The organism is Reyranella massiliensis 521, from assembly GCF_000312425.1.
GTDB classification, from domain to species: Bacteria; Pseudomonadota; Alphaproteobacteria; order Reyranellales; family Reyranellaceae; genus Reyranella; species Reyranella massiliensis.
The window spans coordinates 514,429-626,501 of record NZ_HE997181.1 but is presented as its reverse complement, the minus strand read 5'-3'; the positions used below and the strand labels follow the sequence as shown (position 1 = coordinate 626,501).

General features: G+C 63.9%; 116 protein-coding genes and 1 tRNA gene (2 of these 117 only partly in view). 63 read left to right on the top strand and 54 right to left on the bottom strand.

The window, feature by feature from the left end:
- The 6 genes in view from BN60_RS03090 to BN60_RS03065 are tightly spaced (at most 39 nt apart) and all read right to left on the bottom strand, a layout consistent with a single transcriptional unit that may run on beyond the window.
- Positions 1-854, bottom strand: partial view of an N-acyl-D-amino-acid deacylase family protein gene (locus BN60_RS03090; protein ID WP_202949774.1) — the start only. It extends 868 nt beyond the left edge of the window; 854 of the gene's 1,722 nt are visible here — the first part of the coding sequence; it begins with the start codon at positions 852-854; the stop codon falls past the left edge of the window.
- A gap of 6 nt (positions 855-860) precedes the next feature.
- On the bottom strand, positions 861-2,462 hold the full coding sequence (locus BN60_RS03085) for an ABC transporter substrate-binding protein (RefSeq protein ID WP_020694521.1): 1,602 nt from the start codon (positions 2,460-2,462) through the stop codon (positions 861-863).
- 39 nt (positions 2,463-2,501) lie between these two features.
- Positions 2,502-3,497, bottom strand: coding sequence for an ABC transporter ATP-binding protein (locus BN60_RS03080; RefSeq protein ID WP_043283586.1), 996 nt, complete (start codon positions 3,495-3,497; stop codon positions 2,502-2,504).
- A 1-nt stretch (position 3,498) separates the two neighbouring features.
- Positions 3,499-4,524, bottom strand: a complete 1,026-nt coding sequence (locus BN60_RS03075; RefSeq protein WP_043284637.1) for an ABC transporter ATP-binding protein — start codon at positions 4,522-4,524, stop codon at positions 3,499-3,501.
- Positions 4,525-4,529: 5 nt separating this feature from the next.
- Complete coding sequence (locus BN60_RS03070) at positions 4,530-5,432, bottom strand: ABC transporter permease (protein WP_020694518.1); 903 nt, start codon at positions 5,430-5,432, stop codon at positions 4,530-4,532.
- Between the two features lie 20 nt (positions 5,433-5,452).
- Positions 5,453-6,421: an ABC transporter permease gene (locus tag BN60_RS03065; protein WP_020694517.1), complete on the bottom strand. Its 969-nt coding sequence runs from the start codon at positions 6,419-6,421 to the stop codon at positions 5,453-5,455.
- 153 nt (positions 6,422-6,574) lie between these two features.
- Here BN60_RS03065 and BN60_RS03060 point away from each other — a divergent pair, with 153 nt between their 5' ends.
- The gene (locus BN60_RS03060; protein WP_043284633.1) at positions 6,575-7,651 is read left to right on the top strand and encodes a LacI family DNA-binding transcriptional regulator; all 1,077 of its coding nucleotides are present in this window, start codon (positions 6,575-6,577) and stop codon (positions 7,649-7,651) included.
- 349 nt (positions 7,652-8,000) lie between these two features.
- On the opposite strand, the gene BN60_RS28520 is transcribed toward BN60_RS03060, so the two are convergent.
- From BN60_RS28520 to BN60_RS03015, 11 genes are all read right to left on the bottom strand, one after another.
- Entirely contained in the window at positions 8,001-8,204 is a 204-nt protein-coding gene (locus tag BN60_RS28520) for a hypothetical protein (RefSeq protein ID WP_020694515.1), read from the bottom strand.
- Between the two features lie 552 nt (positions 8,205-8,756).
- Complete coding sequence (locus BN60_RS28510; protein ID WP_020694513.1) at positions 8,757-9,032, bottom strand: hypothetical protein; 276 nt, start codon at positions 9,030-9,032, stop codon at positions 8,757-8,759.
- 691 nt (positions 9,033-9,723) lie between these two features.
- Positions 9,724-9,861, bottom strand: coding sequence for a hypothetical protein (locus tag BN60_RS30685; RefSeq protein WP_177324750.1), 138 nt, complete (start codon positions 9,859-9,861; stop codon positions 9,724-9,726).
- A gap of 56 nt (positions 9,862-9,917) precedes the next feature.
- Positions 9,918-10,589 carry an AroM family protein gene (locus BN60_RS03050; RefSeq protein ID WP_020694512.1) on the bottom strand — a complete coding sequence of 224 codons (672 nt, stop codon included), beginning with the start codon at positions 10,587-10,589 and terminating at the stop codon, positions 9,918-9,920.
- A gap of 3 nt (positions 10,590-10,592) precedes the next feature.
- On the bottom strand, positions 10,593-11,573 hold the full coding sequence (locus BN60_RS03045) for an ABC transporter ATP-binding protein (protein WP_020694511.1): 981 nt from the start codon (positions 11,571-11,573) through the stop codon (positions 10,593-10,595).
- Between the two features lie 8 nt (positions 11,574-11,581).
- Positions 11,582-12,628, bottom strand: coding sequence for an extracellular solute-binding protein (locus tag BN60_RS03040; RefSeq protein ID WP_020694510.1), 1,047 nt, complete (start codon positions 12,626-12,628; stop codon positions 11,582-11,584).
- 23 nt (positions 12,629-12,651) lie between these two features.
- The gene (locus BN60_RS03035; RefSeq protein WP_020694509.1) at positions 12,652-13,467 is read right to left on the bottom strand and encodes an ABC transporter permease; all 816 of its coding nucleotides are present in this window, start codon (positions 13,465-13,467) and stop codon (positions 12,652-12,654) included.
- The gene (locus tag BN60_RS03030; protein ID WP_020694508.1) at positions 13,464-14,336 is read right to left on the bottom strand and encodes an ABC transporter permease; all 873 of its coding nucleotides are present in this window, start codon (positions 14,334-14,336) and stop codon (positions 13,464-13,466) included. The genes BN60_RS03035 and BN60_RS03030 overlap by 4 nt, the downstream gene beginning before the upstream one ends.
- Positions 14,333-15,874 carry a hydantoinase/oxoprolinase N-terminal domain-containing protein gene (locus BN60_RS03025; RefSeq protein WP_020694507.1) on the bottom strand — a complete coding sequence of 514 codons (1,542 nt, stop codon included), beginning with the start codon at positions 15,872-15,874 and terminating at the stop codon, positions 14,333-14,335. The genes BN60_RS03030 and BN60_RS03025 overlap by 4 nt, the downstream gene beginning before the upstream one ends.
- Positions 15,871-16,953 (bottom strand): S-methyl thiohydantoin desulfurase family protein, encoded by a 1,083-nt coding sequence (locus BN60_RS03020; protein ID WP_020694506.1) that lies wholly within the window; start codon positions 16,951-16,953, stop codon positions 15,871-15,873. Before BN60_RS03020 ends, BN60_RS03025 begins: the two co-directional genes overlap by 4 nt.
- A complete protein-coding gene (locus BN60_RS03015; protein WP_020694505.1) occupies positions 16,950-18,029 on the bottom strand; it encodes an S-methyl thiohydantoin desulfurase family protein in 1,080 nt (359 codons plus the stop codon). The genes BN60_RS03020 and BN60_RS03015 overlap by 4 nt, the downstream gene beginning before the upstream one ends.
- 183 nt (positions 18,030-18,212) lie before the next feature.
- On the opposite strand from BN60_RS03015, the gene BN60_RS03010 reads away from it, so the two are divergent.
- From BN60_RS03010 to mnhG, 11 genes are all read left to right on the top strand, one after another.
- A complete protein-coding gene (locus BN60_RS03010; RefSeq protein ID WP_148283311.1) occupies positions 18,213-19,157 on the top strand; it encodes an AroM family protein in 945 nt (314 codons plus the stop codon).
- 383 nt (positions 19,158-19,540) lie between these two features.
- Positions 19,541-19,816: a response regulator transcription factor gene (locus BN60_RS03005; protein WP_245539804.1), complete on the top strand. Its 276-nt coding sequence runs from the start codon at positions 19,541-19,543 to the stop codon at positions 19,814-19,816.
- A 439-nt stretch (positions 19,817-20,255) separates the two neighbouring features.
- On the top strand, positions 20,256-20,534 hold the full coding sequence (locus BN60_RS29420) for a transposase (protein ID WP_020694502.1): 279 nt from the start codon (positions 20,256-20,258) through the stop codon (positions 20,532-20,534).
- A complete protein-coding gene (locus tag BN60_RS29415) occupies positions 20,535-20,804 on the top strand; it encodes an integrase core domain-containing protein (protein ID WP_177324749.1) in 270 nt (89 codons plus the stop codon).
- 113 nt (positions 20,805-20,917) lie between these two features.
- A complete protein-coding gene (locus BN60_RS30245; RefSeq protein ID WP_148283310.1) occupies positions 20,918-21,139 on the top strand; it encodes a hypothetical protein in 222 nt (73 codons plus the stop codon).
- Between the two features lie 472 nt (positions 21,140-21,611).
- Positions 21,612-24,506: a monovalent cation/H+ antiporter subunit A gene (locus BN60_RS02995; protein WP_020694501.1), complete on the top strand. Its 2,895-nt coding sequence runs from the start codon at positions 21,612-21,614 to the stop codon at positions 24,504-24,506.
- On the top strand, positions 24,506-24,850 hold the full coding sequence (locus tag BN60_RS02990) for a Na+/H+ antiporter subunit C (protein WP_020694500.1): 345 nt from the start codon (positions 24,506-24,508) through the stop codon (positions 24,848-24,850). Before BN60_RS02995 ends, BN60_RS02990 begins: the two co-directional genes overlap by 1 nt.
- Positions 24,847-26,466, top strand: a complete 1,620-nt coding sequence (locus tag BN60_RS02985) for a monovalent cation/H+ antiporter subunit D (RefSeq protein WP_020694499.1) — start codon at positions 24,847-24,849, stop codon at positions 26,464-26,466. Before BN60_RS02990 ends, BN60_RS02985 begins: the two co-directional genes overlap by 4 nt.
- Positions 26,463-26,939, top strand: coding sequence for a Na+/H+ antiporter subunit E (locus BN60_RS02980; protein WP_020694498.1), 477 nt, complete (start codon positions 26,463-26,465; stop codon positions 26,937-26,939). The genes BN60_RS02985 and BN60_RS02980 overlap by 4 nt, the downstream gene beginning before the upstream one ends.
- Positions 26,936-27,214 (top strand): K+/H+ antiporter subunit F, encoded by a 279-nt coding sequence (locus BN60_RS02975; RefSeq protein WP_020694497.1) that lies wholly within the window; start codon positions 26,936-26,938, stop codon positions 27,212-27,214. Before BN60_RS02980 ends, BN60_RS02975 begins: the two co-directional genes overlap by 4 nt.
- Positions 27,211-27,561, top strand: a complete 351-nt coding sequence (gene mnhG, locus BN60_RS02970) for a monovalent cation/H(+) antiporter subunit G (RefSeq protein ID WP_020694496.1) — start codon at positions 27,211-27,213, stop codon at positions 27,559-27,561. Before BN60_RS02975 ends, mnhG begins: the two co-directional genes overlap by 4 nt.
- A 171-nt stretch (positions 27,562-27,732) precedes the next feature.
- Here the strand turns inward: mnhG and BN60_RS02965 are convergent, their stop codons facing one another.
- Positions 27,733-28,584 carry a universal stress protein gene (locus BN60_RS02965; RefSeq protein ID WP_051150076.1) on the bottom strand — a complete coding sequence of 284 codons (852 nt, stop codon included), beginning with the start codon at positions 28,582-28,584 and terminating at the stop codon, positions 27,733-27,735.
- Between the two features lie 711 nt (positions 28,585-29,295).
- Between BN60_RS02965 and BN60_RS02955 the strand changes: the two genes are divergently transcribed.
- Positions 29,296-30,051, top strand: a complete 756-nt coding sequence (locus tag BN60_RS02955; RefSeq protein WP_020694492.1) for a Crp/Fnr family transcriptional regulator — start codon at positions 29,296-29,298, stop codon at positions 30,049-30,051.
- Here BN60_RS02955 and BN60_RS02950 read toward each other — a convergent pair.
- Entirely contained in the window at positions 30,048-30,584 is a 537-nt protein-coding gene (locus BN60_RS02950) for a PAS domain-containing protein (RefSeq protein ID WP_342626616.1), read from the bottom strand. The genes BN60_RS02955 and BN60_RS02950 overlap by 4 nt on opposite strands.
- A 252-nt stretch (positions 30,585-30,836) precedes the next feature.
- Between BN60_RS02950 and BN60_RS02945 the strand changes: the two genes are divergently transcribed.
- Genes BN60_RS02945 through BN60_RS02935 form a run of 3 tightly spaced genes read left to right on the top strand, consistent with a single transcriptional unit; the run spans position 30,837 to position 32,393 of the window.
- Positions 30,837-31,427, top strand: coding sequence for a PRC-barrel domain-containing protein (locus tag BN60_RS02945; protein ID WP_177324748.1), 591 nt, complete (start codon positions 30,837-30,839; stop codon positions 31,425-31,427).
- Positions 31,402-31,818 carry a DUF488 domain-containing protein gene (locus tag BN60_RS02940; protein ID WP_020694489.1) on the top strand — a complete coding sequence of 139 codons (417 nt, stop codon included), beginning with the start codon at positions 31,402-31,404 and terminating at the stop codon, positions 31,816-31,818. Before BN60_RS02945 ends, BN60_RS02940 begins: the two co-directional genes overlap by 26 nt.
- On the top strand, positions 31,809-32,393 hold the full coding sequence (locus BN60_RS02935; protein ID WP_020694488.1) for a uracil-DNA glycosylase family protein: 585 nt from the start codon (positions 31,809-31,811) through the stop codon (positions 32,391-32,393). Before BN60_RS02940 ends, BN60_RS02935 begins: the two co-directional genes overlap by 10 nt.
- Positions 32,394-32,429: 36 nt before the next feature.
- Here BN60_RS02935 and BN60_RS02930 read toward each other — a convergent pair whose 3' ends face one another.
- Positions 32,430-33,116, bottom strand: a complete 687-nt coding sequence (locus BN60_RS02930; RefSeq protein WP_245539803.1) for a hypothetical protein — start codon at positions 33,114-33,116, stop codon at positions 32,430-32,432.
- Between the two features lie 69 nt (positions 33,117-33,185).
- On the opposite strand from BN60_RS02930, the gene BN60_RS02925 reads away from it, so the two are divergent.
- From BN60_RS02925 to ccoS, 9 genes are all read left to right on the top strand, one after another.
- Positions 33,186-33,368, top strand: a complete 183-nt coding sequence (locus tag BN60_RS02925; RefSeq protein ID WP_020694486.1) for a hypothetical protein — start codon at positions 33,186-33,188, stop codon at positions 33,366-33,368.
- A gap of 252 nt (positions 33,369-33,620) precedes the next feature.
- Complete coding sequence (ccoN, locus tag BN60_RS02920) at positions 33,621-35,258, top strand: cytochrome-c oxidase, cbb3-type subunit I (protein ID WP_043283581.1); 1,638 nt, start codon at positions 33,621-33,623, stop codon at positions 35,256-35,258.
- Between the two features lie 5 nt (positions 35,259-35,263).
- Positions 35,264-35,995 (top strand): cytochrome-c oxidase, cbb3-type subunit II, encoded by a 732-nt coding sequence (gene ccoO / locus BN60_RS02915; RefSeq protein WP_020694484.1) that lies wholly within the window; start codon positions 35,264-35,266, stop codon positions 35,993-35,995.
- Between the two features lie 2 nt (positions 35,996-35,997).
- Positions 35,998-36,168 (top strand): cbb3-type cytochrome c oxidase subunit 3, encoded by a 171-nt coding sequence (locus tag BN60_RS02910; RefSeq protein ID WP_043283579.1) that lies wholly within the window; start codon positions 35,998-36,000, stop codon positions 36,166-36,168.
- Positions 36,159-37,043, top strand: a complete 885-nt coding sequence (gene ccoP / locus BN60_RS02905; protein ID WP_020694482.1) for a cytochrome-c oxidase, cbb3-type subunit III — start codon at positions 36,159-36,161, stop codon at positions 37,041-37,043. The genes BN60_RS02910 and ccoP overlap by 10 nt, the downstream gene beginning before the upstream one ends.
- Complete coding sequence (locus tag BN60_RS02900; protein ID WP_020694481.1) at positions 37,040-37,234, top strand: hypothetical protein; 195 nt, start codon at positions 37,040-37,042, stop codon at positions 37,232-37,234. The genes ccoP and BN60_RS02900 overlap by 4 nt, the downstream gene beginning before the upstream one ends.
- Positions 37,231-38,016 (top strand): DUF2189 domain-containing protein, encoded by a 786-nt coding sequence (locus tag BN60_RS02895; RefSeq protein ID WP_020694480.1) that lies wholly within the window; start codon positions 37,231-37,233, stop codon positions 38,014-38,016. Before BN60_RS02900 ends, BN60_RS02895 begins: the two co-directional genes overlap by 4 nt.
- Positions 37,991-40,174 (top strand): heavy metal translocating P-type ATPase, encoded by a 2,184-nt coding sequence (locus tag BN60_RS02890; protein ID WP_020694479.1) that lies wholly within the window; start codon positions 37,991-37,993, stop codon positions 40,172-40,174. Before BN60_RS02895 ends, BN60_RS02890 begins: the two co-directional genes overlap by 26 nt.
- Positions 40,171-40,341: a cbb3-type cytochrome oxidase assembly protein CcoS gene (gene ccoS, locus BN60_RS02885; protein ID WP_020694478.1), complete on the top strand. Its 171-nt coding sequence runs from the start codon at positions 40,171-40,173 to the stop codon at positions 40,339-40,341. Before BN60_RS02890 ends, ccoS begins: the two co-directional genes overlap by 4 nt.
- Positions 40,342-40,488: 147 nt before the next feature.
- On the opposite strand, the gene BN60_RS02880 is transcribed toward ccoS, so the two are convergent.
- A complete protein-coding gene (locus tag BN60_RS02880) occupies positions 40,489-41,751 on the bottom strand; it encodes an MFS transporter (protein WP_020694477.1) in 1,263 nt (420 codons plus the stop codon).
- Between the two features lie 468 nt (positions 41,752-42,219).
- Between BN60_RS02880 and BN60_RS02875 the strand changes: the two genes are divergently transcribed.
- Together BN60_RS02875 and BN60_RS02870 are read left to right on the top strand one after the other, a co-directional pair.
- Positions 42,220-42,633: a hypothetical protein gene (locus BN60_RS02875; RefSeq protein WP_020694476.1), complete on the top strand. Its 414-nt coding sequence runs from the start codon at positions 42,220-42,222 to the stop codon at positions 42,631-42,633.
- A 242-nt stretch (positions 42,634-42,875) separates the two neighbouring features.
- The gene (locus BN60_RS02870; protein ID WP_020694475.1) at positions 42,876-43,430 is read left to right on the top strand and encodes a site-specific integrase; all 555 of its coding nucleotides are present in this window, start codon (positions 42,876-42,878) and stop codon (positions 43,428-43,430) included.
- Positions 43,431-43,527: 97 nt separating this feature from the next.
- Here BN60_RS02870 and BN60_RS02865 read toward each other — a convergent pair.
- Positions 43,528-43,614, bottom strand: a tRNA-Leu gene (locus BN60_RS02865).
- A 117-nt stretch (positions 43,615-43,731) separates the two neighbouring features.
- Between BN60_RS02865 and BN60_RS02860 the strand changes: the two genes are divergently transcribed.
- Positions 43,732-45,273, top strand: a complete 1,542-nt coding sequence (locus tag BN60_RS02860) for an AMP-binding protein (RefSeq protein WP_020694474.1) — start codon at positions 43,732-43,734, stop codon at positions 45,271-45,273.
- A 42-nt stretch (positions 45,274-45,315) separates the two neighbouring features.
- Here BN60_RS02860 and BN60_RS02855 read toward each other — a convergent pair whose 3' ends face one another.
- Positions 45,316-45,954, bottom strand: a complete 639-nt coding sequence (locus BN60_RS02855; protein ID WP_020694473.1) for a 2OG-Fe(II) oxygenase family protein — start codon at positions 45,952-45,954, stop codon at positions 45,316-45,318.
- A gap of 233 nt (positions 45,955-46,187) precedes the next feature.
- On the opposite strand from BN60_RS02855, the gene BN60_RS02850 reads away from it, so the two are divergent.
- On the top strand, positions 46,188-47,159 hold the full coding sequence (locus tag BN60_RS02850; protein ID WP_020694472.1) for a zinc-binding dehydrogenase: 972 nt from the start codon (positions 46,188-46,190) through the stop codon (positions 47,157-47,159).
- 20 nt (positions 47,160-47,179) lie between these two features.
- The gene (tldD, locus tag BN60_RS02845) at positions 47,180-48,625 is read left to right on the top strand and encodes a metalloprotease TldD (protein ID WP_020694471.1); all 1,446 of its coding nucleotides are present in this window, start codon (positions 47,180-47,182) and stop codon (positions 48,623-48,625) included.
- Between the two features lies 1 nt (position 48,626).
- On the opposite strand, the gene BN60_RS28505 is transcribed toward tldD, so the two are convergent.
- Positions 48,627-51,305 carry an autotransporter outer membrane beta-barrel domain-containing protein gene (locus BN60_RS28505; RefSeq protein WP_020694470.1) on the bottom strand — a complete coding sequence of 893 codons (2,679 nt, stop codon included), beginning with the start codon at positions 51,303-51,305 and terminating at the stop codon, positions 48,627-48,629.
- Positions 51,306-51,467: 162 nt separating this feature from the next.
- Here BN60_RS28505 and BN60_RS02835 point away from each other — a divergent pair, with 162 nt between their 5' ends.
- Positions 51,468-51,743 (top strand): hypothetical protein, encoded by a 276-nt coding sequence (locus tag BN60_RS02835; protein ID WP_020694469.1) that lies wholly within the window; start codon positions 51,468-51,470, stop codon positions 51,741-51,743.
- 18 nt (positions 51,744-51,761) lie between these two features.
- Here the strand turns inward: BN60_RS02835 and BN60_RS02830 are convergent, their stop codons facing one another.
- The 6 genes from BN60_RS02830 to BN60_RS02805 all read right to left on the bottom strand — a co-directional run bounded on the left by BN60_RS02830 (position 51,762) and on the right by BN60_RS02805 (position 56,838).
- Positions 51,762-52,034, bottom strand: coding sequence for a hypothetical protein (locus tag BN60_RS02830; RefSeq protein WP_020694468.1), 273 nt, complete (start codon positions 52,032-52,034; stop codon positions 51,762-51,764).
- Positions 52,035-52,126: 92 nt separating this feature from the next.
- Positions 52,127-53,113: a ketopantoate reductase family protein gene (locus BN60_RS02825; protein WP_020694467.1), complete on the bottom strand. Its 987-nt coding sequence runs from the start codon at positions 53,111-53,113 to the stop codon at positions 52,127-52,129.
- Positions 53,114-53,115: 2 nt separating this feature from the next.
- On the bottom strand, positions 53,116-53,676 hold the full coding sequence (locus BN60_RS02820; RefSeq protein WP_020694466.1) for a hypothetical protein: 561 nt from the start codon (positions 53,674-53,676) through the stop codon (positions 53,116-53,118).
- Positions 53,673-54,527 carry a VOC family protein gene (locus BN60_RS02815; protein ID WP_020694465.1) on the bottom strand — a complete coding sequence of 285 codons (855 nt, stop codon included), beginning with the start codon at positions 54,525-54,527 and terminating at the stop codon, positions 53,673-53,675. The genes BN60_RS02820 and BN60_RS02815 overlap by 4 nt, the downstream gene beginning before the upstream one ends.
- 14 nt (positions 54,528-54,541) lie before the next feature.
- Positions 54,542-55,906: a glutamate--cysteine ligase gene (locus tag BN60_RS02810; RefSeq protein ID WP_020694464.1), complete on the bottom strand. Its 1,365-nt coding sequence runs from the start codon at positions 55,904-55,906 to the stop codon at positions 54,542-54,544.
- 143 nt (positions 55,907-56,049) lie between these two features.
- A complete protein-coding gene (locus tag BN60_RS02805; RefSeq protein WP_020694463.1) occupies positions 56,050-56,838 on the bottom strand; it encodes a 16S rRNA (uracil(1498)-N(3))-methyltransferase in 789 nt (262 codons plus the stop codon).
- 42 nt (positions 56,839-56,880) lie between these two features.
- Here BN60_RS02805 and ubiA point away from each other — a divergent pair, with 42 nt between their 5' ends.
- From ubiA to BN60_RS02775, 6 genes are all read left to right on the top strand, one after another.
- Positions 56,881-57,804 (top strand): 4-hydroxybenzoate octaprenyltransferase, encoded by a 924-nt coding sequence (gene ubiA, locus BN60_RS02800; protein ID WP_020694462.1) that lies wholly within the window; start codon positions 56,881-56,883, stop codon positions 57,802-57,804.
- 5 nt (positions 57,805-57,809) lie between these two features.
- The gene (locus BN60_RS02795; protein ID WP_020694461.1) at positions 57,810-58,481 is read left to right on the top strand and encodes a class I SAM-dependent methyltransferase; all 672 of its coding nucleotides are present in this window, start codon (positions 57,810-57,812) and stop codon (positions 58,479-58,481) included.
- 211 nt (positions 58,482-58,692) lie between these two features.
- Positions 58,693-59,292: a hypothetical protein gene (locus BN60_RS02790; RefSeq protein ID WP_020694460.1), complete on the top strand. Its 600-nt coding sequence runs from the start codon at positions 58,693-58,695 to the stop codon at positions 59,290-59,292.
- 11 nt (positions 59,293-59,303) lie between these two features.
- The gene (locus tag BN60_RS02785; protein WP_020694459.1) at positions 59,304-60,209 is read left to right on the top strand and encodes a DMT family transporter; all 906 of its coding nucleotides are present in this window, start codon (positions 59,304-59,306) and stop codon (positions 60,207-60,209) included.
- Between the two features lies 1 nt (position 60,210).
- Positions 60,211-60,666, top strand: a complete 456-nt coding sequence (locus BN60_RS02780; protein ID WP_020694458.1) for a CreA family protein — start codon at positions 60,211-60,213, stop codon at positions 60,664-60,666.
- Positions 60,667-60,710: 44 nt separating this feature from the next.
- Positions 60,711-61,589 carry an HpcH/HpaI aldolase/citrate lyase family protein gene (locus BN60_RS02775; RefSeq protein WP_043283570.1) on the top strand — a complete coding sequence of 293 codons (879 nt, stop codon included), beginning with the start codon at positions 60,711-60,713 and terminating at the stop codon, positions 61,587-61,589.
- Here BN60_RS02775 and BN60_RS02770 read toward each other — a convergent pair.
- Positions 61,586-62,323, bottom strand: a complete 738-nt coding sequence (locus tag BN60_RS02770) for a hypothetical protein (protein ID WP_020694456.1) — start codon at positions 62,321-62,323, stop codon at positions 61,586-61,588. The genes BN60_RS02775 and BN60_RS02770 overlap by 4 nt on opposite strands.
- A gap of 61 nt (positions 62,324-62,384) precedes the next feature.
- On the opposite strand from BN60_RS02770, the gene BN60_RS02765 reads away from it, so the two are divergent.
- Entirely contained in the window at positions 62,385-63,902 is a 1,518-nt protein-coding gene (locus BN60_RS02765; protein ID WP_020694455.1) for a UbiD family decarboxylase, read from the top strand.
- Positions 63,903-63,927: 25 nt separating this feature from the next.
- A complete protein-coding gene (locus tag BN60_RS02760; protein ID WP_020694454.1) occupies positions 63,928-64,905 on the top strand; it encodes a D-2-hydroxyacid dehydrogenase in 978 nt (325 codons plus the stop codon).
- Here BN60_RS02760 and BN60_RS02755 read toward each other — a convergent pair.
- On the bottom strand, positions 64,902-65,888 hold the full coding sequence (locus BN60_RS02755) for an endonuclease/exonuclease/phosphatase family protein (protein WP_020694453.1): 987 nt from the start codon (positions 65,886-65,888) through the stop codon (positions 64,902-64,904). The two genes, BN60_RS02760 and BN60_RS02755, sit on opposite strands and share 4 nt — an antisense overlap.
- A 121-nt stretch (positions 65,889-66,009) precedes the next feature.
- On the opposite strand from BN60_RS02755, the gene BN60_RS02750 reads away from it, so the two are divergent.
- Complete coding sequence (locus BN60_RS02750) at positions 66,010-66,648, top strand: TetR/AcrR family transcriptional regulator (RefSeq protein ID WP_020694452.1); 639 nt, start codon at positions 66,010-66,012, stop codon at positions 66,646-66,648.
- Between the two features lie 96 nt (positions 66,649-66,744).
- On the top strand, positions 66,745-67,203 hold the full coding sequence (locus tag BN60_RS02745) for a DUF2852 domain-containing protein (RefSeq protein WP_020694451.1): 459 nt from the start codon (positions 66,745-66,747) through the stop codon (positions 67,201-67,203).
- Between the two features lie 66 nt (positions 67,204-67,269).
- On the opposite strand, the gene BN60_RS02740 is transcribed toward BN60_RS02745, so the two are convergent.
- The 4 genes from BN60_RS02740 to BN60_RS02725 all read right to left on the bottom strand — a co-directional run bounded on the left by BN60_RS02740 (position 67,270) and on the right by BN60_RS02725 (position 71,494).
- On the bottom strand, positions 67,270-67,980 hold the full coding sequence (locus tag BN60_RS02740; protein ID WP_148283309.1) for a hypothetical protein: 711 nt from the start codon (positions 67,978-67,980) through the stop codon (positions 67,270-67,272).
- A gap of 170 nt (positions 67,981-68,150) precedes the next feature.
- Positions 68,151-69,140 carry a Bug family tripartite tricarboxylate transporter substrate binding protein gene (locus BN60_RS02735; RefSeq protein WP_020694449.1) on the bottom strand — a complete coding sequence of 330 codons (990 nt, stop codon included), beginning with the start codon at positions 69,138-69,140 and terminating at the stop codon, positions 68,151-68,153.
- Positions 69,141-69,273: 133 nt separating this feature from the next.
- Positions 69,274-70,260 (bottom strand): Bug family tripartite tricarboxylate transporter substrate binding protein, encoded by a 987-nt coding sequence (locus BN60_RS02730; RefSeq protein ID WP_020694448.1) that lies wholly within the window; start codon positions 70,258-70,260, stop codon positions 69,274-69,276.
- Between the two features lie 40 nt (positions 70,261-70,300).
- Positions 70,301-71,494, bottom strand: a complete 1,194-nt coding sequence (locus BN60_RS02725; RefSeq protein ID WP_020694447.1) for a CaiB/BaiF CoA transferase family protein — start codon at positions 71,492-71,494, stop codon at positions 70,301-70,303.
- A 123-nt stretch (positions 71,495-71,617) separates the two neighbouring features.
- On the opposite strand from BN60_RS02725, the gene BN60_RS02720 reads away from it, so the two are divergent.
- Complete coding sequence (locus BN60_RS02720; RefSeq protein ID WP_020694446.1) at positions 71,618-71,950, top strand: hypothetical protein; 333 nt, start codon at positions 71,618-71,620, stop codon at positions 71,948-71,950.
- 12 nt (positions 71,951-71,962) lie between these two features.
- Positions 71,963-72,298, top strand: a complete 336-nt coding sequence (locus tag BN60_RS02715; RefSeq protein ID WP_020694445.1) for a hypothetical protein — start codon at positions 71,963-71,965, stop codon at positions 72,296-72,298.
- Here the strand turns inward: BN60_RS02715 and BN60_RS02710 are convergent.
- Positions 72,295-75,570, bottom strand: coding sequence for an AAA family ATPase (locus BN60_RS02710; protein ID WP_342626615.1), 3,276 nt, complete (start codon positions 75,568-75,570; stop codon positions 72,295-72,297). The two genes, BN60_RS02715 and BN60_RS02710, sit on opposite strands and share 4 nt — an antisense overlap.
- 151 nt (positions 75,571-75,721) lie before the next feature.
- Here BN60_RS02710 and BN60_RS02705 point away from each other — a divergent pair, with 151 nt between their 5' ends.
- From BN60_RS02705 to BN60_RS02680, 6 genes are all read left to right on the top strand, one after another.
- Complete coding sequence (locus BN60_RS02705; RefSeq protein WP_020694443.1) at positions 75,722-76,549, top strand: class I SAM-dependent methyltransferase; 828 nt, start codon at positions 75,722-75,724, stop codon at positions 76,547-76,549.
- Positions 76,550-76,773: 224 nt separating this feature from the next.
- The gene (gene leuA / locus BN60_RS02700) at positions 76,774-78,468 is read left to right on the top strand and encodes a 2-isopropylmalate synthase (RefSeq protein WP_245539801.1); all 1,695 of its coding nucleotides are present in this window, start codon (positions 76,774-76,776) and stop codon (positions 78,466-78,468) included.
- Positions 78,469-78,542: 74 nt separating this feature from the next.
- On the top strand, positions 78,543-78,782 hold the full coding sequence (locus BN60_RS02695; protein WP_043283565.1) for a hypothetical protein: 240 nt from the start codon (positions 78,543-78,545) through the stop codon (positions 78,780-78,782).
- 128 nt (positions 78,783-78,910) lie between these two features.
- Positions 78,911-79,129 carry a hypothetical protein gene (locus tag BN60_RS02690; RefSeq protein WP_020694440.1) on the top strand — a complete coding sequence of 73 codons (219 nt, stop codon included), beginning with the start codon at positions 78,911-78,913 and terminating at the stop codon, positions 79,127-79,129.
- A 16-nt stretch (positions 79,130-79,145) separates the two neighbouring features.
- Positions 79,146-80,546, top strand: coding sequence for a TldD/PmbA family protein (locus tag BN60_RS02685; protein ID WP_020694439.1), 1,401 nt, complete (start codon positions 79,146-79,148; stop codon positions 80,544-80,546).
- Between the two features lie 13 nt (positions 80,547-80,559).
- Positions 80,560-81,771, top strand: coding sequence for a lytic murein transglycosylase (locus BN60_RS02680; protein ID WP_020694438.1), 1,212 nt, complete (start codon positions 80,560-80,562; stop codon positions 81,769-81,771).
- Here BN60_RS02680 and BN60_RS02675 read toward each other — a convergent pair.
- On the bottom strand, positions 81,768-82,700 hold the full coding sequence (locus BN60_RS02675) for a diacylglycerol/lipid kinase family protein (RefSeq protein WP_020694437.1): 933 nt from the start codon (positions 82,698-82,700) through the stop codon (positions 81,768-81,770). The two genes, BN60_RS02680 and BN60_RS02675, sit on opposite strands and share 4 nt — an antisense overlap.
- A 122-nt stretch (positions 82,701-82,822) precedes the next feature.
- Between BN60_RS02675 and BN60_RS02670 the strand changes: the two genes are divergently transcribed.
- Complete coding sequence (locus BN60_RS02670) at positions 82,823-83,638, top strand: UDP-2,3-diacylglucosamine diphosphatase (protein WP_020694436.1); 816 nt, start codon at positions 82,823-82,825, stop codon at positions 83,636-83,638.
- Positions 83,635-84,708 carry a glycosyltransferase family 4 protein gene (locus BN60_RS02665; protein WP_245539800.1) on the top strand — a complete coding sequence of 358 codons (1,074 nt, stop codon included), beginning with the start codon at positions 83,635-83,637 and terminating at the stop codon, positions 84,706-84,708. The genes BN60_RS02670 and BN60_RS02665 overlap by 4 nt, the downstream gene beginning before the upstream one ends.
- Before the next feature lie 8 nt (positions 84,709-84,716).
- Here the strand turns inward: BN60_RS02665 and BN60_RS02660 are convergent, their stop codons facing one another.
- Positions 84,717-85,064 (bottom strand): SET domain-containing protein, encoded by a 348-nt coding sequence (locus BN60_RS02660; protein WP_020694434.1) that lies wholly within the window; start codon positions 85,062-85,064, stop codon positions 84,717-84,719.
- 118 nt (positions 85,065-85,182) lie between these two features.
- Between BN60_RS02660 and BN60_RS02655 the strand changes: the two genes are divergently transcribed.
- Positions 85,183-85,578: a VOC family protein gene (locus BN60_RS02655; RefSeq protein ID WP_020694433.1), complete on the top strand. Its 396-nt coding sequence runs from the start codon at positions 85,183-85,185 to the stop codon at positions 85,576-85,578.
- Here BN60_RS02655 and BN60_RS02650 read toward each other — a convergent pair.
- From BN60_RS02650 to xseA, 3 genes are read right to left on the bottom strand one after another with little or no spacing between them, the layout of a single operon-like run.
- On the bottom strand, positions 85,575-86,006 hold the full coding sequence (locus tag BN60_RS02650; RefSeq protein ID WP_020694432.1) for a DUF2846 domain-containing protein: 432 nt from the start codon (positions 86,004-86,006) through the stop codon (positions 85,575-85,577). The genes BN60_RS02655 and BN60_RS02650 overlap by 4 nt on opposite strands.
- Positions 86,007-86,017: 11 nt before the next feature.
- The gene (locus BN60_RS02645) at positions 86,018-86,749 is read right to left on the bottom strand and encodes a ribonuclease activity regulator RraA (RefSeq protein WP_020694431.1); all 732 of its coding nucleotides are present in this window, start codon (positions 86,747-86,749) and stop codon (positions 86,018-86,020) included.
- 12 nt (positions 86,750-86,761) lie between these two features.
- Entirely contained in the window at positions 86,762-88,279 is a 1,518-nt protein-coding gene (gene xseA / locus BN60_RS02640; RefSeq protein WP_020694430.1) for an exodeoxyribonuclease VII large subunit, read from the bottom strand.
- Positions 88,280-88,337: 58 nt separating this feature from the next.
- Between xseA and purD the strand changes: the two genes are divergently transcribed.
- The 5 genes from purD to pncA are packed head-to-tail and all read left to right on the top strand — an operon-like array spanning position 88,338 to position 93,571.
- A complete protein-coding gene (gene purD, locus BN60_RS02635) occupies positions 88,338-89,615 on the top strand; it encodes a phosphoribosylamine--glycine ligase (RefSeq protein WP_020694429.1) in 1,278 nt (425 codons plus the stop codon).
- A 32-nt stretch (positions 89,616-89,647) separates the two neighbouring features.
- Complete coding sequence (locus BN60_RS02630; RefSeq protein ID WP_020694428.1) at positions 89,648-90,775, top strand: MBL fold metallo-hydrolase; 1,128 nt, start codon at positions 89,648-89,650, stop codon at positions 90,773-90,775.
- Positions 90,776-90,781: 6 nt separating this feature from the next.
- Complete coding sequence (gene queA / locus BN60_RS02625; protein WP_020694427.1) at positions 90,782-91,828, top strand: tRNA preQ1(34) S-adenosylmethionine ribosyltransferase-isomerase QueA; 1,047 nt, start codon at positions 90,782-90,784, stop codon at positions 91,826-91,828.
- Positions 91,825-92,949, top strand: a complete 1,125-nt coding sequence (gene tgt / locus BN60_RS02620) for a tRNA guanosine(34) transglycosylase Tgt (RefSeq protein ID WP_020694426.1) — start codon at positions 91,825-91,827, stop codon at positions 92,947-92,949. Before queA ends, tgt begins: the two co-directional genes overlap by 4 nt.
- A gap of 13 nt (positions 92,950-92,962) precedes the next feature.
- Positions 92,963-93,571 (top strand): bifunctional nicotinamidase/pyrazinamidase, encoded by a 609-nt coding sequence (pncA, locus tag BN60_RS02615; protein WP_020694425.1) that lies wholly within the window; start codon positions 92,963-92,965, stop codon positions 93,569-93,571.
- On the opposite strand, the gene BN60_RS02610 is transcribed toward pncA, so the two are convergent.
- The 4 genes from BN60_RS02610 to BN60_RS02595 form a co-directional block, all read right to left on the bottom strand.
- Positions 93,561-94,637 carry an OmpA family protein gene (locus BN60_RS02610; protein WP_020694424.1) on the bottom strand — a complete coding sequence of 359 codons (1,077 nt, stop codon included), beginning with the start codon at positions 94,635-94,637 and terminating at the stop codon, positions 93,561-93,563. The genes pncA and BN60_RS02610 overlap by 11 nt on opposite strands.
- Entirely contained in the window at positions 94,637-95,839 is a 1,203-nt protein-coding gene (gene pcaF, locus BN60_RS02605; RefSeq protein WP_020694423.1) for a 3-oxoadipyl-CoA thiolase, read from the bottom strand. Before pcaF ends, BN60_RS02610 begins: the two co-directional genes overlap by 1 nt.
- Before the next feature lie 124 nt (positions 95,840-95,963).
- On the bottom strand, positions 95,964-96,635 hold the full coding sequence (locus BN60_RS02600; RefSeq protein ID WP_020694422.1) for a class I SAM-dependent methyltransferase: 672 nt from the start codon (positions 96,633-96,635) through the stop codon (positions 95,964-95,966).
- Between the two features lies 1 nt (position 96,636).
- Entirely contained in the window at positions 96,637-97,869 is a 1,233-nt protein-coding gene (locus BN60_RS02595; protein ID WP_020694421.1) for a BtaA family protein, read from the bottom strand.
- Positions 97,870-97,994: 125 nt separating this feature from the next.
- Here BN60_RS02595 and BN60_RS30680 point away from each other — a divergent pair, with 125 nt between their 5' ends.
- Together BN60_RS30680 and BN60_RS30675 are read left to right on the top strand one after the other, a co-directional pair.
- Positions 97,995-98,546: a methylated-DNA--[protein]-cysteine S-methyltransferase gene (locus tag BN60_RS30680; protein WP_020694420.1), complete on the top strand. Its 552-nt coding sequence runs from the start codon at positions 97,995-97,997 to the stop codon at positions 98,544-98,546.
- A complete protein-coding gene (locus BN60_RS30675; protein ID WP_020694419.1) occupies positions 98,543-99,187 on the top strand; it encodes a DNA-3-methyladenine glycosylase family protein in 645 nt (214 codons plus the stop codon). The genes BN60_RS30680 and BN60_RS30675 overlap by 4 nt, the downstream gene beginning before the upstream one ends.
- Before the next feature lie 4 nt (positions 99,188-99,191).
- Here BN60_RS30675 and BN60_RS02580 read toward each other — a convergent pair whose 3' ends face one another.
- The gene (locus BN60_RS02580) at positions 99,192-100,247 is read right to left on the bottom strand and encodes a glycosyltransferase family 4 protein (RefSeq protein ID WP_020694418.1); all 1,056 of its coding nucleotides are present in this window, start codon (positions 100,245-100,247) and stop codon (positions 99,192-99,194) included.
- A gap of 194 nt (positions 100,248-100,441) precedes the next feature.
- On the opposite strand from BN60_RS02580, the gene BN60_RS02575 reads away from it, so the two are divergent.
- Together BN60_RS02575 and BN60_RS02570 are read left to right on the top strand one after the other, a co-directional pair.
- A complete protein-coding gene (locus BN60_RS02575) occupies positions 100,442-102,202 on the top strand; it encodes an ABC transporter ATP-binding protein (RefSeq protein WP_020694417.1) in 1,761 nt (586 codons plus the stop codon).
- 75 nt (positions 102,203-102,277) lie between these two features.
- On the top strand, positions 102,278-103,672 hold the full coding sequence (locus tag BN60_RS02570) for a malonyl-CoA decarboxylase domain-containing protein (protein ID WP_020694416.1): 1,395 nt from the start codon (positions 102,278-102,280) through the stop codon (positions 103,670-103,672).
- A 21-nt stretch (positions 103,673-103,693) separates the two neighbouring features.
- Here BN60_RS02570 and BN60_RS02565 read toward each other — a convergent pair whose 3' ends face one another.
- From BN60_RS02565 to paaG, 3 genes are read right to left on the bottom strand one after another with little or no spacing between them, the layout of a single operon-like run.
- On the bottom strand, positions 103,694-104,626 hold the full coding sequence (locus BN60_RS02565; RefSeq protein WP_020694415.1) for an SMP-30/gluconolactonase/LRE family protein: 933 nt from the start codon (positions 104,624-104,626) through the stop codon (positions 103,694-103,696).
- An 11-nt stretch (positions 104,627-104,637) separates the two neighbouring features.
- A complete protein-coding gene (locus BN60_RS02560; protein WP_020694414.1) occupies positions 104,638-105,426 on the bottom strand; it encodes an enoyl-CoA hydratase-related protein in 789 nt (262 codons plus the stop codon).
- 10 nt (positions 105,427-105,436) lie between these two features.
- On the bottom strand, positions 105,437-106,252 hold the full coding sequence (gene paaG / locus BN60_RS02555; RefSeq protein ID WP_083855923.1) for a 2-(1,2-epoxy-1,2-dihydrophenyl)acetyl-CoA isomerase PaaG: 816 nt from the start codon (positions 106,250-106,252) through the stop codon (positions 105,437-105,439).
- A 66-nt stretch (positions 106,253-106,318) separates the two neighbouring features.
- On the opposite strand from paaG, the gene BN60_RS02550 reads away from it, so the two are divergent.
- Complete coding sequence (locus tag BN60_RS02550) at positions 106,319-106,765, top strand: flavodoxin domain-containing protein (protein WP_020694412.1); 447 nt, start codon at positions 106,319-106,321, stop codon at positions 106,763-106,765.
- Here BN60_RS02550 and BN60_RS02545 read toward each other — a convergent pair.
- From BN60_RS02545 to BN60_RS02535, 3 genes are all read right to left on the bottom strand, one after another.
- Positions 106,762-107,958 carry an adenylate/guanylate cyclase domain-containing protein gene (locus tag BN60_RS02545; protein ID WP_020694411.1) on the bottom strand — a complete coding sequence of 399 codons (1,197 nt, stop codon included), beginning with the start codon at positions 107,956-107,958 and terminating at the stop codon, positions 106,762-106,764. The two genes, BN60_RS02550 and BN60_RS02545, sit on opposite strands and share 4 nt — an antisense overlap.
- A gap of 14 nt (positions 107,959-107,972) precedes the next feature.
- On the bottom strand, positions 107,973-108,869 hold the full coding sequence (locus tag BN60_RS02540; RefSeq protein ID WP_020694410.1) for an SDR family oxidoreductase: 897 nt from the start codon (positions 108,867-108,869) through the stop codon (positions 107,973-107,975).
- 87 nt (positions 108,870-108,956) lie between these two features.
- Entirely contained in the window at positions 108,957-110,207 is a 1,251-nt protein-coding gene (locus BN60_RS02535) for a thiolase family protein (protein WP_020694409.1), read from the bottom strand.
- 82 nt (positions 110,208-110,289) lie between these two features.
- Here BN60_RS02535 and BN60_RS02530 point away from each other — a divergent pair, with 82 nt between their 5' ends.
- Complete coding sequence (locus BN60_RS02530; protein ID WP_020694408.1) at positions 110,290-111,693, top strand: FAD-binding oxidoreductase; 1,404 nt, start codon at positions 110,290-110,292, stop codon at positions 111,691-111,693.
- Here the strand turns inward: BN60_RS02530 and BN60_RS02525 are convergent.
- Positions 111,686-112,073, bottom strand: the final stretch of a protein-coding gene (locus BN60_RS02525; protein WP_020694407.1) for an acyl-CoA synthetase. Its footprint extends 1,466 nt past the window's final position; the window shows 388 of its 1,854 coding nt (coding positions 1,467-1,854); the start codon falls outside the window, past its right edge — the gene reads right to left on this strand; its stop codon occupies positions 111,686-111,688. The two genes, BN60_RS02530 and BN60_RS02525, sit on opposite strands and share 8 nt — an antisense overlap.

The following is a 112,073-nucleotide window of genomic DNA, read 5'->3' as shown; positions in this document are numbered from 1 at the left end:
GATATCTGCAGGCGCGCACCCGACTCGCGGGATGCCGCGATGGCCTCGGTGAACCCTAGGTCGTAGAATCGATCGCGATTACGCACATGGGTTGCGTAGAGCTTGCCGCGCACCGCGGCAGCCTCGCACAACGGCACCAGATGCTCCGGCGCCGCCAAGATCCCGGGCCAGTATTCCAGCCCCGTCGAGAAGCCAGCCGCCCCCTGGTCCAGCGATTCCTCGACCAACCTTTTCATGCGGGCGATGTCCTCGTCGTCGCCAGCCGTGAGCGCATCGCCCAGCACCGCGCTATGGACCGTGCCATGTCCTACGAACGCGGCGACGTTCACGCCGAGTGGAGATCTCTCGAGCACGTCCAGATACTCGCCAAAGGTCTGCCAGCGCTTGTCGCCGATGGCATCGGGCGCATGTCCGGCCCCCATCGGGGACCGGAGTTTCGGGTCGCGCATCGGTGCGCAGCTGTGTCCGCATTGGCCAATGACTTCGGTCGTCACGCCCTGGTGCACCTGGCTCTGTGCCTGCCCGTCGACGACAAGGGTGAAGTCCGAGTGGGTGTGCAAGTCGATGAAGCCCGGCGCCACGGCCAAGCCGGCCACGTCGATCCGTTCCGTGGCGAGTGCATCGGACAGATCGCCGATGGCTGCGATGCAGCCATCCTTAATTCCGATGTCCGTCTTGCGGCCTGGCGAGCCACTTCCATCGTAGACCATGCCATTGAGAATCAGGAAATCAAACATAGTGGGAGTTCTCTTTAACGTTGGCCGGCCCCTCGGAGCCGGGAGGGAAGCGCTCTCGGTCGACCCGGTAGCACCGGGCGGGGAAGGGCTACTCCCGCCCGGCAGGCCATCGCGCACCCGGGGCTACTTGGCCCCGCCGCTCCAGTAGATGTTGTCGAAAGGACCATATTGACCCCATCCGGTTAACGGCGGATTGATCAGCTTGGCGTTGTAGATCATCGCCGGGGCGAGCTGGACGACCCACATCATGGGTGCCTCTTCCCAAAGCAGCTTCTGCACTTGGTCATACAGCGCCTTGCGCTTGCCAAAGTCGGGTTCGACCGCCCCCTTCTGGAACAATTCATCTACCGTCTTGTTGCAGAACCCCGAGGTGTTCGAATAGGCGATGTGCCGGATGTTGTCGCAGACATAAGTGCGGCTTATGCCGATACCGGGATCGAGCCAGGAGCCGGGAAGCGCCATTGACATTTCGAAGTCCCAGTTCTTCATCCGCTCCGACCAGGCAGCGGCACCGGGCACCGGTTCCCGGATCACCTTGATGCCCACCTTCTTCAAGCTAGGAACCACGTATTCGGGAATCGTCACGAAAAGGTCTTGGAACATGTTGGAGGCGTACAGCAGCTTCAGCTCGAACCGAATACCGTCCGCCTTCGCCGGGAACCCCGCCTCGTCGAGTAGCTTATTTGCCTTGGCCAGATTGAACTCGTAGCCCTTCATCGATTCATTGAAGAACGGATTGCCGACGGGGAACGGTCCCCTGCCTGGCAAGGTCCATCCGTCATGCAGCGTATTGGCAATGAACTCCGTGTCGATGGCATGGCCGATCGCCTGGCGCACCTTCTTGTTGCTCAGCGGACCCGTCCGGTTGTTAAACTCGATGGTCGTGAACGCCCCGGCGGCGTCCAACAACCGACCGATCTGCAACTGGGGAGACTTCAGGCTCTTGATTTCCCGATACCGCATCGCCGACCCTGGGGCGAGGTCGAACTCCTGCCGCTGCAGGCCGACGCGAACGGCGGTGGGGTCAGAGACAATCTGCAGGACCGCGCGATCCAGGTAAGGGCGCCCCTTGATGAAGTAGTCAGGGAAACGGTCCAGGATCACGTAGCGTTCCATGTTGACGTCGGTGATCTTGAATGGCCCTGATCCAATCGGCCGGGCGTGTGCAGGGTGTGCGTTGAAGTCCTCCTGCGTCCCGTACACATGTTTCGGCATAATCGGCAGGAAGCGGGACATCGTTGTCGAGAGCAACGTGGGAGCGTGCGGCTGGGACAGCTTGAAGATCGCCGTATGCGCATCGGGCGTCTCGACGCTGGTGATCGGACCGAACATCTGCTTGCCGAACCGGTGATACTTCTGGACGATCCCCACCGAGAACGCCACGTCTTCGGACGTGATCGGCTTTCCGTCATGGAACTTGGCTTCCGGCTCGAGCCGGAACGTATAGCTCAGCCCGTCGGGCGAGACTTCCCAGCTCTTGGCAAGATAGGGAATCGCCCTTTGTTTTTCGTCGAGGCGGGTGAGAGATGCGAAAACCTGGCCCGTGACCACCCCCGTGTTCGCCTCGCCATGCAGCGGATTGAGGCTCGGGATCTTCCCGGACATGTACACCATCTTCCCGCCTTTTTGCGGCGGGGGATCCGCACTCCATGCGGGCGCTGCGGCCAGTATGGCAAGCGACGCGGCCGTGACCAGCCTCGCGAAGAATCTCGCATGAATCTGCATGGGCAGTCTCCTGTCGGTTGAAGTCGGGGAACGGGCTGCCTACCCAGCGACCGAAATGTCTTGGCCGGGGAAGTGGCAGGCCACCAGGTGATCGGAGGCTTGCTCGGTCAGTTGCGGCTCTTCGCTGCGACAGCGGGCTTGGGCGATTGGGCAGCGTGTGTGGAAACGACAGCCGCTCGGGGGATTGATTGGGCTGGGGATGTCCCCTTGCAAGCGGATTCGCTTCACCGCGCCCTTGAGTTTCGGGTTGCGTGTCGGCACAGCGGAAAACAGGGCCTGCGTATAGGGATGCAACGGTTGCCTGAACAAGGCATGCCGCGGCGCTTTCTCGACAACCTTGCCGAGGTACATCACAGCGACTTCGTCGCAGATGTGGCTGATGACGCCCAGATCATGGGAGATAAACAGCAAGGTGAGGTTCAGTTCGTCGCGCAGCCTGCTCAGCAGGTTCAGGATCTGCGCCTGGATGGCCACATCCAGGGCCGACACCGGCTCGTCGCAGACGATGAACTCGGGCTGCAGGACAAGCGCCCTTGCGATGCTGATCCGCTGCCTTTGGCCGCCGGAAAACTGATGCGGGAACAAATCCATTTGCCGCGGTCGCAACCCGACGAGTGAAAAGACCTCGGCGACGCGCTCCTTGCGCTCGGCGTTGCTGCCCAGTGCGTGGATGTCGAGCGGGAACCGCACGATCTCGCCGGCGGTGCTGCGCGGATCTAGCGACGAATACGGATCTTGAAAGACGATCTGCATCCGGCGACGCATCGCGCGGAATGTTTCAGAATCCATGTCGCCGAGCGTTCTGCCATCGAACGTGATCTCTCCGCTCGTAGGCTTGATCAGTCGAAGAATGGCCAGCCCGGTGGTGGACTTGCCCGATCCACTTTCTCCCACCAGACCGAGCGTCTTGCTGCGAGGGATCTCGAAGCTGGCGCCATCGACGGCGTGGACGACTTGTCGCCGCGCGAAGAAGCCGGCTTTGGCCACCGGGAAATGGACCTTCAGGTCCCTTACGTTGAGCATTGCGTCAGACATACTATTCTGCGGTGGCCGCGGGTTCGTGAGCCAGCCAGCACCGGGCCGAACGCTGCTCGCCGAGTTGCACCATCGGTGGCATCTCGATGCACTTCGCCGTGACGGACGGGCACCGCGGCGCAAACGAGCAGCCCTTGGATTGCCTCAGGAGATCGGGGACTGTGCCCGGAATTTCAGCAAGCGGCTCGGCTGCGAGAACCGGGTCGAGCTTGATCTCCGGCATGCAGCGCAGCAAGCCGCGGGTATACGGATGGCGGGGATCGTTGATCACCTGCTCCACGGTACCTTCCTCGATTTTGCGGCCCGCGTACATCACGACCACCCGGTCGGCCAATTCGGCCACAACACCGAAGTCGTGCGTGATGAGAATCAAGCTGGTTCCCCGTTTGGCTTGGATGTCCTTGAGCAGGTCGAAAATCTGGGCCTGCACGGTCACGTCGAGCGCCGTGGTCGGTTCATCTGCAATGAGCAAGGCAGGCTCGCAGGCCAGCGCGATCGCGATCATGACCCGTTGCCGCATGCCACCGGAGAGTTGATGGGGATACTCGGAGATGCGTCGCTCCGGCGCGGGTATCTGGACCAGCCTAAGCAGGTCCAGCACCTGCTGGCGGACACTCGCGGCCGAGCCGGCCTGGTGACGCTTGATGGTCTCGGCGATCTGGTCGCCGATCGTGTAGACTGGATTGAGCGACGTCATCGGTTCCTGGAAGATCATCGAGATGTCGCGGCCCCGCACCTCGCGGATCCGCCGCTCGCTGACCTCGATCAAGTTTTCTCCCTTGAACAGGATCTTGCCCGAACTGATGCGCCCCGGAGGCGAAGGAATAAGGCGCATGACGGCCAGCGCCGTCATGCTTTTGCCGCAACCGCTTTCACCAACGATGGCAACGGTACGCCCATGGTCGATGTTGAAGCTGACGTCAGACAGCACCGGGACCTGCTTGCCGCGCATGCTGAACTCGACACAGAGACCGTCGACTTCCAGCACGGTCGTTTCGTTCGACGCAGGCGTGTTATCTGCCGTCATGTCGATCACCGCCCGCGCAGCTTGGGGTTGTAGGCATCGTTCAGGCCATCGCCGATCAAGGCAATGCTCAGCACCGTCAGCAGGATCACCAGCCCCGGAAAGGACACTGTCCACCAGGCCTGGAAGAAGAAGTCGCGCGATTGCCCGATCATCATTCCCCAGGTCAGGACGTCGGGATCGCTCAGTCCAAGGAAGCTCAGTGCAGCTTCAAACAGGATGCACAGCCCGATCTGCAGCGTTATGGCGATGATCAACGGGGGCAAGGCGTTGGGCAGGATCACCTTGACGATGATCGTGCGGTCTCTGGCGCCCACCGCACGCGCGCCCATGACGAACTCGCGCTCGCGCAACTTCAGGAATTCGGCGCGGGTCAGTCGCGCAATGCTGGTCCAACTGGTGACTCCGATGGCCACCACGACCGTCAACAGGCTGGGCGTGAAGACGGCGACAACGACCATTGCGAAGATCAGGCTGGGCAGCACCTGGAAGAATTCCGTCACCCCCATCAGGAACCCGTCCACCTTGCCGCCGAAGAAGCCCGCCAGCGCCCCGACCGTCAGGCCGACCACGGCCGTGACGAACGTGGCCGACAACGCGATGGCCAGGGTCGGCTTCGCCCCGTAAACGATGCCGATCAGAATGTCCCGGCCGATATAGTCGGTTCCCAGTGGGATCTCCCCTCCGGGTTCCAGGAAGGGTTGCGCCACGATGGCGAAAGGGTCGCCGGAATAGACCATGGGCCCGATCAGGCCCATCAGGATGATGAGCGAGAGAAGGACCAGGCCGATGACCGCGCCCTTGTTGGCGCAGAACATCTGCCATGTCACCCGCCAGCGGATCTCCGGCTGGATCTCGTCATCGGCCGGCCCCCAGGGCAAGCCTGCCCGAATCGCGGGCTGTTCGCTCATTGTCTGTTGCTCGCTCATTGTTAGCGCAGCCTGATTCTTGGATCGAGAATCCGGTAGACGAGATCGGTGATGATGTTTGCTATCACGACCGTGAATGCCGCGCCGAAGAGGACACCAAGCATGACCGGATAGTCGTGGCGGATGATCGAATCGTAGAGCAGCGGTCCGATACCAGGCAGGCTGAACACGACTTCAACGAGCACGGCGCCGGAGAACGCGTGCCCGAGTTGCAGGCCAGCCAGGGTAACGATCGGCAGCGCGGCATTCCTCAGGGCGTGCTTGAGCACCACGACCGATTCGAGCAGCCCTTTGGCTCGCGCGGTGCGGATGTAATCTGACCCGAGCACATCGAGCGTCGATGCACGCGAGATTCGGCTGTAGGAGGCAAGGAAGAGGATCGACAGCGTGAACACCGGGAGGGCCAGGTGATGAAGCACGTCGACTGCCAGAGCCCAGGCAGTCTCGGGCGGCGGCACCGAGGTCAGTCCGTAGGCGGGGAAGAGCCCGAACTTGTCGGCGAACACGATCAGCACGATCATGCCCAGCCAGAATACCGGCGTGGCATAGCCCAGCAGCGAGATGAGCGTGACGAAGTAGTTGCGCCATCCCCGGGGCCGCAATGCCGCGATGACGCCCAGCGCGGTGCCTACGATGACCGCCACGAACAGGGCGGAAATCGTCAGCAGCAATGTCGAGGGCAGCCTCTCCATGATGACGCCCAGCACCGGCGCGTCGTAGTGGAACGATCGGCCGAAGTCGCCGGTGGCCACCCTCCCCAGATACTTGTAGAGCTGCACATAGAGCGGCTGATCCAAGCCGTAGGAGGCACGCATCTGAGCAACGACCGCCGGGTCCCCGCCGCCGCTCTCGGCCACCAGGGCCCCAATCGCATCACCGGGAGCTGCATGAATGAGGAAGAAGTTGAGCACGATGACGCAGAGCATGAGCACGGCGCCGTAGACGAGCCTTCTGGCCAGATATTTCGGCATATGAGTTTTAAGTTCTCCCGCAACCGGGCCACATCACGTCAGGTTCATCTAGCGCAGAAAAATCTAACCCATTCTGTAAGCGCTTGCAATACAGTCATTCCTTAATGCGAATTAATAAAACCCTTGAATCTAAAATATGAGATGATCGGTTCGATGAAGAAGTCTGCAGCAAAGCGGGGCACCCCCAAGCAACCATCTGAAAGCGCTTGCGGCCCAACATCCAAGCCGGTTCCTACCCTGTCCGATGTTGCGCAACGCGTCGGCGTCTCTACCGCCACCGTGTCGCGCTACCTGATGAACCCCTTGTCGATTCGCGTCAGGCATCGTCTGCCCATCGAGGCAGCAATCCAGGAACTGGGGTACGTGCCCCATGGCGCGGCACGAGCGCTGGCCTCACGCCATTCGCGCATCGTCGGGGCCCTGTTCCCCTCGCTGGACAGCGTCCTTTTCGGCAGCTTCATCGGGCCTCTGCAGCGCGCGCTGAGTGCTCAGGGCTACACGCTGGTCGTAGCTTCCTCCGACTACGACCCGCAGGTGGAGTACCGTCAGGTGTTTAATCTCGTCGCCAATCGGGTCGATGGCGTCGTGCTGGTGGGCACCGAACACAGCGAAGCCTGCTACGACCTGCTGAACCAGAAACAGATCCCGTATGTACTGACGTGGACATGGCAGGAAAACAGTGACCGTCCGATGATCGGTTTTTGCAACCGGAGCGCGGCGGCGATGGTTGCCAACTACCTGCTCGATGTGGGGCATCGCGACATAGCGATGATCTCGGGCTTCACTACCGGCAATGACCGGGCAACCGAACGCATCGCCGGCGTTCGCGCAGCACTGTCCGCCCGTCGCGTCCAGCTGAATGAAAGCTGGGTCGTACAACGCCCTTTCAGCCTGTCTCAAGGTGCGTCGGCGTTTCGCGAGTTGATGACGTCGCCGACAAGACCCACGGCAATCATTTGCGGCTCCGATCTCTTCGCGTGCGGCGCCATTTTCGAGGCGGCCCGGATGGGTATACGCGTTCCTGAAGACGTCTCGATCACCGGCTTTGACGACACCGACCTCGCGGCAGGCATCAGCCCGTCGTTGACGACGATTCGAACGCCCCGATCCGAGATGGCCCGCCTGACCGCCCAGAACCTGCTCGATAGCTTTCGCGGACAAAAACCGCGTTCCATGGAGCTCAAGGTGGAGCTGGTGGTGCGGGAGAGTTCGGGGAGAGCCTGCCGCTGACCTCCGCATTCCTTGCTGAGTGGTTCAATCGCAGCAGGGAGAACGGAAATGGCGAAGGCGACGAGAGCGCAGGCGAGGACACGTCGGCGATGCTAGAGTACGTGTCGGCGAGCTTCCGAGTGGTCCGGCACGTTCGGCCAATCAACTGCGTCGCCGAACTGCTGCCTTGGAATTTCTGTGACAAGCTCGCAGCCGATACTCCTTCCATAACCTGATCACTGCATCGACCAGACAAGGGCCTCGGCCGGACTTTTACAGCTGATCGACCAGAGATCCGGCTTCCATCGGAGCCGGAGCCATGACTGCCTACGACGCCGTATGGAAAAAAACGGATCCGACCGACGCATCATCACGCGGCCTCATGATGATAGTAGCGGAGAAGCCCGCCTAATCTTTCGCGGAAGCGCACAGGCCCCTTGCGGTGGCGGTTGCCTTTCCCCTGGTGATTCCGCTCGGCATGGAAATGATCGACGTATTCGCTCAGTGCTCGCCGCAACGAGCGCTCGCCGAGCAGGATCACCTCGGACAGGCACTCTTCCTTGACCGACCTCACTCAGCACTCCGCGTAGGCATTCAGGTTCGGGCTGCGTGGCGGCAGCGCGAGCGGCGTAACCCAACCTGACACAAGGATGGCTCGGAACGACCGCGTGAATTTTGGTGTCGCGATCATGCAGGAGATATCGACAATCTCGCAGCGGACCACAATCGTCCGCGGACGCGTTCCGGGCGATTTGCTTCATCCATGCCTCATCAGGATGAACGGTCAGCCCGGCAATGTCCACTCGCCGGCTCTTGAGATGGATGAAGAACAGCACGTAGTAGGTCCCCAGCCCACGCAGCGTCAGCACCTCGGCGGTGAAGCGGTTCCCGCCAGCAGCGCCAGGTGCGTTCGAACGAAGGCAGCCCACGTGGTCGTACGCTTGCGTTCCGGCGCCGGCGGCGGGCCGTGGCGCCGCAAGACATTGCCAACCGTTTGATCGGACATCTCGTGCCCCAGATTGGCCAGTGCCCCCGAGATCCGGTCGTAGCCCCAGTCCCAGTTCTCCCTGGCCATGCGAATGATCAGCTCGTCGACCTCCCGCTTGATCCGCGGTCTGCCCGGTCCTCAATGCGCCGAGCCATCGAATTTGCGGGCGACGAGCTTGCGATACCAGCCCAGGATCGTGTCAGGCTGGCATAAGGTGGCGACGTCGGCCAGCACCTTGCAACCCAGGCGATGACCGATCTCGCCCAGCACGCCTCGCTCGGCCTCCGACAGCTTCAGCCGACCTTTCAGTTGCGCCTTGAGGATGCGGTTTTCGGCAGCCAGGTATTCGTTCCGCACCAGCAGCTCTTGGTCCACCGTCCCCGTCACGTAAGCCAGGATGCGCGCCCACTCCATTAACCGTCCCCGCCCTGTTCCGACCCCGGCGACGGCATCATGAACCGAAAATCGCACCGGACCACCTCCGCCACCGCTATGCTTACCCCGCTCGGGCGATGGGCTTCCGGCCGTTCGAGTATTTTGATCCTACCGATTTCCAAGATGGTCGAGATCGCCGACGAAGTCGGACGACCGAGCTTAACGGGCCATTTCGTACGGCTGCGTAGCAAAGCGCATGAGACACCACCAGCTCGACTTGCTTCGTCAGGCCGCCGCCTAGGCTGATAGTCGTGCCATACCTAGCGCCGCCAGACCTATCTCGAAGGGCGAGCGAAGATCGCGCCTGCGCCCTATATCCATCAGCGCAAAACCCGGCCGGTAGGCCGACAGACGGCTCAGCAAGCTGAGACAAGGACTGCTTGCGGCAAAGCGGCATGCGCCATTCTCGACGAGGGATACACATTCTTCTCTGTAGCTTTCGCCTGACTGGGCTGCGGCGACTCGCCAAGCTTGTTCTCTATTAGTAGGATTGCTGCCTCGTTCGAGTTGTTCCCGACGCCGTAGTCCTCCGCGACGTCTTACTCCGCCGCAGGGGAAGCTAGGGAGCCCGCGCGCGCCGTTGAAGCATTTGTTGCATCGCGTCCAGGCGCGCGATCTGCGAGGCTCGGCACGCGAATATTATCGCGGGTTGCGGCCTCCGCTCGACGACCTAAGTTGAGCGCCGCACTTTTTGCGGCTGACCGATCTGAGTGTTTTCTGAGGGGCAGTCATTACCAAACGGGCGACCGATCGTGATGGCAACGATCGTATTGATATCTGGAATCGCCTGGCCGGCGCCTTCGCCCATGTGTTCTACCGGACGTCGCTTTCGGGATGCATAGGAATCCTGATTCTCAACAAAGCCTAATCGAGCAGTTCGCGCAGCATGCGGCCTGTTGCCGTGATGGCGAGCAAAGTCGGCGCCTTCACGTATTCCTTTACGATGGCTTTCGTGGCCGGTGTGTAGCTCATGCAATCGAGCGCAATGAGATCGGGACTCGCTGCCGCCAGCCGACCTGCAACTTCTACTATTTCCTGCGGGTCGGCACTCGGCACCAGCGCCTCGACGACGACCTCGACGCCAGCCCGCGCCCACTTGGCCTTAAGCTTCTCCCCCTGTTCGGCAAAAGGAACGAGCAGCCCCAACCGGCCCCGCGGCAACAATCCTTCGGCGAGGCCGCTCAGGACGCGCGACGGGAACAGCACGCCCTCGTCGCCTTCCATCGGCGGGAATTCGCCGGTGCAGGCATAGACGATCGCGTCGCATCCGTCGGCGCGCAGACGGGCAAGGGCCGTGGGCGAACGGTCGATGACGGCCTGCTTGGAAATCTTCACATCGCGGCCGCCACGGAGGCGGGTGTAAAGCGTGTCGGCGCCGCTTGACGGCGGCAAGGCATCGACTTCGGCGTCGCTCAACCCGTCCAGCGCTCCCCGCAGGATCACCTTGGTCCCGGCTGGCGCCTGGGCTGCGAACAGCGCGGCGATGTCGTCGCGTGGCGCCTGGCCGATGGTGACGATGCCCAAAGTCCGCGACATATCTTAACCCTCCAGCATCACGGCATCCTGGTCGTTCCAGGCCAATCCCACGGCATCTCCAGGCACGCGCGAAGCGCGCTCGCCGGCATGCGTCTCGCGCACCAGCAGCGATTGCCCGTCCGCTCCTCGCACCCGGAGCAGCGTCGAACCGCCGAGATAGTTTGCCGTCTCGACCTTGCCGGTCGTGCGCGCCTCGGGTGTCGACACGAGCCGGATCTTTTCGGGCCGCAACGCGCGGGCGCGCGAACCGCCTTCCAGGATATTGATCTCACCGATGAAGTCGGCCACGAACCGGGTGCGTGGGCGCTCGTAGATCTCGGTTGGCGATCCCACCTGCTCGACCTTGCCCTTGTTCATGACGGCGATACGGTCGCTCATGGCGAGCGCCTCTTCCTGGTCGTGGGTCACGAAGACCAGAGTCACGCCCAGCCGCTTCTGGAGTTCCTTCAGTTCGAACTGCATCTGCTGGCGCAGCTTGCGGTCGAGCGCACCCAGCGGCTCGTCGCAAAGCAGCACCGGCGGCTCGACCACGAGCGCGCGCGCCAACGCCACCCGCTGCTGCTGGCCACCCGAGAGCTGACCGGGCTTGCGATCCTCCATCCCCGTGAGCGCCACCTGGCTCAAAGCGGCTTGCACCCGGCGGGCGATCTCGGGCTTCGGCACCTCGCGCATGCGCAAGCCGAACGCCACGTTCTCGGCCACCGTGCGATGCGGGAACAGCGCGTAGGACTGGAACACCATGCCCATATCGCGTCGATGCACCGGCAAGTCGGTTATGTCCCGACCGCCAACCTGAACACGGCCGGAGTCCGGATGCTCGAAGCCCGCGATCATGCGCAAGGAAGTGGTCTTGCCACAGCCCGACGGCCCCAACAGGGAGAAGAACTCACCGGCGGCAATATCCAAAGTAACCTCGTCGACGGCCAACACCTTGCCGTCGAACCGCTTGGTAACTTTGTCGAGCTTGATGGCAGCGGAGGTCATGAACGCCCTTAGCCCCGCAGGATCTTCGTCACGCGGGCGTCGATGTCTTCCTTGCGCGAGTTGTACCACTTCCAGTCGGGCTGGATGAGGGTCGCCACCTTGGCCTCGGTGGTGAGCAGCTTCTCGTCGTACTTGGGATCGAGCTTCACCGTCCTGTTGGCCGGCGAGTACCACACGGCCTCGGCGAGCAGCTTCTGCACGTCGGGGCGCAGCATGTAGTCGATGTAGCCGAAGGCGAGTTCCTTGACCTTCGAGCCCGGCGTCACGTTCAGCACCTGCTCCAGCGCCAACACGCCTTCCGACGGGCTGGCGAAGTCGACCGGCTGGGCATTCGTTCCTTCGTAGCGATAGACGCCCGAATCATGGATGACGCCCATCGATACTTCGGCCGAGAGCAGCATCTTTTCCATCTGGCCGGTGAAATCGACAAGCTTGATCGGCTTCAGCGCTTCCAGCGCCTTGTATGCCGCATCGAGGTCGGTGAGACCCTTGCCGTAGACCTTGCCAAGCATCATCAGATGGGCCTGGCCGAGGCTATTCACCGGAATGACATAGCCGCCGCGCGCGCCTGCCAGCTTGGGATCGGCAAGGTCCTTCCACGATGTCGGCTTGGCCAGGCCCTTGTCGGTACGGAAGCCGAGCCCGATCGCACTGGTGAAGATCGTGACGCCCACGATCTTGTCGCTGACCGCGTAGGGATAGACGCTGGCGACGTTGGGCACTTCCTTGGCCGTGATCTTGGGCATCACCAGCCCCTCGGAGAGCGAGCTCCACTGTTCGTTCGAGTTGGTGTGCAGCACGTCGTAGATCGGATCGTTCCGCGGGCTGGCCTGCAGCTTCGGTACGAACGGAAAGGCCTGGTCGGCCTGCACGGTGCACTTGAACTCCTTCTCGAAGGCCGGCAGCACCGTGCTCTTCATGATATCGCCCCACTTGCCGCCCCAGGTGGTGATCTTGAGCGTCTTGGTCTGGGCATGAAGGATGGCCGGTGCGCCGAGAGTTGCAGCGGCGGCGAGACCGGCACCTGTCCGGAGAGCCTGACGACGTGAAATCATGATTGACCCCCTCTGTTCCCTTTTTAGAGCTTAACGTACGCCTTGAGGCCGATCAGCCTCTCCAGCACCAGCACGACGGCAAGCGCCAGCAGGATCGACACCATCGAGGCGGCGGCAATGGCGCCGTCGAGGTCGAATTTCATGTAGTTGAACAGCACGACCGGCAGGGTCTCGCCCTTGGGCACGACGAGGAACAGCGAGACCGGAAACTGATCGAACGAAACGATGAAGGCAAAGACCCCGCCGGCAAAGACGCCCGGCCGGATCAGGGGCAGCGTGACCTCGAAGAAGACCCGCACGGGGCTGGCGCCGAGAACGGCCGCGGCCTCCTCGATACGACGGTCGAAATTGTGCAGGACGGCCAGCGTCGTCCGGATGACGTAGGGCACAGCCACCAGGGTATGGGCCAGGATCAGCCCCCACACCGGCCGCCCGATTCCCGCCAGCAAGTAGGCCTGGAACAGCGCCAGCCCCGTCAGAATAGCCGGCAGCATCAGGGGCGACATGAAGAAGGCCGTCAGGAATCCGCGTCCCGGCAGGTTGCCGCGCGCGAGGGCCAGCGCGCAGGCGCCGCCGATCACGACCGACAGGACCAGCACCACGGCTGCAATCCAGAGCGACAGCCAGAGCGCGTTCATGAACTCCGCGCTGGAGAAGAACTTGGCGAACCAGCGCAGGCTGATGCCGACCGGCGGGAAGGAGATGTAGGGTGTCGGGTTGAGGGCGAACACCAGCACGATGGCGATGGGCGCCAACAGAAATGTCAGCAGCGCGATGTTGAGCGCCAGGTAGGCAGCGTGACCGGCATCGAAGCGCCGGCGGTTCAGCGGCGCACTCATGCCAGCCCCTGCTCGCCCGACAACCGCGCCAGGATGCGATTATAGGCAAAGACGATCACCAGCGAGACCAGCAGGAGGATCACTCCCAGTGCACCGGCGAAGTTGGGATTGAAGCTGGTGCCGACCTGCTGGGCGATCAGCATGGGCAAGGTCAGTACATTGGTGCCACCCATCAGGGAGGGCGTGACATAGGCACTGATCGACAGGGCAAAGACCAGCAGGGAGCCGGCCAGGATGCCGGGCAGGCTAAGCGGGAGCGTCACCTCGACGAAGGCCCTCGCCCGGCCAGCCCCAAGGCTGCGGGCGGCCTGCTCCAGACGCTCGTCGATGCGGCCGATCACACCGGTCAGGGTCAGCACCATGAAGGGGACGTAGATGTGCACCAGCGCCACCACAGTGCCGAACTCGTTGTACATCAGCGGCACGGGCTTGTCGGTGAGGCCCCACTGGATCAGCAGCGTGTTGATGACACCCTTGTCTTGCAGGATCGTCATCCAGGCAAAGGTACGCACGACGATGCCGGTCAACATCGGCGCAATCACCGCGATCAGCACCAGTGCATGGCCGAGGCGCGACTGCATGCGCGCCATCCAGTGCGCCAGCGGATAGCCGATCAGCAGGGAAACGATCGTGGTGATCAAGCCGATGCGCAGGGTCGACCACAGGGCGTCGTGAAAAATGCCGGCCGAATCGAAGATGAAGCGCTCGTAGTGGCGAGTCGTCAGGAAGGCATTCGGATTGGTGACCGGATTGCCGGAGAAGAACGACATCACCGCCATGACGCCAAGCGGCACGACGAAGAAGAGGACAAAGAGCAGTGCGGCCGGGGCGACCAGCCACGCAATAGGCGATGGCTGGCCCGGTTTCATGCAGTGGCCTTGACGTCGCCCACGACACGCACACGGACGCGCACCGAGTTGCCCGGCAGATAGGCGAGCGGCATGTCTTCGCTTTCGATCGTCTGCAGGGTCGCGCGATCCGCGCCCGCCGCCACCGCGCGGTCGTTGGCGATCTCACTCGCCGCCGCAATCGCGTCCCTGCGCGTCAGATCCTTGAATATCTGATCGCACTCGCCCGCCACCTGGGCAATCGCCGCCCCCACGGCGTTAGCGCAATCGCCGTGCTCCACATGGATCACCTGGCTCACGCCCGGCAGCTTCTCGGGAATGAGAAAGGCGCCACCACCGACGGCAATCAGCGGCACGTCGGCGGCCTCGGTCTTCATCCGATCGATCGCCTCCTCGGCAAGACGGGCCGCTTCGCCAAAGGCCTTCTGGCAGGTCGCCTTGTCCAGATAGGCCACCTTCGACTTGTCACCGAGATCGAGGATGCCCGCCGCAATGGCCACATCCGTGGTCGTGAGCTGCTTGCCGCCAAAGGCGATGCCGTCCTTCAGCAGGCGATATCCCACCGAGACCGGCCCGACCTTGAGAGGATCGAGGGACACGTGGCTGCCACCGCCGAGGCCAATCGACAGCAGATCGGGCATGCGAAAGAGCGTCCGCACACCGCCGATCTTCACGACCGAGTTGGCTTCGCGCGGAAAGCCATTCTTGAGCTGGCCGACATCGGCCGTGGTGCCGCCGACATCGATCACCATGGCGTCGGCCAGACCGGAAAGGTAGGCGGCCCCGCGCATCGAGTTGGTGGCACCCGACGCGAAACTGTAGACCGGCAGCCGGCGAGCCTGGGCGGCCTCGGCCACGGTGCCGTCGTTCTGGGTAATGAACAGCGGCGCGTCGAGGCCGGAGTCGCGGATCGCCTTCTCGAAGGCGGCGATCGTGTCGCGCGACAGGTCGGCCAGCGCCGCATTCAGCAGGCCGGCATTCTCGCGCTCCAACAGGCCGATACGACCGAGATCGGACGAGCAGGTGATGGCAACATCGGGAATCACGGCGGCAACCAGCTCCGCCGCACGCTTTTCGTGCGTCGGATCGAGGGGCGAGAAGATCGACGAAATGCCAACCGACTTCAGCCCGGCGGCCTTCATTTCCTGGGCCGCCTTGGTGACTGCCGCCTCGTCGAGCGGCATGAAAGGCCGCCCGTCGTATTCATGGCCGCCCTCGACCATCCAGACGCCACCGCACACCAGAGCCGCAAGATCCTCCGGCCAGTCGCAGAACGGCGGCAGCGAAGCGGACGCCGGCATGCCGAGCCGCAACGCCCCGACCTTGGTAAGATGGCGGCGCTGCACCACGGCATTGATGAAATGCGTAGTGCCGATCATCACGCCGTCGACGCGCTTGCCTTCGAGAATGCCGGTCGAGCCCAGGCTCTTCAGCGAGTCCAGGATGCCGGCAGTGACATCCTCGCTGGTCGGCGCCTTGACCGCGCGAATGACCTTGCCGTCCTCGATCAGGACAGCGTCCGTGTTGGTGCCGCCGACGTCGATACCGATACGCCTCATGACGAAAACACGCTCCTGAAGTCGAGATCATAGCCGAAGGCCCGCGGGCCGACATATTTAAGCCCGTCTTCCGAAAGGAAGACCGACGGAGAAGGCAGGGCAATCACGGTGACGCGCTGGCCGTAGCGGATGGTTTCCGAGCCAACCGCCTCGCCCGTGTCCGAGTTGAGCACGCAGATGAGGTCCGGCGTCATCGCGACCGCTTCGCCGTCGCGCAGGGCGACGATCCATTCGTTCTGGAAGTTGATCTCCAACCCCGCACCGCGCCAGTCGTCGAGACCGTCGAAACGCACCACGCCGCGCAGGAAGCCTTCGGTGGTACGCCGCGCAACGTCGACCACCTTGCCCCTGTAGAGGAGCTTGCCCGGCTCGACCGACAGGATTGCCGCGATGGGATCGGCATGCGTGCGCTGCGCCTCGCGCACAGCGGCGCCGATGGCAATGGCCTTGGTGGTGGTGCCATGGATGCCCCACTTCTTGACCTCGGCGCCCGTCCGCGGCGGCTGGCAGGTCGCGGCGACGGAGCCGTATTCGACACAGATCTTGCGCATGACCCGCTCCGCCCATTTCCAGGTCGGAACCTTGTGCACGACGCTTTCCAGGCCGCGCACGTCCACGGCCGTCAGCGGATAAGGCGTGAGGCCGCCGACCGATACCGAGGTCATCTGTGCCTCGGGATAGGCGCGGCCCATCGTGTCGCTGTCGATCACCGGCCGGCCGAGATGCGCCGCTGCCATGAACGGCCGCACCCCGTTGGCGCCGCCGATCTCCATGCTCATGAGGGCGGCGAACCGGCGGCCGAGATGCTTCTCCATCACCTCGACGGCGCGTGCCAGGGTGAGACTGTCGGTCAGCCTCTCCTGCCCCACCAGCGGCGCGCCCATGTTGGCGACCGTGCCGACCAGATCGTCGTCGTCCAGATCAGCCGCATCCATGAGCTGCACGCGGTGGCCTTCGCGAAAGAGGCGCCGCATGTTCAACAAAGGCAGATAGGGACTGCCTCCACCCCCGGTGCCCAGAATCCAGGCGCCGACGGCCAGTGATTCGATGTCGTCAGCGGTGATTTCGCGTACGCTCACGCGAAGACGCTCTTGAACTCGATGTCATAGCCGAATGCGCGAGGCCCGACATGCTGCAGCCCCTTCTCCGACAGGAAGACCGGCGGCGGCGGCAAGGCAATGACGGTGACCCGCTGGCCATAGCGAATGGTTTCAGTGCCGACCGCCTCTCCCGACACGGAGTCGAGGACGCAGATCAGGTCGGGCGACATCGCGACAGGCTTGCCGTCGAGCCACGCCACGATCCATTCGTTCTGGAAATTGATCTCCATTGCCGCGCCGCGCCAGTCGTCGACGCCGTCGAGGCGTGTGCGTCCGCGCAGGAAGCCTTCCGTCGCTCGGCGCTCCACGTCGACGACCTTGCCGCGGTAGAGAACTTTCCCGGGCTCCACCGAGAGAATCGCGGCAATCGGATCGGTATGGTTGCGCTGTGCCTCGCGCACTGCGTGACCGATGGCAATGGCCTTGGTGGTGGTACCGTGGATACCCCACTTCTTCACCTCGGCTCCGGACCGTGGCGCCTTGCAGGTCGAAGCAATGGAGCCGTACTCGACACAGATCTTGCGGCTGACCCGCTCCATCCACTTCCAGGTCGGCACCTTCTCCACTACCGACTCGAGGCCGCGGACATCGACCGTGGTCAGCGGGCACGGCGCCAGATCGCCAACGGCCACGGAGGTCATCTGCGCCTCGGGATAGGCGCGCCCCATCATGTCGGAGTCGATCACCGGCCGCTTGAGGTGCGCTGCCGCCATCAGTGGCTGGATCGAATTCCCACCACCGATCTCGAGGGCCATGATCCCGCGGAACCTGTAGCCCGTATGCCGCTCCATCAGGTCGACGGCACGGGCGATGGTACGGCTGTCTGTCAGCCGCTCCTGCCCGACCAGAGGTGCGCCCATGTTGGACACGGCGGCAATCCAGTCGTCGTCGGCCAGCTCGTCGGACGGCAGAAGCTGAACGCGATAACCCTCCTTGTAGAGGGCCCGCATGTTCAGGAGGCCAAGATAAGGGCTGCCGCCGCCACCGGTGCCCAGCACCCAGGCACCCACGGCCAGCGATTCAATGTCGTCGAGAGTGATGTCTCTTAAGGGCATTGCTTCCGTTTCCAGCGGCCGCCCTCGTCCTGGAGCGGCGCAGGACCTTCCCCTCGGCGCCTTTGCAAGATCGGGACCAGCGAACCGTCCTTCGCAGCATGGCACTCCAAGCGTATGGTCTATCGGCTTTAGAGAGCCGCCGGGGTGTAATCCATACGTGCGGACACGTATGCGGAGGGATAAGTGGGAGATCGGCGTCAGCCGCGCATCGCAGTCATTACCATGGGGCAGACGCCACGCGCCGATGTGATGAATGAGCTTCGCGTCGCCCTTGGCGACCTGTCTTACGCCGAGTTCGGGGTGCTGGACGACGTACCGCAGCAAGAGATCGACGGCATGACGCCGAGCGCCGACGAGCTGAGCTTCTTCACCCGACTGCGCGACGGCAGGCATGTCATCCTCGAGGCCGGGGCTGTAGCAAGGCGGACGGCAGCCCTGGTCGAGCACGTCGACGGGCTGGGGTACGATCTGCTGATCCTGGCAATGACCGGAATACGGGCTCGGCTGTCGACCCGCACGCCTTTGATCCATGGCCAGTACGCCGTCGAAGCCTGGGTTTCGGCCCTTACCGCTGGCAACTCGCGAATCGGCATCATCATTCCCTTGTCGGGCCAAGGATCCCTCCTCGCCGAGGCGGGCTATGGCACGATGCTGCAAAGCTCCCACGCGACGACGGCCGGCAGCCATGCCACGCACCTGATGGATGCCATCGGCCGCGTCTCCGGCGCCGACCTCATCATCATGAACTCGATTGGCTATACCGAGGAGATGGCCGAGCAGGTCGCCGAAGCGAGCGGCAAGCCGGTGGTCACTGCCTGCCGGATCATCGCCGGCACCGCGCGATTGCGGCTTGCGGAGATCGCCCAGAACCCGCTCGACGCCGTGGCGAAGACCTATAGCGGGACGGAGTTGCTGAAGCGGCTGTTGCCGCCCGGCGAGCCTCTGACCCAACGCGAGAGCGAGGTGCTGGTCCATGCCCTCGAAGGTGCCGCCAACAAGTTCATCGGCCGCACGCTCGGCATCAGTCATCGCACTGTCGAGATCCATCGCTCGCGGGCCATGCTCAAGCTCGGTGCGATGTCTATCACAGAGTTGATCTGGCGGGCGCTTGCGAACCCGGAGCGCTGAGTGATGACGATCTCGCGCCATGCTTTCACGGCCTACGCTCTTGCTACCGCAGCAACACCAATGAAAGCTGCCGCACTTGAAGCCGTCAACGCCCATAGCGTTCCGAGTAGCATCTCATACGCAGTGTTACTTATCTGCCTGGGGCGCTCTCCATCACGTCATGCCATCGCCGGCGGCCGCAGCAGCCGGGCGACCATGGACGCCGACCAGGTGAGATGCCCCCTTGATGAGAGAATCCGCATCGCCTGCGGCTGGACGCTGTCGGCCATAGGCCTTGGAGTTCAAACAGGTTCGCCGCCGGGGCTCAAGGCTATCTACTGAAAGACCAGCATCCCGATACGCTGGTTCAGTATCTGCACTGCATCGACAACGGCGAGCCGCCCTTGTCGCCTTCGATCGCGCGACGAACTCTTCAGCATTTTTCGAAGGCCCGAACGGCAGCGGCGATGCCGCCCGATGCGGCGGACGAAACGTTGACGCCACGGGAGATGGATGTGTTGCGACTACTCGGGCGCGGATTGAGTGTCGGCGAAGCAGCTCGCGTGCTCGGACTGACGCCACACACCGTCGCGGGTTATGTGAAAATTATATACAGGAAGCTCAACATTTCCTCGCGCGCGGAAGCGGCCGTCGAGGCGGTCCGACGGGGACTGCTCTAGCGCTGTCGCCGGTGAACCGAGGCTCTGGACGCTGCGCGTCGAATCGACAACCGGATTGCCTAACCATGGACAACTCGGGAACAGCTCAGGCCTGCATCGTATCCGTTCGACCTGCTAACCCATTGAAAAGAAATGGTCGTCCGTACCGAGAGCTACATCCGGCTGTATTGATGGTGCAGCCCGCCGAGAATCGGGCCGAGCGGCGACCTGGCCGATACGCTTGACCGGCCGATGGCATGGCGAATCCTTGACCAAGGCCAAGTGTGTTCGCAGTTCGTTGTAGTAGGCGGCGTAGCTCGCAAGAATCCGCCGCAGATGCTGCAATAAGCAACAAGCCCAGATAGGCACGAACAACGTAAAACGCCACAGCATGGTGGCCTTGGCGTGCTCCCTGCAAACTCACTCGTTGTAGGATTGAGTCCGTTCGGAAAGGACGGACATGAAGCGGAAGCGGTTTAGCGACGAACAGATCATCGCAATCCTTCGGCTGCACCAGGCCGGGGCGAAGTCAGCCGACCTCCGCAATCAGCCCAGGATCAGCGAGACGACGCTATACAACTGGCGGAGCCGGTATGGCGGGTTGCAGGTGCTGGACTTCTCGCTGTCGGGGCTGTGGATGATTCCTGAGCTAGAGGCCATCATAGCGGTGCGAGGCAAGCCGGCAACGATCGTATCGGACAACGGCACCGCACTGACAAACAACGCCGTTCTTCGCTGAGTGGCAGATCATTGGATCGAGTGGAACTATGTCGCGCCCGGTAAGCCCATGCAGAACGCGTTCGTCGAAAGCTTCAATGACCGCCTGCGCTACGAATGCCACAACAAGCACGTCTTCACCACGCTGGCCGATGTAGAGAGAATTATTGAGGCCTGGCGCATCGACTGCAATTCGGCAAGGCCGCATGACCGATTAACCAGGTTGCCTCCGCCAGTGTTCGGCGCTACGCGCAGACTCGAAGAACAACAGGGCGGAGCGCGAAGCCCCTGAATCGAGAGCCCTGCCCGTCGCATTACGAACGAGGGCAAAAGCGGAATAGGCTCAAGCAGCTGATGTAGGAGTTAGGAAGAGCAGGTCACCGGCATTCGACATAGGAGGTAATTATGCGTGCATACGGGACCGTAGCCTATTCAGTAGTTATCGCATTGCTGAATAGACTTGAAAGGAGAGGCGTGATTTCACATCACGAGGCTCTAGAAGTGTTGAATGATGCGCTCGAATCAACGGAGGATCTAGGCGCGGACGGGCGCGCTAGAATTGAGAAGGATATTGCACTGATGGTTGCTCGCAAGGAATTACCTGAAAAGCCCTTTCGCGGACTTTGAGGCAGGCAGGCATGCCTAACACTTTGCGGGAGCTAATACACAGATTTAGTAAGAGCTAATCAGTTATTGGGCTCGATAGTGGCTACGCTGCCCACCCACAGCGACTTACCTGTGGGTTACTCAAATGATGAAGCACCAGCCGAACCAGATCGACTGGTCAGGGCATGGCCCTCAATTGCCCACGTAGACCTGCCGCGTATCTTCGCGGATAGCTTGTGCCATCGCGCCATGTCTCGCGCCCCCGTGATTGATTACCCGCAAGGACGGAAGGCGTTACGGACTAGGTGCGCAAATGAACTTCAATTCCGCTCAAGACTACGTTGCCTGATCTGCTCAATGGGGTTCCGCCTGACCAGACCAATATGTAGTCTAAGCTGTCCAGAGCTCGGATTGGTCAGGGCTCAACCTAGGACAACCTGATCAGATTTATGTGGCTACTGTCTTTTTGCGGCCCGGGAGGATAACGCAAGGCATGTCGTTGGAAGCGCTCCCGATCGTGACTGTTACGCTTCCATTCGTCGGGAGCATTGTTGCAGCCCAGTTTAGGGTGAACGCGCGAAATGCTGAAGCATACCTCGCAGCGTTCGTGTGCTTGGGCGTCCTGGCCATCGTGATGGTGCTCTATCCGCAAATTGCCGCGGGCGACATCGTCAAGGTCACGATCCCCTGGGCTCCGGATATCGGCCTGAATTTCTCGCTGCGCATTGACGGCCTCGCCTTGACGCTTTGTGGTCTGATCAGCGGCATCGGGCTGCTCGTCGTCCTTTATGCGCGCTACTACATGTCCGCGGCGGACCCTGTGCCCCGCTTCTTCTCCTTCCTGCTGGCTTTCATGGGCTCGATGCTCGGCGTCGTGTTGTCCGGCAATCTGATCCAACTCGTCTTCTTTTGGGAGCTGACGAGCCTTTTCTCATTCCTGCTGATTGGTTACTGGCACCAGTCCAGTCAGGCACGAGATGGCGCACGAACTGCTCTCATCGTTACATCAGCGGGAGGTCTGTGCCTGTTCGCAGGCATCTTGATCATCGGGCACATCGTCGGCAGCTTCGATCTTGATCAGGTGCTGGCGAGCACTAACGCGATCCGTAGTCATGCCCTGTATCTGCCAGTTCTCGCTCTTGTGCTGCTCGGCGCCTTCACGAAGAGTGCGCAGTTTCCGTTTCAATTTTGGCTTTCGCAGGCGATGGCGGCACCAACGCCCGTATCGGCCTACCTTCATTCTGCCACGATGGTGAAAGCTGGGGTCTTTCTGCTCATTCGCCTTTGGCCAGTGCTGGGAGGGTCCAATGAGTGGTTATGGCTGGTAGGAGCTGCGGGCCTCATTACCTTTATCCTGGGCGCATACCTCGCTGTATTTCAGAACGATCTGAAAGGCCTTCTTGCATATTCCACGGTCAGCCATCTCGGTTTGACCACCTTGTTGATCGGACTCGACACGCCGCTGGGGCTCGTAGCCGCAATCTTCCACATGACGAACCATGCCACCTTCAAGGCATCGCTCTTCATGGCAGCAGGGATCATCGATCACGAAACTGGGACGCGAGACATGCGACGGCTGAGCGGCTTGTGGCGCTTCATGCCAGTCACCGCCACGCTGGCGATTGTCGCAGCCGCAGCCATGGCCGGGGTACCTCTTCTGAACGGCTTCCTCTCAAAGGAAATGTTCTTCGCGGAGACCATTGAGACGCACGACAACTCGCTCGTCGACCGTGCCCTTCCCTACATCGTCACCGTCGCGAGCATGTTCAGCGTCGCCTATTCCCTGCGGTTCATCCACGGTGTTTTCTTCGGGCCGCCGCCTGTCGACCTGCCTCGTGCTCCACACGAGCCACCGGTGCTGATGCGTCTGCCGGCCGGAATCCTGGTGCTCGCTTGCCTGATCGTGGGAATGGCGCCCGCAGTGACAATCGGACCTGTTCTCGCGATGGCCGCCCGCAGCGTCCTGGGATCCGAAATCCCCGCCTACAGTCTTGCGATCTGGCACGGCTTTACGCCTGAACTCCTGATGAGTCTGATCGCTACCCTGGGCGGAGCTGCGCTCTACGTCACACTACGTCCATACTTGCGACGCGGTCTGGGCCCGCCGCTGCTGCAGCATGTGAGGGGGCAGCGCCTCTTCGATCGCCTGCTCTTCCTCTCGTTGCGCACCAGTCTGGCCCTCGAACGAATTGTCGGTACGAGGCGGCTTCAGCCACAGCTACGATTGCTGCTCATCGTGGCCGTGCTGGCGGGCGCGGCACCTTTCTTCCATCTGGGACTTGTCGCGGCGGGTCCGCTTCGGACGGAGTTCGATTGGGCCTTTGGCCTCATGTGGTGTGTCGGTATCGCGTGCACTCTCGGTGCCGCTTACCAGGCCAAATTTCATCGGCTGGCGGCGCTCATCTTACTCGGCGGCACGGGATTGATCACGGTTGCGACCTTCGTCTGGTTGTCTGCGCCGGATCTGGCGTTAACGCAGCTGGTAGTCGAGGCAGTGACGACCGTCTTGCTACTGCTTGGTTTGCGATGGCTTCCAAAGCGCGACGAGCAAGTCTTGGTGCCACGCCGTATACGCTGGTATCGGGCCGGCGATCTCACCATAGCGATCGCCTGTGGTGTCGGCCTCGGAGCTCTCTCTTATGTGGTCATGACGACCCCTGCTCCCGACAGCATCTCCCGTTTCTTCGTCGAGAATGCCTATGTGGAAGGCGGGGGTACGAACGTCGTCAATGTCATACTGGTCGACTTCCGCGGCTTCGATACTTTCGGAGAGATCACCGTCCTTGCCGTCGTCGCACTGACAATTTTCGCATTGCTCCGCCGCTTCCGACCAGCCCGTGATAGCCGCACGCCCCCCGAACAGCAGCGCCATCGGACGAGCGGCGATGCGCCAGCCCCCAATCAGCCCGACCTCGGCATTCCGGCATTCATCAGCACCATGTTCTTCCCGGTGATCGGAGCGGTGGCGCTTTACCTCCTGCTGCGCGGCCATGACCTGCCAGGGGGTGGCTTTGCAGCTGGTATCACCATGGCCGTAGCGTTCATCCTGCAATACTTAGCGCGCGGCACCGTGTGGGTAGAGGCGCGGCTGCTCGTCTTGCCTGTCATATGGATCGCGGCTGGTTTACTACTGGCGGGCATAACAGGGGCAGGAGCTTGGCTTTTCGGCCTCCCCTTCCTCACCTCGCACTTCTCGTATGCCGTAATCCCATGGATCGGCGAGATCCCGGTTGCGAGCGCGCTGCTTTTCGATCTCGGCGTCTTCCTGCTCGTCGTGGGATCGACCGTGTTGATCCTGATCGCGCTGGCGCATCAGTCGGTCCGCAGCCACCGTCTGGCGGTGCCAGCCGACCCACAGCCCGCCCCTTCGACGAAGGGAGAACGCTGATGGAGATCGTGCTGGCTACAGCCATCGCGTTTCTCGCGGGCTCCGGAGTCTGGCTGTTGCTACGACCGCGGACATTCCAGGTGATCGTCGGGCTTTCGCTCGCGTCCTATGCCATCAACCTGTTCATTCTGGTCATGGGGCGTGTCCAAGTTGGAGCGCCGCCTGTCCTGCAGTCGCGCGGGCCGGGCGATGCGGCTCTTGTGGCAGATCCACTACCGCAGGCGCTTATCTTGACCGCCATTGTGATTGGCTTTGCAACGACGGCGCTCTTCCTGGTGCTTCTGCTGGCGGCCAGGGGCCAGTCGGGCACCGATCACGTCGATGGGCGGGAGCCGGAGCAATGAGCGGCTTCGACGCGCACCTCATGATCGCCCCGATCGTGCTCCCGCTCCTAACGGGCGCGGCTATACTTTTGATTGGAGCGGACCGCCAGCGCGCCTATCGTGCTGGCCTCAATCTGCTTTCAACAGTTACGCTAGTCGGCATCTCTATCGCACTGCTGGTACGGGCAGACGCTGCTCCGAACGGGCTGGCCGGAGTCTATCGACTGGGCGACTGGCCGGCACCGTTCGCAATCGTTCTCGTGGCGGATCGACTGTCGACTGCCATGGTCTTGTTGACCAGCGTGATCGCCGCGGCGGCCACGGTCTTCTCTCTGGCCCGATGGCACAGGGTCGGCCCCCACTTCCATTCTCTATTCCAGTTCCTGTTGATGGGCCTCAACGGCGCATTCCTGACTGGAGACCTATTCAACCTGTTCGTCTTCTTCGAGGTCCTGCTCGTGGCCTCCTATGGCTTAGCGCTGCATGGCGGCGGCGCGGCGCGGATCAAAGCGGGCATGCACTACGTGGTCGTAAACCTGACGGCATCCCTGCTCTTTCTTGTTGGCGTCAGCCTGATCTACGGCGTGACCGGAACACTGAACATGGCAGATCTCGCCGTCCGGACCTCCCAACTGGAAGGAACTGCCCGCATTCTGATGCAGGCGGGGGTCGGAGTGCTGGCGGTGGCCTTCCTTGTGAAGGCGGCGATGTGGCCGCTTTGTTTCTGGCTGCCCAGTAGCTATGCGGTCGCAAGCCCGCCCGTCGCCTGTATCTTCGCCATCTTAACTAAGGTGGGAGTCTACGTCGTGCTGCGGCTCTGGTTGCTGCTGTTCGCACCAGAGATCGGCTCAGAGGAGCAATTCGGCGGGCAATGGCTGTTCATTGGAGGACTGGCTACAATCACGTTTGGTACTATTGGATGCTTAGCGGCACACGACATGGCGCGGCTGGCCTCCTACTGCGTTCTGGTATCTTCTGGGACGCTACTGGCCTCCGTCGGCATGGGAGAGGTGAGCGTCACGGGAGGCGCCATCTATTATCTTGCTAGTTCGACGCTCGGGCTCGCCGCACTCTTCCTGCTGGTGGAGCTCGCCGAACGCGATCGCGAACCTGGCGCGGATATGATTGCCCTTACCCGCGAGCTATATGGGACTGATGAGGCCCTCTCGGGGACTGAAGAGGAAGTTGAGATCGGCATCGCGATCCCGGCAACCATGGCCCTTCTGGGCATCGCCTTTCTGTGCGCCGCACTTGTGGTCGCCGGACTACCACCTTTGTCGGGTTTCATCGCGAAGGTTGGACTATTGAGATCGGCGCTTAATGTTGGTGGGGCGCAGACAGTCGTGCCTCTTGCTTCCTGGGCCTTGATCGCGACGCTCCTTGTCTCCGGTCTCGTGGCTATCGTGGCCCTGTCTCGCGCTGGCATCCGGGCGTTCTGGTCAGAACCCGACCGTACAATTCCTCGCATCGGGCTCGTCGAGTTCGGCCCCATCGTCCTTCTTCTTATTCTCTGTGCGGCGCAAACGGTCGCGGCCGGCCCCGTCATGCGATTTGCTCAAAGTACCGCGCAGAGTCTTCACAGCCCCCAAGGGTATGTCCGCGCCGTCCTCGATCTCGGCCAGGGGAGTCGGCCATGAGGCGGTTTCCGCTCCCTTTCATTGGCCTGCTACTCTTCTGGTTGGCGCTAAACCAGACGCTCTCGCTCGGCCAAGTTCTCATCGGCCTCATGGTGGCCACGTCCGGCACATTGATCCTCCGGACCTTGGACATCCCTCCGAGCGGCGTGCGGCGTCTCGCTTCGGCAGTGAGGCTGCTCGGGCGCGTTCTGATCGACATCGTGCGCTCGAACCTGGCCGTCGCACGCATCATCCTCGGCCGCCCCCCCCCCGTGAAGTCCGGCTTCGTGGACATCCCGCTAGATCTGCACAGCGCCTATGGGTTGGCAACTCTCGCCTGCATAATCACCGCCACACCCGGAACGTTGTGGGTGTCCCACGACGATGGCAGGAACAGCTTACGCATTCATGTGCTGGATCTGATCAACGAAGAAGAGTGGATCCGGACCATCAAGGGCCGATACGAGCAACTTTTGCTGGAGATTTTTCCATGAGTGGATTGCTCCCCTGGTCGTTGGCCGTGGCTCAAGTCATGTTGGGACTTGCGATGGCCTGCGGCGCCTTCCGCATGCTGCGCGGCCCTCGGGCCCAGGACCGGGTTGTCGGCTTCGACTGTCTGTATGTCTCCGGGATGCTGATGCTGATTACGTTCGGGATTCGAGCCGCAAGCAGCCTCTACTACGAAGCCGCCCTGATGATCGCACTGCTTGGCTTCGTCAGCACCTTGGCCTTGGCGAAGTTCCTGTTGCGGGGTGAGGTGATTGAATGAATCCGCTCAACGAACTCTCTCCTCTGGCAACGGTTCTGGTATCGGCCTTTCTGCTTCTTGGAGCAGTTTTCACCCTCGTGGGTGCCCTGGGACTGCTGCGGCTGCAGAGCTTTTATACTCGCCTGCACGCACCGACGCTCGGAACGACACTCGGCACCGCCTTCGTCTGTGCCGCTTCCTTCCTGTACTTCTCGCTTGCGGGCGGACGGCTTGCGGTGCACGAACTTATCATTGTCGCACTGGTGACGGTCTCCACTCCGGTGGGCCTGATCGTCCTAGTGCGTGCGTCGCTGCTTCGGGAAAGTCTGGAGCGTGACCGCTCAGAAAGTCAGTCCGACAACGCCTGACTGCCTCGCCGCTGTCATTGCAGACTGTCTAGGAAGCATGCCGTGCTAAAAAAGACAAACGTCGAATCTCTATGACCATCGAAGCAGAGGCGGCGCAGCGCCAGGCCAGTTCACGAGCCAGCAACCGCAGTGAGTGCTGAATTTCGAGAGGTCGGCCAGCTCATGCGCGCTTCAACGCAAAGGCGGTGCTGCGAGAACGTCGACATCAAGGGATCGCAGGCATTCCTCCGCGACACTGCCCAGAAGTGTTGTCAGCAATTTTGACCGGCCACGAGTTCCCATGACAAGCAAGTCAGGGCGCATCTCGCCGACAGTACGAGAGATCACTTCACTGGCGCTGCCTTCTATCAAGTGCAATGGCCAATCCGCATTATACTGGCCGTGCGACTCAAGGAAGGAAATCACTTCCGTGCGAGCCCGCTTACGTTCAGCCGCGACATACTCCTCGATGGCAATCTGTCTGGCGTCACCCAGCATCATCTTTCTTCTGGCCGGCGCGTCGAAAGCGTGCATCAACGTGGGCGGCACTTCGAAGAGCCCCATCTTGCTAGCGGTCGAAATAGCTTGAGCGCAAGCATCGGACATGTCCACTGCAACGAGAACGCGTTCATAGCGACGCTGCGCATCGTTGTTCACCATGAGCACCGGAAATGACCGGGCACGAACGACGCGTTCAATAGTTGTGCCGACCAGAATATCACGCAACAGCATCCGGCGATGCTGCCCCATTACAATGAGGCGCGGCTTCATCCTTGTGGCGGTTCGAAGAATGCCATCAAAGGGATCTCCTGTGACGACGACAGTCCGACATTGCACATTTACAAGCTCAGGCATGGTCTGGACTTGCTCTGCAAGAATCCGACCGGCTTCGCGCTTTTCCATCTCAAGCAGCTGATTGGGAACGTCGTCGTCAACGACGTGGACTATATCCAACTTCGCTCCCGTTACTTTGGCTAGTAGCCCTGCCTGCCGCAAGGCTCGATTGGATCGAGTCGAAAAGTCCGTCGCCGCAAGAATGCTCATCCGCTTACTCCACACGGTGGCCTATTTTGTGTCCTAGCCCGTGGCACGGACCCTTGCAACGCACCGAGCTGCAGGCTCGCGGTCGACCGCACGGAACAGCCCCCCACTTTGGCGATCCAGGCGCTTCCTGCCGCGTGAATTTGGGTCGGATGCTTTCCCCCTCCTCGGCAATGATGACCACCCCAAATGGCCGAGGCTATGCTTGCGGCCTTGATATCCCCTTCCGACTGAAGCACCGCGCCGCCGCTATTGATGGATTCCACCGTCTCAACGGAAAGCCCTGCAGCAACGGCGAAGTCTACCCGGCTCATACCAGCCAGGCCCCGCGTCACAGTGATCAGACGTCCATTGATTCAGGGGTCACGCGGACGCGAGAGCCGACCTCGAATAGGCTAGGGCCTCAAAGCTAACGCCACCCAACAGCTTCCAGAAGCACTTAAGCTGTAGGCTGCAAGTGCTGACGGACCAACAAGTGAATTGAGGGGCGCCCTCCCCGAGCCGGGCATTCCGGAACCGATCGAATTGCGTGGCTAACCGTAGCTTGCGGCGGCAGACAATGCGAACGAGCATTGCTACTGTGAGAGTTCGTCTCCAAGCGAGCATCAACGCCTTAGGAAACTCGGCAGGAGCACAGGATATACTTGTAAGCGGCCGTCAATCGCTGCTCCTGTCGGCATGGCGGAAGACGACCGGCAGGGAGGGTTCGCAATCGTGTGGAAGCATGCGGTGGGTTCGATCCGGAACCACCCCCTCATCACGAAGCTCAATGCTTCAATTTCGCTCGACCAAGGCGACCTCGCGGCGCTGGCAGGACTGCTCGAACGCAGGGTCATCGCCAAGAAGGCGAAGGACATCATCGTCGAAGGTTACGAATACAAGGTCCTGCACATCGTCGAGAGCGGTTTCGCCATCCGCTACAAGCTCCTGCATAGCGGCAAGCGTCAGATCGTGAGCATCATCATGCCGGGCGACATCATCGGTTTTCCGGCCTGCTTCTATGAACATGCCGTCTTCTCCGTCACCGCCATCTGCGACATGAGACTACACCATGTGCCGCTCGATGACTTTGCCGATCTCTGCCTTGCGCGCGCCAATGTCGCTACAGCGCTTGTCTGGTTTTCTGCTCGCGAAGCGGCGATATACGCCGAACACATCATCGATGCAGGTCGCCGTGAGCCACTCGAAAGGCTCGCGCACTTTCTTTTGGAGATGCTGACCCGCCTTCAGGCTATCGGCAGCGCTTCAAAAGACAGTTTCTCCATGCCGCTGTCGCAGGAAGGCATCGGTGATGTCATCGGCTTGAGCGCGCCACATGTCAACCGCATGCTGGCTGAGCTGAAACGGGATGGATTGATTGCCATGACCGGGCACGAGGTAACCATACTGGATCGTGCGGCATTGCAGATCCTCGGCGAGTTTCACGCGACATATCTTACACGCATGCCAATCCGAGGACCAAAGCTCTAGCGCTGCGCGGCCACCGCTGCACGCAGGGCCTTCATCTCATCGAACCGTTTGGTTACGTCTCGCAGCGTAGCTGCCATCCCCAGCGTGCGGCCCGCCTTGTCGTGAAATGGCAGGATGGTGAATTCGACAGAAATGCGCGTGCCGTCCTTGCGCAAAGCCGGCACGGCCAGCACATCGCCCATGCCATAGCGTGACTTCCCGCTACGTACGCTTTCCAGATAGCCACTCCAATGCCGTTGGCGGAGCGGCTCTGGAATGATGATGTCGAGTGACTTACCGATGGCTTCTGCCGCTGAAAAACCGAAAACCCGCTCCGCTCCGGCGTTCCAAAAGCCAATCAGACCTTCAGCGTCAGCATAAACGATCGCGTCGGCCGTATCTCGCACGAGCCTTCGATAGAAGCGGTCGACGTCCGGTTCCAGCGGCCGACCTTGTACAGCCGGCGTCACTTTCGATACCTCAAGGTTGGCTGGGGAAACTGCCTCATCGTGGACGGCACGGGTCTTGGTGCCAATGCGCCGACGAAAATCCACAGCAGCTGGCGTCCACACGAGACAACCCGCGGAACCGCAGACTGCAGGCCGGGTTCGCGAGGGGTTGGATTGTTCATCATGAATCCCTCCTGATTGATAGGTAACCTATAGAGGCATGAATCACTGAGGCTGTCTGCGCGCAGGCACATTGCGCAGGATCAATGCCGGAGGGTCGCCCCATGACTTCCATTATCTGCCATCCTTTGCCGAACTGACCAGCAAGCGGAGGGCACCATGTTGTGGGAAGCCTCTATGATGATCGGCTATGCAACGGTGGGAAGCGACGGTGAACTCGGACAGGTGAGCGACATGCTGTTCGATGACACGACGTGGCAGCTGCGTTGGATCGTAGTCAATACTCGCCACTGGTTCGCTCGTCGAGAAGTCCTCCTACCCGTCGACACATTAAGTCGGGTCGATCCGATACGGCGCCTAGCCATCGTCGAGCTGACGATGCAGCAGATTGAGGGTAGCCTGGCCGTCGAAGCGCATCAGCCGGTATCGCAGCAGGCGGCATTTCAAAAGGACGGCGATCCCCACCTGCGCAGTGTCGTGGCTGTCGTCGGGCATCGCGTTTACCTGCTCGATAGCGTAGTCGGACACATCGAGGAGCTACTGGTGGACGATGCCGGCTGGCTCATTTGCTATGTCAGAATCGATACCTGCAAGTGGCATCCGGGCGACCGGGTGCTGCTGGCGCCGCACTCCGTCCGGGAAATCGATTGGGTCGACAGACTGGTGCACGTTGATATCGACTGCCGAGAGCTGGCCGCCCACCCCGCGCGTTACGGCGCCATATGGATGAGGAAGGTTAACCATGACGCAACGCACGCCGATGCGTGAGAGGATTCCGGCGCGCCGAATCCAGCTCAAGCGCGCCTATCTGCCAGCCGCAGCGACCGACGGCATGCGTATACTGGTCGACCGGCTATGGCCGCGCGGGATCAGGAAGTGCGCCGCCGCCATCGATTTCTGGATCAAGGATCTTGCGCCGAGCACGGCCTTGCGCAAATGGTTCGGACACGATCCGGTGCGGTGGTCGGAATTCCGCCGTCGATATTCGGCAGAGCTTCGCGACCATCGCGACAGGCTTGCCGAGCTGCGTGCGCTAGCGCGTAGAAAGACCGTAACGCTTGTTTTCGCCGCGCGTGATGAACGACACAACGATGCCGTGGTCCTCCGCGAGGTTTTACTGGGCCGTCGGGGAAGCCAGGGAGACCGCGCATGTCGTTGAAACTCCTGTTGCATCGGGTCCGCGCGTGCGCGCTCTGCGAGGCCGACCTGCCGCTTGGCGCGCGCCCGATATTGCAGGTCGCGGCTTCCGCTCGACTGCTGATCCCAAGTCAGGCGCCGGGGCGGAAGGTCCACGAAACGGGCGTGCCCTGGAACGACGCGAGCGGCGAGCGCCTGCGCGACTGGATGGCCATCGACCGATCGACCTTCTACGACGATAAGCGCGTCGCCATCCTCCCGGTAGGCCTTTGCTATCCTGGCCGCGTACCATCCGGTGGTGACAACCCACCTCGTCAAGAATGCACCCAGCTCTGGCATGGGCTCTTATTGCCGCATCTTTCGGCTGTCGAGCACACACTGCTGGTCGGTCATTATGCTCAGCGTTTCCAGCTCGGACCGGCATGCAAGGACTCCATGACGGACACGGTGAGGTCATTCCGACAGTACTCGCCTCGGTTCACGCCGCTACCGCACCCGAGTTGGCGCAGCGTATCCTGGATGCGCAAGCACCCATGGTTCGAGACGACAGTGATACCGGAGCTGCGCCGCGTCGTAAGCGCAACGACGCGGCGGTAGTGCGTGAGGTCAGTCGCCGTCTCGGAGCCGGCATCACTAGATCACTGCGGGCAGGGCGTGCACATGGACTTCGTCGCCCAAATGACTCTTGAGAATGCGCATCGCCCGCTCCTCATCGCGAGCATCCCATGTCCGCACCCATAGCAACAATCCGCCACGGTCAACCTGGTCCTGTAAGTGGCGCCCGTGCTCCTCCCCAACCCATCGCGCGAGAAGCGAGCCGATCAAGCCACCGGCGCCACCCGTCAGGGCTGCGCCGAGGATGGCTGCGGTGAGCGTTCCACCGGACGCCACGATCGCTCCCGCCGCCGCGACGGCGCCCACGTACATGAGGACGCCGATTAAGCCGCCCTCCGCGCCGCCGATGGCTTCGGGGGACACGTAAGCGGCGCGCGGAATGATCGGATCGTCCGCCAGAGAACTCACTTTGCGGTAATGATGGCCGAGCTTCTTGTCCACCGTGTCCTCACTGGCAAGCAGACTGAGTTCGGCGCGATGAAAGCCGGACTGAAGCAACTCGTCGATCGCCGCCTGCAGTTCGTCGGCACCATGGAACACTCCAACGACTTCGCGAACGGTACGGCTCTTTTGCAGTGTGGGCATATCGCAGGCACTCCATTTCAGCCCGCCCTCGGGATCTCTGATAGGCAGAAATCGGCGGCCAACCGAATCTAAACGCATGGAGTATCGAATACCTTTCTCGCCGACATTGCGCCGGAGCAAGATGCCACTCAATCAAAAGGCATAGATTGAATCACCGAGCCGATGGTCGGAAATGAAAGGAGGTTACCGATGATCACGAATGGCAAACGAGAACGGACGGTGGCCGCTCGGCCGGGTCGTGACCATCTCGAGAAACTGCTCGATCAGGCGCTCGCAGACAGCTTTCCCGCGAGCGATCCCGTCGCGGTCGATTTCGAGGCACCAGCGATCAGTGAGGCAAGAGAGGAAGAGGAGCTCGACGACGCCCCCTGACGGGCCAGATCGGCTCCACGATTGCGTCCGCCCTCCTGACGTTCTTCCTGATGGTGATCGTATCCTTGTCGTGGGCCTGGTGCCCGCCAATCGAATTTCGAGGCTGGCTTACCGTTGGCGGGTAGCGACCGCGTCAGCTTCGCAGGGCCTGGATAGGCCCTTTAAACACCTGACGCCGGCTTTCCTGCCGCAGGGTATCCACGCGAATTTGCTGTACTGTAGAGTTAGAGTTCGATCCAGCCGGGGGGAGCGATGATTGGGCAGCTCACGAGGTCGGAAAGGCAGATCGCTATAGCCATCCTCATCGCTATGGCGATGTTCGGCTTTGCACTCGCTGTCGCCGGCAAGAACGACCCTATCGGGGTACACGGCTGGCTGATCATGGTGCTCTCCATCTTCGGCATCTTCGGCGTGATCTCTGGTTACTTTGCACCGGAGCCGTCGGAAGAACGACTTGACAGCTATTACGACGAACCCAGTCGCGTCGGGATCGCACTGTCCATGGTATGGGCCGCAGTCGGTTTCTTCGTCGGTGACTGGGTTGCGTGGCTGATGGTCGATCCCGGCCTCACCTTCGACGCCGCATGGGCGAGCTACGGCCGCTTGCGGCCGGTCCATACCACGGCCGTCATCTTCGGCTTCGGTGGCAACGCGTTGATTGCGACGTCCTTTTACGTGATGCAGCGCACGTCGCGTGCGCGCCTGCCTGATCAGCTCAGCCCGCTGTTCGTCCTGTTTGGCTACAATCTCTTCTGCTTGCTCGCGGTCACTGGCTACCTACTTGGCATCACCCAGTCGAAGGAATATGCCGAACCCGAATGGTACGCTGACATCTGGCTTGTCATCGTCTGGGTGACTTATTTCGTCGTCTATCTGCGCACGCTGGCGCGCCGCCAGGAGCCGCATATCTACGTCGCCAATTGGTACTACATGGCGTTCATCCTGGTCGTGGCGATGCTCCACATCGTCAACAACCTCTCGGTGCCGGTGAGCTTCGGCAGCGCCAAGAGCTTTTCGCTCTTCTCAGGCGTTCAGGATGCGATGACCCAATGGTGGTACGGCCACAACGCGGTCGCTTTCTTCCTGACTGCCGGCTTCCTCGGCATGATGTACTACTTCCTGCCGAAGCGTGCCGGACGCCCGCTGTTCTCCTACCGCCTGTCGATCATCAGCTTCTGGGGCATCACCTTCCTCTACATGTGGGCGGGCTCCCACCACCTGCACTACACAGCCCTGCCGCAATGGGTGCAGACGTTGGGCATGACCTTCTCGGTGATGCTGCTCGTGCCATCCTGGGCCTCGGCTGCCAACGCGCTTCTGACGCTCAACGGTGCTTGGCATCGCGTGCGCGACGACGCAACGCTGCGTTTCATGATGGTCGCCGCGGTGTTCTACGGGCTCAGCACCTTCGAAGGCTCGTTCATGGCGATCCGACCGGTGAACGCGCTGTCGCACTACACCGACTGGACTGTCGGCCACGTTCACGCTGGCGCGCTGGGCTGGGTGGCGATGATCACCTTCGGCTCGATCTACGCCGTGGTGCCGTGGCTATGGAAGCGCGAGCGCATGTATTCCGCCCGGCTGGTCGAGGTTCACTTCTGGCTCGCCCTGTCCGGCACCATCATCTACGTCATCGCGATGTGGAACTCCGGCATCATCCAGGGACTGATGTGGCGGACCTACAACAGCAGCGGCACGCTCGCCTACTCGTTCGTTGACTCGCTGATCGCGATGCATCCCTACTACATCGCACGTGCCATCGGCGGCCTGTTCTTCCTGATCGGCGCATTGGTCGGTTGCTACAACATCTGGATGACCATCCGAAGCGCGACGCGCGACGCTGCGGAACCTGCGATCGCTGTGGCTGAAGCGCCGCAGGGAGCGGAGTAAGGCCCATGTTCGGTTTTCACTACAAGCTCGAGCGCAAGGCGATCAGCTTCACACTGGCGATCATCTTCGTGGCCAGCATCGGCGGACTGGTCGAAATCGCGCCGCTCTTCACCATCCAGCAGACCGTTGAGGACGCGCCCGACATGCGCGTCTACACGCCGCTCGAACTGGCAGGCCGCAACATCTACGTCCGCGAAGGCTGCTATGCCTGTCATTCGCAGATGATCCGCACCCTGCGCGATGAAGTCGAGCGATACGGGCCATACTCGCTCGCCGTCGAATCCAAGTACGACCATCCGATGCTGTGGGGCTCCAAGCGCACCGGCCCAGACCTGGCGCGCGTCGGCGGCAAGTACTCCGACGACTGGCATCTCGCCCACATGATCAATCCGCGCGATCTCGTGCCGCAGTCGATCATGCCCGACTATGCGCGGCTGCTGCGTACCCAGCTCCGCACCGACGATCTCGGCCGGCATCTCAAGGCCATGCGTACGGTGGGGGTACCCTACACCGACGAGATGATTGCCAATGCCGCCTCCGACGCGGCCGGACAGGCCAACCCCGACGGCCCACTCGCAGAGGGGGTCATCAAGCGCTACGGCGAGGCAACGAACGTGCGAGCCTTCGACGGCCGCCCCGATCTACTCACGGAGATGGACGCGATGATCGCCTATCTCCAGATTCTCGGCCGCCTGACCGACGCCGCTCACAGAGCCGTCGCTTCCTCAGGAGAATGACCATGACCTTTACCTACGACGAGGTCGTCTGGTTCTCGAAGACCTTCGGGCTCTTCTACCTGATCGGCTTTTCCGCGATTGTGCTCGTCTACGTCTACTGGCCCTCGAATCGGGCGACGTTCGAGCGGGCCGCAATGGCAATCATCCACGATGAAGACAAGCCATGTCGGTAGAACAGCGTGATCCCCATTCCGGTTACCTGACGACCGGCCATGAGTGGAACGGCATCACGGAGCTGAACACGCCCGTGCCGCGGCCGGTCTACCTGTTCCTGATCCTGACCTTCGTGTTCTCGGTCGCCTACTGGGTGCTGATGCCGGCCTGGCCGCTCGGCTCCGACTATACAAAGGGCCTGTTGCAGGCAAACGATCGCGCTGCAGTCGCCCGAGCCGTCGAGCAGGCAGCGGCAGTACGCTCGGCCTGGACCAGCCAGATCGCCGCCCAGAGCTTCGCGGACATCGAAGCCGATCCGCGCCTGATGGCGGACGTGCGCCGGACTGGCCGCACGCTGTTCGGCGATAACTGCGCAGCCTGCCACGGTCGCGATGCCAAGGGCACCAAGGGTTTCCCCGATCTGACCACGGCATCGTGGCTGTGGGGTGGTTCGCCGGAAGCGATCTCGGAGACCATTCGCGTCGGCGTCAATGCGTCGCATCCCGACACCAGGGTGTCCCAGATGCCCGCGTTCGGCCGCGACGGCATCCTGAAGCGCGACGAGATGGAGAGCGTCGTCGCCTATGTGCTCAGCCTGTCCGCACCGCCCCCCGCGGGCAACAAGGTAGCGGCAGAGAAGGTCGCGGCCGGCAAGGCCGTCTTCGCCGCCAACTGCGTCGCCTGTCATGGCACCGAAGCAAAGGGCAATCCCGAGCTCGGCGCGCCCGACCTGACCGATATGCACTGGATACACGGCAGCGACGAAAACGCGATCTACGCCAATGTCTGGGGTGGTTTGAAAGGGCAGATGCCGAGTTGGGAGGGACGCCTCACTCCGGTCGAGCGCAAGATTCTGGCACTCTACCTCATTGATTTGCGGGCGAAGCGGCCATGACGACCCGCTGGACCATCGGCTTGCTCGTAGGCGCCGGCCTGCTTGTCCTGGCCGGCGCGAACACGCACCTCGTCTGGGTAGCCGTTACGTCGCAACCCGATTGCGTCGACCACGTGAAACGCGGCGAGCAGGGAGCCCGCAGCGGCTCGTTCACTGCCGCGCGATCTGCCTGCTCGGGAGCCAAGACATGAGCCCCACGATTCCGGCGGTCATGCCGCCTCTTCGACCCGATCACGGCCTCAATCGCCATTTTGCCCCATCGGCCGCCTTACGGTGGCTGGCTGCGGGATGGCACGATCTCATAATCCAACCGGGCCCGAGCATCGCCTACGGCCTCGGCGTCTTCGCGGTTTCCGCCGCGATCGTCGCCGGCCTCTTTGCGTTTGGCTGGGACTATATCCTCTTTCCCGCCTTTGCAGGCTTCATGGTCGTGGGTCCCGTGCTGGCGGTCGGCCTCTACGAGAAGAGCCGGCGGATTGCGGCGGGCGAGCCTGTCACGCTCGCCGGCATGATCTTCGTACGCCCGGCCTCGGGCCAGATCCTCTTCACGGGCGTATTGCTGTGTGGCCTCATGCTGCTGTGGATGCGGGCAGCAGTGATCATCTACGCCTTGTTCTTCGGCCTGGTGGATTTCCCCGGACTCGACCACATCGCGGCGATGCTGTTCACCACTCCGGCCGGCTGGGCATTGCTCATCGTCGGCAGCGCCGTCGGCGCGCTGTTCGCCGCTTTCTCCTTCGCGATCAGTGCCTTCTCGGTGCCCATGCTGCTCGAGGAGCGCGTCGATGCCCTCACGGCCATGGGTACCAGCGTGCAGCTCGTCTGGAACAACCTGCCGGTGATGCTGGCCTGGGGCGCGATTGTGCTCGGGCTCTTCTTCCTTAGCCTGGCCACCGGCCTGCTGGGCCTCATCGTCGTGTTCCCGCTCTTGGGACATGGAACCTGGCATGCCTGGCGCGCTATCCGGCCCTAGCGCCGCCCGCAGCGACGAGCTGTTACTGGCGAGCCGCCTTCTCGCCCCCGGTCTGCATCAGAACGAGATCGCCGTCCCCACCATTCATTGCGGCAGTTGCGTCGCGCGCATCGAGCGTTTGCTCGCCAGGCTTCCCGGAGTCGAGCGCGCGCGGGTCAATCTTTCGACCAAGCGTGTCACGGTCGCCTGGCGCGGCGCGACGCCGCCGCCCCTCGTTGCGACCCTGAAGGACGCAGGCTTCGAAACCCACCTTCACGATACTGACAACGGCGTCGAGGATGGCACCCTGCGTGAGCTCGTACGCGCGCTGGCGGTCACGGGCTTCGCTTCCGGCAACATCATGATGCTCTCGGTCGGCGTCTGGTCAGGTGCGGATGCCGGGACGCGCGATCTCTTCCATTGGCTGTCCGCTGCCCTGGCGCTGCCGGCGCTCGTCTATTCCGGCCGCGTCTTCTTCCGCTCCGCCTGGCAGGCAGTCCGCCGTGGGCGAACCAATATGGACGTGCCGATCTCGATCGGCGTGCTGCTCGCCTTCGGCATGAGTCTCTACGAGACCATCCGCCACGGGCCACATGCCTACTTCGATGCCGCGATCTCCCTGCTGTTCTTTCTACTGGTCGGCCGCACGCTCGATCACATGATGCGCGAGCGCGCACGCACGGCGGTCAAGGGGTTGGCCCGCTTCGCTGCACGCGGCGCCTCGGTGCTGCGGCCTGATGGCACTCAGCATTACCTGCCCGTCGACGAGCTGCGGCCGGGCATGACCATCGCCCTCGCCGCCGGTGACCGCGTGCCGGTCGATGCGCGCGTGGTCGCGGGACAGTCGGAGCTCGACGTCTCCCTGGTTTCGGGCGAAAGCCTGCCGCTTGCCGTCGGCCCCGGTGCGCTCCTGCGGGCCGGCACGCTCAACCTGATGGCTCCGCTGACGATCGAGGCGACGGCTGCAGCCGACGGCTCATTCCTTGCCGAGATGATGCGGATGATGGAGGCCGCAGAAGGTGGACGCACCGCCTATCGGCGTATCGCCGACCGTGCCGCAGGTCTCTACGCGCCGGTGATCCACGTCACGGCGTTCGCGACATTCGCCGGCTGGATGGTCGCGACGGGCGATGTACATTTTGCGATAACGACGGCGATCGCCGTGCTAATCATCACTTGCCCTTGCGCGCTGGGCCTCGCCGTCCCCATGGTTCAAGTGGTCGCGGCACGGCGCCTGTTCGACCGCGGCATCATGGTCAAGGAAGGCGGCGCCCTCGAGCGCCTGGCCGAGGTCGACCACGTCGTGTTCGACAAGACCGGCACCCTGACGCTGGGATCGCCGAAGCTCATCGGCGGCAACGCCATCGAACCCGGTCTGCTGGCTGTCGCCGCAGCGATGGCATCACGGTCCCGTCATCCCTATTCGCTGGCCATCGCCGCTGAAGGAAAGAGCCGTAACCTGCCGGGCGTCGTGCTCGACGATCTTCGCGAACAGGCCGGTGCCGGGCTTGAAGGTCGAACTGGCTCCAGTGTCTGGCGTCTCGGTCGCCCGGACTGGGCCCTCGCCGCTGGCGATCCGTCGCCAGGCGTGGTGCTTTCCGAAGACGGCCGGGCTTGTTGTCGCTTCACGTTCGAGGATGCCTTGCGGCCCGGCGCCCAAATGGCCGTGGCCACCCTGAAGGCCCGAGGCACTCCCGTGGAGATCCTGTCGGGCGATCACGAGGACAACGTGGGCATGATCGCCGCGTCACTCGGCGTCTCTTGGCATGCCGGGGTCTCGCCCGCCGGCAAGGTCGCGCACCTCGCCGCCCTCGCGTCGAAGGGCACCAGGGTGCTGATGGTCGGAGACGGCCTCAACGACACGCCTGCGCTGGCCGCAGCCCACGTCTCGATGGCGACGGCTGCTGCCGCCGACATCGGACGCAATGCGGCCGACATCGTCTTCCTGCGCGACGATCTCGCGGCAGTGCCGGAGGCTATTGAGATTGCCAGAGCGGCGCGGAGCCTGGTGCACCAGAATCTCGTCCTCGCCGTCGTCTACAATCTGCTGGCCGTTCCGATCGCCATTGCAGGCTTCGTCACTCCCCTGATGGCGGCGATCGCCATGTCCGGCTCGTCGATCGTAGTGATCGGCAACGCAATGAGGCTGCCTCGGAGCCGGCGGGAGACGGCTCGATGACCGACTTTCTCTACCTTGTACCGATCGCCCTGATCCTCGGCATCGGCGGCTTGGCAGCCTTCATGTGGTCTCTGCGCAGCGGTCAGTACGAAGACCTCGACGGCGCCGCTGAGCGCATCCTGTTCGACGAGGATGTCCCTCTGAAGAACCGGGAGGGAGATCGTTGACCGACAGAAAATGGCGAACGTCGTCTTTGGCGTGCATGGTTCGTGCGTCGACTTTCGCTCTAGCTCCTTCTTGGCTGCACTAAGCTGGGCGTCACGGTCGACGCTCCGAGTGCGCAGCTAGTCAAAATCCACCAAGATGTAGCGGGGTTAGTTTACTTTAACGTTGCTGTAGGAGCCGTGCCGCAGCGGTGCTACCGCGATGAACCCCAGCACCCCCATCAACAACGCGAATACAATGCCCCACTTGTAGTTGCCCGTCTGGTCGATAATCAGGGCAGCGACCAGCGGACCGCACGCGGCGGAAATGCAGGATGCGGTGAAGAACGCCCCCAACACTGCGCCAAGGTTCCCGACACCAAAGAATTCGATCAATACCACTGGCGTCAGGGCAATCCGCACCCCGTAGCCAAGTCCGAGTGTCGTGGCGAAAGCCACCAGCCAACCGTAACCGGTGAACGGTATCCACAGCAGATAACTTGCCGCCATCACCAGCACCGAGAGTTTGTATAGTAGCACTGAGCCCGTCTTCCGGGTGATGAAGCCGATACCACCTCGTCCCAGGATGCTCATACCGCCGATAATGGAGATCAGTGCCGAGGCGGCGACAGGGCTGGCACCGGTGGCTTGAGCGAAAGGTGCCAGGAAGACCATCGATACAACAAGGCCTGTCGTGGCCAGAGCCCAGGACGCGTAGAGCAGCACGAATGGGCGCGACCGCACAACATGCCACAGCTTAATCGTCTGGCTCGTCTGGGCGAGTGGCGGATGGCGGGCAAGCCAGGCGCAGAGGAGAAGGAGCGAAAACGAGCCCGCTCCGAACATGACATAGACCATCCGCCAGCCATGTGCCTGAATCAGGAGCGCGGCCACCGGCGGCATCAATAGTGTCCCGCACCCCGTGCCGGCCGCGGCCAGACCCAAGGCTGTTGTGCGATGACGAGCAAACCATCCGCCGACAAGCGCCAACGTAGGGATGTAAACGAAGGAAGCCCCGATGCCAACGCCGACGCCATAGGTCAAATAGCCGATCCACATCTGCGGCACTGCAGCCGTAAACGCCAGCCCGGCCCCCAAGATGATCGCGCCCGCCAGAACGACGCGGCGCGGACCAATACGATCGCTCAGTCTGCCGGTGATCGAGCCGAAGAAGTAGAACAGCATGCCAGTGATCGCGAAGAAGGCAGAAGTCTCGGTGCGACTGGCATGGAACTCTGCCTCCATTGGAGTGAAGAACGCACCGAAGCTGTACATCACGCCGAAGACCACGAAACCAGCAATGAAGGCAGACAAGGCGACGAGCCAGCCTGTGAGAGAATCTGGCCCACTGGCACCAACTTGAACTTGCATCATCTTTGGAATGCGCTCCGCGTTGGTCGAATAGGCTCGCTTGAAGACAGCGATCTGCTCCATGTCCATCTTCCGAGCACGACCTAACGCACGATCTGATGGTAGAGGCGTTGCCACATCTGGCGGCCGCCGCCACGTAAAGTGACATCGAAGGCTTGCCTGTCGGTACGGTCGTGACCGAACTATGCGAGCCTGATTAGGAGAGGGTCTAGGGCCTGTCGGGCTTCAGACCGAAGGTTGAATGTGATTCAAGCTTCGCATGGATGGCTTGGTGCTAACGGACGCCCAGTGGACGAAGATGGAACGACCCGCCACCAGAATCCCGGACAATTTTGAGCTGAGAGATTTTAGTTTAGCCACCCTGGCCGGATGGAGGGCTTTCCTTGAAGAAGTCACGGCTCAGCGAGCGGCAGATTGCCTACATCCTGCGGTAGGCGAGGAATGCACGAGCGTCGAGGAGGTCTGCCGTTTCTCAAGCCCAAGTGATCCAAGGTTGGGGCAAGTTCAGAAGCCCGGAAACTCTAGCTCCGGATGCTCCAAGGTTCGGGCGCGGAGCATCACGACAAGCAGGAACTCCCGATCACCATCGAGGAGCAGGCCATGGTTGCCTGTAAGGAGATTGCGCGCATCTATCTTGCCTGGAAGCAGGGCCGGCCGGGCTTCGGTCCGCATCTGATCGATGAGCTTGGCCGGGTCGCTCGACCTGCAGCCCCTGCAGGTGATGCCGGAGAGCCCGGCACCATCGCTGCGATCGTCGCCGACTTTATGGATAGCGACGAGTTCGATGAACTAAAGCCCGCGACGCGCAACGACTACCGCTTGTGTTTGGAGGCGTTTGCTCAAAAGTTCGGCACCCGGCGCTGGGAATCCATCAGCGCCAAAGAGGCCAAGATGTGGATCCGCGAGAAGGCGGAGGCTCATCCCAGTATGGCGCACCAATGGTAAAGGACCTGCCGCGCCACGCTGAACAAGACGCGCCTTATCTATGACGAGCGGGACCACCCTGGTTATGTTCCCGAAAAGCTGAACCCTTTCGACAAGCTCAACATTGGTCTCCCGAAGGCCAAGCTGATCGTGTGGCCCCTCGAGGCGGTTACCAAGATGGTCGAAATCGCCGACGAAGTCGGACGACCGAGCTTGGGCGACGCCATCGTCTTGATGGCCAAGCTTGGAGTCCGGCGCCAGGATTGGCTCCTGTATCCGCCGACATTTTCGACACTACCTACTTGGCCTGGGGCACAGAGAAGACCGACGCGCCGGTCACCATCCCATGGTCGGTGGTTCCCGAGCTACGACAGCGCATCGAAGCGGCAAAGCTGCGGCGTCAGACGGACAACATCCGCAGCACCACGTTCTTTGTCGACGACGTCGGCCATAGGCCTTGGAGTTCAAACAGGTTCTTTGTCGCGTTCGGGCGGCTCCGTGCTGAGCTTGCCAGGCGACATGAAAGCTTCGCCACCAAGTACGCCGTGAAGCACTACCCGAGTGATCCGATGCGCCTGCCGACAGAGTGGCTCACAATGCGCGTTCTGCGCCACACGTGCATTACCGCGCTTCACGACGCCGGCTGCGTGCGCGAGCAGATACGGGCCATTACCGGCCATACGATCGCCAGCATCAACGAAGTGCTCGATCGCTATACGAAGTTGACGGCCGATCAGGCCGGCGCGGCCTTGGCGAAGCGGCTTGCGCACGAGGGAAGGCCCCAAGAGAGCAACGTCTCGGCGTTCGTCAGACGTTAGTCGAGAGCGGCTAAAACGTTAGTCGAGAATCCATGCACAGAACAGAGCATGATCGCCGAAAAACGCGTAAAACGTTGATTTTCTTGCATTTTAACGATGGTGCCCCCGGTCGGACTCGAACCAACACTTCCGTGAGGAAACCTGATTTTGAGTCAGGCGCGTCTACCAATTCCGCCACGGGGGCACGCTGTCGTGCGCCGGGGAATAAAGCCGAAGGGCGGAACCGGGTCAACGCTTGCCGTGAGTTTCTTCCTCCGGTTTTATGGCATCTCATTAAGAATGCCGCCGGAGGAAGTTCAGAGTGCACCCGTACATCCACGCCCAAACGACCCCCGACAAACCGGCCTATATCATGGCCGGCAGCGGCGAGGTGGTGACCTACCGGCAGCTCGACCAACAATCCAACCGCATCGCGCAACTGTTTCGCTCGCTGGGCCTGAAGGCCGGCGACCACATTGCCCTGTTCCTCGAGAATAACCCGCGCTTCTTCGAGATTTGCTGGGGTGCCCAGCGCTCGGGCCTGATCTACACGGCGATCAGCTCGCGGCTGACGGCCGCCGAAGTCGACTACATCGTGACCGATTGCGGCGCGAAACTCTTCATCACCTCGAAGTATCTGGCCGAGAAAGCCGCCGAGCTGGGACCGCTCCTGAAGGGCGTCGCCAATCGCTTCATGATTGATGGCACCATCGCCGGTTACAAATCCTGGGAGGAGGCAATCACTGCCTTCCCGGTCACGCCGATCGCCGACCAGACCGCAGGCCACGACATGCTCTATTCGTCGGGCACCACGGGGCGGCCCAAGGGCGTGATGCCGGTCGTCGAGCCGCAGGCGATCGATTTCGACAATCCGCTGCTCGCCATCTCCCGCAAGCTCTATGGCATCGACGCCGACACGATCTATCTCTCGCCGGCGCCGCTCTATCACGCAGCTCCCTTGCGCTTCAACATGAGCGTCATGCGATTGGGCGGCACTTCCATCATCTTGGAGAACTTCGACGCCGAGGAGTTCCTGAAGCTGGTGCCCAAACACAAGGTCACGCACACCCAGGTCGTGCCGACCATGTTCGTGCGTTTCCTCAAGCTGCCGGAAGACGTGCGCACGAAGTACGACATGACTTCGCTCAAGTGCGCGATCCATGCCGCCGCGCCCTGCCCCGTCCCGACCAAGGAAGCGATGATCGGCTGGTGGGGGCCTATCATCTGGGAATATTACGGTGGCACCGAAGGCAACGGCCTCACCATGTGCAATGCCCAGGAGTGGATGGCGCATAAGGGCACGGTCGGCCGCGCCGTCGTCGGCAAGCTCAAGATCTGCGACGACGAAGGAAACGAATTGCCGATGGGTGAATCGGGCACCGTCTATTTCGCGGAAGGCCGGCCGTTCGAATATCATAACGATCCGAAGAAGACTCGGGAGTCGCGCCATCCGCTCGGATGGACCACGCTGGGCGACGTGGGCTATGTCGACAGCGACGGCTTCCTGCATCTCACCGACCGCAAGGCGTTCATGATCATCTCCGGCGGTGTAAACATCTACCCGCAGGAATGCGAGAACCTGCTGATCAACCATCCCAAGGTAATCGACTGCGCGGTGTTCGGCGTGCCCAACGACGAGTTCGGCGAGGAAGTGAAAGCCGTCGTCCAGCCACAGAACATGGCGGAAGCCGGTCCGGCGCTGGCGGAGGAGCTGATCGCCTATTGCCGGCAGCACCTCTCGGCGATCAAGTGCCCACGCAGCATCGACTTCGAACCCGAATTGCCGCGCCATCCCACCGGCAAGCTTTACAAGCGCCTGTTGCGCGACCGCTACTGGCAAGGCCGCACGAGCAAGATCGCCTAGCCAGCGCGACGTAGTCTGCCGGCAAGCTCATCGAGGACGGAGTTAGGCGCCGCCCGCCGACGCCTTCCACCTCGGCATCGCCAGCGTCTCGGCGTAATTGGTGAACATGAGATTGAACGCAATGCTGATGCGCTCGGTCGTGCTTTCGTTGGACGGTACGTGGTGCCGAAGCCACGACGGGAACATCACCATGCGCCCTGGCCGGGGTTGGGCGACGGACGCGTTCCCGGTCACGTTGGTGAGCTTGCCGCTCCACGGCATGATCGAGATCGGCCGAGGATCCTGGAAGACGAGGTCCGTGCCATCCCCGGGGGCGTCGACATAGTAAACGCCGCTCAGGAAATTGTTCGGATGGTTATGGGTGGGATGATAGCTGCCCGGCGGATTCACATTGGCCCAGCAGCCCGTGATCATCATCGGAAAGCGCTCGAGGTGAAGATATTCCGCCACGCTCTTCGAGGCGATCTCGATCAGCTTGACCAAATCGGCGAAGGCTGGCCGTGTGTGCAGATCGTGCGGCGTTTGCCAGTTGCTGCCGCTCGGTACCTTGGGCCGCGGCGAGATGATCCTTTCGATCTCGGCCCTGAGCGTGGCGTTAAAGGACGCGGCGTCCGCCGGGAGGATGTCGAGGATCCAGAGCGGTGTTGGAAAGAGTTCCTGGACCTGCTGCTTGATCTTCATATCCGCATCACATCATTGGAATTGCACACCTAGTAAACCACATTCATACCTAGTGTATTCCTCGATTATTGCAAGCTCAGCCCGCACCTCCCCTTGTATCGACCGCCCAACTGCCACCCACCGAAACGAGCGCGAAGAAAAGCGACAGGGACGCAGCGGACGCGTGGAGGCACGTTCTCCTGCCTGCTAAGCAGGGCGCCTGAATCATCAAGCCGATCCTAGGGAGATCCGCCATGAAGGCAGCTGTCGTCACCGACAAGGGCGTCCAGTTCACCGACGCGCCGAAGCCCGCACCCAAGGCCAACGAAATCCTGATCAAGGTGAGAGCCGCCTCGCTTAACCGCGCCGACCTCGCGGTCGCCGCGGGCCATTCGCACGGCCGGATCGGCGGCGCCGGCACCATCGTTGGCCTGGAATGCGCCGGCGAAGTCGAGGCAGTCGGCGCCGAGGTGAAGGACTTCAAACCAGGTGATCGCGTGATGAGCTCGGCTGCCGGCGGCTTCGCCGAATATGCCGTGGCCGATGCCGGCCGTGCTCACAAGATCCCCGCCAATAACATGAGCTACGAGCAGGCCGCCTGCATGCCGGTGGCCGTGCAGACCATGCACAATGCGCTGGTCGGCGCCGGCCGCCTTAAGAAAGGCGAGTCCGTTCTTATCCAGGGCGCCAGCTCGGGCGTCGGCCTGCTCGGCATGCAGATCGCCAAGCACATGGGCGCATCGATCGTCATGGGCACCTCGACCAACGATGGCCGCCGGGCAAAGCTTGCCGAATTCGGCTGCGACCTCGCCCTCGACACGCGCGATCCCAAATGGCCAGAGAAAGTCAAGGAAGCGACGGGTGGCAAAGGCGTCGACCTGATCGTCGACCAGGTCTCGGGCGGCGTCATGAACGCCAACATGGAGGCCGCTTCCATCCTCGGCCGCATCGTCAATGTCGGTCGGCTGGGTGGCATGAAGGGCGAGTTCAACTTCGACCTGCATGCCCTGAAGCGCATCGACTATATCGGCGTCACCTTCCGCACCCGCAGCCCCGAGGAAGTGCGCGCCATCGTGCAGGCCGCCCGCAAGGACCTGTGGCCGGCCATCGAGGCGGGCAAGCTGCACCTGCCCATCGACAGGACCTTCCCCCTGGCAGAGGCCGCCGAAGCGCTTGCGCACATGAAGGCCAATGCCCATTTTGGCAAGATCGTCCTCGTCACCTGAGGATCGAAGGACAGGACCGCATGAGCAAGTCGATCAACCATCTCGCTACCGCCGATGGCCTCTTCTTCGGCAAAGGCGCACTCGACCAGCGCAAGACCGCGAAGGTGGTCGACGATGCTTTGGCCGGCTGCGACGACGGCGAGCTGTTCCTCGAATATGTCCAGAGCGAGAGCCTGTCGTTTGACGACGGCAAGCTGAAGAGTGCGTCGTTCGACACCTCGCAGGGCTTCGGCCTGCGCTCGGTGGCGGGCGACGTCACGGGCTTCGCCCATGCCTCGGCGCTCGACGAGCAGGCGTTGAAGCGCGCGGCCGAGACGGTCAAGGCCGTGCGTTCCGGCCGCGGCGGCAAGGCCGACGAATCGCCGCGTGGCACCAACCGCCTGCTCTATGCCGACGACAATCCGATCGACAGCGTGCCCTTCGCCAAGAAGGTGGCGCTCCTGCAGGAGATCGACGCCTACGTGCGCGGCAAGGAGCCCAAGGCGCGCCAGGTCTCGGTGTCGCTCTCGGGCTCGTGGCAGGTCGTCGAGATCATCCGCGCTGGCGGCTGGCGCGCCGCCGACGTGCGGCCGCTGGTCCGCATCAATGTCAGCGTCGTCTGCGCCGACGGCAGCCGCATGGAAGCCGGCAGCACCGGCAGCGGCCGCCGCGCGCCCTATGGCGACATTTTCCTGCCCGAATACTGGCAGCGCGAGGCCGACGAGGCGATCCGCCAGGCGCTGGTGAACCTGAAGTCGGTCGATGCGCCGGCCGGCGAGATGCCGGTGGTGCTGGGCGCCGGCTGGTCGGGCGTGCTGTGGCACGAGGCGGTCGGCCACGGGCTGGAAGGCGACTTCCACCGCAAGAAGACCTCGATGTTCACCCACCTGATGGGCGAGATGGTGGCCTCCCCCGGCGTCACCGTGATCGACGACGGCACGATGTCGGATCGCCGCGGCTCACTCACCATCGACGACGAGGGCACGCCGACCCAGCGCAACGTGCTGATCGAGGACGGCCGTCTCGTCGGCCTGATGCAGGACCGCATGAACGCCCGCCTGATGGGCGTGAAGCCGACCGGCAACGGCCGGCGCCAGGGCCACGCCTATGCGCCGATGCCGCGCATGACCAACACCATCATGCTGGGCGGGACCGCGGCCCCGCAGGAGATCATCGGTTCGGTGAAGAAGGGTCTCTACTGCGCCAACTTCGGCGGCGGCCAGGTAGACATCGTGTCGGGCAAGTTCGTGTTCAGCGTGACCGAGGGCTATCTGATCGAAAACGGCAAGCTCGGCGCGCCGGTGAAGGGTGCCACCCTGATCGGCGCCGGCTCGGAAGCGCTCACCCGCGTCGGCATGGTCGGCAACGACATGTCGCTCGATCCCGGCATCGGCACCTGCGGCAAAGACGGCCAGGGCGTTCCCGTCGGCGTCGGGCAGCCGACCCTGCGTATCGACGCGCTGACGGTCGGCGGCACGGCGACCTGATTTAGAAGCGTCCGGCGAGCCGGGCCGTGCCGGCGAAGGCGCCGTAGCGGTCGGCGAATTCTGCGTCGGCCTGCAGGCGGAACGACCACACTCGGTCGAGTTCGAAATTCGCCATCACGCGCGCGATGCCCATGTCGCTCGGCATCGACGCACCCGAGACCGCGAAGGTCGAACCCGGCAGAGACTGGAACCATGCCGAGACCGATCCGGTCGTCTGATACTCGTGCGCCCAGGCCAGGCGCGCCATCAGTCTGGCCCGTGACCCCAGAACATTGCCGAGCGCGGCATCGGCATCGATGCCGATCTCCGAACGCAGCGACGGCGTCGAGTTGGCATTGAAGCAGAGCGCCGCACCGTTCCCTGCTTGCGAGGCTTCGCAGAAGCCCGGCATGTTCACGACCTGGCTTTGGCCTGCGATGAACGGCGTCACGCCGTAATCGCCGAACGCCAGGCGGTAGCCCATCTCGGCCCGCCCCGACCAGCTCGTGGCCGTATAGTTCGCCGTCAGCGAATCGGCCAGATAGGACACCGAGCGCTGCGTGCTGACGCCGTGCAGGCCCCAGGCGCCGGCCGCCGCAAAATAGAGCGGACCGAATGCCGTACGGCCGTAGATGCCAGCCTGGAAGGCGTTGGTCCGGCCGTTGCCCAGGCCACCGCCCAGGAACCAATTCGACGTGCCGCTCGCGACGGCCACCCCCAGCACGCCCTGATCGAAGGTCCAGTCGGCGCCTGCCGCGAGGCCCTGCACCGAGGTCTGGACCGATGACGAGCCGTTGTTCGCCGTACCACCCAGCCAGCCATAGCCGCCGAACCCGGCCACCCAACCGCGCAACCGGCGTGGCTCCGCGTTCGCCTCGGTTGCAGTCAGCGACGCGTACTGGGCGGTCTGCTGTTGTGGGCCGGTGCTGCCACCGCTCGCCAGGAGGGTGTTGAGGAATTGGTTGCTGAAGGCGAAGGTCGAGACCTGAACGCCCGATTGCGCCTCGCCCGAAAGCGTATTCAAAGACGACGCAAGCGTGGCACCGCTCTGGCCGAAGAGTGCCGACAATCCGCTGGGCAGGCTGCTGCCGGCGTTGAAGCCATTGTTGATGGCGCCGGCAACGGCGCTCTGGTTGGCGGTGAGCGTGGTGCCCATGCCCAGCACGGCCGTGAGGTTCAACTGCACATCGGTGGGGCTATACGCCAGAGAAGCGATGAATCCGTCAGGCAGGCCAACCGTGGCGAAGGCGCCAAAGGTGCCGGAACGGCCGCCGGCCGCCGACAACAGCGTATAGCCACGCGGCGAGTAGTTTCCCGGCATGAAGGCGGCCAGCGCTGTCCCTTGAAGGCTAGCCGTGCCGGCTACATTCGTGCGGTCGGCCGCACTGGGTGAAACTTCGACAGCATAGGTCGCACCCGGCGCGAAGGAGAGATTGCCTGCCACGTTTATCGTGCCGATGGAATTGCCGGGCGCCAGCACGCCGCCGCTGCTGATCGTGGTCGTGCCGACCGTGCCCGTGCCGCCCAGCATGCCGCCAACCGTCACCGGCGAAACGATCGAGCCATTCACCACCAGCATCGCGCCGGCTTCGATAGTGGTTGGGCCGGAATAGGTACTGGCCCCGGTCAGGATGATGCGGCCGCCGCTTTCGCTGTTACCGATGGTGATCTGGCCCGACGTCCCCGGCGAGGCATCCGACAAAACACCCGTCAGCAAGGCGCTGTTGCCGCGCTGGTCCAGGCGATTGCCGGCCGAGCCGTCGAGCGTGAAGTTCTGGCCGTAGACTTGGCCTGCCGTGTCGACCTGCAATGTGCCGCCCGTAAAGGCGGGAATGACGGACGTGCCGACGTTGCTGATGAAATAGGTCTGCCCGGCAGCGATGGTGGATACCGGCATGATGCTGGCTTCGCTCGCAGGCCCATAGGTTCCGGAGCCGGCATAGGGGTGCAGCACCATGATGCCGCTGCTGGCATCGCCGGTGATCTGTCCCGACAAGCTGTTCGGCACGCCGTCGCTCAACAGGCTGAAGAGCACGTTGCCCTCGGGCGTCATCGAGCCCAGGACCGTGAAGTTGCCCACCGTGCTGCCCTGCGGTGCCGCTCCCAGCCCCCAGTAGTAGCCGTTGGAATAGTTGGTGATCTTGAACGTGCCGGGCGTCGACGTGCCGAACAGCGTTGAGCTGGACAGCTGCCAGGTCGTGCCGGCCGTCCAGCGCCATTGCGGCGAGGTGATATCGGCGGTCACCACCTGCGTCGGCGACGGCGGCGTGAACACCGCGGGATTGTAGGGCGTCATGTACGCCCAGTGGGTCACCAGAAGACTGGACCCGGTGATCATCTGCATTTCCATTAGGGGAACGCCCGCGATCTCACGCATCTGACCGATGCCGATGGTGGTCGGCGCAGTGTCGGACGAGAACGAGATCACGATCTGGCCGCCGGACGTCACCAGCCCCTGCATGGCCGTGATGTTGTTGGTCGTGATGCCGTTCATATAGAAACTGGCCTGGCTCTGGCCCGTGAAGACGCCGTTCGTGGCGGTGCCAAGCGCCCATAGGGTCTGGTCACCGATCGGCGTTGGCGGCGGAGTGGTGAAGCTCTGGTTGCTAGAGGCGTAGGCAATCAGGCCGGGAACCGGGACGTACCAGTTGGAATTCGTCAGAAGCGCGTCCCATCGCGAATCCTGAGGGAATGCGGCCATCGGCGCTCCCCACAGGCCCGCCAACAAGAGAAGCGCAATTCGTTTCCGTCCCTGTACTTTTCGACTATGCGGAAACTTACTCTTATTAGTTTTATTAGAAATCACTTGATCAACTTCACTCGTGGCGCAAGAATGAAACTACAGAGTCTCTGAGGGTTGGTCATGCGTTTTTTGCCGCACATCTCGCTTGTTGGTTTGTCGATGTTTTCAAGCGCCGCGTGGGCAGATCAAGCCGCAGCCACTGCCTGCTCAGCCAAGCTCTCCAAGGATGGCCAGCTCATCTACAGCAAGGCCGCACCGAATGTGACACCGAAGACCGATATCAAGGACGCCGTCGTCAGCGTCGCCCGCCCCATGGTGATGAACGGTTCGATGTCGCGCGATGCCGCCCGCGCTGCAGGAGAAGCCGCCGGCGAATGCCTCAAGCTGCTGAAGTAGACGGCAGCTTCGATACGATTAGCGTTTGAACCGGAAATTCTCGTTTGCCTTGGCCGCCGAAATTTCCTGATCGACGCATCCCGACAAGAGAGAGTACGATCCGCCGCCTCCGAATGTAGCGACCTGGTCGCAATGGTTTTGCATGGCCGTCGGCAGGGTATCCCATACCGGCTTGAGCCTGTTGTAGGCCGACTGCTCCATGTTCAAGCATCCGTTCAGGAGCGATTGCGATGGCGAGCCGCCGAAGGCCGCGACGGCCTCGCAATGCCCCTTGACGTCATAGATCGGCATGTCCGCTCGAGCAGGTGCCGCTACTACGAAAACGGCCAAGGCCGTCGCAATTATTCTCATAACTCCCCCCACTTCGTTACGAGAGCCTACTTTTAAGACCGATACAATCCCTTCGCTTCGGCAAGACTGACGGAGATCGCTTCGATGGCGTCGAGCGTCGGCGTGTCGACGCCGGCGCTGCGGGCAAAGGCGATGGGCGCGCGCACGATTGCTTCGATTTCCATCGGCCGGCCGAGCTCGTAATCCTGCAGGATCGATGGCCGATGGTCGGGATAGACGCGCTTCGCGCCGTAGCGTGTTTCCGGATCGTCGTCGAGCTCCACGCCATGGGCGGCGGCGACGGCCAAGGCTTCGGTGTGGGCGCGCCGCACCACGCGGTTCAGCAACGGCGTCGCCAGGATCGGAATCGCCTGCCCCAGGATCATGCACATGGTCGATCCGGTGAGGTTCGCCATCAGCTTGTGCCAGATATCGTAGCGAATATCCGTCGTCGCCGGCGAGGAGATGCCGGCCGCCGCTAATGCGGCGCGCAGAGCTTCGATGCGGGGTGTTTGCCGGTCGTCGATCTCGCCAACCCACAGCACGTTGCGCTCGGGCGAGATGTTGTGCACCACGCCGGGCTCGATCACGTGGTTGGACGTCGTGATGACCCCGCCCAACGCACGATCGAAGCCCACCGCCTTGGTCAGCGCGCCATCGGGATCGAGTCGCGCCAGGTCCGGCGCCTTCGGGCGCTCCTTGCCGAGGCCGCGCCCATACCACCAGGGGATGCCGTTCTGCGCAAAGACCACCGGCGTGCCAGCACCCAGCAACGGCGCCACGTTGGCCGCAAGGTCGCCGAGGCTCGACGCCTTGAGCGTCGAGATCACGACATCCTGCTGTCCGAGATCGGCCGGCCGGTCGCTGGCACGAACCTCGGCCACGATCTTCTTGTCGCCCGAGAGGAGCGTGAGGCCGCGGGCTCGGATCGCTTCGAGATGAGTGCCGCGCGCGACGATGGAGACGTCATTGCCGGCCGCCGAGAGGCGCGCCGCGAAGTTGCCGCCGATGGCGCCGGCGCCGTAGACGCAGATCCGCATGGCTATTGCCGTGTGTCCGCCAATCTCAGCGACTCGAGGAAACGTTTGGCGCCCGCCCGCGCCTTGTCGTCGGCCTTGGCCGTGACCAGCAGACGATAGAGCCTGTCCTTCACGATGTAGGTCCTCATCATCACCGCCGCACCCTCGGCGTCTGCGATGTCGAGGGCATAGCCATCCCACCCCTGCAGGGTGATCTGCTCGTCGAGGATGTACTTGAACTTGTCGCGGGGAAACGCCTTCTCGGCCTCGCCACGGCCGAGATCGCGCGCCATCACCTTCGTGTCCTTGTCGGAGAACCAGCCCGGCTGATAGTCGACGAAGTCGAAATCGAACATCTCGCCATCGTGCTTGGACGCCCAGGCGATACGCTCCGATGCGTGCCCCTTCTCCTTCTCGCCGGCGAGAGTCTTCTCGACCGGCGGCGGCATCTCGAAACGAAAGCGCAGGTCGGGTCCGACCACAGTCTGCCATTGCTCAGCCGGCGGCGATGTCTGCGCGCGGGCGGCAAGCGGAGCCGACACCAGCGCCAGAACGGCAGAGCGACGCGTCAGAGACTTACTCATACCGGCGGAACCAGTTCTTCGCGGCCCGACCAGTCCCAGGCAAGGCCCGTGCGCGAGATTCCGAGGAGCAGACCGTGCAGCTCCTTGGGATGCACCCAACCGCCGTCGGGATCGGTCGCCGGATCGGAGCCACGCGGCGTGTAGCGCGCACCCGCATCGAGCAGGCGCTGGCGCACGTTCAACCAATCGTGGACCTCGACGTAACACATGTAGAGCGAGTCGCCATGTTTGTGGGCGAACCGGCCCATGGCATGCACGTTGTCCGTCACCTGGCTGAGTTCGATGCGGTCCAGGCGATTTGGCGGATCGAACAGAGTGAGCGTTCCAATGTAGCCGAACCGCTCGCTGCCGATCTCGCTGAAGCGCGAGGGATCGAGACCGAACAGACCGGCATAGACGGCGGCGACGCGGCGCCAGTCGCTGATCAGCGTATTGGTCGTTTCATAGAGAAAGGACACCGGCCCGACACGCGGCCTGTAGGTGCTCTCGGAAATCACGATCGGCAGGCCGAACGTCGTCTCGGGCGAGAGGTAAAGCTGCTCGGCGTCGCGGTCGTAGGGAATACCCAGGCCTTCCCAGCGCTTCACCATGCTGTCGAGGTCGGCCGTGCAGTAGCCCGCCGTCATCAACCCCTCGCCGCGCTTGGCCAGGAAATCCTGCGTAAGCCCCGCACCATCCGCCTCACACAACTCGAACTCGCTCTCGCCGACCGCGAGGATCGTGCGGCGCGCCGAGAGATGGCGGCTATGGTCGTGGCGGACGACCTGGCTGCCGAGAAGTTGGTTGAAGCGCTGCGCCGCTTTGGCGGCGTCATGCACAGCGATTTGAACGCGATCACAACGGTCGAGCATGGCTCGACCTTACCTCAGTAGGCGTACTCGCGGAACAGTGCTGCGAAGGATCCTTTCCATTCGCCCTGCCACTTGGCGAGCAGTTCGTCGGCCGGCGCCTGGCCACTCGCCACCGCCCGATCGAGCGGCGCGAGATAGACGGTTTCGTCGTTGCCGGACGCATCGAGCCGTTTGCGTGCCCTGAGACCGGCATGGGCAATCTCGACGACGTCCCGTGCCAGCTCCGACAGGATCCTGCCGCGGAACATCGTGGCGAGGCCAGTCTTGGGCGTTTCGGCACGCAGGTAATCGTGATCGGCGACGCTCCAGTCCTTCACCAGATCCCAAGCGGCATCGAGCGTGCTTTGATCGTAGAGCAGACCGACCCACAGAGCCGGCAGCGCATCGAGTGCCGGCAGCGGACCGGAATCGGCGCCGCGCATTTCGAGATAGCGCTTCAGCCGCACCTCGGGGAATGCCGTCGTGACGTGATCGGCCCAGTCGTTGATGGTCGGCTTCTCGCCGGGCCGAGCCGGCAACTTGCCCTTGAGGAAGTCGCGGAAGCTCTGCCCCGAGGCGTCGATATACTTTCCGTCGCGATAGACGAAGTACATCGGCACATCGAGCATGTAGTCGGCGTAACGCTCGAAGCCGAACCCGTTCTCGAACACGAAGGGCAGCATGCCGCAGCGGTCGGGATCGGTGTCGGTCCAGATGTGGCTGCGATAGCTCTTGAAGCCCGCGTCCTTGCCCTCCTTGAAAGGCGAGTTGGCAAACAGCGCCGTGGCGATCGGCTGCAAGGCGAGCGACACACGGAACTTCTTCACCATGTCGGCTTCGGAATCGAAGTCGAGATTGGTCTGCACCGTACAGGTGCGCAGCATCATGTCGAGGCCGAGCTTGCCCTTCTTGGGCATGTACTCGCGCATGATCTTGTAGCGGCCCTTGGGCATCCAGTGCATGTCCTCGCGCCTCCATTCGGGCGCGAAGCCGAGACCTATGAAGGAGGCGCCGATCTCGCCGGCGACCTGCTTCACCTCGTCGATGTGCTGGGCGTTCTCGGCGGCCGTCTCGTGCAGGGTCTCGAGCGGTGCACCGGAGAGCTCGAACTGGCCGCCCGGTTCGAGAGTGATACTGGCCTTGCCGCGCAGCAGGGCAATCGGGTTGTTGCCTTCGACAACCGGCTCCCAGCCGAAGCGACGAAGCCCTTCGAGCATGGCGCGAATGCCGTCCGGCCCATCGTAGGCGAGCGGCTTCAGCGTCTTCGTATGATAGCCAAATTTCTCATGCTCGGTACCCATGCGCCAGTTGGCGCGAGGTTTGTTGCCAGCAGCAAAATATTCGATGAGCTGCCGCCGATCCTCGATCAGCGTGCCGCCGCCCGACGGAGGTGCGGACATTCTTTCTCTTCTCCCTGAGCGCCCCGCCGCCTTCTAAGCGCTGGGAGCGGCGCAGTCGCATGAACAATTCTCACGCGAGCCTGCGTCTGGTTTATCTTGTTCAAGTCCCCGTCTCCCACACCGCCGGGGGCCTGCGCAAGCGCTCAGACGGTAACCTTTGATGTGCGATAATCGGTAGCCAGACGCGGCGTCGGACGCCGCCAGTCACCGACCAGGGCCTGCCAGCAGGCAAGTGCCGCCAGCGCCGCCGTATCGGCTCGCAGGATGCGCGGGCCGAGCCCGACCGACACAACATCCCTTATGCGACGCATCGCCCCAAGCTCGGATTCGGCAAAACCGCCCTCGGGCCCGATGAGGATCGCCCAGGGCGCGGCGCGCGCCGCATCGTCGAGCTGGCCCAGCACATCGCCGATCGGCGGACCGCCGCCGGTCTCGTCGCACATCAGTAGGCGGCGACCGGCCGGCCAGGCATCGAGCAGACGTCCGAGGTCGATCGGCTCGCGCACCTCCGGCACGCTCAGGCGCTCGGTCTGCTCCGCCGCTTCGATGGCGTTGGCGCGCAACCGCGCGACGTTGACGCGCTCCACGGCCGTATGGCGGGTCACGACCGGCTGCAGAACGGAGACGCCGAGCTCGGTGGCCTTCTCGGCGATGAAGTCGATACGCGCCCGCTTGACCGGCGCGAAGCAGAGCCAGACATCGGGCTCGGACTCCTGCGCACGAGTCAGGTCTCCGATCTCCGCGACGGCCGCCTTCTTGCCGCGGGCCGCGAGCGTGCCGCGCCATTCGCCGTCGCGGCCGTTGAACAGCAGCAGCGGCGCGCCATCGGGCCGGCGCAGGACGTGGCGGAGATAGTGGACCTGCGCTTCCTCAAGCGGCACTTCGATTCCGCTCGACAGATCGGCCTCGACAAAGAGACGTGCTGCGCTCATCGGCTCATGGTGTTCCAAGTTGCATGACTGCATGATGCCGCCATGACCGCCGACCGGACAACCGGCTTCACCGACATCAATCGTCAACATTGGACCCTGCGCTATCTGCCGCCGTGGGCGCGCCCCTATGGAAGGCTGTCGCGCTGGGACCGGCCGATCGGGATCTGGTTGCTGCTGTTTCCCTGCTGGTGGTCGCTGGCGCTGGCGGCGGCGCCGAACTGGGGACGACTTGCGGGCCTGATGGCGCTGTTTGCGCTGGGGGCCCTTGCTATGCGCGGCATGGGCTGCACCTGGAACGATATCCTCGACCGCAAGGTCGATGCCGGTGTCGAGCGTACACGAGGGCGACCCCTGCCCTCGGGTGAATTGAAGCTGCACCACGCTTTGATCTGGATGGGCCTGCAAGGCCTCGTCGGCGCAGCCGTGCTCTTCAAGCTGAACAAGTTCGCCGGCGGCGTCGCGCTCTGCTCCCTGCTCCTGGTCGCAATCTATCCGGCAATGAAGCAGATCACCTCCTGGCCGCAGGTCGTGCTGGGATTTGCCTTCAATTGGGGCGCGCTGGTGGGTTACGCCGCCGTCACCGAAACCCTCTCCTGGGCGACCGTCGCGCTCTACTTCGGCGGTGTCGCCTGGACCATGGTCTACGACACGATCTACGCCATGCAGGATCAGCGCGACGACGCGATCGTCGGCGTGCGCTCGACGGCGCGTCGTTTTGCCAATGCCCCGCGACGCTGGCTCACCCTGTTTGCGGTCCTGGCGATCGGCCTCTGGACCCTGACGGGCGTGCTCGGCGCCCTGGGTCCGGGCTATTTCATATTGCTCGCCGGCGTCGCGGCGCACTTCTTCTGGCAGATCGCCTTCGTCAGGCCGGGCGATCCGGCGGACTGCCTGATGCGCTTCAAGTCCAATGCCCAGGTCGGCTGGCTACTGCTCCTCGCGCTGGTCGTCGATCATCTCTATTAAGGCTGATGCCGCGCCTGCCCGCCGACCCTCAAGGGTTCATCCGCACCAACACCGCGCTCGAAGCTCCCGCCATGGTGCCGGAGTTCAAGCTGTGGCTCGCCAGCGAATATGTGCCGATCTGGCAGGCCACGGAAGCCTGGCTGGATGAGCAGAATATCGACCCGCCCTACTGGGCCTTCTGCTGGCCGGGCGGTCAGGCCGTGGCCCGCTACCTGCTCGACAATCCGCAGCTCGTCGCCGGCAAGCGCGTCGTCGACTTCGCCGCAGGGTCGGGCGTCTCTTCGATGGCTGCCGCGAAAGCGGGCGCCGCGAGCGTGATCGCCAACGACATCGACGAGCTGTCCCTGATCGCCGCTCGCCTCAATGCCGAGGCCAACGGCCTTGCCGTCGATACCAGCAGCACGGACTGGCTGGCCGGGCCCGACGGAGACCCTGAGACCGACGTGGTGATCGCGGGCGACGTCTGTTACGAGCGCGAGATGTCGGTTCGGGCGCTAGCCTGGTTGCGCAGCCATGCGGCCAGGGGTCGGCTGGTGCTGTTGGGCGATCCAGGCCGGAACTATTTCAGCGCCCAGGGCCTCGTGGAGTGCGCAAGGTATGAAATTCCGACCTCGTTGCAGCTCGAAAACCGCGGCATGCGCGAAACCGTCGTCTGGCGGGTACTGCCTCATCCCTAGGCAGCCGCTATAATTCCTTAACTGTTCTTTCACAGAGAACTTGGGTTACATGGCTTCAATGCCCTCCAAGCCCCCAAAGTCAAAGATAAAGCCGGCCGATTTTGCGACCCTCTACGAAGGGTTCACGGCGCCCGTCTCGCGGTTCGACTGCGGACGAAAGTGCGCCCCGCTGAACGGCGGAGAGCCGGTTTGTTGCTCTACTGAGAATGCCGTGCCGGTGGTCCACAAGGTCGAGTTCGACCTGCTGAAAACCCGCACCGACCTCTGGTCCAAGTTCAAGCCCTACGACTATGCGACCCGGCAGATCGTGGCCGAACTCACCGACGATTGCATGGCCATCCATTGCAAGGGCGCGCGGTTCTGCGAACGGGACAACCGCACGATCGCCTGCCGCGGCTTCCCCTTCTATCCCTACCTGACGCGCCAGAAGGAATTCATCGGTATCGGCACGTACTGGGTGTTCGAGGATCGTTGCTGGATGATGTCCAACCTCGAGATTGTCGACCGCAAGTTCGTCGAGGAGTTCATCGCCACCTACGAGGCGCTGTTCATCAAGGACCATAGCGAGTTCACGACCTACGTCGATTTCTCGGCCTCGGCGCGGCGCGTCTATTCCCGCTGGAAGCGCGAGATTCCCATCCTCGGCCGTCAGGGCGAGCTGCTGGTCGTGACGCCGTCGACCGGCGAGGTCCGCCCCGGCCGCAAGAAGGATTTCCCCAAGACCGCCCCCTTCTCCTCGGAGAAGGAGTATCGTGAGGCCGTGAAGGAAGCCGGCGGCGAGGTTCCCAAGGAAGGGTTGCGCGCCGCCTGATCAGGGTTGCCGTGCCGTTCGTCAGTCGCCGTCGTCTCGCCTGGGGTCTGCTGCTGCTGTCGCCGGCAATGTTCGCCGTCAACATGTTGATGGCGCGCTATGCGACCTTCGTACCGCCGAATGCCCTGGCTTTGGGACGATGGCTGGGCGTCGCCCTTCTCCTCCTGCCCTTTGTCTGGCCGCGTCTGGTTCGGCACCGCCATGCGCTCGGCCGCGAATGGCCCGATCTGCTGCTGCTGGGCGCGCTCGGCATGTGGGTCTGCGGTGCCTGGGTCTATATCGGAGGTCGTACGACGCCTGCCCTCAACATCGGCCTGATCTACGCCGCCTCGCCGATCCTGGTCGTCGCACTGGGCCGGCTGCTCCATCGCGAACGGCTGACGGCGGGGCGCCTGGCCGGGATCGCGCTCTGCCTCGCTGGGGTCGCCGCCGTCTTCGCCAAGGGTCGGATCGACAATCTTTTCTCGGTGCAATTCACCGAAGGCGATCTCTGGATCGCCGCCGCTTCGACCTGCTGGGGCCTCTACTCCGTGCTCCTGAAACACCGGCCGAGCGCACTCGATCCGCTGACGAGACTGTGCGCCATCGCCGTCGCGGGCTCGCTGGTCCTGCTGCCCTTCACCGTCGGCGAGGCCATGCTGTGGAGCGGGCCGGACTTTTCGGACTGGCGTACCTGGACGTGCTGGATCGTGCTCGCGATCATTCCCGGGGTCGGCGCCTACGGCGCCTTCTCCTTCTGCATTCGCGAGCTGGGCCCATCGGTGACCAGCGTGTCGATGTACCTTGGCCCGCTCTATGTCGGCATCCTCGCCTGGGTCACGCTTGGCGAAGCGCCGCAATGGTACCATCTAGTGGGAACGGCCCTCGTCTTGCCCGGCCTGTTCCTGGCCACGCGTCCTCCCGCCAAAGGAGCCTGAGATGTTTCGTGCGATTCTCGCCTTGCTCGCCCTGCTGCTGGCATTTCCGGCGGCCGCAGAAGAAATCGGCGCCGTGGGCTATCGCTTCAAGTGGCTGGGCCCCAACGACAAGATCGTGGTCGAGGCTTTCGACGATCCCGATATCGCCGGCATCACCTGTTACATCTCGCGCGCGCGCACCGGCGGTATCAAGGGCGCCTTCGGTCTGGCCGAGGATCCGCCCTACGCGTCGATCTCCTGTCATCAGGTAGGCCCTGTCGACGGCCTGCAGGCCGAGAAATTCAAAAGGCCGCACGAGGTGTTCAGCGAACGCGCTTCGCTGATTTTCAAGACCACGCAGGTCGTACGTTTCTACGATCCCAAGCGCCGTGCGCTGATCTATCTCACCTACACGGACCGCGTGATCGAAGGCAGCCCGCAGAATTCGATCAGCGTCGTGCCGATTGGCTTGAAGTAAGAGGAGTGAAGTAGGCTGGATTGAAGCAAGTGGGATCGAGCAACATGACAAACCGTCCGCAACCGAACTGGCGTTCACTTCTCTTTGTGCCGGTGACGGCCGAGCGTTTTGTGGCGAAGGCGCATACGCGCGGCGCCGACGCCATCATCCTCGATCTCGAAGACTCCATCCTGCCCGCGCACAAGGATGCCGCACGATCGGCCCTTGCCGCGGCCGTTCCTCGCGTCGCCCAGAGCGGCGCCGACGTCGTCGTCCGCATCAACCGCCCGCTTACCCTGGCCATACCGGACATCGCCGCCGCCGTGATCCCTGGCGTGGCGGCGCTGATGTTGCCGAAGGTCATGGGCCCCGAGCATGTCCGCCTCCTCTCCGAGGTGGTGGCGGAGCACGAGGCGGCGCAGGGTATGGAGATCGGCCACACGCGCTTTCTCGCATTGATCGAGTCGCCCGCGGCCCTGCCGCATCTCTTCGCCATTGCCGCCGAGCCACGCATGGCCGGCATGTCGGTGGGTGGCGAAGACATGGCGACGGAACTGGGCGCCCTGCCGTCGGCCGACAGCATGTACGTCTTTGCCATGCAGGGCCTGGCCGCCGCGCGCGCCGCCGGAATCCTGCCGATGGGCTCGATGGGTCAGCTCGCGAAGATCGACGACCTCGACTCCTATCGCGCCGGCCTGCAACGCGGCCGTGCACTGGGTTTCACCACGGCAGCCTGCATCCACCCGCTGCATGTGCCGATCATCAACGAGGAGTACGGCGCCTCGGCCGCCGAGCTGGACCGCGCCCGCCGCCTGATCGCCGCCTTCGAAGCGGCAAACGCAGGTGCCGTGGCCTTCGAAGGCAGTATGGTCGATCTGCCCGTCGTTGAGCGCGCGCGGCGCCTGGTGGATCGCGCCGCGGCCTGGCACAAGGCCGGTGCTTAGCGATAGAGGAACGTGCCCAGCAGCACCCAGCGCGCCGCGCTCGGCTTGCCGACCAGCGGCGTTGTGTAGTGCCAGAACGGCAGGCGATAGGCCGTCACCGTGGACGGTTTCGCCACCGACACGATCTCGCTGAAATGGCCGGCGCGGCTGTAGACCAGCCATTGGTGCGCGACGCCCGGCGTACACAGGCTGAGATGCAGGTCGATATAGCCGGCCTTCGCATCCTTGTTCTCCGGGTGGTGATCGTTGTGCGGCCCGGCATAGTCGCCCGGTCCGTAACGCAGCACCTGCAGCCCCCAGCCCGACGCCAGCTTGCGGCCGGTCAGCGCTTCGGCGAAGGCACGGAAGCTCTTGGACCGCATCATGCGGACAAGGCCGATGCGCTCCGCTGCCTTGACACCTGGCTCGCGCCGGCTCTCGAAGTAAATCGTACGCGCACGGCTGGTCTTGGGCAGCAGCTCGCCATAGTCGCGCCGCATCTCCGAGATCGTCTCCGGCGGGATCGGCCGCTCCAACGGTTCGAGCGAATCCACAAGCCCGGCGTCGAGCGCGCGGCGCAGGCGGCCGACCTTGGCGCGATCGAGCAGGTCGTCGCGGGCAAGGAAGCGCGTGCGCGGGTCGGCGAGTGCCCCGCACAGCGGATGCGAGCCCGCCAGCACCTGCCGGCCGGCGCGGCTCAGCAGGTCCTCGAATTCCGGGGGAATGGCGTTTGATCGCGTGGTGTTTGATTTCATGGCGCTTGGTCTCGGACGTGTTTGATCTCCGAGGTTAGGCACTCTAAACGACAACCCCAGTATGCCCTACGCCTCGCTTCGCGATTTCATGGACCGGCTCGAAAAGGCCGGCCGCCTGGTGCGTGTGAAAGCGCCCGTCTCGACACATCTCGAAATGACGGAGATCCAGACCCGCCTGCTGGCCGAACAAGGGCCTGCGGTGCTGTTCGAGAACGTGGTGCGCGAAGATGGCAGCCGCTCCGACGTGCCGGTGCTGGTCAACCTCTTCGGCACCGTGGAGCGCGTCGCCTGGGGCATGGACCGCGAGCCCGCCCAGTTGCGCGCCGTCGGTGAGACGCTGGCCTTCCTGCGTCAGCCCGAGCCGCCCGGGGGCTGGCGCGAGGCGCTCGACATGCTGCCGATGCTGCGCACGGTCATGGCGATGAAGCCCAGGACGGTCGGCACCGCGGCCTGCCAGGAAGTCGTGCTCACCGGCGACGACATCGACCTTGGCCGTCTGCCGATCCAGACCTGCTGGCCGGGCGAGCCGGCGCCGCTGATCACTTGGCCGCTGGTCGTCACACAGGGACCTGATCCCAAAGGCGACCGGCAGGACAGTTTCAATCTTGGCATCTATCGCCTGCAGGTCACCGGCAGGAACACCACCTTGATGCGCTGGCTGAAGCATCGCGGCGGCGCGCAGCATCACCAGCGCTGGAAGGGCGCGGGCAAGCGCGAGCCGCTGCCGGCCGCCGTCGTGATCGGCGCCGATCCCGGCACCATTTTGGCCGCCGTGACGCCGGTCCCCGATACGCTGTCGGAATATCAGTTCGCCGGTCTCCTGCGCGGCAAGAAGGTCGAGCTGGTCGACTGCAAGACAGTGCCGCTCAAGGTGCCGGCCGAAGCCGAGATCGTGCTCGAAGGCCATGTCAGCCTCGACGATTACGGCGACGAAGGCCCCTACGGCGACCACACCGGCTACTACAACAGCGTCGAGCAATTCCCGGTGTTCACGATCAGCGCCATCACCATGCGGCGCCAACCGATTTACCTGTCGACCTTCACCGGCCGCCCGCCCGACGAACCGTCGGTTCTGGGCGAGGCGCTGAACGAGGTGTTCATCCCCCTCTTTCAGCAGCAGTTCCCCGAGATCGTCGACTTCTGGCTGCCGCCCGAGGGCTGCAGCTACCGCATCGCCGTCGTCTCCATGAAGAAGGCCTATGCCGGTCACGCCAAGAGGGTGATGATGGGCGTATGGTCCTACCTGCGGCAGTTCATGTACACTAAGTGGGTAATCGTGGTGGACGCCGACATAGACGCGCGCAGCTGGAAGGACGTGATGTGGGCGCTGTCGACGCGCATGGACCCGGCGCGCGACATCACTGTCATTGAGAGCACGCCGATCGACTATCTCGACTTCGCCTCGCCGGTCTCCGGCCTCGGCTCGAAGATCGGCCTCGATGCCACCGACAAATTCCCCGGCGAGACCAACCGCGAATGGGGCCGCCAGATCCGCATGGACCAGTCCGTGATCGACAAGGTCGACGCCATGTGGGGCGAGCTCGGTTTGCCGGGCAGCGGTAAGAAGATCTGGCGCTAGCTTTCAGCCACGAGGAGTCTTCATCGTGACCACCAATCGCGCCCATATCCTGCTCTGGACGGATCAAGCCAAGACCTATCTCGACGCCATCGACGCGGCAGGCTTGGCCGAGCGAGTCGCCGTCGACACCTTGCCGCGCAATGAGAAGCCGTCGGCAGACCAGCTTGCACGGACCGAAGCGCTGATGGCCGGCACCGTTCCGGCGGGCCTGCTGCCCGCCATGCCGAAGCTGCGCTGGGCACAGGCGATGAGCGCCGGCGTCGAAGGCTGGCTGGCACTACCTGACCTGCCGCCGCAGCTTGCGCTCACCTGCGCGCGCGGCACGCACACTGAATCGATGCCCGAGAACATCATCGCCGCGCTGTTCTACGTCGCAAAGCCGATGAGCGTGGCGGTCGAGAACCAGAAGCAGGCCAAGTGGGTGCACACCGTGGCCCAGCCGCTTTCCGGCAAGACGCTGGGCATCCTGGGTCTGGGCGCGATCGGCGGTGAAGTCGCCCGCATTGCCGCGGCGCTCGGCATGCGCGTGATCGGCACCAAGCGGCGCCCGCAAGCCCCCGCCGATCAATCCATGACCTATGTCGCCGAGGTGCTGCCGCCGGAACGCACCGACGAGGTGCTGGCGCAGTCGGACTTCGTGCTGCTGCTCCTGCCGGCGACGGCCGAGACCGACAATTTCATCGACGCCAAGCGGCTGGCAAAGATGAAGCCCAGCGCCTGGCTGCTGAACTTCGGACGCGGCCACATCATCAAGGACGACGACCTGATCGCCGCGGCGAAGCAAAAGAAGATCGCTGGCGCGGTGCTCGACGTCTTCCGCCAGGAGCCGCTGCCAGCCGAGCATCCCTTCTGGAAGGCCGAAGGCATCATCGTGCTGCCGCATATCGGCGGCCCGCACCCGCAGCGCGACAAGTTCGTGGCGCGCCTGTTCGTGGACAACCTCAAGCGCTTCCTCGATGGGGAACCGCTAAAGGAAGTCGTCGACCGCGCAGCGGGCTACTAACCCTTCCGGGCGTTCTGCACGATCTGGGTCAGCCGCTCGCCGTCGATGTCGGTCTTGATCTGCACCCAGACCGGGAAATGATCGGAGAGCTGGTAGGTAAACTGCGTGCGCGTCATGCCGGCGCCGGGGAACAGCTCCTTGATGCCGGCATCGGAGACATGAAAGTCGAGCGTGCCGCCGAAGTTGGTGAAGCGCTTCCTCGCCGTCGGCAGGTGCAGGATCTGGTCGTAGCGCGCCGTCTTGGTGATATTTGAGCCGCCGACGGTCACGTCTCCCGACTTGAGCTTCATCAACGAGTCCGGCACCTGAAGACCGCGCCGAGTCAGCGCTTTGAACAGCCTGTCGTCGAGCTTGGGCGTATTGAAGTCGCCCATCACGATCAGGTCGTGGTCTTCGACCGACTTGTCCTTTTGCCGCTCGTCGATCCAGTCCGCCAGCATGCCGAGTTCGGCTTCGCGGCCGGTGATGCTCTTGCCCCAACGCGCGTGCGTGGCGATGGCGATGAAATCGAAGTTGCCGGAGCGGAACGAGCATATGTAGGGCGCACGCCAGAACGACTGCGTCGCGAGATACTCCGTCCCCGCCTTGCCGCGCGGCGCATCGACTTCCGCCGCGAGCCCGTTGAAGGTGACGGCGCGGCGATCGAACAGGAAGCCGGTGCGTTCGCGATTGCCGCCGTCGTCGGGCATCCAGTCGGAGTAGACGAGGTCCCAGCTCGGCCCGAGGAACTGGCAGACGCGGCCGAAATCCTCGAGATTGTCGCGCAGCTCGACCAGCGCGATCAGGTCGAACTGGCCCAGGATTTCGGCGATGTAGTGAAGGGCCGCCGGCTTGCGCCGCTTCTTGCCGAACTCGCGGATGTTCCAGACCGCGACGTTGATCGTCTCGTCGAGCTTGGAGGATGGGATCTTCGCGGCGTCGATGCGCTTCTTGAGCGCCAGCAGTCCGGCCGCAACTTCCGCCGACACGTCTCCGTGATGCATGGCGCCCGCCTCCGGTATCCTGCACGCACAGAGTAAGAACGAAACGCCCCCTATTCACCCAACGTCTGCGCATATCGTGCCGCCTGTTGCCGCTCCCGGCTTTAATGTAAAGTGCCTTAACATGAGCTGGAAAAGGCCCGACCGCGAAGAGCGCGGCTACCACCACGGCAATCTGCGCGAGGCGCTGATCAAGGCCGCGCGCGAACTCATCAAGGAGAAAGGCCCGGCGGGCTTCACCTTTGCCGATGCTGCGCGGTCCGCCGGCGTGAGCGCGGCGGCGCCTTACCGGCATTTCCGCGACCGTGACGCCCTACTGGCCGATGTCGCCCGCGAGGGCTTTCAACGCTTCGAGGCCATGCTCTCCACCGGCTGGGCCGGCGGCAAACCCGACCCCGTCACGGCCTTTCACAATATCGGCCGCGCCTATCTCGCCTTTGCGCGTGCCGAACCGGCCTATTACGCCGCCATGTTCGAGTCCGGCCTGCCACCCGACCTCAACGTCGAGCTGCGTGCAGCGGGAGACCGTGCCTTCGGCGTCCTGCGCACCGCTGCCGAAACGCTGGTCGGCCTGTTGCCGGCAGGCAAGCGGCCGCCGGCGTTGATGATGAGCCTGCACATCTGGTCGCTGTCCCACGGCATCGCGTCGCTTTTCGGCCGCGGCGACGCCGGCCGGCGCTCCCTGCCGATGACGGCCGACGAGCTGCTCGAGTCGGCCATGCTGATCTACCTGCAGGGGCTGGGTTTTCCCCAAAAAGCATAAAGTGCAGTTGCCGCCCCTTGACTCGGTAGGGATGAATGCCCAATGTAAATGTCGTTAACATTTACATCGTTAACACTAAGCTAAGGGGGGTCCCTAATGGGCCTGATCGACAGAATCGACGACCTCGGGAAGCCAGCGTGGATCGCCCTGATGGTGCTGAGCTTCATCCTGTTCTGGCCAATCGGCATCGCGCTTCTCGTTTACCTGAAATGGAGTGGACGCATGTTTTGCTCGAGACGTTACGGTCATTGGGATATGCCCGATCGCCAGCAGGCTCGCGAAGAGTGGCGCGAGCATCGCCGTCAGGCCCGCGAGGAATGGCGCGCCTGGAAGCGTCGCCATCGCTGGGGCCGCCCCGAGACGAGCGGCAATGTCGCCTTCGACGAATATCGCGAGGAGACGCTGCGCCGCCTCGACGAGGAGCAGCGCGAGTTCCGCGATTTCCTCGACAAGCTGCGCGCCGCCAAGGACCGTTCCGAGTTCGACCAGTTCATGGCCGATCGCCGTAACCGTCCGGCAACGGAGCCGCCCCCGCCTGCTCCGCAAGCTTCCTGATCAGACACAGCCTGATACTGATCGCTCGCAACACCCCCTTCGAGGTCCGGAGGGGGTGTTGTCGTTTCAGAAGTCGAGTCTCATCGGCAGCTTGTGCCCGGTCGCCTGCTGGGCGAGTTCGGACAGCACCGCAAAGGCATAGCGCGCGCGCTGCTCCAGCAGGGTACCCGCCGAGGGCGGTGTCCGCCCCCAGCCGGCGACGACGGCCCCGCTCGCCTGCCAGGTGGCCCCGTTGAGCTCCGAGAGCTGGCGACGCAACACCGTTGCCGAGCCCACGACAGTGGGGCGTCCATCGACATTCAGATTCTCAAAAGTGAAATCGAAGGGGTTGGGCAGCCAGATCTCGACAGGACGCAGGAGGTGAGCATAGCGCGACCTGAATCCATCGGCATTCGACCGCATCAGGACGGGGTCGCTGTCCCATTCTTCGGGTAGCACCCCCGGGCAGCGACGACTGGGATGTTCGGCATAGGCTGCCCACAGAACGAGGGAGCCGAAGCCGTCCCAGCCCGGCCGTCCGGTAAAGTAAGGAGCGTCCGGCGTCTCTTCCCAATCGAGGGGCGTGTCGATTCGGTCTCCCAGCGACCGCACGAGATCCGCCCGCCATGCCACTACCGCAGCGTGAATGCCTGCCGAACTTTCGACTAGAGCCGCAGGGCCGCGCGGACGTGCCACCAAGCCTTGGCGGAGACGCTCGCGCGACGCTTTCTCTCCGACTGTCTCCCACTCACCGGCGTGGTAACGCGTCAACGACCCGACATAAACGTCGAGGGCCATGCAGGATGAGCTTCCTTTCGTTCGGGCGCTGCGATGCCCCTGCTACTTGCAGTTGTCCTACACGGCCAGGCGCTCCGGGCAAAGCTGCAAATGCAAACAACTGGAGCCCCTAATTCCGCCGCATTATTGTTCGGCTCCGAACTAAAGCGGAACGCGAAAGACAGGCCAGCTCACTGCGGCTCGAGGTTCAGGCCCTTCACCAGGTCGATCCATATCGGGCCCTCCTCGGCCACGATCTTCTCGAAGAAAACATGATCTTGCGCGGCTCTATCGATACCGAAGGTGGTCAAAATCTTCTGGATACGCTCGCTCTTTCCGCCCTCGACCATCATGTCGGAGAGCTTCCGGACGATCTCCTTGGGCATTCCGGAGGGACCTACGAGACCGATCCAGCCCTGAACCTGAAACGCCTTGTCGGTAACGCCCTGCTCGAAGAAGGTCGGTACGTCCGGAAGCATTTTCATACGCACCTTGGTCGGGACGGCGATTGGCCGGCCGCTGCCCGACTGCAACACGCCTGAGGCGGCGGCAACGCTGCCACTGCCACCTTGTACGGCGCCCGCGCCCACGTCCTGCCACATCGGAGCTTCGCCGCGATAGTGCACGGCTTCCATCGCAAGCTTGTAGTGGCGATTGAGGGCCTCGACGGCGACGTGGCTGTAGGAGCCCGCACCATAGGTTCCGAGGCTCACCTTGTTGGCACGCGCATAGTCGGCGAATTCGGCCAGGTTCTTCACCGGCAGCTTGGAATTCACAATCAGCGGCAGATGACCCGCGTCCATCCAGGAGATCAGGACGAAATCCTTGTCCGGATCGTAAGGCAGTTTCTTGAACAACACCTTGTTCATGATCATCGTGGTCGAGATCGTCCACATGAGCGTGTAGCCATCGGGCGCAGCACTCTTCACCTGCTCCGCGGCGATCGCCCCGCTCGCGCCGGTCTTGTTCTCGACGAACACGGGTTGACCAGTCTTCTGTGCGATGTACTCGCCATAGGCCCGCGCAAATGTATCGGTCAGGCCACCGGCCGGATAACCACAGATGATGCGAATGGGTTTGTTCGGCCACGCAGCCTGGCCAATGGCCGGTGCCGCAATCGTTGCCGCAGCAGCGGCGGAACCAAAACGCAGGACATCGCGCCGTGACGCACGGACAATCATCACTTCCTCCCTATGGCGCGGCCGATTCTTGAAATGCCGGTCTATGCCGCGTTGATCGCGCCTGGTCTCAGCATGGCGTCGATTTCACCCTGCGTAAACCCTGCATCGGCGCAGGTGCCGTCAGCGTGGAGGGCTACTGAGGATCTATGTTCAGGCTCTTGATGATTTCGATCGAAACTGGACCCTCCTCGTCCAGGACCTTCTTGAAATAGGTCCTGTCACGTGCGCCCTCGTCGATGGCGAATGTGTCGTTAACCTTCTGGACACGCTCGGTCTTGCCGGCCTCGACCATTAGATCGGAGAGCTTCTGCACGATTTGCTCGGGCGTGCCCGCAGGCGCGGCACAACCCACCCAACCGCGGATCTGAAACGCCTTCTCGGTAAGACCCTGTTCGTAGAAGGTCGGCACATCGGGCAGCCGCTTCATGCGCTCCATGGTAGGAACGGCGATCGGCCGTCCCGATCCCGTCTGAAGGACGCTGGAAGCGGAGGCATAACTGCCGGTGGCGCCCTGTACGGCACCGGACGCCACATCCTGCCACATCAGGGATTCGCCCCGATAGTGCACGGCTTCCATCTTGAGGCCGTAGTGGCGATTCAAAGTTTCGGTCACGACGTGGGCGAAGGAGCCGATGCCATAGGTCGCGAGCGACACCTTGCGGCCCTGCGCCCACGCCGCGAACTCCTTGATGTTGGTCGCCGGCACGTCCTTGTTGACGATCGTCGGCAGATGGCCGGTGTTGAACCAGGCGACCAGCGCAAAGTCCTTGTCCGGATCGTAGGGCAGCTTTTTGAACAGCGCCTTGTTCTGGACCATCGTCGTCGAGTTGGTGAACATCAGCGTGTAGCCGTCGGGTGCGGCCTGCTTGACCATCTCGGCGCCGATCGCGCCGGCAGCGCCCGTCCTGTTCTCGACAAGGACAGGCTGACCCGTCTTCTGCGCTATGTAATCGCCATAGGCGCGGGCGAAGACATCGGTGAGCCCGCCCGCCGGATAGGTGCAGATGATGCGGATCGGCTTGCTCGGCCAGGTATCCGCAATGGCGGGTGCCGACAGAGCGGCCAACATGGAGGCCGCCCCATAGCGCAGGACGTCACGCCGTTTCGCACGGATGATCATGATCGCCTCCCGTTCGGGCGACGATCCTTCTTGCGACGGTCTAGGCCGCCTTGGTCGCGCCCGATTTCAGCATGGCGTCGATCTCGCCCTGCGTAAACCCGGCCTCACGCAGCACCTCGACGCTGTGCTCGCCGAGCCGCGGCTGCAGCCGGGTCACCTCCGGCTTGGTCTTGCTGAAGCGCGGGGGGATATCTGGCATGCGCAGGCGGCCTTCGGTCGGATGGTCGACTTCCTTCCAGAATTCGGTCGCCTGCAGCTGCGGATCGACGAACAGGTCTTCCAGCGTGTTGACCGGACCGTGCGGCACGTTCGAGTTCTTCAGCAACTCGACCCATTCGGCATTGGTTCGCGTGGCGCAGATTTCCGCCAGCGTCGAGTAGTAGTGCTCGACATTCTTCAGGCGGTTCGCAAGCGAGGTGAAGCGCGGATCCTGGGCCAGTTCCGGCCGACCGATCAGGCTGCAGAACTCCTTCCAGTGGCCATCGGTATAAGGCAGCAGCGCGAAGTAGCCATCCTTCGACGGATAGGGCCGGCGCTCCTTGTTAAGGACACGCTTGTAGCCCGCCGTGTCGAGCGCCGGGATGAAGCTTTCGCCATAGAGATGCTCGACCATGACGAAGGAAACCAAGGTTTCGTACATCGGCACTTCGACGGCCTGCCCCTTGCCGGTGCGCTCACGCGCAAAGAGGGCGGCAAGCAATGCCGATACGACACCGTTGGAGCTGGTCTTGTCAGCAACGATGGTCGGCAGGAAGCGCGGCTGGCCCGCCACGACGGTCTGCAGGGCGGCAAGGCCCGAACCGGCCTGGATGATGTCGTCGTAGGCGGCCTTCGCTCCCATGGGGCCTGCGGCGCGATAACCGTAGGTCGCCAGATAGACGAGGCGCGGATTGATCTTCTCGAAAGCTTCGTATTCGACACCCAGCCGCCTGGCCGGCTCCGGCCGGTAATTGTGCATCAGCACGTCTGCCGTCTCGGCCAGCTTGAACAGGGCCTGGCGGCCGGCGTCCTGCTTGAGGTCGAGCACAATCGAACGCTTGGAACGATTGCAGCCGAGATAGAAAGCCGCCATCCCCGGATTGCGGGCCGGCCCGAGCTGACGAGTCGTATCGCCCTCCGGCGGCTCGATCTTGATGACGTCGGCGCCGAGATCGCCGAGCTGCTGGGCCGCCCAGGGCCCCAGCACAACTGTCGTGCAATCGAGAATTCGAACACCGGCCAACGGACCTGCCATTTTACTTATCCTCCAACGTTACCCACCGCTTACCACAAGTTGATCACAGGCTACGGCCACATTTGATGCGCAACATTGTTGTTCCTGCGAGCGTTGACTGACGCAGGCATAAGGAGAGCTTCAATGTGCGAGAACGTGACGAGGGCCTGGGACCGATCGAAGTTGCGGACGATTGCCGTCGCCGCAATTGCCGGCGCGGTCATGCTAGGTACCACGAGCGGCGCCATGGCGGGCAACTGGAAGAAGGGCCGTGGCCACTACCACTACGCTCCCGCGCCCGTCTATGTGGCTCCAGCCCCCTATTATTATGCACCCCGGCCGCGGGTCGTTTATGCGCCCCCGCCCCCGGTCGTCGTCTATCCAGCGCCTGCGGCCTACGCCCCAGTGTATCCCGCCTATCCGGCCTACGGCCCCGGCGGAAACGTGAGCTTCGGGATCAACGTGCCCCTGCGCTGATAGGAGCCGACCATGACCCACTCCATGTTCGAACTGCGAAAAACCTGGTTGGGCGCGGCGTTGATCGGCGCGATGCTGGCCGGCATGCCCGCTGTGGCAAATGCCGACGATGACGACGATGACTGGCCGAAGCACCGTCACCGCCATCATCACTACTATTACGGCGGCGGCTATGGCGGCCCCTACTACTACAAGCCCCCCAAACCGCCCAAGGTCAGGTACTACGCGCCACCAGCCTATTATGCGCCACCGCCGGTCGTGTATGCGCCGCCACCGCCCGCCTACTACGCGCCGGCCTATCCAGCTCCGCCTGGCGTGAGCTTCGGCATCAACGTACCGCTGCGCTAACCTGCAGCGGTGGCCGACGGCGCGGCAGCCTGACGGGCTGCCGCGACCTCGATCAGACCTGCTTTGCAGATATCCGCGACGGGCCGCATCCATAGGACGCTTGCCTGATCGAAACCGCGGGCAAAGGCGGCTTCGGCAGCCGAAAGGTCTCCGGCCATCAAGGCTGCCTTGCCCTTCGTCGCCCAGCAGTGCGCCAGACTGCCGGCCTCACCACGTTCGGTCATTTCGCGTTCGGCCTCTTCAAGGATCGCATCCGCCTCGGCGGCCATCCCGGCAGCGATCTTGGCCTCGGCGAGCCAGATTCTAGTCAATCCATGCAGGCTGGCGCGCGGTACCGAAGCAGTCTCCGCTTTCTCGCTCAACAGCTCGATAGCCCCCGCATGATCTCCGGCGATGAACTTCGCTCGGCCGAGCAGGGTCTCGAGATAGATCGTTACGGCCACGATGCCGGCCGTCCGAGCCGCTCCCAGCAAGGCTTCCAGTGCAGGCATCGCCGTCGCCACATCGCCACGTGCGATCGCGAGCATGCATCGCGCGATCTGCGCGGCCGCGATCGAATAGATGTCGCGCGCGACGGCAGCGGCAGCGACGGCCTGGGTGAGACGATTATCGGCCTCGTCGTAGCGCCCCAGTTCGCAAAGTGTGGTCACGAGATAGCCGCCGCCCAGCACCGACGTGGCACCCGCTGTCCCAATGCGCTCGGCCTTGAGATCGCCGCTCAATAGGTCACAGCTTCGACCCAGAGATTGGGCGGCGCCGACATAGTCGCCAACCGCGTAGAGGCCGAGCCCCAGCCGGAACAACGCCAGCGCCCACAACCGCAGGTCTGCCACCTCTTCGGCGATCTCCAGGCTGCGCCGCGCCGCGGCGATTGCCTGGCCGTTCTCCCCCTCGACCCAGGACTGGCTCGATTGATCGGCCCAGACCCAGGCCAGCCGCACGCGGTCGTCGATAGAGCGTGCGAGTTCTTCGGCCAGGGTCAGGGCAGCCTTGATCTCCGCCGGATCACCGCCCGTCGCATAGAGCAGCGCCCGCTGGAGGCGGAGCTGGTCGATGGCCCGCTCGGTCGCCTCGCGCGATCGTGAAGAACGCTCGAACGACCCCAGCGCCGCGCGCAACCCCGCAATCGCTTCGGCATAGGATCCACGCGCCAGGGCGCGTTCGGCGGCGTGGCCCTGATGGGTTGCCGCGACGTCCCACAGCTCGCCCTCGGCTGCATGGTGCGCCATCCACTCCGCGTGCTCCGGCAGTCGGTCGGCATGATGCGTTTCGATAGCCGAGAGGATACGTCGGTGCGCCTCGACGCGGCGCGTGCGCGTCAGCGAATCATGCGCGACCTCGCGCAGCAGCGCGTGCGTGAATGTATATTCGACGTCGGGGTAGAGGCTTGCCTGTACCAGGATCTCGGCCGATACCGCCTCGTGCAACGCCGCTTCCGTCCGCATCGGGGTCAAGCCCGACACGCGTTCGGCCAGCCACAGCGGCACGCGTGCCCCGATCATCGCGAGGGTCTGCAGAAGTGCCACGCAATCGGGCGAACGCCGGTCGATGCGCGAGGCGATCACATCGTGCACCGACGGCGGCACGGTGATCAGATCGGGCGTCTCCCAGCAGGCATAGCGGCGACGGCGCGGCTGGGTGCTCTCGCCGTCCACCACGATGCTGGCGAGCGCGCCTTGATGCGCCAGAGCCCGTACGCACTCCTCGACGAACAGCGGATTGCCGCCGACACGGCGCGTCAGCCGCTCGATGAGCTGCTCGGTCTCCGGCCCCTCGACGAACCATTCGCCGAGCGAGCGGCGCACATCGTCATCGCCGAGCGGCGCCATGCGCAGCCGTGTGCCACCGACCGCCGGCAGCCACGAATCGTTGTACTCGGCGCGATAGGTCAGAACGGCCAGCAAGGGGGCCTCGCGCGTCAGTTCGGCCACAGCGCGCAGCACTTCCTCGCTGTCGCGGTCGACCCAGTGCATGTCCTCGAAGACGAAGGCAACCGGCCGACGCGCCGCGGCCGCGCGTGCCAGACGAATGAAGGAATCGCGTGCGGCCGCGCGCTTGCCGCGGGGATCCATAGCCAGCCATTCGGGTGTCGCGCCGGCCAGCGAGATCAGCGAGACGAAAACCGGCACGTCGGCGACGAGGCGCGGATCGAGCTCGCCCAGCACCGTCGAGAGGATGCTCGAAATGCGTTGCGTATCGTCGCTGTCGGCAATGCCGATCATGTCGCGCAACGCCGAAGCCAGCGCATGATAGGGAATGTTACGGCCGAGCGCCGTCGCAGCCGCAAAGACGGTCTTGTGCGGCGATTCCTTGTCGCTGTCGCGCACCACGCTATGCACCAGCCGCGACTTGCCGAGGCCTGCCTCGCCGCAGATGCCGATGACGCCGCCGCGTCGCCGGTCGAGCGCCGCGAGCGCCGCCTCGAGCGTGGCGCGTTCGCCATCGCGGCCGACGAAAGGGGCACGCTCGCGCGATGCCGAGGCCTGCCAGCGCGAACGATGCAGCAGGGCACCCGTCGCCTCGTAGATCTCGATTGGCGCCGATGCCCCCTTGACCTCGCGCGGACCGATGGCCTGGGTCTCGACCAGGCCCTGGGTCAGCGACTGGGTCTCGCCCGTCATGTAGACCGAACCTGGCGTGGCAAGCTGCTCCATGCGGGCGGCGACATGAACCACAGGGCCCACGACATCGACCTCGCTCCCGAGTTCCGAGGAAATGGTGCGGTAGAGCACATCGCCGGAATTGAGCCCGACGCGCAGCATCTCGCCCGTGCCGGCTTCCCGCATCTCGCGCTGCATGCCGAGGGCAGAGAAACAGGCACGCACCGCATGGTCCTCGTGTGCCGCCGGTGCGCCGAATATTGCGAGGATACCATCGCCCAGCCGGCGACAGACGACGCCCTCGTAGCGATGGACCAGGCGGATCATGATCTGGACGGCGGGTTCGATGCGGTTTAGCGCCGCTTCAGGGTCGAGCCCTTCGATCGCCGCGGTCGACCCCTTGAGGTCTGCGAACAGCACCGTCACCCGCTTGCGTTCGCCGTCGCCGACCCGACGATGCGCGGCGATGGGTGCCGGCGGAAGGCCCGACGCCAGGGTCTGCAGCGCCTCCACCGACGCCGCCGCAAGGCCGGTACCACAACCGGCACAGAAACGGTCACCCGGCAGGTTCGCCACGCCACACGCTCTGCAAGTCGCCGGAAGCTGCGCTCCACAGGCAGTGCAGAAACGAGCCCCTTGCTTGGCTTCGGTGTTACACATTGGGCAGTGCATACGGCCCCCCGTCGCTCCAGTATGCATCCTACTGCCGAGCCGCGCGGGATTCGAGGCAGCAATCGAGGTTTTGCCAAAGCGGGCCTTGCCCCAGCAAGGCCTGTCGCGGCAAGGCTCGTTTAGCCGTGCAAGCGAGGGGGATGCTCAACGTATGATTGCCGATGCCTTTCTGTGGGTCCTCAATCGGACGCCGGCCTTGCGTCGCACCCTCTGGCGCGTGTTCTTCGGCCTGCTTGCCACCCGCTTCGGCAATGTCGGCTGGTGGACCCTGATGAACTACGGCTACGCCGACCTCGATTGCAGTACGAAGACACTCGTCCTCGAGCCGACCGACGATGCGGAACGCTATCCCATCGCGCTCTACCATCACGTCGCCACGCTGGCACCCGTCGCGGGCTGCGAAGTGCTGGAAGTGGGCAGCGGCCGCGGCGGCGGCGCCTCGTTCGTGGCGCGCTATCTTTCGCCCGCGCGAATGGTCGGGATCGATCTCAGCAGCCAGGCGGTGAAGTTCTGCAACAAGCATCATCGACTGGCCAATCTACACTTCCAGCAAGGAGACGCCGAACAGCTTCCTTTTGCCGATGCCAGTTTCGATTCCGTCATAAACGTTGAATCTTCCTTCTGCTATCCATCGATCGACCGCTTCTTCGCCGAAGTGAGGCGCGTGCTCCGTCCTGGCGGCCATCTGCACTACACCGATCTGCGGCTTGCTCACGAAGTTGCCGACTGGCGGGCCGCGCTGGCGCGTTGCGGCCTGGAGCTGGTCGCCGAACGCGACATCACGGCCAATGTCATCGAAGCTCTGCATCGCGATACGCCGCGTCGCCGGGCAGGCGGCCGGCGCATTGTTTCCGGCCCTTTTTCGGCCATCGCCGATGTCTTCACCGGCGTCGACGGAACGCGCATCCCGTCCCTCCTGGCCAGCGGCGAAATGGTTTATTTCAGCTTCCTGCTGCGGAAGCCTGCCTCCGCAGGTTGACCGCTGCGGGTTGACGGCGGCCGGCAAATCGGGGATTGTCCGGCCCAACATGCTGCGACTGACGACGCTTCGACTTATTGGCTGACCCGCCGCCCCGGTTCGTCCGGGGCCCTTGCGGGTCGCTTGTCGTTCGTCTTCTGCCCCCACCAGTCGCCGCCACCCTTTTTATCCATCGCAGTGTTCGTTAGAGCCACACGGCCGTGCGCGGCGCGAGGAGTCTATCAATGTCACCCCAGAAACCCATGATGCCGAACGCGGCAGAAAAGTACGTCCCGTTCAAACCGGTCGAGATCAAGGATCGACGATGGCCCAACGCGGTCATCACCAAGCCACCGATCTGGTGCGCGGTCGATTTGCGCGACGGCAACCAGGCCCTCATCGAGCCGATGGATTCCGACCGCAAGACCCGCATGTTCAAGTTGCTCTGCGACATGGGCTTCAAGGAGATCGAGGTCGGCTTCCCCGCCGCCTCCGAGACCGACTTCGACTTCGTGCGCGAACTCATCGAGAAGAAGATGATCCCCGACGACGTCACCATCCAGGTGCTGACGCAGAGCCGCCCGGAATTGATCGAGCGCACCTTCGAGGCCTGCCGCGGCGCCAAGCGCGTCATCGTCCATCTCTACAACTCGACCTCGACGCTGCAGCGCCGCGTCGTGTTCGGCATGGACTATAGCGGCATCATCGACATCGCCGTGTCGGGTGCCAAGCTGGTGAAGCAATTGGCCGACGCCGATCCTGCCACCGAGTGGGTCTACGAGTATTCGCCGGAGAGCTTCACCGGCACCGAGCTCGAGTTCGCCCGCGACATCTGCGCCGCCGTGGCCGACGTCTATCAGCCGACGCCGCAGAAGAAGATGATCATCAACCTGCCGGCAACGGTCGAGATGGCCTCGGCCAACGTCTATGCCGACCAGATCGAATGGTGCCATCGCAACTTCAAGTATCGCGACAGCTTCATCCTGAGCCTGCACCCGCATAACGACCGCGGCACCGGCGTGGCCGCCGCCGAGTTGGGGTACATGGCCGGCGCCGACCGCATCGAGGGCTGCCTGTTTGGCAACGGCGAACGCACCGGCAACGTCGATCTCGTGACGCTGGGCTTGAACATGTACACTCAGGGCGTCGATCCCGAGATCGACTACTCGAACATCAACGAAATCCGCCAGACGGTCGAATACTGCAACCAGTTGCCCGTGCATCCGCGCCATCCCTATGGCGGCGACCTGGTCTTCACCGCCTTCTCGGGTTCGCACCAGGACGCCATCAACAAGGGTTTCAAGGCGCTTGAAGCGTCGAACAGCAAGGTCTGGGAAGTCCCCTACCTGCCGATCGATCCGGCCGATCTCGGCCGCAGCTACGAAGCGATCATCCGCATCAACAGCCAGTCGGGCAAAGGCGGCATCGCCTACATCCTGAAGAGCGACTACGGCATCGACATGCCGCGTCTCCTGCAGGTCGAGTTCTCCAAGGTCATCCAGCAGATCGCCGACGAGACAGGCAAGGAGATCCAGCCGGCGCTGATCTGGGACACCTTCCGCAAGGAGTATCTCGAGCGCGACACGCCGGTCTCCTTCGACAGCCACACGACGGTACCCGAGCCCGGCCATCCCGACGTGCGTCTTCTCGATGCCAAGGTGACCTTCAACGGCAAGGAGACCACCATCTCCGGCCGCGGCAACGGCCCGATCGCCGGCTATGTCGACGCGATCGGCAAGAACTGCGGCATCAAGATCAGGGTGCGGGACTATCACCAGCACGCGACCGGCGCCGGGTCCGACGCCCAGGCGGTGAGTTTCATCGAAGCGGAAACCGCCGACGGCAAGGTCCTTTGGGGCGTCGGCATGGACTCCAATATCGTGGCCGCATCCTTGAAAGCCGTCACTTCGGCTGCAAACAGGGCGGCGGCTGCGAAATAGCCGTTCACCGAAAGAAGAGCGGCGGCTAGCATGACGGGCGGGAAGAACCCGCCCGTTTCTTCTGGAGCTTCAACATGATCAGCCCAACAATGAAGATTGCAGCCGCCAGCCTTGTCGCCGGCATCGTCATCGGCGCCTGTGCCGCCGGCGCCAATCAGCCCAACATGCAGGCCGCCATCGGGTCGCTGCAGGCGGCTCGCGCCGAGCTGCTGCGTGCACCAGCGAACAAGGGCGGCCATCGTGACCGCGCCATCCAGTTCGTGGACAGCGCCATCGCCGAGACCCGGGCGGGCATCGCCTACGCCGGCAACTGAGACCCGGGCAGGCAGCACCTGCTATAATATCGCGCATGTCATCTGCCCGCCAAGCACCCGCCGCCCAATCCAACCTGGCGGTTCCGCCGGACCCTAGTTCGCCGCTCAGGCGTCGCGAGGGTCCGGTAATGCGGGTCGTGCGTCACTTCTGGAACGGCGCCCTGTCGCTGTTGCTCGGCACGATGATCGGTATCGTCGGTCACCAGTATGTCGGCGATGCCGCCGCCCGCCTGTGGCCCGATCAGGCGATCGTGGCAGAATTGGTACGCGCGCTCTTCTGGACGGTCGGCATCGCGGCAACCGGTCTGCTCTTCTTCTCCTACTATCTCGACGACACGGCCCGTTAGCGCGTAGAACGGCCACATGGCCAAAGCGAAAAAGACTGCGTCAACAACGCCGAAGACGGCTTCCAAAAAGAAGCCTGACTCGGGCGCCCCGGATGCCAATCTCCTGGTCGACCTGCTGAAGTGGGCGAAGCAGGCCGGCGCAGACTCGGCCGACGCCCTGTTCGTCCACGGCGAGTCGATCTCCGTCGCCCAGCGATTGGGCAAGCGCGAAAAGCTCGAGAGCAGCGAAGGTCGCGACCTCGGCCTGCGCGTGTTCGTGGGCCAGCGCCAGGCCTTCGTCTCCTCGACCGACTTTGCCCCCGGTGCGCTACGCGAGCTGGCCAGCCGTGCCGTCGACATGGCCCGCGTCGTGCCAGAAGATCCGACTTGCGGCATCGCACCAGCGGAGCTGCTGGCGAAGAGCTGGCCCGACCTCGATCTCAACGACAAGGGACGGCCCACTGCCAAGAAATTGCTCGCGATGGCGGCGGAGGCCGAGCACGCCGCGCGCGCCACCAAGGGCGTGACCAATTCCGAGGGCGCCGAGGCGGGCTGGGGCCGAACCGGCGTTGTGCTCGCGACCTCCAATGGTTTCAGCGGCGGCTACAGCCGCAGCGGTTACTCCTTGTCCTGCGCCGTTCTCGCCGGCGAGGGCACCGGCATGGAACGCGACTACGAATGGTCGAGTGCCGTGCATCTCGAGGATCTGATGGCGGCCGCAAAGGTCGGCCGTACCGCCGGGAAATACGCCGTCCGCCGCCTCAACCCGCGCAAGGCGCAGAGCGCCCGCGTGCCGGTGATCTATGACCGCCGTGTCTCGGGCGGCCTGATCGGCCATCTCGCCGGCGCCATCAACGGCCGGGCCGTCGCGCGCGGCACGTCGTTTCTGAAAGACAAGATGGGCGAACGCATCTTCGCGTCCGGCATCCGCATCCTCGACAATCCGTTGCGCAAGCGCGGACTGGGCAGCCGGCCATTCGACGCCGAGGGACTGCCGACGGCTCGGATGGCCGTGATCGACGACGGCGTGCTCACGACATGGCTGCTCGACCTCGCGGCCGCGCGCCAGCTTAACCTCGACCCCACAGGCCATGCATCGCGCGGTGTCTCGGGCCCGCCCTCGCCCACCACCTCGAACTTCTATCTCGAGAAAGGCAAGATCCCGGTCGACGAGCTGATCGGCGACATCAAGAGCGGCCTCTATATCACCGACATGATCGGCTTCGGGGTCAACGGCGTCACCGGCGACTACAGCCGCGGCGCCTCGGGTTTCTGGATCGAAAAGGGCAAGCTCGCCTGGCCGGTCAGCGGCATCACCGTCGCCGGCAATCTGAAGGACATGTTTCTCAACATGACGCCTGCGAATGACCTGCAGTTCAAGAGCTCGACCAACGCGCCCACAGTACGAATTGAGGGCATGACCGTCGCAGGCTCGTGATATTCTCCACTCTATGACTCCTCTTCCCAATATCGCGATCATCGCCGCAACGTCGGCATTTCTTGCAGGCGCACTCGCAAATTCGGCGGCCGCCCAGAACGGCGACTTCCGCGCCTGCCTGCAGACCATCAAGGCCGACGCAATGCGCCAGGGCGTGCCGGCCAACATTGCCGATCGCGCCTTTCAGGGCCTGACGCCCGATCAGAAGGTCATCGACCTCGACCAGCGCCAGCCCGAGTTTTCGCTGACCTATGCCAAGTATGTCGGCGGCACGGTGACGCCCGACCGTATCGTGAAGGGCCAGCAGCGCATGGCGCAGCATCGCGCTCTGCTCGACGCCCTGCAGGCCGAATACGGTATCCCGCCGCAATACATCATGGCGTTCTGGGGCATCGAGACGAACTACGGCTCCTTCATGGGCGATTTCCGCGTCGTGCGGTCCGTGTCGACGCTCGCCTGCATGACCAAGCGCCAGGAGTTCTTCAGCAACGAGACGGTTCAGGCGCTGCGCATCCTGCACATGAATCACATGACCAGCGACCAGATGCGTGGTTCATGGGCGGGCGCGATGGGCAACATGCAGTTCATGCCCTCGACTTTCACCAAATGGGCGGTCGATCGCGACGGCAATGGCCGTATCGATATCTGGAACAGCCTGCCCGACGCCTTCGCCTCGGCCGCGAACTTCCTGCGCGGCATCGGCTTTCGGCCGGGCCTGCCGTCCAGCGAGGAGATTGTGCTGCCGCGCGGCTTCCCGCTCGACCAGGCCGACACAACCGTCGAAAAGCCGGTACGCGCTTGGGCGGCGATGGGCGTGAAGAAGGCCGGCGGGGCGCCGCTGCCGGCGGTCGACGATGCCGCATCGATCCTCCTGCCGGCCGGCTTCCGCGGCCCGGCCTTCATCATCTATCCGAACTTCAAGGCGGTGATGAACTGGAACCGCTCGACGCTCTATGCGCTCTCGGTCGGCATCCTGGCCCGCCAGATCGCCGGCGGATTGCCGGTCCAGCAGGCCGCACCAGCCGACGACGCCCCGCTGTCGCGCGATACGGTGATCGACATCCAGAACCGGCTGGCGAGGCTCGGCCTCTACAAGGATGAGACCGACGGTCTGCTGGGCCCCAAGACCCGCTCGGCGCTGCGTCTGTTTCAGCAGCAGAGCGGACTGCCCGCCGACGGCCATCCGACTGCAGAGTCGGTACGCCGCCTGCAGCAGACGCGCTAGGGACGCAGGACCCGTACGCCTCTCGGGGCGAGGCCGATCGATACTGGCAGCGTGAGCGCGTCGTCGCCGTCGATCTGCACCGGCTGCCGTCGGCGCTCGCCGGCGTCGTCGGTCACCGAAATGCGAACTCTGTGGCCGGCCAGGACGCGATAGCCCGGCGTGCGGGGCAACGCGCCCTTCAACAGGGCCGCGCCGAAGCGCAATGCGTGTATCCAGCCCCAGCGCTCGAACAGGCAGACATGCAGCAGCGGCTTCTCGAGCGCCGCCTCGGGTGCCACGACATACGGCCCCGCATAGTGCCGGGCGCGCGTGACGATCACCGAGGCGGCCTCCTGCGTCTTGCCGTCGACCTCCACCGCGTAGCGCACCGGCCGGTAGCGCCATGCCTCGACCAGGGAACGCCAGACATAGGCACCGCGGCCCCATCGGTGCTTCAACGGTGCCGTGACGCCTGCCACGACCTTGGCATCGAAGCCAGCCCCCGCCATTAACGAGAAGCAGCGCGGCGGACGGCATCCAGCTCCACATTCATTGGCCTCGCCCGGCCACATCAGCAGCTCGCGCCCCGCCGTCATCGTGCGTGCCACGGACTGGGGGCTGAAGCCGAGACCCAGCTCGTGCGCCAGCACATTGGCGGTGCCCAGCGGCACGATCGCCAGCGGCGGCGCCGTCGCCGATCTACGGGAAAGACCGTTCACGACCTCATTGATGGTACCGTCGCCACCCGCCACGGCAATCACTCTGTAGCGACTCGCGTCACAGGTCTCGGCGAGGCAGCAGGCATCGCCTTCGGCGGCAGTCTCGACGACGTCCACCGTCCAACCCTCAGCGCGCACGCGCCCCACCACGGCATCGACCAGACCGCGACGACGACGGCCGGCGATGGGATTGAGGATCAACAGCACGGAGCCCGCCTGGGCGAATGTCATGGAACCGTCACAACCGATTAATCGGTACGCAACGGCTGGCATACACAATCCGCTGCGTACCGTGCAATCGCGCACAACAGATTTTGTGTCTGTCGGATCGTTGTCCACATGGCTCCGCTCTCATGACAATCATCGAGCGCCATCAACCGGCCCGACACAGGGCGATCTTCCTGTCCGACATTCATCTCGGCACGCGAGGCTGTCAGGCGGAGATCCTGCTCGATTTCCTGAAGCGCAACGAAAGCGAATACCTCTATCTGGTCGGCGATATCGTCGACGGCTGGCGCCTGAAGCGCTGGTGGTACTGGCCGCAGAGCCACAACGACGTCGTGCAGAAGATCATGCGCAAGGCCCGCAAGGGCACCAACGTGGTGTACATCCCCGGCAATCATGACGAGGCGGCGCGACAATACTGCCAGCTCACCTTCGGCGACGTGCGCGTCCAGGAGGAGGCGATCCACGAGGCGCCGGACGGCCGCAAGCTACTGGTGATCCATGGCGATCAGTTCGACGGCATCGTGCGCTACGCGCGCTGGCTCGCCATCCTGGGAGACTGGGCCTACGCTACGGCCCTGCGCATCAACACGCTGTTCAACTGGGCCCGCCGCAAGCTCGGCCTGCCCTACTGGTCGCTCTCGGCCTTCCTGAAACACAAGGTCAAGAACGCGGTGCAGTTCATCGCCGACTACGAGAACGCCGTCGCCAACGAGGCGCGCCGCCGCGGCGTCGACGGCGTCGTTTGCGGCCATATCCACCATGCCGAAATCCGCACCATCGGCGGCATCCTTTACTGCAACGATGGCGACTGGGTCGAAAGCTGCACCGCCCTGGTCGAGGACTTCGACGGCCGCCTGCGCATCGTGCACTGGGCCGACGAGATGGCCCGCCGGTCGAGCCGACTGCCGCTGTCGGCCGCCCAACACCTCGCCGCGGAGTGAAAGGCTTGCGCATTGCCATCGTCTCCGATGCCTGGCGACCGCAGATCAACGGAGTCGTGCGCACCCTGGAGACCGTCGCCAGGCTGCTGCGTGCGGAAGGCCACGAGGTCGAGGTCTTCGGCCCGGACCGATTTCGGACCCTGCCCTGCCCGACCTATCCCGAGATCCGGCTGTCGCTGTTTCCCGGCGCACGCCTCTCGCACATGCTCAAGCTCTTCGCGCCCGACGCCATCCATTTGGTGACGGAGGGTCCGCTCGGCTGGGCGGCCCGCAGCTTCTGCATGAGCCGCGGCCTCCCCTTCACGACCGCCTATCACACCCGCTTTCCCGAATACGTCCGCGCCCGCGTCCGCATTCCGTTGTCGTGGAGCTATGCCTTCGTGCGTCGCTTCCATGCGACCTCGTCGGCTGTGCTGGTCGTCTCCCCCGCCATTCGCGAGGAACTGGCTGGGCGCGGCTTCGAGAATCTCGTGCCATGGTCACGCGGCGTCGACATCGCGGCATTCCAGCCGCAGCCGCGCGCCACGTTGAACGATGGGCAAGGCGGCGAACGGCCGGTCTGGCTCTACGCCGGCCGCGTCGCCATCGAGAAGAACATCAAGGCCTTCCTCGACCTCGACCTGCCCGGCACCAAATGGGTAGTGGGCGGCGGTCCCCAGCTCAAGGAACTGAAGCGCCGCTACAAGGATGTGCGCTTCTTCGGCGCCGTCGACACCGACGAGCTGTCCCTACGATATTCCCAGGCCGATTGCTTCGTCTTTCCGAGCCGCACCGATACTTTCGGTCTGGTCATGGTCGAGGCGCTGGCCTCGGGCGTGCCGGTCGCCGGCTATCCGGTTCCGGGGCCGCTCGATGTCGTGACCGATCCCAAGGTCGGCGCTCTTGACGAGGATCTGCGTACCGCCTGTCTCGCTGCTGTGGCGCGCGATCCCGCGGACTGCCGCCGTCACGCCGAAAGCTTCACCTGGGAGCGTTGCGCGCAGCAGTTTCTGCAAACGTTGCGGCCGATCCCGCGGAGCCGTTGGCATCCCCTGAAACGCCGCGCCGTCCCGGATGCCGCTGCCTCCTGACCAATGGCTCAGGGATAGAAATCCGACCCGTAGTCGAAGGTCAGCTCGTCACCCTTCTTGATTCCTTCGATCCCCGCGACGATCCAGATCTGGCCGTTTTCACGCAAGATGAAGCAGTTGGGGTTGGCACGCGCATGGTTCGCGTAGCGCGCCTCGTTGCCGTTCACAGCGCCGTCGAGGTTTTGGTCTTCACCGAGCTCGAAGATGCAGTCTGCACCCCCGGCGATACGCTGCTCGGCCAGCAAGTCCGAGATGCGCTCCCCCTGATACTCGATGATTTTCGTACCCCAGGGAATGTCTTCACCGGCAAACAGACCCTTGCCATGCAACGAGGATTTCTTGACCACCAGCTTCATGCACCCACGCTCTAACGACCGCAGCAGAAGGCTCCTTTATATCGAATACGCGAACAGCCCAAGCCGGTCACTCCTCGGCTGGACTTGAACTCGACTCCATCACGACTACCTTTCAGATATGGCTGAACTCAATCACCTGATCGTTCCGGCCAAGGACAAGGATGTCTCGGCCGCGTTCCTCGCCGACCTGCTGGGGGTCGAACCCGAGAAGCAGTGGGGTCATTTCCGGCCAGTGAAGACCCGTAATGGCGTCACCCTGGATTTCGTCACGTCGTCGGACGTGCGCACGCAGCACTATGCCTTCCTGGTCAGCGACGCCGAATTCGACAGCGCCTTCGCCAAGATCAAGAAGGCCGGCATCCCCTTCTACGGCTATCCCAACAAGAGCAGTCCCGGTGAGATCAACACGCTCTATGGCGGCCGCGGGGTCTATTTCGAAGACCCCAGCGGCCATCTGCTCGAGCTGATCACCACGCCCTATGGCGATCCGCCGGCCGGGCCCGGCAACTCCTAGCTCTGCAGCGCCCGACCGCCGTTCAACACGCCGGCACGTCCCGCTTCAGGGCTGGTTTCGCGGATCGCGCAGACATACTGGCCGGGCAACATCTGCACATCGATGAAACGTATCTGGCCGGGTGCCAGATTGAGCCATATGGAATTGCCCGAGTCGCCGCCGCGGCAACGGAAGACGTGATGGCCGGCATTGATCTCCGCCCGCATCCAGGTCTGCGTGCCGAGCCGGCCGATATTGAGCCCGTCGACCGCCACGTTCAGAACCGGGCTGGCGGCTGCCGGATTGTAGAAATAGACCGCGGCCGTACCGGGCGGCGGCGGATTGAACTGCTTGCCGGCGGCATCCTGGCCCGGCGGCGCCATCGCCACCGACGAGGATTGGCAAGCCGCGAGGGCCAACAGCAACAGAGCGGCAAGGCTTTTGGGCATCGTCCTCTCCTTCAGCCGCCAGCGGGTTCGCCGGCCTTGATCCAGTCCTGGTAGAGCTTCTTGGTTTCGTCGTTCGGCGGATAGGTGCCTTTGATCGGCTTGCCCTGCCCGACGCGGATCGCCACGAATTTCTCCAGACGCTCCTGCTCGAAGGAATCGCGCGCCACTTCGTCGGCGAGATGACGCGGCACGACGATGGCGCCGTCGCCGTCCGCCACGATCACGTCGCCCGGATAGACCGCGACACCGCAGATGCCGACCGGCGTCTGCACCTCGACGGGATGCAGGTGATTCATGCTGGGCGGCGCTGCGGCAGAGACGCAGTAGACGGGGAAGTCGAAGTTGCCGATCACCGGCGTGTCGCGCATCGCACCGTCGCTCAGCACTCCTGCCACGCCACGTACCTTGAGACGCAATGCCAGGATATCGCCCAGGGTACCGGAGCGCAGGTTGCCCTCGGTGCCGATCACCAGCACATGGCCGGCTGGCGTCTCCTCGATCGCCTTGTTCTGCGCATGCGGCGGATCGTTGGGCGACGGCGGCTTGTCGAGATCCTCGCGGCCCGGCACGTAGCGCAGCGTGTAGGCCGGTCCAACCATGCGCGTCGCCTTGGGATTGAGCGGCCGCACGCCGCTCACCGCCGTGTTGCGAAAGCCGCGCTTCAGCATCTGCATGGAGACGGTCGCCGTGCTGGCGTACATGAAGTTCTTGATGGTCTCGGCCGACAGCGGCGCGCTGGTCATCTTCGTTTCCCCCTACAGCAACGAACCTTGATTGCCGCTGCCGCCTTGGCGGCGCGGTGGCAGCGGAGCAGCGACCCTCGCAGACCGGCCTGCGCTATCGGTGACCTTCGCACCGATACGGCCATCGGCGAACTCGATGCCGATGGTCTGGCCTGCACTCGTGGCGGCCGCCGCCAATACCGGCTGGCCGTCCTGATCGCGCACCAGCGCAAAGCCGCGATTGAGCACGGAGTGGAAGGAGTAGCTCTCCAGCAGCTTGCCCAGCTGATCGACGCGCTCGCCGCCACGCCGCAGCAGATCGTCGGAATGGCGCTTCAAGCGGTCGGCATTTTGCGTCAGCCGATCGGCGGTGCGCTCGATCTTCTGCAAGGTGTCGCCCTTGAAGCGCTCCATGGCGCTGCGCAGCGCCCGCGATTCGGCGGCGAGCATCTGCTCCTTGGCTGCGATCACGGCATTGGGCCGGAGGAGCCTCGCCGCTGCCAACGACTGGGCGCGTCGATCCACGAGCTGCCGCATCGCCAGTCCCAGCCGTTCACCGCTGACATCGAGCCGCTGCTGACGCTCCTCGATCAGGCGCCGCGGATCGCCGAGGCCGCGCGCCAGGCCCGCCAGTTCCATCGCCGACTCGCGCAACAGGCGGTTGATGCCGCCGACCAGCCGCTTCGCATAGTCCAGCGTCTCGGCCATCAGATCGGCGCGCACCGGCACCGCCATTTCGGCCGCCGCCGTCGGCGTCGGCGCACGGCGGTCCGAGGCGAAGTCGATCAGGGTCGTATCGGTTTCGTGACCGACCGCGGAGACGAGCGGGATCGTCGACGCCGCGGCGGCGCGCACCACGACCTCCTCGTTGAAGGCCCAGAGGTCTTCGAGACTACCGCCGCCACGCGCCACGATCAGCACGTCGGGCCGCGGCACAGGCCCGTCCTCGGGAAGCCTGTTGAAGCCGGCGATGGCCGCCGCGACTTCGCCAGCCGCCTTCTCGCCCTGCACGGCGACCGGCCAGACCAGGACGTGGCACGGAAAGCGATCCGCCAGCCGGTGCAGGATATCGCGGATGACTGCGCCCGAGGGCGAGGTCACGACGCCGACCACTTCCGGCAGGAAAGGCAGCGGCCGCTTGCGGTCCTGATCGAACAGGCCCTCGGCCTGCAGTTTCTTCCGGCGATCCTCCAAGAGCTTCAGCAGCGCGCCTTCGCCCGCCAGTTCCAGCCGGTCGACGATGATCTGATAGCGCGAGGAGCCGGCATAGGTCGTGAGCTTGCCGGTGGCGATGACCTCCAGCCCCTCTTCGATGCGGATTCCGAGCCGCGGGATCGTGCCCTTCCAGGCAACGCCGTCGATGACGGCGTTCTCGTCCTTCAGGCGAAAATAGCAATGACCGGAGCGCGGAAAGGACGGCTGGCTGATTTCGCCCCGCACGCGCACGCGCGGAAATGCCGTCTCGATTTCGCGCTTCAGCGCAAAGGAGAGCTCGGAAACCGAGAATTCCGGAACATTGCTGGGGACTGATGGAGCGTCGAAATTATCCATGGGCGGCGCCAGCCTAGCCGCTTGTGCCCGCGACGCAAACTGTGGTCAAAGCCTCGCTATGCGAATCCTCGTGGTGGGCGGCGGCGGCCGCGAACATGCGCTCTGCTGGGCGATTTCGGCGTCTCCGCTCTGCACCAAGCTCTTTTGCGCCCCCGGCAATGCCGGCATCGCGCAGGTCGCCGAATGCATCGACATCGGTGCCGAGGACATCGCGGGACAGGTAGCGCTCGCGCAGCGCGAAAAGATCGACTTCGTGGTGGTCGGGCCCGACGCGCCGCTGGTCGCCGGCATCGTCGATGCCTTCACCGCCGCCGGCATCAAGGCGTGGGGCCCCTCGAAGGCTGCTGCCCGGCTCGAAGGCTCCAAGAGCTTCACGAAGGCTCTGTGCCGCGAAAACAACATCCCCACCGCGGCCTACGAGCATTTCACCGACGTCGCCAAGGCCGAGGCCTATATCCGCGCGCAGGGCGCACCCATCGTCGTCAAGGCGGACGGGCTGGCCGCCGGCAAGGGCGTGATTGTCGCCGAAACCGTCGAGCAGGCCGTCGAGGCGGTCCGCGATATTCTCGCCGGGAATCGCTTCGGGGCGGCCGGCGCCTCGGTCGTGATCGAGGAGTTCATGCAGGGCGAGGAAGCGAGCTTCTTCGCGCTCTGCGACGGCGAGCATGTGCTGCCGCTGGTCGGTGCGCAGGATCACAAGCGCGCCTTCGACGGCGACAAGGGGCCGAACACCGGCGGCATGGGCGCCTATTCGCCGGCGCCGATCTTCGACGCCGGCATGCAGAAGCGCACCATGGACGAGATCGTGATGCCGACTGTGCGCGCGATGGCCAAGGCCGGCTCGCCGTTCAAGGGCGTGTTCTATGTCGGCCTGATGATCGATCAGAAGGGACCGCGGCTGGTCGAGTACAATTGCCGCTTCGGCGACCCCGAATGCCAGGTCCTGATGATGCGGCTGAAGTCCGATCTCGTGCCGGCCCTACTGGCCTGCGTGGATGGCGGCCTGAACCACCTCGATCTGCGCTGGTCCCCGGAGGCCGCCCTTACCGTCATCCTGGCGACCAAGGGCTATCCCGACTCCTACCCGAAGGGCAGCGAAATCCGGGGCCTGAACCAGGCGGCAAAGATCGAGGGCGTGCAGATTTTCCATGCCGGAACCAAAGCCGACGGCAACCGCATCCTGGCCAATGGTGGCCGCGTGCTGAACGTCAGCGCCATGGCCTCTACCGTGGAGGAAGCCCGTGCCCGCGCCTACCGGGCTGTCGACCTGATCGACTGGCCGGAAGGCTTTTGCCGGCGTGATATTGCATGGCGGGCAGTCGGCCAGCGGTCGTGACAGCCCAACCCCGTCGCCGCTAGGGCTTTTTCATGCCTGATTCGCCTGACCTCTCCCAGCGCCTGCTGGCCCAACTGCGCTTCCCCTGCGGCGACGTCCCCGAGCCCGGGGACATCAAGAACGTCGCCCCCGGCATCTACTGGCTGCGCATGCCGCTTCCCTTCCAGCTCAACCACATCAACCTGTGGCTGGTGGAGGAAAAGGACGGCTGGACGATCGTCGACACCGGCATCAATACGCAGGACACGCGTGATCTCTGGGAGAAGATCTTCGCCCAGAAGCTGAACGGCAAACCCGTCACGCGCGTGATCGCCACGCACCTCCATCCCGATCATGTCGGGCTGGCCGGCTGGCTCTGCAAAAAATGGAACGCGCCGCTCTGGATGACCCTGGGCGAGTACATGAGCGCCCAGGCGGCCCGCAACGACTTCGTGGAGAGCGACGAGATCCGCGCCGCCCATCTCGCGCGCAACGGCGTGCCGGCGGACCGCATCGCCAACTTCCACCGCCACAAGGGCGGCTATGCCAAGGGCGTGGCGCCACTGCCCACGGCCTTCCAGCGGCTGATCCACGCCCACCCCCTCACCATCGGCGGGCATCGCTGGGACGTCATCGTGGGCCGCGGCCACGCGCCGGAGCACGCGTCGCTGTGGTGCCCCGAACTCAACGTCATGATTGCCGGCGACCAGGTGCTGCCGAAGATCAGCACCAATGTCGGCGTCTGGCCGAACGAACCGCTGGCCGACGCTCTGACCTGGTTCCTGGATGGCTTCTCGCGCTTTCGCCGCCTGCCGGCCGACGCGCTGGTCCTGCCGAGCCACGGCTTTCCATTCATCGGCCTGCACACGCGCCTCGACCAGCTCGTGGCCCATCACGATGCCCGCCTGAACGACATGACGACCGCCATCGCCCGCAAGGGAGCCGAAGGCGCGACGGGCTGGGACATGGTGCCGGTGCTCTTCCCGCGCCATCTCGACAACAATCAGATCGTGTTCGCTTTCGGCGAGACCCTGGCGCACCTTCATTGCCTGGAGACGCGGGCGCGCGTGAAGCGGACGGTCGTGGATGGCGTGCACCGCTTCGTCGCGCTGGTTAACCCTGCCAACGACCCGCCTGCCGACGATCCTTCACCCGAGGTGATGGATGTCGGCGCTGTCTGACGGTTAATGCGCGTCGATCTCTTCGACTTCGAGCTTCCAGACGACCTCATTGCCCAGCGGCCCGTCTCGCCGCGCGATTCCGCGCGTCTGCTCGATGTCGCGCCGGACGGCCTGCACGACAGGACGGTGCGCGACCTGCCGGGCCTGCTGCGCCGCGGCGACCTGTTGGTCTTCAACGACACCAAGGTCATTCCGGCGCGGCTTAAGGGCGTTCGCGCCGGCAGCGGCGGCCGACAGGACGTCTCGCTCGAAGCTCTGTTGATCCGCGACGTCGGCGCCGGTCGTTGGCTTTCCTTCGCACGTCCGACCAAGCGGCTGCGTCCCGGCGATGCGATCACCTTCGCCAACGGTCTCACGGCCCGGGTCGACACCAAGCACGAGGACGGATCCATCGTGCTGGCGTTCGACAGGAGCGGTCACGAATTTCTCACAGCCCTGGAACAAACCGGCACGGTACCCCTGCCCCCCTACATTCGCGGCGGCACGGCCGACGCACAGGATCGTGCCGATTACCAGACGCTCTTCGCCCGCTACGACGGCTCCGTCGCCGCCCCCACCGCCGGCCTGCATTTCACGCCGCCATTGCTGGCAGCGCTGGCAGAGGCCGGCATCGGTACGGCGGGCGTCACGCTCCATGTCGGCGCCGGCACCTTCCAGCCGGTGCGGGTCGACGATACCGACGCCCACACCATGCACGCCGAATGGGGCGAGGTTTCCGAAGCGACGGCCCACGCCGTCAGTGCGGCGCGCGCGGCCGGCGGCAGGATCGTCTCGATCGGCACGACCTCCCTCAGGTTGCTGGAATCCGTGGCGCGCACCCACGACGGCGCCGTGAAACCATGGAGCGGCGAAACCGACATCTTCATCACGCCGGGCTTTCGCTTTCGCGCCGTCGACTTGCTGCTCACCAACTTCCATCTGCCGCGCTCGACGCTGTTCATGCTGGTCGCCGCCTTCGCCGGTCTCGACCGTATGAAGCAGGCTTATGCGCACGCGATAGGCGAGCGATATCGCTTCTATTCTTACGGCGATTGTTGTTTGTTGCGCCGATGAGTCTTTCCTACAAGCTGCTCGGCGCCGATGGCAATGCACGCCGCGGGCAGATCACGACGGCGCACGGCACGATAGAGACGCCGGCCTTCATGCCGGTGGGCACCGCCGGCACCGTGAAGGCGATGATGCCGCAATCCGTCGCCAGCACTGGCGCGGAGATCGTGCTGGGCAACACCTTTCACCTCATGCTGCGGCCCGGCGCGGAGCGTGTCGCCTCGTTGGGCGGCCTGCACAAGTTCATGAACTGGCCGGGTCCGATCCTGACCGACTCGGGCGGTTTCCAGGTGATGTCGCTCAAGGAGCTGCGCAAGCTCGATCCCGACGGCGTCACCTTCCGCTCGCCCATCGACGGCACGCAGCATCGGCTCACGCCCGAGCGCTCGATCGAGATCCAGCGCCTGCTCGATGCCGACATCACCATGTCGTTCGACGAGTGCACGAGCTGGCCGGTCGAGGAGCCGGAGGCGGCCTTCTCCATGCGGCTTTCGATGAAGTGGGCGGAACGCGGCAAGCGGGCCTTCACCGAGCGGCCGGGCTACGGTCTGTTCGGCATCGTCCAGGGCAGCGTCTTTCCCGAGCTGCGCGAGGAAAGCACCAAGGCTCTGACCTCGATCGGCTTCGACGGTTATGCGGTCGGCGGACTCGCTGTCGGCGAGGGCCAGGAGACGATGTTCCGCGTCCTCGACCAGACCGTGCCGATGCTGCCGGCCGACCGGCCGCGCTACCTGATGGGCGTGGGGCGGCCTGCCGATATCGTCGGCGCGGTGAAGCGCGGCATCGACATGTTCGATTGCGTGATGCCGACGCGCGCCGGCCGCACGGCGCAGGCTTTCACGCGCCGCGGCGAACTCAACATGCGCAACGCGCGCCACCGCGACGATCCGCGGCCGATCGACGAGCACTGCGCCTGCCCGGCCTGCAAACATCACAGCCGGGCCTACCTGCATCACCTCATTCGCTCCGAGGAGATCCTTGGTGCGATGCTGCTGACCTGGCACAACCTGCATTACTATCAGGACGTCATGCGCGGCTTGCGCGGCGCCATCGAAAGCAACGTGCTGGGCTCCTGGATCGCCTCGTTCGAAAGCGATCAGAGCCTCGGCGACATCCCCCCATCGTAGCGGAGCGTAACGGATGCCCAACGAGGCGTTGATCGTGGTCGATGTGCAGAACGACTTCTGCGAAGGCGGCGCGCTGGCCGTGCCCGGCGCCAATGCCATCGTGCCACTGGTCAACCGCCTGATCGGCCGCTACGACCACGTCGTCCTGACGCAGGACTGGCATCCCGCGGGCCATGCCTCGTTCGCCAGTTCCTGGGCCGACGCCGAGCCCTTCTCGACGGTGAAGTTCCCCTACGGGCCGCAAACCCTTTGGCCGGACCACTGCATTCAGGGCACGCCGGGCGCTGCGTTCCATCCCGATCTTGAAACGACCAAGGCGCAGATGATCGTGCGCAAGGGCTATCATACCGGCATCGATTCCTATTCGGCCTTCCGCGAGAACGATCGCATGACGCGGACCGGCCTCGATGGCTACCTGAAGGCACGCGGATTCTCGCGGCTGATCTTCTGCGGCCTGGCACTCGACTATTGCGTCGCCTGGTCGGCCATCGATGCCCGGCAAGCCGGCTTCGATGTCGCCGTGGTGCTCGAAGCCACGGCCGCTATCGACCTCGACGGCAGCCGCAAGCGCAAGCTCACCGAGATGCGCCAGGGCGGTATCAATCTAAACCTTACTGCCTGACGAGTTCGACGCGGCGGTTCTTGGCCTGTCCGTCTTCATTGTCGTTGGGAGCAAGCGGACTCAAAGGGCCAACACCTTTTGCGACCATACGATCAGCCGAGATACCATGCTTTGCCGTAAGCGCCTTGGCGACAGCCTCGGCGCGCCGCTGCGACAGGTCGGTATTGTAGGCGAAGGCGCCCTTGTTATCGGTATGGCCGACGATGAACACCTTCAGTCCGGGCGTGGACTTGAGCAGGTTTGCCATCTCGACGAGCTGCTTGTCGGACTCCGGCTTGATGTCGGCCTTGTCGAAATCGAACAGGATGCCGTAGAGCGCGACGCGGCCCTCCTTGCCCAGCGCGCCGCCGATCTGTTCGGCCGAGACGAAGGCCAGGTTCTGCTGCATCGCCTGGGTTTCGAGCACGTCGAGCATCACCAGCACCCGGCCCTTCAAGGCCGACGAGACGTTGCCCATCGAACCGCCGGTCTGGGTAGCAGCGTAGATCGAGACGTAGACATCCGAACCACCGCCCCGCTCCCACTTGCCGACCCACAGCCGCTGGTCGGCCGAAGGATCGACATACTCCAGCACGTTGCCGGTCAGGTCGCGACGGGCGCGATTGTAGGCCGTGCCCTCGGGCTTCAGCGCACGCGGCACGCCATGCAGCTTGTGGAAGTCCTCGCCGCACTCGGCCTTGCTGCACTGGAACAGGGTCTTGGCGCCCTTGCCCTCCAGCTCATTGGTGTAGTTGCGCACCACTTCGAGCGTCGAGCGGCCTTCGGGGATCACGTAGACGGTGCGCGTCAGCCGGCCCTCGACGGACTCGACCTTCTCGTAGCGCAGCTTCTTGTCGGCGTCGGTCTGGTACGACGAGCCGATCGCCTTGCCGAGCGGCAGGACCAGCTCGTCGAAGTCCTTCTTGGTCTGCGCCAGGATGAAGGAGCCGGCATAGCGCGGCAGCAGCAGATCGCTGCTGCCCGGAGCGTTGGAGGTCAGCTCCTTGGTGAATTGCGGTTCGACCTGCGCTTGCGCCGACAGGCTCGATAGCAGGAGCGCGGCGGCGGCAAGCAGCAGGTGACGCATCAGACCCGTTCCAGCGCCAGCGCGATGCCTTGGCCGACGCCGATGCACATGGTGGCGAGCGCGCGCTTGCCGCCCGTCGCCTCGAGCTGGTTGAGAGCCGTGATCATCAACCGGCCGCCCGACGCGCCGAGCGGATGGCCCAGCGCGATGGCGCCGCCGTTGGGGTTGACGTTCTCGGCATCGTCGCTGAGGCCAAGCTGGCGCAGGACGGCCAGCGCCTGGGCGGCAAAGGCTTCGTTGAGTTCGATCGTGTCGAAGTCGCCGATGGTCATGCCGAGCTTGGCCAGCAGCTTCTGCGTCGCCGGCACCGGACCGATGCCCATGACGCGCGGCGGCACGCCGGCCGATACCGTACCCAGGATACGGGCGCGAGGCGTGAGTCCGTTGGCCTTGGCCGCAGCCTCCGAGGCAATGATCATGGCGCAGGCGCCATCGTTCAGGCCCGAGGAGTTGCCAGCCGTCACCGAGCCGCCGTCGCGGAACGCCGCCGCCAGCTTCGAGAGCGTTTCCATCGTCGTGTCGCCGCGCGGATGCTCGTCCTTGCCAACGACGATCTCGGTCTTGCCCTTCTTGACGGTGACCGAAACGATTTCCTTCTCGAAGAAGCCACGATCCTGCGCCGCCTTGCAGCGACGCTGGCTGCGATAGGCAAAGGCATCCTGATCGGTTCGGCTGATCTGGTGCTCGGTCGCGACGTTCTCGGCGGTCTGGCCCATCGGGTCGACGCCGTATGCCGCCTTCATGCGCGGGTTGACGAAGCGCCAGCCCAGCACCGTATCCTCAAGCTTCATGGAACGATCGAAGGCGCTTTCGGGTTTACCCATGACATAGGGCGAGCGCGTCATGCCCTCGACCCCGCCGGCAATCATCATGTCGGCTTCGCCGAGCTTTACAGCACGTGCAGCGTGTCCGGCCGCTTCCAGGCCAGAGCCACAGAGCCGGTTCACCGTGGCGCCGGCCACTTCGACCGGCAGACCGGCGAGCAGACCCGCCATGCGCGCGACATTGCGATTGTCCTCGCCGGCCTGATTCACGCAGCCGTAGATGACATCGTCGACCGCCCCCCAATCGACATTGGCATTGCGCTGCATCAGCGCCTTGATCGGATGGGCAGCGAGATCGTCCACACGCATGGCGCCCAGGCCGCCGTTGTAACGGCCGACGGGGGTTCGGATCGCATCACAAATGAAGGCTTCAGTCATCTTGGGTACTCCCAACTCAATCAATGGGTTGGGGTAGCACCGCTCGCGGGGGCTTGCTAGTGCCCCTCCCTGCCCGGCCATGTCCGCCGGACGGAGGGGCCATGCGACCCAGGTAGTTGCCGGCTCAGCCCGCCCTGCGGCAGACGGCATACTGGGCGTACCCACGGAAGGGCCGTTCGAAGCGGCAAAGGCTCGCCGTCTGCCGGTCGGCGAACTCCGTCAGTGCCGTTTCCAGCCGATCTCGCGGCGAGACGTGAAACAGGGCCAGCCAGCGTCGCAGCCCAGCTCTGAACCAGACGGGCAGCTCCTCCTGGCGGCCGAAATCGACGATATGCAGCTCGCCGCCGGGCCGCACCCACGCCAGCGCCTGGGCCAGCACACTCTCCCAGGCCGGGATCATCGACAGGCTGTAGGAGATGAAGATCCGCGAGAAAGACGGCACACCAAAGAGAATGGCCGGATCGAACCGCGTGGCGTCGGCACGGGCGAGGCGGATACGCGAAACGAGCCCTTCCCGCTCGACGGTCTGCCGGGCCGTCCGCAGCATCTCGGCGGAGATGTCGATGCCGAACAGGGATGCCTCGGGGTAGCGGCGCGCGACGGCAACCAGGTTGCGCGCGGTACCGCAGCCAATTTCCAGAACACGCTCGCCGGGACGCGGTGCCAGCTGGTCGATCAGGCGATCGCGACCCAGCAGGTAGTACTTGCGGCTGAGATCGTAGACGTGGCGCTGGCGGCGGTAGATGAGATCCATCAATTCCGCCGGTCGGCCCGGCGACGCCGTGATATCGCTCATGTCAGCCCTCGAAGACATAGAGGTGGACGCCGCCGTAAATGGCGGACCGATCGCGTTGCGTGAAGGCGAGCGATGCCTCCTCGTCATAGCGCCAGCGCGAGAGCAGCGCCGGATCGACCCTGCCCGGAAGCAGCGAAGGTTCGGCAGCCGTGCGGAAGACGACGCGCGCGCCCTGCCGCGCTGTGCGCGTGATCTCGATCCAAAGTGCGTTGAGCTGGATGTCGGTCATCCAGTCCTGGGCATCGAGCAGCACGTAGCGATCACGCGATCCGGCCGGACAGGAAGCGAGATACTCCGTGACCGACCTGTTCATCACCTCGACCCTGTCGGCGCGACGGCGCACGGCCTCGAACTGATCCTGCCGCAGATAGGGAGGCAGCGGACCGCTGGCATCGCGCGCATAGGAGCGGCCGAACGCCTGCCAGGCAAAGTAGTTGTCATTCAGGCTGAAGCCGCAGACAAGCCGCTCGACGCGATCCCGCAGCACGGCCCCCATATCGCGGCCGCCGGCCAATGCCTCGTACTGCGCGGGCGGAATGCCGAGACCATAGAGCGACAGGCGGTTGGCTGTGGCCCATCGCACGACGGGCTTGTCGAACAGAGGCGCCAGCATGGTCTCGAAGAAACGGCGCTGGTCGTCGAGTGACCGAGCACTCAGGAGTTGGCGCAGATCGACGCCATAGGCGCGTGCAGCGACATGTGCGACGCCGATGAAACGGCCCAGCACGCCGTGCCGATAGGCATTGCGGGCAAAGATCGAAATGCGGCGACGGCCCAGCTGCTGGAGGCCTCGGCCTTCCCAATAGGTGCGGCTTTGCGAGTCGAGATGCGGCGCAATCAGCCGGTCATAGGCGCGAATGTTCGCTTCGGCATCGGCCGCCCCGAAGAAGCGGTAGAACGCCTCCCATGAAGGCAGCCGGATCGCCGCGGCCAGCTTCAGCCGGTTCAGGGCGACATGTGCCGCGCTGAGATCGAGCGCCGTGATGCGCGCAGGATCGGCGGTCAGGTAGGAAAGAACGTTGCAGCCGCCCGAGGCGATCGCCACGACATGGCAATCCGGTGTCAGGGCCAGGGCTTCAAGGTCGATCTCGGGATCTTCCCAGATCTGCGTGTACACAAGGCCACGAAAAAGCTTCTCGAACAGACGCTCCAGAAGCCCCTCGCGGGATAGCGCCCTGTGTCGGCGCACCGCCTCTTTCAGACGGACATGGCTCTCGGCCCGCAGATAGACCAACCCCTGGAACTCCGGCTCGACCCAATCCCGACAAAATACCCACCGTCGGTGCCAGTTTGATGACGGTACGGTCGGTGGATTTCCACGACTTGACGGGATTACCGGTTAGGTAGAAAGCTGCCCGCATGACAGCTTTGAGCTTCACCCTGTTCGATACGCCGATCGGCACTTGCGGCCTCGTCTGGAGCGGTCGCGGCATCGCCGGCCTGCAGTTGCCCGAGGCGACCGCGCAGGCAACGCGCAGCCGGGTCAAGCGGCGCTGGCCCGGTGTGACGGAGACCGACCCGCCTTCCGGCGTACAGCGTGCCCTCGATCGCGTGCAGGCATTGCTGGCAGGAGGCGCGATCGATCTCGAAGACATTCCACTCGACCTCGAAGCCGCGCCCGAGTTCCATCGCAAGGTTTACGAAGTGGCACGCACCATCCCTCCCGGCCACACCATGACCTATGGCGAGATCGCCAGGCGCCTCGGTGTGCCGCACGAATCGCGCGAGGTCGGCCAGGCGCTGGGGCGCAATCCCATTGCCATCATCGTCCCCTGCCACCGCGTGCTCGGCGCCGACGGCAAGATGGGCGGCTTCTCCGCAGGTGGCGGCGTCGCCACCAAGCGACGCATCCTGGAAATCGAAGGCGCCTCGGCGCTCGGCGCCGGCCCCCTGTTCGATACAGGGCGATGACCGGCTTTGCCTTCCGACCACGTCGGGCCATCGGCCACCTGCGCGCGGCCGATCCGGCGCTCGCCGAGATCATCGACGCTGTCGGCCCTTTCCGGATGGAACTCAAGGCCTCGCGCAGCCTGTTTGGCGCACTCGCCGAAGCGATCGTCTACCAGCAGCTCTCCAACAAGGCTGCGGCAACGATCTACAGCCGGGTCGAGGCCCTCTATCCACGCGCAACGGATGGCTTCACGCCGCGCCATATCCTGAAGACGCCCGACGAGAGACTGCGCGGCTGTGGTCTCTCGCGCGCCAAGGTACTGGCCGTGCAGGACCTCGCGCGCCGGGTGGCCAGCGGCGAGTTGCCAACCCTCGAGCAGGCGCAGGCGCTCGACGATGCGGCGCTGATCGAGCGATTGGTTCAGGTGCGCGGCATAGGCCGCTGGAGCGCCGAGATGTTCCTGATGTTCAGGCTCGGTCGACCGGACGTCCTGCCGCTCGACGACTACAGCCTGCGCAAGGCCTATGCGAAGGCCTTTCGAAGGCGCGCCCTGCCCTCGCCGCAAGTCCTCGAAAGGGCCGGCGAAAAGTGGCGGCCCTATCGGACGGTTGCGAGTTGGTATCTCTGGCGGACGCTGGAAACCGCCGCGGTCGGTCCCTGATGCCTCAGGCCGTGACCACCCTGAGACGCGGGGCGTGGCTCTCGGCCATGCGGCGATAGACCGAGAGATAATCCATCGCCATGCGCCGGGCCGTGAAGCGTTCCTCGAAGCGAGCGCGGATCCGGGGACGCGACAGCTCAGGCAGGCGGCGTACGGCGTCGACGGCTTCCGCTTCGTTGTTGACGATGAAGCCGGTCAGGCCGTCCTCGACGATCTCGGGAACCGAGCCGCCAGGATAGGCGAGCACCGGCGTGCCGCAGGCCATCGCCTCGATCATGACCAGCCCAAACGGTTCGGGCCAGTCGATGGGCATCAGGAGGCCGATGGCTCCGCTCAGGAACTCGGATTTCTGCACGTCGTTGATCTCGCCGATATACTCGATGCCGGGCAGGTCGAGCAGTGGCCGGATCTCGTGCTCGAAATACTGACGATCGACCGGATCGACCTTGGCCGCGATCTTCAACGGCATCCCGGCGCGGCGGGCGATGTGGATAGCGCGGTCGACCGCTTTCTCCGGCGCTATACGGCCGAGCACCGCAAGGTATCCTGGCTGCACCGGATCAGGCCGCAGAAGATCGGCCGGCAGGCCGTGATAAATTGTTTCGATCCAGTGCGCGTTGGGCACCGGCCCGCGCTGCGCATCGGAAATGGAGATCACAGGTGCACGATTGAAAACATCGAACACCACCTGATGTTCGGGCAGATCAAGTCTGCCATGCAAAGTTGTAATGAAGGGCGTCGCGTTGCGCGAGAAGAGCGAGAACGGAAAGTAATCGAGGTGAAAGTGCAGGATGTCGAACTGGTCGGCGCGCTGATAGACTTGCTCTAACATCGCCATGTGCAACGCCATCGGATCGCGCACCTTGCCGTCGAGCCGGAGAGCCCGGGGCCAGATCGGTTCCAGATGAGCCGTGGTCCTGGAGTCGCCGCTGGCAAATAGCGTCACATCATGGCCAAGGGCCACCAATTCCTCGGTCAGCCAGGATACGACGCGCTCGGTGCCACCATAGAGTTTGGGGGGTATGGCCTCGGTCAGCGGTGCGACTTGGGCAATGCGCATGCACTTGTACTCCCGTATTTGGTGGCCCCGGCACACATTATCTTCGCTCTGCTTCAGGACGACGCCGTTCGGCACGGAAGCGCAAGAATCAGCCTGCTAATGTGGTGATCGCGCGGCAGCCACCGTTTGGTCACAGCTCGCGGCTGGAGCCGCAAGCTAATGAACCTTTCAGCCGCAGATTCGTTCCCAAGGTTATGGAAGATCTCAGCCCACTCGCCGGCCGACCGTTCGCCTTTCTCTTTCGATATGTCGCCCGCCGGCCGATCGCGCATGCCGCCATTCTGACAGCGGTCGTCGGCGCGGCTGCCTGCTCGGTTAGCACCCAGTACGGCGTGAAATCCCTTATCGATGCGCTGTCCGGCGGTCATACCGAGATGGTCTGGATAGCCTTCGCACTGCTGGTAGGTCTGATGGCCACCGACAACTTCCTGTGGCGGCTCGCGGGCTGGATTGCCAGCTACGCGTTCGTGGCAGCAAGCGGCGAACTGCGCGGCGAGCTGTTCCGCCATATCACCGATCACGCGCCCAGCTTCTTCACAAGCCGCCAGGCCGGCACAGTAACAGGCCGGGTAACGGCGACAGGCAACGCCGCCTTCACCATCCAGAACATGTTCATATGGAATGTATTGCCGCCCTGCGTCGCCACGCTGGGCGCCGTCGCCTTCCTGATAACTGTCGATCCGCTGATGACGGGATCACTGGTTGTGGTGGCCGCCGTCCTGCTCTACGGACTTTTCAAGCTCGCGGCAGCCGGCGCGACGTTGCATATGGGCTTTGCCGACAAGGCGGCGGGAGTCGAAGGCGAGCTGACGGACGTCGTCTCCAACATCATGCTGGTGCGCAGCTTCGGCGCCATCGGCCGGGAACGCCGTCGCTTCCGTGACACCGTCGGCGAGGAGATGGCCGCCCGCCGCACGAGCCTGCTCTATCTAGAGAAGATCCGCTTCCTTCATGCCGCCTTGACGGTCGCGCTGACCGTCGGCCTGCTCGCCTGGGCGATCGTGCTGTGGCAGCGCGGCGCGATCAGCAGCGGCCAGGTCATCCTGGTGTGCACGCTCGGAATGACGATCCTCTATGCCACGCGTGACCTCGCAGTGGCTCTGGTTGACGTCACACAGCATACCGCGCGCCTCTCCGAAGCACTGACCACGCTGCTGCAGCCGCACGACCTTCGGGATACCGCGGATGCACGCCCCCTCGCCGGCCGGCGCCGTGCCGTGACATTCGAGAACGTCTCCTTCACCTATGCCGACGGCCATCGTGTGTTCGAGAAGTTCGGCGTCGAGTTCCGGCCGGGACAGCGCACCGGCCTGGTCGGTCCTTCCGGCGGCGGCAAGTCGACGCTGCTCTCCCTGTTGCAGCGCTCCCACGATCTCGATCGCGGCCGCATCCTCATCGATGGCCAGGACATCGCGCAGGCCACTCAGGAGAGTCTGCGGCAGGCGATCTCGCTGGTGCCTCAGGACATCTCGCTGCTTCACCGCTCGGTCATGGACAACATCCGCTACGGCAAGCCGGACGCCAGCGACGAAGAAGTCAGGCACGCCGCGGATGCTGCGCGGTGCCGCTCGTTCATCGAGGCTTTGCCGCAGGGCTTCGACACGATCGTCGGCGAGCGTGGCGCCAGGCTGTCGGCCGGCCAGCGCCAGCGCATCGCCATCGCCCGCGCCCTTCTCAAGGACACGCCGATCCTCCTTCTCGACGAGGCGACATCGTCGCTCGACGGCGAGTCCGAAGAGGCGATCCGCCAGGCGCTGGATCGGCTGATGGAGAACCGTACCGTGATTGCCATCGCCCATCGTCTCTCCACCCTGCGCAGCTTCGACCGCATCCTCGTGCTGGAAGGTGGTCATATCGTGCAGGATGGCGCGCCGACGGAACTGCTGCACCGGGACGGCCCCTATCGCACCCTGGTCTGGCAGGAACTCCATCGGCTGTCGCGCACGGCCGCTTGATCAATCAGGCTACGTCTGAAGGCGCGCTCTTGTGACGCCACTGGAGTGACACGTTTGCCATGACATAATTGGTGAATGGCACTTCCGTTCTCCAACACCGTCGACCGCACGCTCGAACGCCTGCGCATCGCCTTCATCGATACCGCCCGTGGCGCCCGCGAAGCCGTCGGGGCGCCCTTGCGCGCCGATCTGCCCGACGACGACATTCCAAGGCTCAAGAGCCGCATCGACGCCTGCCTCGAGGCCAAGGGCGGCGAGACCGCGCGACGAGGCCGTGCTGCCGAACTGGGGAAGGCCTATCTTTCGCTCTCGCCTGCAGGCCGCAAAAAGTTCCTCCTGACGCTGGCCCACGACTATGGGCTGCCGCGCGAGGCGGCGGTCGCCAAGGTCGAGCACTGGCGCTCGGGAAAGGAACCTGCCCGGGCGCTGATGCGTGTGCTGGAGCCGCCGGCGGTCCGCCTGCTGCGTGAGTTCGTCGGCGTCCCGCAGGGCGTGAAGTTCGTCGTCGACCTGCGCGCCGAGCTGCTGGCGCTGGGCAAGACCGACACGGCCGCCCGTGCCTTGAGCGAAGACCTGCGTCCCCTCTTGAGCGCCTGGTTCGACGTGGCCTTCCTCGACCTGGTCCGCATCGACTGGAATGCCTCGGCAGCGCTTCTGGAAAAGCTGGTGGACTACGAGGCCGTCCATGCCATCCGCTCCTGGCGCGATCTCAAGAACCGTCTCGATTCGGACCGGCGCTGCTTTGCCTTCTTCCATCCGCGCATGCCCGACGAGCCGCTGATCTTCGTCGAAGTGGCATTGGTCGACGGCATGGCCGGCAACGTGCAGCGCCTGCTCGACGCCCGCGACGAAACGGCCGACCCTGCGCGCGCGAACACCGCGATCTTCTATTCGATCTCCAACTGTCAGCAGGGACTGGCCGGCATCAGCTTCGGCAATTTCCTGATCAAGCGGGTCGCCAGTCAGCTTGCGCGCGACCTTCCCAACATCAAGGATTTCGCCACCCTCTCGCCAATTCCCGGCCTGCGCCACCACATCGATGGCCGCCTGAAGAACGAAGGCGACGGCGCGCTGACCGCGGCCGAGATCGCCTCGCTGGTGCCGGTGATCGACAAGGTGCGCGGCGCGGCGGCGGTCCGCCAACTGCTCGACCGGCCGAACTGGTGGGATGTGCCGGCGATCGACAAATCGTTGCGCCCGATTCTGACGCGGCTGGCCGCACGTTATCTCACTTCGACCGACGAGAGGGGCCGCGCCCTCGATCGCGTGGCCAACTTCCATCTCGGCAACGGCGCAATCGTCGAACGGCTGAACTGGCTGGGCGACACCAGCAGCAACGGCCTGAAGCAGGCCTACGCCATGATGGTGAACTACCGCTACAAGCTCGGCGACGTCGACGAAAATCACGAGGCCTATGCCAACGGCAAAGTCGTCGCCAGCCGCGAGGTGCGCGCCCAGGCAAAGGGTTAGGGGGGACGGCCCCCTGCCCGGCTACTTGTTCAGATATTCGAGCTTCAGGCCGGGCCGCGGCCACTCGAAGCTCACGAGCTTGCCGGTCATCGACAAGGTCGCATAGGCGGTCCGCAGGTCCTTGCCGCCGAAGCAGACGTTGGTGACCATCGGGTCCGGCAGCTTGTACTGCGTCACCGACTTGCCGTCGGGCGAGATGTCGGAAACGGCGCCAGTAATCAGGGTCGCCACGCAGATATGGCCCTGCGAGTCGACCGCCAGCGAATCGAACATCTGGTAGCCACCGAGGCCTGTGATCACGCGGCCCTTCTCGCCGCGATAGGGGCCGTTGGCGTCCTTGATGACACCCGGTGCGGAAAGCTCGAACCCCCAGACGCGCGCGGTCGGCGTCTCCACGACATAGAGCGTCTTGCCATCGGGCGAGAGACCGCAGCCGTTGGGGCGCTCCAGCGGGAAAACCTTCTCCTCGATCTTCGACCCGTCGGCCTTGGCGTAGTAGACGGCGCCGCGGTCATTGTCGCGCTCGCGCGTCTTGCCAAGGTCGGTGAACCAGAAGCCGCCGGCATCGTCGAACACCAGGTCGTTCGGACCGTTCAGCTTCCGGCCATCGCACGAGTCGTAGAGCGTCTCGAACTTGCCGGTCTCAGGATCGACCACCTGGATCGAGCCGCCCTTGTAGGAAGCGGGTTGCGTGCCGGGAAACAGGCGGCCGTCCGGGCGCTCGATCCAGTTAAAGCCGCCATTGTTGGTCACGTAGATCTTGCCGCCCGGCCCCATCGCCGCGCCGTTGGGGCCGCCGCCCAGCTTGGCGATGATGTGCTGCTTGCCGTCGGGCATGACGCGGGTCAGCGTCTCGCGCGCAATCTCGACCAGGATCACCGAGCCATCCGGCATGGCCACGGGGCCTTCCGGGAACTTGAGGCCCGAGGCGATCTCCTTATGCGGCGTCGTCATTCTGCTTCCCCCTATTTGCCCTTGAAGGCGGGCTTGCGCTTGGCGAGGAAGGCTGCGACGCCCTCCTTGAAATCCTCGCTGCGGCCGAGTTCGCGCTGGAAGTCGCGTTCGACGTCGAGCTGCTGGGAGAGCGTGTTGCCGCTGGCGCGACCCATCGCTTCCTTGATGCGGGCCAGCGACATCGTCGGTCCGTCGGCCAGCCGCCGTGCCAGCTCGTTCGCCGACTTCATCAGCTCGCCGTCCTCGACGACGTCCCAGATCAGGCCCCACTCCTTGGCCTGCTGCGCGGTGATCTGCGGCGCCAGCATGGCCAGGGCCCGGGCGCGCTGCTCGCCGACCAGTCGCGGCAGGAACCAGGTGCTGCCGCCGTCCGGTAGCAGGCCGATGCGCGCGAAGGCCTGCAGGAAGGTGGCCGACTTGGCGGCGACTGCAATGTCGGCGGCCAGCGCGAAGCTCATGCCAACACCCGCTGCCGGGCCGTTCACAGCCGCAACGATGGGCTTGGGGATGCTGCGCATGAGCCGGATCACAGGATTGAAGAACTTCTCGAGCGCCGCGCCCGAATCCGAGACCTCGCCCTTCTCGCGATCGGGATCGGCAAGATCGGCGCCGGCACAGAAGCCGCGGCCCGCGCCCGTCAGCAGCACCGCGCGCACCGACCCGTCGGCCGCCAGGTCCTCCCAGCAGGTCTTGAGTTCGGCGATCATCTTGCGCGAGACGGCATTCAGCCGGTCCGGCGAATTGAGCGTCAGGGTGGCGAGGCCATCGGCCTTGGCGATCTGGATCTTCTCGTAGGTCATCGTCTTCTTCTCAACGTCCGGTGAACTGGGCGGGTCGCTTGGCGAGGAAGGCCGCGACGCCTTCCTTGAAATCGGCACTGCGGCCGAGTTCGCGCTGGTTGTCGCGCTCGAAATCGAGTTGCTGGTCGAGCGTGTTGGTGGCCGCCAGATCGATCGCCTTCTTGATGGCGGCATAGGAAAGCGTCGGGCCGGTCGCGAGCTTGCGCGCGATCTTGGTGGCTTCGTCCATCAGCGCGGCATCGTCGACGACCTGCCAGACCATGCCCATACGCTCGGCCTCTTCGGCCGGAACAGAACTGCCCAGCATGGCGAGCGCGCGGGCCCGGGCGTCGCCTACCGTGTGCGGCAGGAACCAGGTACCGCCCAGGTCGGGGATCAGCGAGATGCGGACGAAGGCCTGGTCGAACCGCGCCGAGCGCGCGGCCAGGACGATATCGCAGGCCAGCGCCAGGTTGGCGCCGCCACCTGCTGCCACGCCGTTGACCGCAGCCACGATGGGCTTAGGCAGTTCGCGCATGGCGCGGATCATGGGGTTGAAGATACGGTCCATCACGGCGCCGACGTCGCGCTCGCCCGATCGCGTCGGATCGCCCGGGCCCGGCCCTGCCAGGTCGGCGCCGGCGCAGAAGCCGCGGCCGGTGCCGGTCAGCAGGATGGTGCGGACCGCATCATCCTCGCGGGCGCGCTTCAACTGGGCATTCATGGCCTCGATCAGCGGGTGGCTCATGGCGTTCAACCGTGTCGGCCGGTTGAGCGTCAGGGTCAGGACACCGCCCTCCAGAGCGGCCAGTACGGGCGTTTCTTCCATAGGGTCGGAGACTGGCATGGGTCCCGGAGCCGCGCCATCCGGTCGCGTCGCATGGCGGCACTCCCTCCCTTATGTGCGAAAGCAATGGCCACGATCCTGATCCTGGTCGGCACCGAGTCGGGTAACGCCCAGATGGTGGCCGATGCGCTGAAGCCGGTCCTCTCCGATGCCGGACATGCGGTCGACGTTACGGACAAGGCCGCGACCTTCGCCGACCTTCAGGCGCACGACGTGCTGTTGGTGGTCTGCGCCACCCATGGCTCGGGCGACATCCCGACCAACATCCTGCCGCTGGTCGAAACCCTGGAGCGGGAGAAATCCGATCTCTCAGGCCATCGCTACGGAGTCATCGCGCTCGGCGACATGACGTATCAGGACACGTTTTGCGGCGGCGGCAAGAAAGTCGATCAGGTGCTGGAACTCTGCGGCGCCAAGAAGGTCGGCGAGCGCCTCGAAGTCGACGCCTCGACTCAGCCCCTGGCCGACGAAGAAGCGTTGGCCTGGATCGAAGGCTGGAAGACTCAGGTCTAGCCGGCCGCACCGTTGTCCGGCAGCGTGAAAATCTCGACCGGCTTGGGAACGCCGCGCAGGCGGTGAACGCCGAGCGACTTCATCGGCTGCGGGCAGTTTTCGTTGAACTCGGCAGAGGCACAGACCTTCACGCCGAGCGCCTTGGTCAATCCCTCCAGACGCGAGGCGCGATTGACGGCAGCCCCGATCACGGTGAAGTCGAGCCTGTCCTCCGTGCCGATGTTGCCAAACGTCACATCGCCCACATGCAGACCTATGCCGAAGCGCAGCAGTTCGCGGCCAGCGGCGGCGCGCGCCTCGTTCGCCGCCTCGGTATCGTCGAGGAGCTGGCGCGCCGCGCCGAGGGCTGCGGCCGTCACCATCGGCAGGAACAACGCGTCCTCGGCCGGGAAATAGCCCATCACGCCGTCGCCGATGAATTTCAGGATCTCGCCGCCGTGCGAGGACAACGCATCGCCGACGAGCTGGAAGTAGTTGTTCAGGAGTTCCAGCACTTCGGCCGGAGGCAGCCGCTCGTTGAGGCCGGTGAAGTCGCGCAGATCGGAGAACCAGAGGACGGCGCGAAGTTCCTCGCCCTCGCCTCGGCGGATCGCGCCGTTCAACACCCGCTCGCTGATCTGACGGCCGAGATAGGTGTTGGCTACCGTATCGGCGACGCCATGCTCGATGTGCATCTCCGTCACCGCCCCCATCATGTCGACCAGGCGGGTAAGGTCTTCGATATCGGCTTCGCTGAAGCCTTCCTTGCGATCGGTGGCGAAGCTGACGACAGGCAGCGGGCCTTTGCGGGTGATCCGCATCGGCACGGCAAAGTAGTCGGTCCCGCCGTCGGCCTTCACTTCCTGCAGCAGCTCGTGATTCTTCTCCGTGATCTTGTCGAGGCGGTACCGCACGGCGCGGCCTTGTTCGCGGGCCTCCTGCAGCGGGCTGCCGATATAGGCCGATGTGAACTGGATGCCATAGGCGCGTGCAATCGCTTGCACATGCTGGCCGCGCCGCCACACGTAGCCCATCGCCTGAAGCTGCGGATGAATGAGCTGCAGGCCGATATAGAAACGCCACACCGGCACGCCCGTCTGCAGGACCCTCTCCATCAACTTTTCGATGAAGACCGACGGGGAGACGACGAGACGGCCCTCGCGGGCGAGCCAGTCGGCGACCGGCGCCAGGCGGTCGCCGGCCGATGGCACCATGGGAAGCGGGGCGCTCAGGAGGCGCCCACGACGGCCGCAACCTCTTCGCCGGAGGTGCGGAACACTCGGCTGGCCGAAACGTCGGCGATCTTCTCGATGTTGTCGACGACGTCCTCGATCGTCGGCGCACGACCGGAAATGCGCAGCCCCTCGGCTTCGCGATACTCGATGCGCGCGAAGGTGCCGGCGCCGGCGCTCCAGATGTCGCCGGTGCGCTGGCACTGCTCGGAGCAGAGGTAGGCGACCATCGGCGAGACGAACTCGGGGCGAAGCTTGGCCAGGGCCTCCGGCGTCATCAGGCTTTCGGTCATGCGGGTGGCAGCCACAGGAGCCAGCGCGTTGATGAAGATGTTGTACTTCTGCCCCTCGAGACGGAGCGCATTCATGAAGCCCACCACGGCGAGCTTGGCGCCGCCGTAGTTCGCCTGACCGAAGGTGCCGTAGATGCCCGAATTGGACGAGGTCACCACGACCCGGCCATAGGCTTTGGCGCGCATGATCGGCCACGCGGCGTGCGTCACGTAGGCGGTGCCGAGGAAGTGCACCTTCACGACGAACTCGAAATCCTCGACCGTCATGTTGTGGAAGGTCTTGTCGCGCAATACGCCGGCATTGTTCACGACGATGTCGACGGTGCCGAAGGAATCGACGGCGGTCTTCACGATATTGGCGGCGCTCTTGGGATCGGCGACCGAATCGTAGTTCGGCACAGCCTGGCCACCCGCCGCCTTGATCTCGGCCACGACCTTGTCGGCGGCAGCGTGGTCGCCGCCCTTGCCATCGACCGCCCCACCCGGATCGTTCACCACCACCTTGGCGCCGCGGCTGGCCAGCAGCAGCGCATGCGCGCGGCCGAGCCCGTTGCCGGCACCCGTGACGATGGCGACGCGATTATCGAAGCGAACAGTCATTGCCTATCTCTCCCCAAATGCACAAACCGGGAGAGTTCTTGGACCTCACCGGGACGGAGACACCATGTCGGATGTTTCCTCCCGGTTTCAAGAGCGTTGCAGGATCACCACCGATGCAACGGCCTCCTCCATGCCGATGACGCCACCGCCGTTCTCGGCCAGGGCGATCTCCGCGCCCTTGACCTGACGTGCGCCGGCCTCGCCGCGGAGCTGGGTCGCAAGCTCTGCCAGCATCGAGAGGCCGGTGGCGCCGACCGGATGGCCTTTGGAAACGAGCCCGCCCGAGGTGTTCACCGGCAACTTGCCGCCCGGCCCTGTAGCGCCCGACTCGATGAACTTGCCGCCCTCGCCCTCGGGGCAGAAGCGCAGCATCTCGCACTGGTAGATCTCGCAGAAGCTGGTGGCGTCGTGGACCTCGGCAACGTCGATGTCCGCGGGGCCGAGGCCCGCCATCTTGTAAGCCTTGTCGGCTGCGGCGCGCGTCAGGCCCGGCTGATCGAGTTCGCGATACATGCCGCCGGAGAACCCCACGCCGGCGATGCGCACGGCGCGCTCCTGAACCGCCTTGGGCAGCTTCTCAAGATACTCCTTGGAGCAGAGCAAGGCCGCCGCCGCGCCATCGCCGATCGGCGCGCACATCGCACGGGTCAGCGGAAACGATACCGGCCGGTCTTCCATCACCGACTGCGGCGTCATCTGGAAGCGATACTGCGCCTTCTCGTTCAGCGCGCCGTAATTGTGATTCTTGGCAGCACCGACAGCGATCTGCGCCTGCGTCGTGCCGTACTTCCACATGTGCCACTTGGCCTGCATGGCATAGGTGTCCATGAAGATGGTGCGGTCATCACCCGGCGTGAACGCCGAGCCGACCATCTTGCCGACCCGGTTCATCTCCTCGACCAGCCGGTCATGCTGGCTGGTGATATAGCCCTGATTGAAGAGGCCGGCGGTGCGCTCCGGCGCCTCGGGGCTGAAGAGCTTCTCGACGCCAATGCAGAACGAAAGTTCATGCGTGCCGGCCAGCACGTCCTTCCAGGCGCCCATGAAGGCGGTCGAGGCGGTGGCACAGGCATTCTCGACGTTGAACATCGGCACCCGCTCGGGGAACAGCCCCTCCTCCACCAGCGGCTGGAACAGCGCCTGGCCGCGGATCGAGTTCTGCCCCCAGAAGCCCATGCCGCAATTGCCCAGCCAGCCCGATTCGATATCCGCGCCGGTCTTCATGCCGGCATCCGACAGTGTGCCCAGATAGGCCTCGCGGGCGAGGTCACCGAAGCTCAGGCCGGGGTGTTTCTTGAAGACGGTGGTGTAGGCGCCGATCACATAGACGTCGCGCATGGCGGGGTTTCCTCGGGCTGGCTGCAGGTTGGCTTTCCTGCCATTTGAGCGTATCCAAATGGTTCCCGCTAGGAGAACCGACATGGCCGTTCAGGCCCAGGCAAAAGCCCCCAACGTCGACGCTACCATCGCCGAGCTGAAGCAGCTTTTCGGCGACCGGGTCAGCACCGCGCATGCCGTGCGCGAGCAGCATGGCAAGGATATTTCGTATCACGAAGCGCACCTGCCCGACGCCGTGGTCTTCGCCGAGTCTGCCGAAGAGGTCCAGCAGATCGTGCAGCTCTGCGCCCGCCTCAAGACGCCGATCATTCCCTTCGGCACCGGCACCTCGCTTGAGGGCCATATCAGTGCACCCAACGGCGGCATCTCGCTCGATGTTAGCCGCATGAACAAGGTGCTGGCCGTGAACGAGGCCGACCTCGACGTGGTCGTGCAGCCCGGCGTCACGCGCAAGCAACTCAACGAATATATCCGCGATACCGGTCTCTTCTTTCCGATCGACCCCGGCGCCGACGCCTCGATTGGCGGCATGACCAGCACCCGCGCCTCCGGCACCAACGCCGTGCGCTACGGCACGATGCGCGAGAACGTGCTGTCGCTGCAGGTCGTGACGGCGGACGGCCGCCTGATGCGGCTGGGTCGCCGCTCGCGCAAGTCGAGCGCGGGCTACGACCTCGTGAAGCTGTTCATAGGTTCGGAAGGTACCCTCGGCGTCATCACCGAGATCACGCTGCGTCTCTACGGCATCCCCGAGTCGATGGTCGCGGCAACGTGCGCCTTCGACAGCCTCGAAGGCGCGGTCAACACCGTCATCCAGACCATCCAGTCCGGCATCCCGGTGGCGCGCATCGAGCTGATGGATACCGAGACGGTCGATACCGTGAACAGCTATTCCAAGCTCAGCCTGCCGTCCAAGAACCTGCTTCTGCTGGAGTTCCACGGCACCGAGGCCGGCACCAAGGAGCAGGCCGAGATGGTGCAGGCGCTCGCCGCTGAAAATGGCGGCGGCGGCTTCGCCTGGACCAGCCAAGCCGAGGAGCGCAGCAGGATGTGGCAGGCTCGCCACGACGCGGCCTGGGCTGCGAAGGCCGCCAAACCCGGCTGGGGCATGTGGGCGACCGATGTATGCGTGCCGATCTCGCGCCTCGCCGAGTGCATCCTCGAAACACAGAAGGACATCGTCGCGAACGGCATCTACGCGCCCATCGTGGGCCATGTCGGCGACGGTAACTTCCATCTCACCATGATGGTGAACCCTGACGATCCGACTTATCTGCCCAAGGCCGAAGCCCTCAACGACCGCATGATCGCCCGCGCTTTGGCGCTCGGCGGCACCTGCACCGGCGAGCACGGCGTCGGCATGGGCAAGATCAAGTTCCTGTACGAGGAGCACGGCGAGGCCGTGTCGCTGATGCGCTCGATCAAGAAGGCACTCGACCCGGACAACATCATGAACCCCGGCAAGATCATCGGGCCGATCAACTGACCTTCACGACATGCCGGATCTGAAAGCCGCCCAAGAGCTCGGCGCAGCGTTGGGCGATCGTCTCGCCTGACGCTCCCGAGGCTCGGACCTCGGCGAGCGTGCCGTAGGTCGGATCGTTGCGCACCGTCACCTCGGCCTCCACGCCCTCGGCCTTGAGCGGCGCCAGGGCTGCGTCGAATGCCCTCTGCGCGGCGTCGAGCCTCAGCGCCGGCTTGAAGATCTTGCCGACGCCGGTCACGGGCATCGCCGGTATCGGGACGACCTGCACGGGAACGGCAGCACGTTCGGCGATCTCCTTGCGACAGAACTCCCGCAGCTCTTCGGGCGTCGCCTGCTTGCCGGGCCGCAATTGCACGAAAGCCATGGGCAGTTCGCCGGCA

Bases quoted from the DNA above. Each gene is read 5' to 3' on its own strand.
- BN60_RS03085 (WP_020694521.1), bottom strand. From the start codon at position 2,462: ATGCAGATTCATGCGAGATTCTTCGCGAGGCTGGTCACGGCCGCGTCG.
- BN60_RS03080 (WP_043283586.1), bottom strand. From the start codon at position 3,497: ATGTCTGACGCAATGCTCAACGTAAGGGACCTGAAGGTCCATTTCCCG.
- BN60_RS03075 (WP_043284637.1), bottom strand. From the start codon at position 4,524: ATGACGGCAGATAACACGCCTGCGTCGAACGAAACGACCGTGCTGGAA.
- BN60_RS03070 (WP_020694518.1), bottom strand. From the start codon at position 5,432: ATGAGCGAACAGCCCGCGATTCGGGCAGGCTTGCCCTGGGGGCCGGCC.
- BN60_RS03065 (WP_020694517.1), bottom strand. From the start codon at position 6,421: ATGCCGAAATATCTGGCCAGAAGGCTCGTCTACGGCGCCGTGCTCATG.
- BN60_RS03060 (WP_043284633.1), top strand. From the start codon at position 6,575: ATGAAGAAGTCTGCAGCAAAGCGGGGCACCCCCAAGCAACCATCTGAA.
- BN60_RS28510 (WP_020694513.1), bottom strand. From the start codon at position 9,032: ATGGAGTGGGCGCGCATCCTGGCTTACGTGACGGGGACGGTGGACCAA.
- BN60_RS30685 (WP_177324750.1), bottom strand. From the start codon at position 9,861: ATGGGCGAAGGCGCCGGCCAGGCGATTCCAGATATCAATACGATCGTT.
- BN60_RS03050 (WP_020694512.1), bottom strand. From the start codon at position 10,589: ATGTCGCGGACTTTGGGCATCGTCACCATCGGCCAGGCGCCACGCGAC.
- BN60_RS03045 (WP_020694511.1), bottom strand. From the start codon at position 11,573: ATGACCTCCGCTGCCATCAAGCTCGACAAAGTTACCAAGCGGTTCGAC.
- BN60_RS03040 (WP_020694510.1), bottom strand. From the start codon at position 12,628: ATGATTTCACGTCGTCAGGCTCTCCGGACAGGTGCCGGTCTCGCCGCC.
- BN60_RS03035 (WP_020694509.1), bottom strand. From the start codon at position 13,467: ATGAGTGCGCCGCTGAACCGCCGGCGCTTCGATGCCGGTCACGCTGCC.
- BN60_RS03030 (WP_020694508.1), bottom strand. From the start codon at position 14,336: ATGAAACCGGGCCAGCCATCGCCTATTGCGTGGCTGGTCGCCCCGGCC.
- BN60_RS03025 (WP_020694507.1), bottom strand. From the start codon at position 15,874: ATGAGGCGTATCGGTATCGACGTCGGCGGCACCAACACGGACGCTGTC.
- BN60_RS03015 (WP_020694505.1), bottom strand. From the start codon at position 18,029: ATGCCCTTAAGAGACATCACTCTCGACGACATTGAATCGCTGGCCGTG.
- BN60_RS29420 (WP_020694502.1), top strand. From the start codon at position 20,256: ATGAAGCGGAAGCGGTTTAGCGACGAACAGATCATCGCAATCCTTCGG.
- BN60_RS30245 (WP_148283310.1), top strand. From the start codon at position 20,918: ATGCGTGCATACGGGACCGTAGCCTATTCAGTAGTTATCGCATTGCTG.
- BN60_RS02995 (WP_020694501.1), top strand. From the start codon at position 21,612: ATGTCGTTGGAAGCGCTCCCGATCGTGACTGTTACGCTTCCATTCGTC.
- BN60_RS02990 (WP_020694500.1), top strand. From the start codon at position 24,506: ATGGAGATCGTGCTGGCTACAGCCATCGCGTTTCTCGCGGGCTCCGGA.
- BN60_RS02985 (WP_020694499.1), top strand. From the start codon at position 24,847: ATGAGCGGCTTCGACGCGCACCTCATGATCGCCCCGATCGTGCTCCCG.
- BN60_RS02980 (WP_020694498.1), top strand. From the start codon at position 26,463: ATGAGGCGGTTTCCGCTCCCTTTCATTGGCCTGCTACTCTTCTGGTTG.
- BN60_RS02975 (WP_020694497.1), top strand. From the start codon at position 26,936: ATGAGTGGATTGCTCCCCTGGTCGTTGGCCGTGGCTCAAGTCATGTTG.
- mnhG (WP_020694496.1), top strand. From the start codon at position 27,211: ATGAATCCGCTCAACGAACTCTCTCCTCTGGCAACGGTTCTGGTATCG.
- BN60_RS02965 (WP_051150076.1), bottom strand. From the start codon at position 28,584: ATGAGCATTCTTGCGGCGACGGACTTTTCGACTCGATCCAATCGAGCC.
- BN60_RS02945 (WP_177324748.1), top strand. From the start codon at position 30,837: ATGATGATCGGCTATGCAACGGTGGGAAGCGACGGTGAACTCGGACAG.
- BN60_RS02940 (WP_020694489.1), top strand. From the start codon at position 31,402: ATGACGCAACGCACGCCGATGCGTGAGAGGATTCCGGCGCGCCGAATC.
- BN60_RS02935 (WP_020694488.1), top strand. From the start codon at position 31,809: ATGTCGTTGAAACTCCTGTTGCATCGGGTCCGCGCGTGCGCGCTCTGC.
- BN60_RS02925 (WP_020694486.1), top strand. From the start codon at position 33,186: ATGATCACGAATGGCAAACGAGAACGGACGGTGGCCGCTCGGCCGGGT.
- ccoN (WP_043283581.1), top strand. From the start codon at position 33,621: ATGATTGGGCAGCTCACGAGGTCGGAAAGGCAGATCGCTATAGCCATC.
- ccoO (WP_020694484.1), top strand. From the start codon at position 35,264: ATGTTCGGTTTTCACTACAAGCTCGAGCGCAAGGCGATCAGCTTCACA.
- BN60_RS02910 (WP_043283579.1), top strand. From the start codon at position 35,998: ATGACCTTTACCTACGACGAGGTCGTCTGGTTCTCGAAGACCTTCGGG.
- ccoP (WP_020694482.1), top strand. From the start codon at position 36,159: ATGTCGGTAGAACAGCGTGATCCCCATTCCGGTTACCTGACGACCGGC.
- BN60_RS02900 (WP_020694481.1), top strand. From the start codon at position 37,040: ATGACGACCCGCTGGACCATCGGCTTGCTCGTAGGCGCCGGCCTGCTT.
- BN60_RS02895 (WP_020694480.1), top strand. From the start codon at position 37,231: ATGAGCCCCACGATTCCGGCGGTCATGCCGCCTCTTCGACCCGATCAC.
- BN60_RS02890 (WP_020694479.1), top strand. From the start codon at position 37,991: ATGCCTGGCGCGCTATCCGGCCCTAGCGCCGCCCGCAGCGACGAGCTG.
- ccoS (WP_020694478.1), top strand. From the start codon at position 40,171: ATGACCGACTTTCTCTACCTTGTACCGATCGCCCTGATCCTCGGCATC.
- BN60_RS02880 (WP_020694477.1), bottom strand. From the start codon at position 41,751: ATGGAGCAGATCGCTGTCTTCAAGCGAGCCTATTCGACCAACGCGGAG.
- BN60_RS02875 (WP_020694476.1), top strand. From the start codon at position 42,220: ATGCTCCAAGGTTCGGGCGCGGAGCATCACGACAAGCAGGAACTCCCG.
- BN60_RS02855 (WP_020694473.1), bottom strand. From the start codon at position 45,954: ATGAAGATCAAGCAGCAGGTCCAGGAACTCTTTCCAACACCGCTCTGG.
- BN60_RS02850 (WP_020694472.1), top strand. From the start codon at position 46,188: ATGAAGGCAGCTGTCGTCACCGACAAGGGCGTCCAGTTCACCGACGCG.
- tldD (WP_020694471.1), top strand. From the start codon at position 47,180: ATGAGCAAGTCGATCAACCATCTCGCTACCGCCGATGGCCTCTTCTTC.
- BN60_RS28505 (WP_020694470.1), bottom strand. From the start codon at position 51,305: ATGGCCGCATTCCCTCAGGATTCGCGATGGGACGCGCTTCTGACGAAT.
- BN60_RS02835 (WP_020694469.1), top strand. From the start codon at position 51,468: ATGCGTTTTTTGCCGCACATCTCGCTTGTTGGTTTGTCGATGTTTTCA.
- BN60_RS02830 (WP_020694468.1), bottom strand. From the start codon at position 52,034: ATGCCGATCTATGACGTCAAGGGGCATTGCGAGGCCGTCGCGGCCTTC.
- BN60_RS02825 (WP_020694467.1), bottom strand. From the start codon at position 53,113: ATGCGGATCTGCGTCTACGGCGCCGGCGCCATCGGCGGCAACTTCGCG.
- BN60_RS02820 (WP_020694466.1), bottom strand. From the start codon at position 53,676: ATGAGTAAGTCTCTGACGCGTCGCTCTGCCGTTCTGGCGCTGGTGTCG.
- BN60_RS02815 (WP_020694465.1), bottom strand. From the start codon at position 54,527: ATGCTCGACCGTTGTGATCGCGTTCAAATCGCTGTGCATGACGCCGCC.
- BN60_RS02810 (WP_020694464.1), bottom strand. From the start codon at position 55,906: ATGTCCGCACCTCCGTCGGGCGGCGGCACGCTGATCGAGGATCGGCGG.
- BN60_RS02805 (WP_020694463.1), bottom strand. From the start codon at position 56,838: ATGAGCGCAGCACGTCTCTTTGTCGAGGCCGATCTGTCGAGCGGAATC.
- ubiA (WP_020694462.1), top strand. From the start codon at position 56,881: ATGACCGCCGACCGGACAACCGGCTTCACCGACATCAATCGTCAACAT.
- BN60_RS02795 (WP_020694461.1), top strand. From the start codon at position 57,810: ATGCCGCGCCTGCCCGCCGACCCTCAAGGGTTCATCCGCACCAACACC.
- BN60_RS02780 (WP_020694458.1), top strand. From the start codon at position 60,211: ATGTTTCGTGCGATTCTCGCCTTGCTCGCCCTGCTGCTGGCATTTCCG.
- BN60_RS02775 (WP_043283570.1), top strand. From the start codon at position 60,711: ATGACAAACCGTCCGCAACCGAACTGGCGTTCACTTCTCTTTGTGCCG.
- BN60_RS02770 (WP_020694456.1), bottom strand. From the start codon at position 62,323: ATGAAATCAAACACCACGCGATCAAACGCCATTCCCCCGGAATTCGAG.
- BN60_RS02765 (WP_020694455.1), top strand. From the start codon at position 62,385: ATGCCCTACGCCTCGCTTCGCGATTTCATGGACCGGCTCGAAAAGGCC.
- BN60_RS02755 (WP_020694453.1), bottom strand. From the start codon at position 65,888: ATGCATCACGGAGACGTGTCGGCGGAAGTTGCGGCCGGACTGCTGGCG.
- BN60_RS02750 (WP_020694452.1), top strand. From the start codon at position 66,010: ATGAGCTGGAAAAGGCCCGACCGCGAAGAGCGCGGCTACCACCACGGC.
- BN60_RS02745 (WP_020694451.1), top strand. From the start codon at position 66,745: ATGGGCCTGATCGACAGAATCGACGACCTCGGGAAGCCAGCGTGGATC.
- BN60_RS02740 (WP_148283309.1), bottom strand. From the start codon at position 67,980: ATGGCCCTCGACGTTTATGTCGGGTCGTTGACGCGTTACCACGCCGGT.
- BN60_RS02735 (WP_020694449.1), bottom strand. From the start codon at position 69,140: ATGATTGTCCGTGCGTCACGGCGCGATGTCCTGCGTTTTGGTTCCGCC.
- BN60_RS02730 (WP_020694448.1), bottom strand. From the start codon at position 70,260: ATGATCATCCGTGCGAAACGGCGTGACGTCCTGCGCTATGGGGCGGCC.
- BN60_RS02725 (WP_020694447.1), bottom strand. From the start codon at position 71,494: ATGGCAGGTCCGTTGGCCGGTGTTCGAATTCTCGATTGCACGACAGTT.
- BN60_RS02720 (WP_020694446.1), top strand. From the start codon at position 71,618: ATGTGCGAGAACGTGACGAGGGCCTGGGACCGATCGAAGTTGCGGACG.
- BN60_RS02715 (WP_020694445.1), top strand. From the start codon at position 71,963: ATGACCCACTCCATGTTCGAACTGCGAAAAACCTGGTTGGGCGCGGCG.
- BN60_RS02710 (WP_342626615.1), bottom strand. From the start codon at position 75,570: ATGCACTGCCCAATGTGTAACACCGAAGCCAAGCAAGGGGCTCGTTTC.
- BN60_RS02705 (WP_020694443.1), top strand. From the start codon at position 75,722: ATGATTGCCGATGCCTTTCTGTGGGTCCTCAATCGGACGCCGGCCTTG.
- leuA (WP_245539801.1), top strand. From the start codon at position 76,774: ATGTCACCCCAGAAACCCATGATGCCGAACGCGGCAGAAAAGTACGTC.
- BN60_RS02695 (WP_043283565.1), top strand. From the start codon at position 78,543: ATGATCAGCCCAACAATGAAGATTGCAGCCGCCAGCCTTGTCGCCGGC.
- BN60_RS02690 (WP_020694440.1), top strand. From the start codon at position 78,911: ATGCGGGTCGTGCGTCACTTCTGGAACGGCGCCCTGTCGCTGTTGCTC.
- BN60_RS02685 (WP_020694439.1), top strand. From the start codon at position 79,146: ATGGCCAAAGCGAAAAAGACTGCGTCAACAACGCCGAAGACGGCTTCC.
- BN60_RS02680 (WP_020694438.1), top strand. From the start codon at position 80,560: ATGACTCCTCTTCCCAATATCGCGATCATCGCCGCAACGTCGGCATTT.
- BN60_RS02675 (WP_020694437.1), bottom strand. From the start codon at position 82,700: ATGACATTCGCCCAGGCGGGCTCCGTGCTGTTGATCCTCAATCCCATC.
- BN60_RS02670 (WP_020694436.1), top strand. From the start codon at position 82,823: ATGACAATCATCGAGCGCCATCAACCGGCCCGACACAGGGCGATCTTC.
- BN60_RS02660 (WP_020694434.1), bottom strand. From the start codon at position 85,064: ATGAAGCTGGTGGTCAAGAAATCCTCGTTGCATGGCAAGGGTCTGTTT.
- BN60_RS02655 (WP_020694433.1), top strand. From the start codon at position 85,183: ATGGCTGAACTCAATCACCTGATCGTTCCGGCCAAGGACAAGGATGTC.
- BN60_RS02650 (WP_020694432.1), bottom strand. From the start codon at position 86,006: ATGCCCAAAAGCCTTGCCGCTCTGTTGCTGTTGGCCCTCGCGGCTTGC.
- BN60_RS02645 (WP_020694431.1), bottom strand. From the start codon at position 86,749: ATGACCAGCGCGCCGCTGTCGGCCGAGACCATCAAGAACTTCATGTAC.
- xseA (WP_020694430.1), bottom strand. From the start codon at position 88,279: ATGGATAATTTCGACGCTCCATCAGTCCCCAGCAATGTTCCGGAATTC.
- purD (WP_020694429.1), top strand. From the start codon at position 88,338: ATGCGAATCCTCGTGGTGGGCGGCGGCGGCCGCGAACATGCGCTCTGC.
- BN60_RS02630 (WP_020694428.1), top strand. From the start codon at position 89,648: ATGCCTGATTCGCCTGACCTCTCCCAGCGCCTGCTGGCCCAACTGCGC.
- queA (WP_020694427.1), top strand. From the start codon at position 90,782: ATGCGCGTCGATCTCTTCGACTTCGAGCTTCCAGACGACCTCATTGCC.
- tgt (WP_020694426.1), top strand. From the start codon at position 91,825: ATGAGTCTTTCCTACAAGCTGCTCGGCGCCGATGGCAATGCACGCCGC.
- pncA (WP_020694425.1), top strand. From the start codon at position 92,963: ATGCCCAACGAGGCGTTGATCGTGGTCGATGTGCAGAACGACTTCTGC.
- BN60_RS02610 (WP_020694424.1), bottom strand. From the start codon at position 94,637: ATGCGTCACCTGCTGCTTGCCGCCGCCGCGCTCCTGCTATCGAGCCTG.
- pcaF (WP_020694423.1), bottom strand. From the start codon at position 95,839: ATGACTGAAGCCTTCATTTGTGATGCGATCCGAACCCCCGTCGGCCGT.
- BN60_RS02600 (WP_020694422.1), bottom strand. From the start codon at position 96,635: ATGAGCGATATCACGGCGTCGCCGGGCCGACCGGCGGAATTGATGGAT.
- BN60_RS30680 (WP_020694420.1), top strand. From the start codon at position 97,995: ATGACAGCTTTGAGCTTCACCCTGTTCGATACGCCGATCGGCACTTGC.
- BN60_RS30675 (WP_020694419.1), top strand. From the start codon at position 98,543: ATGACCGGCTTTGCCTTCCGACCACGTCGGGCCATCGGCCACCTGCGC.
- BN60_RS02580 (WP_020694418.1), bottom strand. From the start codon at position 100,247: ATGCGCATTGCCCAAGTCGCACCGCTGACCGAGGCCATACCCCCCAAA.
- BN60_RS02575 (WP_020694417.1), top strand. From the start codon at position 100,442: ATGGAAGATCTCAGCCCACTCGCCGGCCGACCGTTCGCCTTTCTCTTT.
- BN60_RS02570 (WP_020694416.1), top strand. From the start codon at position 102,278: ATGGCACTTCCGTTCTCCAACACCGTCGACCGCACGCTCGAACGCCTG.
- BN60_RS02565 (WP_020694415.1), bottom strand. From the start codon at position 104,626: ATGACGACGCCGCATAAGGAGATCGCCTCGGGCCTCAAGTTCCCGGAA.
- BN60_RS02560 (WP_020694414.1), bottom strand. From the start codon at position 105,426: ATGACCTACGAGAAGATCCAGATCGCCAAGGCCGATGGCCTCGCCACC.
- paaG (WP_083855923.1), bottom strand. From the start codon at position 106,252: ATGCCAGTCTCCGACCCTATGGAAGAAACGCCCGTACTGGCCGCTCTG.
- BN60_RS02550 (WP_020694412.1), top strand. From the start codon at position 106,319: ATGGCCACGATCCTGATCCTGGTCGGCACCGAGTCGGGTAACGCCCAG.
- BN60_RS02545 (WP_020694411.1), bottom strand. From the start codon at position 107,958: ATGGTGCCATCGGCCGGCGACCGCCTGGCGCCGGTCGCCGACTGGCTC.
- BN60_RS02540 (WP_020694410.1), bottom strand. From the start codon at position 108,869: ATGACTGTTCGCTTCGATAATCGCGTCGCCATCGTCACGGGTGCCGGC.
- BN60_RS02535 (WP_020694409.1), bottom strand. From the start codon at position 110,207: ATGCGCGACGTCTATGTGATCGGCGCCTACACCACCGTCTTCAAGAAA.
- BN60_RS02530 (WP_020694408.1), top strand. From the start codon at position 110,290: ATGGCCGTTCAGGCCCAGGCAAAAGCCCCCAACGTCGACGCTACCATC.